At 71.5% G+C, this 113,587-nt stretch carries 103 protein-coding genes (1 of these 103 cut by a window edge); 42 read left to right on the top strand and 61 right to left on the bottom strand.

Features of this window, described 5'->3' with window-relative positions; all coding sequences use genetic code 11:
• Nucleotides 1–109: 109 nt before the first annotated feature.
• Nucleotides 110–2,341, top strand: a complete 2,232-nt coding sequence (glgX, locus tag ACFVFH_RS09740; protein WP_383765502.1) for a glycogen debranching protein GlgX — start codon at nt 110–112, stop codon at nt 2,339–2,341.
• Nucleotides 2,342–2,371: 30 nt separating this feature from the next.
• Here the strand turns inward: glgX and ACFVFH_RS09735 are convergent, their stop codons facing one another.
• The 4 genes from ACFVFH_RS09735 to ACFVFH_RS09720 are packed head-to-tail and all read right to left on the bottom strand — an operon-like array spanning nt 2,372 to nt 6,058.
• Nucleotides 2,372–3,022 carry a response regulator gene (locus ACFVFH_RS09735; protein WP_383765500.1) on the bottom strand — a complete coding sequence of 217 codons (651 nt, stop codon included), beginning with the start codon at nt 3,020–3,022 and terminating at the stop codon, nt 2,372–2,374.
• A 19-nt stretch (nt 3,023–3,041) separates the two neighbouring features.
• Nucleotides 3,042–4,331, bottom strand: coding sequence for a sensor histidine kinase (locus ACFVFH_RS09730; protein ID WP_383765498.1), 1,290 nt, complete (start codon nt 4,329–4,331; stop codon nt 3,042–3,044).
• Between the two features lie 31 nt (nt 4,332–4,362).
• On the bottom strand, nt 4,363–5,154 hold the full coding sequence (locus tag ACFVFH_RS09725) for an ABC transporter permease (protein WP_383765497.1): 792 nt from the start codon (nt 5,152–5,154) through the stop codon (nt 4,363–4,365).
• 1 nt (nt 5,155) lies between these two features.
• Complete coding sequence (locus tag ACFVFH_RS09720) at nt 5,156–6,058, bottom strand: ABC transporter ATP-binding protein (protein ID WP_383765495.1); 903 nt, start codon at nt 6,056–6,058, stop codon at nt 5,156–5,158.
• A gap of 172 nt (nt 6,059–6,230) precedes the next feature.
• Between ACFVFH_RS09720 and ACFVFH_RS09715 the strand changes: the two genes are divergently transcribed.
• Together ACFVFH_RS09715 and ACFVFH_RS09710 are read left to right on the top strand one after the other, a co-directional pair.
• Nucleotides 6,231–8,081: an ABC transporter ATP-binding protein gene (locus tag ACFVFH_RS09715; protein WP_383765494.1), complete on the top strand. Its 1,851-nt coding sequence runs from the start codon at nt 6,231–6,233 to the stop codon at nt 8,079–8,081.
• Complete coding sequence (locus ACFVFH_RS09710; protein WP_383765492.1) at nt 8,078–9,982, top strand: ABC transporter ATP-binding protein; 1,905 nt, start codon at nt 8,078–8,080, stop codon at nt 9,980–9,982. The genes ACFVFH_RS09715 and ACFVFH_RS09710 overlap by 4 nt, the downstream gene beginning before the upstream one ends.
• Before the next feature lie 213 nt (nt 9,983–10,195).
• On the opposite strand, the gene ACFVFH_RS09705 is transcribed toward ACFVFH_RS09710, so the two are convergent.
• Nucleotides 10,196–10,744 (bottom strand): hypothetical protein, encoded by a 549-nt coding sequence (locus ACFVFH_RS09705; RefSeq protein WP_383765491.1) that lies wholly within the window; start codon nt 10,742–10,744, stop codon nt 10,196–10,198.
• A 234-nt stretch (nt 10,745–10,978) separates the two neighbouring features.
• Between ACFVFH_RS09705 and ACFVFH_RS09700 the strand changes: the two genes are divergently transcribed.
• Nucleotides 10,979–11,659 carry a DUF4232 domain-containing protein gene (locus ACFVFH_RS09700; RefSeq protein WP_383765489.1) on the top strand — a complete coding sequence of 227 codons (681 nt, stop codon included), beginning with the start codon at nt 10,979–10,981 and terminating at the stop codon, nt 11,657–11,659.
• A 332-nt stretch (nt 11,660–11,991) separates the two neighbouring features.
• Here the strand turns inward: ACFVFH_RS09700 and ACFVFH_RS09695 are convergent, their stop codons facing one another.
• The gene (locus ACFVFH_RS09695; protein ID WP_383765488.1) at nt 11,992–13,245 is read right to left on the bottom strand and encodes an FAD-dependent monooxygenase; all 1,254 of its coding nucleotides are present in this window, start codon (nt 13,243–13,245) and stop codon (nt 11,992–11,994) included.
• Nucleotides 13,246–13,322: 77 nt separating this feature from the next.
• On the opposite strand from ACFVFH_RS09695, the gene ACFVFH_RS09690 reads away from it, so the two are divergent.
• Nucleotides 13,323–13,910, top strand: a complete 588-nt coding sequence (locus ACFVFH_RS09690; protein WP_383765609.1) for a TetR/AcrR family transcriptional regulator C-terminal domain-containing protein — start codon at nt 13,323–13,325, stop codon at nt 13,908–13,910.
• 76 nt (nt 13,911–13,986) lie between these two features.
• On the opposite strand, the gene ACFVFH_RS09685 is transcribed toward ACFVFH_RS09690, so the two are convergent.
• The 6 genes from ACFVFH_RS09685 to ACFVFH_RS09660 form a co-directional block, all read right to left on the bottom strand.
• Entirely contained in the window at nt 13,987–14,643 is a 657-nt protein-coding gene (locus tag ACFVFH_RS09685) for a class I SAM-dependent methyltransferase (protein ID WP_383765486.1), read from the bottom strand.
• A gap of 20 nt (nt 14,644–14,663) precedes the next feature.
• Nucleotides 14,664–14,876, bottom strand: coding sequence for a DUF397 domain-containing protein (locus ACFVFH_RS09680; protein WP_383765485.1), 213 nt, complete (start codon nt 14,874–14,876; stop codon nt 14,664–14,666).
• 189 nt (nt 14,877–15,065) lie between these two features.
• Nucleotides 15,066–15,275, bottom strand: coding sequence for a DUF397 domain-containing protein (locus ACFVFH_RS09675; protein ID WP_383765483.1), 210 nt, complete (start codon nt 15,273–15,275; stop codon nt 15,066–15,068).
• Between the two features lie 189 nt (nt 15,276–15,464).
• Nucleotides 15,465–15,674 carry a DUF397 domain-containing protein gene (locus ACFVFH_RS09670; protein WP_383765481.1) on the bottom strand — a complete coding sequence of 70 codons (210 nt, stop codon included), beginning with the start codon at nt 15,672–15,674 and terminating at the stop codon, nt 15,465–15,467.
• Between the two features lie 189 nt (nt 15,675–15,863).
• A complete protein-coding gene (locus ACFVFH_RS09665; protein WP_383765479.1) occupies nt 15,864–16,073 on the bottom strand; it encodes a DUF397 domain-containing protein in 210 nt (69 codons plus the stop codon).
• Entirely contained in the window at nt 16,070–16,900 is an 831-nt protein-coding gene (locus ACFVFH_RS09660; protein ID WP_383765476.1) for a Scr1 family TA system antitoxin-like transcriptional regulator, read from the bottom strand. Before ACFVFH_RS09660 ends, ACFVFH_RS09665 begins: the two co-directional genes overlap by 4 nt.
• 106 nt (nt 16,901–17,006) lie before the next feature.
• On the opposite strand from ACFVFH_RS09660, the gene ACFVFH_RS09655 reads away from it, so the two are divergent.
• The 4 genes from ACFVFH_RS09655 (at nt 17,007) to ACFVFH_RS09640 (ending at nt 21,253) form a co-directional block, all read left to right on the top strand.
• Nucleotides 17,007–17,267, top strand: a complete 261-nt coding sequence (locus ACFVFH_RS09655; RefSeq protein ID WP_383765474.1) for a hypothetical protein — start codon at nt 17,007–17,009, stop codon at nt 17,265–17,267.
• Nucleotides 17,264–17,623 carry a hypothetical protein gene (locus ACFVFH_RS09650; RefSeq protein ID WP_383765472.1) on the top strand — a complete coding sequence of 120 codons (360 nt, stop codon included), beginning with the start codon at nt 17,264–17,266 and terminating at the stop codon, nt 17,621–17,623. Before ACFVFH_RS09655 ends, ACFVFH_RS09650 begins: the two co-directional genes overlap by 4 nt.
• A gap of 108 nt (nt 17,624–17,731) precedes the next feature.
• The gene (locus ACFVFH_RS09645; RefSeq protein ID WP_383765470.1) at nt 17,732–18,763 is read left to right on the top strand and encodes an alcohol dehydrogenase; all 1,032 of its coding nucleotides are present in this window, start codon (nt 17,732–17,734) and stop codon (nt 18,761–18,763) included.
• Between the two features lie 456 nt (nt 18,764–19,219).
• Nucleotides 19,220–21,253 (top strand): M4 family metallopeptidase, encoded by a 2,034-nt coding sequence (locus ACFVFH_RS09640; protein ID WP_383765468.1) that lies wholly within the window; start codon nt 19,220–19,222, stop codon nt 21,251–21,253.
• An 83-nt stretch (nt 21,254–21,336) separates the two neighbouring features.
• On the opposite strand, the gene glgP is transcribed toward ACFVFH_RS09640, so the two are convergent.
• Complete coding sequence (gene glgP, locus ACFVFH_RS09635; protein WP_383765466.1) at nt 21,337–23,940, bottom strand: alpha-glucan family phosphorylase; 2,604 nt, start codon at nt 23,938–23,940, stop codon at nt 21,337–21,339.
• A 653-nt stretch (nt 23,941–24,593) separates the two neighbouring features.
• Here glgP and ACFVFH_RS09630 point away from each other — a divergent pair.
• The 4 genes from ACFVFH_RS09630 to glgB all read left to right on the top strand — a co-directional run bounded on the left by ACFVFH_RS09630 (nt 24,594) and on the right by glgB (nt 32,392).
• Entirely contained in the window at nt 24,594–26,615 is a 2,022-nt protein-coding gene (locus ACFVFH_RS09630; protein WP_383765464.1) for an alpha-1,4-glucan--maltose-1-phosphate maltosyltransferase, read from the top strand.
• Entirely contained in the window at nt 26,612–28,318 is a 1,707-nt protein-coding gene (gene treS / locus ACFVFH_RS09625; RefSeq protein ID WP_383765462.1) for a maltose alpha-D-glucosyltransferase, read from the top strand. The genes ACFVFH_RS09630 and treS overlap by 4 nt, the downstream gene beginning before the upstream one ends.
• Before the next feature lie 228 nt (nt 28,319–28,546).
• Complete coding sequence (locus ACFVFH_RS09620) at nt 28,547–29,947, top strand: maltokinase (RefSeq protein WP_383765460.1); 1,401 nt, start codon at nt 28,547–28,549, stop codon at nt 29,945–29,947.
• 54 nt (nt 29,948–30,001) lie between these two features.
• A complete protein-coding gene (glgB, locus tag ACFVFH_RS09615; RefSeq protein ID WP_383765458.1) occupies nt 30,002–32,392 on the top strand; it encodes a 1,4-alpha-glucan branching enzyme in 2,391 nt (796 codons plus the stop codon).
• Nucleotides 32,393–32,419: 27 nt separating this feature from the next.
• Here glgB and ACFVFH_RS09610 read toward each other — a convergent pair whose 3' ends face one another.
• The 6 genes from ACFVFH_RS09610 to ACFVFH_RS09585 all read right to left on the bottom strand — a co-directional run bounded on the left by ACFVFH_RS09610 (nt 32,420) and on the right by ACFVFH_RS09585 (nt 38,625).
• Nucleotides 32,420–33,073, bottom strand: a complete 654-nt coding sequence (locus ACFVFH_RS09610) for a response regulator (RefSeq protein WP_383765456.1) — start codon at nt 33,071–33,073, stop codon at nt 32,420–32,422.
• A gap of 274 nt (nt 33,074–33,347) precedes the next feature.
• Nucleotides 33,348–34,718 (bottom strand): sensor histidine kinase, encoded by a 1,371-nt coding sequence (locus ACFVFH_RS09605; protein ID WP_383765454.1) that lies wholly within the window; start codon nt 34,716–34,718, stop codon nt 33,348–33,350.
• A gap of 217 nt (nt 34,719–34,935) precedes the next feature.
• A complete protein-coding gene (locus tag ACFVFH_RS09600) occupies nt 34,936–36,192 on the bottom strand; it encodes a hypothetical protein (RefSeq protein ID WP_383765452.1) in 1,257 nt (418 codons plus the stop codon).
• A gap of 233 nt (nt 36,193–36,425) precedes the next feature.
• The gene (gene trxA, locus ACFVFH_RS09595) at nt 36,426–36,767 is read right to left on the bottom strand and encodes a thioredoxin (RefSeq protein WP_383765451.1); all 342 of its coding nucleotides are present in this window, start codon (nt 36,765–36,767) and stop codon (nt 36,426–36,428) included.
• Between the two features lie 3 nt (nt 36,768–36,770).
• Nucleotides 36,771–37,175, bottom strand: a complete 405-nt coding sequence (locus ACFVFH_RS09590) for a MerR family transcriptional regulator (RefSeq protein WP_383765449.1) — start codon at nt 37,173–37,175, stop codon at nt 36,771–36,773.
• 91 nt (nt 37,176–37,266) lie between these two features.
• Nucleotides 37,267–38,625, bottom strand: a complete 1,359-nt coding sequence (locus tag ACFVFH_RS09585) for a cation:dicarboxylate symporter family transporter (RefSeq protein ID WP_383765447.1) — start codon at nt 38,623–38,625, stop codon at nt 37,267–37,269.
• 172 nt (nt 38,626–38,797) lie between these two features.
• On the opposite strand from ACFVFH_RS09585, the gene ACFVFH_RS09580 reads away from it, so the two are divergent.
• The 3 genes from ACFVFH_RS09580 (at nt 38,798) to ACFVFH_RS09570 (ending at nt 42,059) form a co-directional block, all read left to right on the top strand.
• A complete protein-coding gene (locus ACFVFH_RS09580; RefSeq protein ID WP_383765445.1) occupies nt 38,798–40,468 on the top strand; it encodes an ATP-binding protein in 1,671 nt (556 codons plus the stop codon).
• Nucleotides 40,465–41,139, top strand: coding sequence for a response regulator (locus tag ACFVFH_RS09575; RefSeq protein ID WP_383765443.1), 675 nt, complete (start codon nt 40,465–40,467; stop codon nt 41,137–41,139). Before ACFVFH_RS09580 ends, ACFVFH_RS09575 begins: the two co-directional genes overlap by 4 nt.
• A 281-nt stretch (nt 41,140–41,420) precedes the next feature.
• Nucleotides 41,421–42,059, top strand: a complete 639-nt coding sequence (locus ACFVFH_RS09570) for an XRE family transcriptional regulator (RefSeq protein WP_383765608.1) — start codon at nt 41,421–41,423, stop codon at nt 42,057–42,059.
• Nucleotides 42,060–42,092: 33 nt separating this feature from the next.
• Here the strand turns inward: ACFVFH_RS09570 and ACFVFH_RS09565 are convergent, their stop codons facing one another.
• Nucleotides 42,093–43,118: an ATP-dependent 6-phosphofructokinase gene (locus ACFVFH_RS09565; protein WP_383765441.1), complete on the bottom strand. Its 1,026-nt coding sequence runs from the start codon at nt 43,116–43,118 to the stop codon at nt 42,093–42,095.
• A 286-nt stretch (nt 43,119–43,404) separates the two neighbouring features.
• Between ACFVFH_RS09565 and pta the strand changes: the two genes are divergently transcribed.
• The 3 genes from pta to pyk all read left to right on the top strand — a co-directional run bounded on the left by pta (nt 43,405) and on the right by pyk (nt 48,237).
• Entirely contained in the window at nt 43,405–45,477 is a 2,073-nt protein-coding gene (gene pta / locus ACFVFH_RS09560; RefSeq protein ID WP_383765439.1) for a phosphate acetyltransferase, read from the top strand.
• A 4-nt stretch (nt 45,478–45,481) separates the two neighbouring features.
• Nucleotides 45,482–46,732 (top strand): acetate kinase, encoded by a 1,251-nt coding sequence (locus tag ACFVFH_RS09555; protein ID WP_383765437.1) that lies wholly within the window; start codon nt 45,482–45,484, stop codon nt 46,730–46,732.
• Nucleotides 46,733–46,806: 74 nt separating this feature from the next.
• The gene (gene pyk / locus ACFVFH_RS09550; protein ID WP_383765435.1) at nt 46,807–48,237 is read left to right on the top strand and encodes a pyruvate kinase; all 1,431 of its coding nucleotides are present in this window, start codon (nt 46,807–46,809) and stop codon (nt 48,235–48,237) included.
• 132 nt (nt 48,238–48,369) lie between these two features.
• Here the strand turns inward: pyk and ACFVFH_RS09545 are convergent, their stop codons facing one another.
• The 4 genes from ACFVFH_RS09545 to ACFVFH_RS09530 form a co-directional block, all read right to left on the bottom strand.
• Entirely contained in the window at nt 48,370–49,668 is a 1,299-nt protein-coding gene (locus ACFVFH_RS09545) for a hypothetical protein (RefSeq protein ID WP_383765433.1), read from the bottom strand.
• Nucleotides 49,658–50,224 (bottom strand): DUF6114 domain-containing protein, encoded by a 567-nt coding sequence (locus ACFVFH_RS09540; protein ID WP_383765431.1) that lies wholly within the window; start codon nt 50,222–50,224, stop codon nt 49,658–49,660. The genes ACFVFH_RS09545 and ACFVFH_RS09540 overlap by 11 nt, the downstream gene beginning before the upstream one ends.
• A 92-nt stretch (nt 50,225–50,316) precedes the next feature.
• The gene (locus ACFVFH_RS09535; RefSeq protein WP_383765429.1) at nt 50,317–50,970 is read right to left on the bottom strand and encodes a DUF6230 family protein; all 654 of its coding nucleotides are present in this window, start codon (nt 50,968–50,970) and stop codon (nt 50,317–50,319) included.
• 598 nt (nt 50,971–51,568) lie between these two features.
• Nucleotides 51,569–52,537 carry a tetratricopeptide repeat protein gene (locus ACFVFH_RS09530; protein ID WP_383765427.1) on the bottom strand — a complete coding sequence of 323 codons (969 nt, stop codon included), beginning with the start codon at nt 52,535–52,537 and terminating at the stop codon, nt 51,569–51,571.
• Nucleotides 52,538–52,854: 317 nt separating this feature from the next.
• On the opposite strand from ACFVFH_RS09530, the gene ACFVFH_RS09525 reads away from it, so the two are divergent.
• A complete protein-coding gene (locus ACFVFH_RS09525; protein WP_383765425.1) occupies nt 52,855–53,514 on the top strand; it encodes a TetR/AcrR family transcriptional regulator in 660 nt (219 codons plus the stop codon).
• Here the strand turns inward: ACFVFH_RS09525 and ACFVFH_RS09520 are convergent.
• The 4 genes from ACFVFH_RS09520 to ACFVFH_RS09505 all read right to left on the bottom strand — a co-directional run bounded on the left by ACFVFH_RS09520 (nt 53,490) and on the right by ACFVFH_RS09505 (nt 57,688).
• The gene (locus ACFVFH_RS09520; RefSeq protein ID WP_383765423.1) at nt 53,490–55,190 is read right to left on the bottom strand and encodes a methylmalonyl-CoA mutase; all 1,701 of its coding nucleotides are present in this window, start codon (nt 55,188–55,190) and stop codon (nt 53,490–53,492) included. The genes ACFVFH_RS09525 and ACFVFH_RS09520 overlap by 25 nt on opposite strands.
• A 102-nt stretch (nt 55,191–55,292) precedes the next feature.
• Nucleotides 55,293–55,625 carry a DUF3817 domain-containing protein gene (locus ACFVFH_RS09515; protein ID WP_383765421.1) on the bottom strand — a complete coding sequence of 111 codons (333 nt, stop codon included), beginning with the start codon at nt 55,623–55,625 and terminating at the stop codon, nt 55,293–55,295.
• 85 nt (nt 55,626–55,710) lie between these two features.
• Nucleotides 55,711–56,220: a MarR family winged helix-turn-helix transcriptional regulator gene (locus tag ACFVFH_RS09510; RefSeq protein WP_383765419.1), complete on the bottom strand. Its 510-nt coding sequence runs from the start codon at nt 56,218–56,220 to the stop codon at nt 55,711–55,713.
• A 10-nt stretch (nt 56,221–56,230) separates the two neighbouring features.
• A complete protein-coding gene (locus ACFVFH_RS09505) occupies nt 56,231–57,688 on the bottom strand; it encodes an MFS transporter (RefSeq protein WP_383765417.1) in 1,458 nt (485 codons plus the stop codon).
• Between the two features lie 72 nt (nt 57,689–57,760).
• Here ACFVFH_RS09505 and ACFVFH_RS09500 point away from each other — a divergent pair, with 72 nt between their 5' ends.
• Complete coding sequence (locus ACFVFH_RS09500; protein ID WP_383765414.1) at nt 57,761–58,747, top strand: DUF5937 family protein; 987 nt, start codon at nt 57,761–57,763, stop codon at nt 58,745–58,747.
• Nucleotides 58,748–58,917: 170 nt separating this feature from the next.
• On the opposite strand, the gene ACFVFH_RS09495 is transcribed toward ACFVFH_RS09500, so the two are convergent.
• A complete protein-coding gene (locus tag ACFVFH_RS09495) occupies nt 58,918–59,211 on the bottom strand; it encodes an MTH1187 family thiamine-binding protein (RefSeq protein WP_030971479.1) in 294 nt (97 codons plus the stop codon).
• Complete coding sequence (locus ACFVFH_RS09490; RefSeq protein ID WP_093544066.1) at nt 59,208–59,558, bottom strand: DUF3817 domain-containing protein; 351 nt, start codon at nt 59,556–59,558, stop codon at nt 59,208–59,210. The genes ACFVFH_RS09495 and ACFVFH_RS09490 overlap by 4 nt, the downstream gene beginning before the upstream one ends.
• 245 nt (nt 59,559–59,803) lie before the next feature.
• Here ACFVFH_RS09490 and ACFVFH_RS09485 point away from each other — a divergent pair, with 245 nt between their 5' ends.
• The 4 genes from ACFVFH_RS09485 to ACFVFH_RS09470 all read left to right on the top strand — a co-directional run bounded on the left by ACFVFH_RS09485 (nt 59,804) and on the right by ACFVFH_RS09470 (nt 62,445).
• A complete protein-coding gene (locus ACFVFH_RS09485; RefSeq protein WP_383765606.1) occupies nt 59,804–60,436 on the top strand; it encodes an AIM24 family protein in 633 nt (210 codons plus the stop codon).
• Nucleotides 60,436–61,086, top strand: a complete 651-nt coding sequence (locus tag ACFVFH_RS09480) for an AIM24 family protein (protein WP_383765412.1) — start codon at nt 60,436–60,438, stop codon at nt 61,084–61,086. Before ACFVFH_RS09485 ends, ACFVFH_RS09480 begins: the two co-directional genes overlap by 1 nt.
• Nucleotides 61,083–61,844 (top strand): AIM24 family protein, encoded by a 762-nt coding sequence (locus ACFVFH_RS09475; RefSeq protein ID WP_383765410.1) that lies wholly within the window; start codon nt 61,083–61,085, stop codon nt 61,842–61,844. Before ACFVFH_RS09480 ends, ACFVFH_RS09475 begins: the two co-directional genes overlap by 4 nt.
• A 124-nt stretch (nt 61,845–61,968) precedes the next feature.
• Nucleotides 61,969–62,445, top strand: a complete 477-nt coding sequence (locus tag ACFVFH_RS09470; protein ID WP_383765408.1) for a MarR family winged helix-turn-helix transcriptional regulator — start codon at nt 61,969–61,971, stop codon at nt 62,443–62,445.
• Nucleotides 62,446–62,665: 220 nt separating this feature from the next.
• On the opposite strand, the gene ACFVFH_RS09465 is transcribed toward ACFVFH_RS09470, so the two are convergent.
• Together ACFVFH_RS09465 and ACFVFH_RS09460 are read right to left on the bottom strand one after the other, a co-directional pair.
• The gene (locus tag ACFVFH_RS09465) at nt 62,666–64,123 is read right to left on the bottom strand and encodes an ATP-binding protein (RefSeq protein ID WP_383765406.1); all 1,458 of its coding nucleotides are present in this window, start codon (nt 64,121–64,123) and stop codon (nt 62,666–62,668) included.
• The gene (locus tag ACFVFH_RS09460; protein ID WP_383765404.1) at nt 64,120–64,782 is read right to left on the bottom strand and encodes a response regulator transcription factor; all 663 of its coding nucleotides are present in this window, start codon (nt 64,780–64,782) and stop codon (nt 64,120–64,122) included. The genes ACFVFH_RS09465 and ACFVFH_RS09460 overlap by 4 nt, the downstream gene beginning before the upstream one ends.
• Before the next feature lie 119 nt (nt 64,783–64,901).
• Here ACFVFH_RS09460 and ACFVFH_RS09455 point away from each other — a divergent pair, with 119 nt between their 5' ends.
• Nucleotides 64,902–65,504, top strand: a complete 603-nt coding sequence (locus ACFVFH_RS09455) for a PepSY domain-containing protein (protein WP_383765402.1) — start codon at nt 64,902–64,904, stop codon at nt 65,502–65,504.
• 190 nt (nt 65,505–65,694) lie between these two features.
• Here the strand turns inward: ACFVFH_RS09455 and ACFVFH_RS09450 are convergent, their stop codons facing one another.
• Nucleotides 65,695–67,170, bottom strand: coding sequence for an MFS transporter (locus ACFVFH_RS09450; protein ID WP_383765400.1), 1,476 nt, complete (start codon nt 67,168–67,170; stop codon nt 65,695–65,697).
• Nucleotides 67,171–67,328: 158 nt separating this feature from the next.
• Here ACFVFH_RS09450 and ACFVFH_RS09445 point away from each other — a divergent pair, with 158 nt between their 5' ends.
• A complete protein-coding gene (locus tag ACFVFH_RS09445) occupies nt 67,329–68,129 on the top strand; it encodes a helix-turn-helix domain-containing protein (protein ID WP_383765398.1) in 801 nt (266 codons plus the stop codon).
• Nucleotides 68,130–68,337: 208 nt separating this feature from the next.
• Here the strand turns inward: ACFVFH_RS09445 and meaB are convergent, their stop codons facing one another.
• Together meaB and ACFVFH_RS09435 are read right to left on the bottom strand one after the other, a co-directional pair.
• Complete coding sequence (gene meaB / locus ACFVFH_RS09440) at nt 68,338–69,297, bottom strand: methylmalonyl Co-A mutase-associated GTPase MeaB (protein WP_383765396.1); 960 nt, start codon at nt 69,295–69,297, stop codon at nt 68,338–68,340.
• Nucleotides 69,298–69,351: 54 nt separating this feature from the next.
• The gene (locus ACFVFH_RS09435; protein WP_383765394.1) at nt 69,352–70,554 is read right to left on the bottom strand and encodes an acetyl-CoA C-acetyltransferase; all 1,203 of its coding nucleotides are present in this window, start codon (nt 70,552–70,554) and stop codon (nt 69,352–69,354) included.
• Nucleotides 70,555–70,688: 134 nt separating this feature from the next.
• On the opposite strand from ACFVFH_RS09435, the gene mce reads away from it, so the two are divergent.
• The 7 genes from mce (at nt 70,689) to ACFVFH_RS09400 (ending at nt 80,347) form a co-directional block, all read left to right on the top strand.
• Nucleotides 70,689–71,117 (top strand): methylmalonyl-CoA epimerase, encoded by a 429-nt coding sequence (gene mce, locus ACFVFH_RS09430; protein WP_383765392.1) that lies wholly within the window; start codon nt 70,689–70,691, stop codon nt 71,115–71,117.
• Between the two features lie 201 nt (nt 71,118–71,318).
• Complete coding sequence (gene scy / locus ACFVFH_RS09425) at nt 71,319–75,173, top strand: polarized growth protein Scy (RefSeq protein ID WP_383765391.1); 3,855 nt, start codon at nt 71,319–71,321, stop codon at nt 75,171–75,173.
• A 184-nt stretch (nt 75,174–75,357) separates the two neighbouring features.
• Nucleotides 75,358–76,296 (top strand): cellulose-binding protein, encoded by a 939-nt coding sequence (locus ACFVFH_RS09420; RefSeq protein ID WP_266426585.1) that lies wholly within the window; start codon nt 75,358–75,360, stop codon nt 76,294–76,296.
• An 85-nt stretch (nt 76,297–76,381) separates the two neighbouring features.
• Nucleotides 76,382–77,383, top strand: a complete 1,002-nt coding sequence (locus ACFVFH_RS09415; RefSeq protein WP_383765389.1) for an ABC transporter ATP-binding protein — start codon at nt 76,382–76,384, stop codon at nt 77,381–77,383.
• Between the two features lie 5 nt (nt 77,384–77,388).
• A complete protein-coding gene (locus ACFVFH_RS09410) occupies nt 77,389–78,168 on the top strand; it encodes an ABC transporter permease (RefSeq protein WP_383765387.1) in 780 nt (259 codons plus the stop codon).
• Nucleotides 78,169–78,371: 203 nt separating this feature from the next.
• On the top strand, nt 78,372–79,499 hold the full coding sequence (locus ACFVFH_RS09405) for an ABC transporter ATP-binding protein (RefSeq protein WP_383765385.1): 1,128 nt from the start codon (nt 78,372–78,374) through the stop codon (nt 79,497–79,499).
• Nucleotides 79,496–80,347, top strand: a complete 852-nt coding sequence (locus ACFVFH_RS09400; RefSeq protein WP_383765383.1) for an ABC transporter permease subunit — start codon at nt 79,496–79,498, stop codon at nt 80,345–80,347. Before ACFVFH_RS09405 ends, ACFVFH_RS09400 begins: the two co-directional genes overlap by 4 nt.
• Nucleotides 80,348–80,365: 18 nt before the next feature.
• Here the strand turns inward: ACFVFH_RS09400 and ACFVFH_RS09395 are convergent, their stop codons facing one another.
• Complete coding sequence (locus ACFVFH_RS09395; RefSeq protein ID WP_259931852.1) at nt 80,366–80,695, bottom strand: ATP/GTP-binding protein; 330 nt, start codon at nt 80,693–80,695, stop codon at nt 80,366–80,368.
• A 210-nt stretch (nt 80,696–80,905) separates the two neighbouring features.
• Between ACFVFH_RS09395 and ACFVFH_RS09390 the strand changes: the two genes are divergently transcribed.
• Complete coding sequence (locus ACFVFH_RS09390) at nt 80,906–81,946, top strand: LLM class flavin-dependent oxidoreductase (RefSeq protein WP_383765381.1); 1,041 nt, start codon at nt 80,906–80,908, stop codon at nt 81,944–81,946.
• A 290-nt stretch (nt 81,947–82,236) separates the two neighbouring features.
• Here ACFVFH_RS09390 and ACFVFH_RS09385 read toward each other — a convergent pair whose 3' ends face one another.
• On the bottom strand, nt 82,237–82,629 hold the full coding sequence (locus tag ACFVFH_RS09385) for an SCO5389 family protein (protein WP_072486734.1): 393 nt from the start codon (nt 82,627–82,629) through the stop codon (nt 82,237–82,239).
• A gap of 270 nt (nt 82,630–82,899) precedes the next feature.
• Between ACFVFH_RS09385 and nucS the strand changes: the two genes are divergently transcribed.
• Nucleotides 82,900–83,571, top strand: coding sequence for an endonuclease NucS (gene nucS / locus ACFVFH_RS09380; protein WP_383765380.1), 672 nt, complete (start codon nt 82,900–82,902; stop codon nt 83,569–83,571).
• Between the two features lie 107 nt (nt 83,572–83,678).
• On the opposite strand, the gene ACFVFH_RS09375 is transcribed toward nucS, so the two are convergent.
• The 4 genes from ACFVFH_RS09375 to ACFVFH_RS09360 form a co-directional block, all read right to left on the bottom strand.
• Nucleotides 83,679–86,162: an ATP-binding protein gene (locus tag ACFVFH_RS09375; protein ID WP_383765379.1), complete on the bottom strand. Its 2,484-nt coding sequence runs from the start codon at nt 86,160–86,162 to the stop codon at nt 83,679–83,681.
• Nucleotides 86,163–86,416: 254 nt separating this feature from the next.
• Nucleotides 86,417–86,740, bottom strand: coding sequence for an STAS domain-containing protein (locus tag ACFVFH_RS09370; protein ID WP_362621836.1), 324 nt, complete (start codon nt 86,738–86,740; stop codon nt 86,417–86,419).
• Between the two features lie 234 nt (nt 86,741–86,974).
• Nucleotides 86,975–87,823: a 3-hydroxyacyl-CoA dehydrogenase family protein gene (locus tag ACFVFH_RS09365; RefSeq protein ID WP_383765377.1), complete on the bottom strand. Its 849-nt coding sequence runs from the start codon at nt 87,821–87,823 to the stop codon at nt 86,975–86,977.
• Between the two features lie 166 nt (nt 87,824–87,989).
• On the bottom strand, nt 87,990–88,631 hold the full coding sequence (locus ACFVFH_RS09360) for a TetR/AcrR family transcriptional regulator (RefSeq protein ID WP_383765376.1): 642 nt from the start codon (nt 88,629–88,631) through the stop codon (nt 87,990–87,992).
• Between the two features lie 82 nt (nt 88,632–88,713).
• On the opposite strand from ACFVFH_RS09360, the gene ACFVFH_RS09355 reads away from it, so the two are divergent.
• From ACFVFH_RS09355 to ACFVFH_RS09345, 3 genes are read left to right on the top strand one after another with little or no spacing between them, the layout of a single operon-like run.
• Nucleotides 88,714–89,505 carry an ABC transporter ATP-binding protein gene (locus tag ACFVFH_RS09355; protein WP_383765374.1) on the top strand — a complete coding sequence of 264 codons (792 nt, stop codon included), beginning with the start codon at nt 88,714–88,716 and terminating at the stop codon, nt 89,503–89,505.
• The gene (locus ACFVFH_RS09350) at nt 89,505–90,254 is read left to right on the top strand and encodes an ABC transporter permease (RefSeq protein ID WP_383765372.1); all 750 of its coding nucleotides are present in this window, start codon (nt 89,505–89,507) and stop codon (nt 90,252–90,254) included. The genes ACFVFH_RS09355 and ACFVFH_RS09350 overlap by 1 nt, the downstream gene beginning before the upstream one ends.
• 49 nt (nt 90,255–90,303) lie before the next feature.
• Entirely contained in the window at nt 90,304–90,876 is a 573-nt protein-coding gene (locus ACFVFH_RS09345; protein ID WP_383765371.1) for a cob(I)yrinic acid a,c-diamide adenosyltransferase, read from the top strand.
• A 45-nt stretch (nt 90,877–90,921) separates the two neighbouring features.
• Here the strand turns inward: ACFVFH_RS09345 and ACFVFH_RS09340 are convergent, their stop codons facing one another.
• Entirely contained in the window at nt 90,922–91,464 is a 543-nt protein-coding gene (locus ACFVFH_RS09340) for a hypothetical protein (RefSeq protein ID WP_383765369.1), read from the bottom strand.
• A 199-nt stretch (nt 91,465–91,663) separates the two neighbouring features.
• Between ACFVFH_RS09340 and ACFVFH_RS09335 the strand changes: the two genes are divergently transcribed.
• The 3 genes from ACFVFH_RS09335 (at nt 91,664) to ACFVFH_RS09325 (ending at nt 95,518) form a co-directional block, all read left to right on the top strand.
• The gene (locus ACFVFH_RS09335; RefSeq protein ID WP_383765604.1) at nt 91,664–92,821 is read left to right on the top strand and encodes a sensor histidine kinase; all 1,158 of its coding nucleotides are present in this window, start codon (nt 91,664–91,666) and stop codon (nt 92,819–92,821) included.
• Complete coding sequence (locus tag ACFVFH_RS09330) at nt 92,818–93,468, top strand: response regulator (protein ID WP_383765367.1); 651 nt, start codon at nt 92,818–92,820, stop codon at nt 93,466–93,468. Before ACFVFH_RS09335 ends, ACFVFH_RS09330 begins: the two co-directional genes overlap by 4 nt.
• A gap of 169 nt (nt 93,469–93,637) precedes the next feature.
• The gene (locus tag ACFVFH_RS09325; protein WP_383765366.1) at nt 93,638–95,518 is read left to right on the top strand and encodes a glycosyl hydrolase family 18 protein; all 1,881 of its coding nucleotides are present in this window, start codon (nt 93,638–93,640) and stop codon (nt 95,516–95,518) included.
• Nucleotides 95,519–95,635: 117 nt separating this feature from the next.
• Here ACFVFH_RS09325 and ACFVFH_RS09320 read toward each other — a convergent pair whose 3' ends face one another.
• The 19 genes from ACFVFH_RS09320 to rho form a co-directional block, all read right to left on the bottom strand.
• Nucleotides 95,636–96,082: a DUF2550 domain-containing protein gene (locus ACFVFH_RS09320; protein ID WP_344507922.1), complete on the bottom strand. Its 447-nt coding sequence runs from the start codon at nt 96,080–96,082 to the stop codon at nt 95,636–95,638.
• A gap of 140 nt (nt 96,083–96,222) precedes the next feature.
• Complete coding sequence (locus ACFVFH_RS09315; RefSeq protein ID WP_383765364.1) at nt 96,223–96,597, bottom strand: F0F1 ATP synthase subunit epsilon; 375 nt, start codon at nt 96,595–96,597, stop codon at nt 96,223–96,225.
• Nucleotides 96,598–96,708: 111 nt separating this feature from the next.
• Nucleotides 96,709–98,151 (bottom strand): F0F1 ATP synthase subunit beta, encoded by a 1,443-nt coding sequence (atpD, locus tag ACFVFH_RS09310; RefSeq protein ID WP_383765362.1) that lies wholly within the window; start codon nt 98,149–98,151, stop codon nt 96,709–96,711.
• Nucleotides 98,151–99,065, bottom strand: coding sequence for a F0F1 ATP synthase subunit gamma (locus ACFVFH_RS09305; RefSeq protein ID WP_383765361.1), 915 nt, complete (start codon nt 99,063–99,065; stop codon nt 98,151–98,153). Before ACFVFH_RS09305 ends, atpD begins: the two co-directional genes overlap by 1 nt.
• A gap of 3 nt (nt 99,066–99,068) precedes the next feature.
• Nucleotides 99,069–100,640, bottom strand: a complete 1,572-nt coding sequence (gene atpA / locus ACFVFH_RS09300) for a F0F1 ATP synthase subunit alpha (protein ID WP_329814007.1) — start codon at nt 100,638–100,640, stop codon at nt 99,069–99,071.
• Nucleotides 100,641–100,778: 138 nt separating this feature from the next.
• Nucleotides 100,779–101,594: a F0F1 ATP synthase subunit delta gene (locus tag ACFVFH_RS09295; protein ID WP_383765359.1), complete on the bottom strand. Its 816-nt coding sequence runs from the start codon at nt 101,592–101,594 to the stop codon at nt 100,779–100,781.
• Nucleotides 101,591–102,133 (bottom strand): F0F1 ATP synthase subunit B, encoded by a 543-nt coding sequence (locus tag ACFVFH_RS09290; protein ID WP_360927007.1) that lies wholly within the window; start codon nt 102,131–102,133, stop codon nt 101,591–101,593. Before ACFVFH_RS09290 ends, ACFVFH_RS09295 begins: the two co-directional genes overlap by 4 nt.
• 42 nt (nt 102,134–102,175) lie before the next feature.
• Nucleotides 102,176–102,406, bottom strand: coding sequence for an ATP synthase F0 subunit C (gene atpE / locus ACFVFH_RS09285; protein WP_250967599.1), 231 nt, complete (start codon nt 102,404–102,406; stop codon nt 102,176–102,178).
• A gap of 73 nt (nt 102,407–102,479) precedes the next feature.
• Nucleotides 102,480–103,316: a F0F1 ATP synthase subunit A gene (gene atpB / locus ACFVFH_RS09280; RefSeq protein ID WP_362438785.1), complete on the bottom strand. Its 837-nt coding sequence runs from the start codon at nt 103,314–103,316 to the stop codon at nt 102,480–102,482.
• Nucleotides 103,317–103,526: 210 nt separating this feature from the next.
• Complete coding sequence (locus ACFVFH_RS09275) at nt 103,527–103,964, bottom strand: hypothetical protein (RefSeq protein WP_383765357.1); 438 nt, start codon at nt 103,962–103,964, stop codon at nt 103,527–103,529.
• A 262-nt stretch (nt 103,965–104,226) separates the two neighbouring features.
• The gene (locus tag ACFVFH_RS09270; protein WP_383765355.1) at nt 104,227–105,612 is read right to left on the bottom strand and encodes an MraY family glycosyltransferase; all 1,386 of its coding nucleotides are present in this window, start codon (nt 105,610–105,612) and stop codon (nt 104,227–104,229) included.
• A 140-nt stretch (nt 105,613–105,752) separates the two neighbouring features.
• Entirely contained in the window at nt 105,753–107,033 is a 1,281-nt protein-coding gene (glyA, locus tag ACFVFH_RS09265; protein WP_383765353.1) for a serine hydroxymethyltransferase, read from the bottom strand.
• Between the two features lie 157 nt (nt 107,034–107,190).
• Nucleotides 107,191–107,832, bottom strand: coding sequence for a protein-tyrosine-phosphatase (locus ACFVFH_RS09260; protein ID WP_383765352.1), 642 nt, complete (start codon nt 107,830–107,832; stop codon nt 107,191–107,193).
• Nucleotides 107,829–108,476, bottom strand: coding sequence for an L-threonylcarbamoyladenylate synthase (locus ACFVFH_RS09255; RefSeq protein ID WP_383765350.1), 648 nt, complete (start codon nt 108,474–108,476; stop codon nt 107,829–107,831). Before ACFVFH_RS09255 ends, ACFVFH_RS09260 begins: the two co-directional genes overlap by 4 nt.
• Nucleotides 108,477–108,540: 64 nt before the next feature.
• Entirely contained in the window at nt 108,541–109,386 is an 846-nt protein-coding gene (gene prmC, locus ACFVFH_RS09250) for a peptide chain release factor N(5)-glutamine methyltransferase (protein ID WP_383765348.1), read from the bottom strand.
• Nucleotides 109,387–109,427: 41 nt separating this feature from the next.
• Nucleotides 109,428–110,504 carry a peptide chain release factor 1 gene (gene prfA / locus ACFVFH_RS09245; RefSeq protein ID WP_383765346.1) on the bottom strand — a complete coding sequence of 359 codons (1,077 nt, stop codon included), beginning with the start codon at nt 110,502–110,504 and terminating at the stop codon, nt 109,428–109,430.
• Between the two features lie 156 nt (nt 110,505–110,660).
• The gene (rpmE, locus tag ACFVFH_RS09240; RefSeq protein WP_189542185.1) at nt 110,661–110,885 is read right to left on the bottom strand and encodes a 50S ribosomal protein L31; all 225 of its coding nucleotides are present in this window, start codon (nt 110,883–110,885) and stop codon (nt 110,661–110,663) included.
• Nucleotides 110,886–111,027: 142 nt separating this feature from the next.
• On the bottom strand, nt 111,028–112,131 hold the full coding sequence (locus tag ACFVFH_RS09235; RefSeq protein WP_383765344.1) for an LCP family protein: 1,104 nt from the start codon (nt 112,129–112,131) through the stop codon (nt 111,028–111,030).
• A gap of 370 nt (nt 112,132–112,501) precedes the next feature.
• Nucleotides 112,502–113,587 carry the 3' portion of a transcription termination factor Rho gene (gene rho / locus ACFVFH_RS09230; RefSeq protein ID WP_383765342.1) on the bottom strand. 927 nt of this gene lie beyond the right edge of the window, so 1,086 of the gene's 2,013 nt are visible here — the last part of the coding sequence; its start codon lies off the right edge, out of view; its stop codon occupies nt 112,502–112,504.

Genomic DNA, 113,587 nt, shown 5'->3' with positions numbered 1-113,587 from the left:
CCACCGGGGTGGGCAGAACCAGGGGGAGGACGGCGCTCGGGGAGCCGCGGCCGGGACGCCGTGCGCTCCTCCCCGGCGCCGCTCCCCACGAGCCGCGGGAGGCGAACAGGTGTCGAGCGCAGCCGAGCAGGAGGCGGACCGGCGGAGCGGGAGGACGGCCGGACGGCCGCGGCGGGAGGCCGCACCGGGGCCCGGCCCCGCCGTGTGGCCCGGCACCCCGGCACCGCTCGGGGCCCGCTTCCGGATGGGCCCCGGCAGGGTCGCTGGCACCAACTTCGCGCTCTGGGCGGGCGGTGCGGAGGCCGTCGAGCTCTGTCTCTTCGACGAGGACGGCACCGAGCGGCGGCTTCCGCTGACCGAGCTGACCCATGAGATCCGGCACGGCTTCGTACCGGGCGTCCGGCCGGGGCAGCGCTACGGCTACCGGGTGCACGGCCGCTGGGACCCCTGGACGGGGGCCCGCTGGAACCCGGCGAAGCTGCTCCTCGACCCGTACGCACGGGCGGTGGACGGCTCGTTCACGCTGCCGCCCGAGGTGTACGGCCATGTGCGGGACTGGCCGCAGCAGCACGTCGCCGACACGGTCCGCGACGAACGGGACTCCGCCCCCCACGTCCCCAAGGGCGTCGTGGTCCATGACGAGGAGGACTGGGCCGAGGACCGCCGCCCCGAGACCCCCTGGGCCGACTCGGTCCTCTACGAGACGCATGTGCGCGGCTTCACCAGACTGCACCCCGAGATCCCCGAGGAGCTGCGCGGTACGTACGCCGGTCTCGCCCATCCGGCGGCCGTCGGGCATCTGCTGCGGCTCGGGGTGACGGCGGTGGAGCTGCTGCCGGTGCACCAGTTCGCCCACGAGGACCATCTGCTGCGGCGCGGACTGCACAACTACTGGGGCTACAACTCCATCGGCTACTTCGCCCCGCACGCCGGCTACTCGGCGAGCGGCACCGCGGGCCAGCAGGTCGGCGAGTTCAAACGGATGGTGCGGGCGCTGCATGACGCGGGGATCGAGGTGATCCTCGACGTGGTCTACAACCACACGGCGGAGGCTGGAGAGCTGGGACCGATGCTGTCGCTGCGCGGCATCGACAACCGCGGCTACTACCGCCTCCAGTCCGACGCCCGCAGATACGCCGACTACACCGGCTGCGGCAACACCCTGCACGTGGTCCGGCCGCAGGTGCTGCGGCTGATCACGGACTCGCTGCGCTACTGGGTGACGGAGATGGGCGTCGACGGCTTCCGCTTCGACCTGGCGGCCGCGCTGGCCCGTTCCACGCACGACGTCGACATGTTCTCGCCGTTCCTGACGGTGATCGCCCAGGACCCGGTGCTGCGCCGGGTGAAGCTGATCGCGGAGCCGTGGGACGTCGGCAACGGTGGCTACCAGGTGGGGGCCTTCCCTCCGCCGTGGACCGAGTGGAACGACCGCTACCGGGACTCCGTACGGGACTTCTGGCGCGGCGCCCTGCCCGATGTGCGGGACCTCGGCTACCGGCTGACCGGATCCAGCGACCTCTACGCGTGGGGCGGCCGGCGCCCGTACGCCTCGGTCAACTTCGTCACCGCGCACGACGGCTTCACCCTGCGCGATCTCGTCAGCTACGAACAGAAGCACAACGAGGCCAACGGCGAGGGCAACCGGGACGGCACCTGCGACAACCGGTCCTGGAACTGCGGCGCCGAGGGCGAGAGCGAGGACACCGGGATCAACGCGCTGCGCCGCCGCCAGCTGCGCAATCTGCTGGCCACGCTGCTGCTGTCGACGGGGGTGCCGATGCTGGTCGCGGGCGACGAGATGGGCCGCACCCAGGGCGGCAACAACAACGCCTACTGCCAGGACAACGAGACCGGCTGGCTGGACTGGTCCCTGCTCGAACAGCCGCAGTGGCGCGAGCTGACCGAGCTGACGGCCCGGCTGCTGCGGCTGCGCCGCACCCATCCGGTGCTGCGCAGCCGGGCCTTCTTCTCCGGGCTGCCGCGGGCGGCCGACGGGCTGCGGGACCTGGCCTGGTTCACCCCGCAGGGTACGGAGATGACAGAGGCGGACTGGTACGCGCCGGCCGCCACGGTCGGGCTCTACCTCTCCGGGCGGGACATCCCCGGCCCGGACGCCCGCGGCGAACCGGTCACGGACGACAGCTTCCTGGCGATCCTGCACGCCTGCCACCGCCCGGCGGGCTTCCGGCTCCCCGGCCCCCCGTGGGCGCGCGGCTACGAACTGGTCCTGGACACCTCGCGGGAGGACCAGGCGGCGGCCCCCGGCACCGCCCACCCGGGCGGCGGGACGCTGACCGTACCGGCCAGGTCGGTGCAGCTGCTGCGCGTCACGGGATGAGCGGGCGGGTGTGCGGGGGCGCGGCCGGGGTCAGCCGAGGATGCCCCGCTCGTAGCCGATGGCGACGGCGGCGGCCCGGTCCTTGGCGCCCAGCTTGGCGAAGACATGGGTGAGATGGGTCTTCACGGTCGCCTCGCTGATGAACAGCTCGGCGGCGATCTCACGGTTCGAGGTGCCCTTCGCGACCAGCTCCAGCACCTCGCGTTCACGGGCCGAGAGCGATTCGCCGCCCGGCGCCGCCGGGGCGCGCACCCGGGAGACGAGCCGGGAGGCGACGGCGGGCGAGAGCACGGTGCGGCCGTCCGCGGCGGCGCGGACGGCGGTGAACAGCTCGTCGCGGGGCGCGTCCTTGAGCAGATAGCCGGTCGCCCCGGCCTCGATCGCGGGCAGGGTGTCGGAGTCGGTGTCGTACGTGGTGAGGACCAGCACCTGGGAACGGGCGCCGCGCCCGGTCAGTTCGGTGATGGCGGCGACCCCGCCGCCGCCGGGCATCCGCAGGTCCATCAGGACGACGTCGGGGTCGAGGCGGAGCGTCAGCTCGACGCCCTCCACCCCGTCCGCCGCCTCCCCGAGCACCACGAATCCGGGGTCCGAGTCGAACATGCCGCGCAGACCGTCCCGTACGACGGGGTGGTCGTCGACGACGACGAGCGTGATGACGCGTGCGGTCTCCTGGGCCATGGCAGGCCAACCGTACTGGTCATCGGCTGTTGCGGACCAGGGGGACCCGGGCGCAGACCGCCGTGCCCCGGCCCGGTTCCGTCTCCACCTCGACGGTTCCCGCGATGCGTTCGGCGCGGGCCCGCATGCCGCCGAGCCCGAAGCCGCCCGTGCCGCTGCGCGGGGGCAGCGCGCCCGGGTCGAAGCCCCGGCCGTCGTCCCGTACGTCCAGGGTGAGTTCGACGCCCATGAACGACAGCGTGACCCCGGCCCGGGAGGCCCCGGCGTGGCGGCCGACGTTGGCGAGGGCCTCCTCCGCGATCCGCAGGAGGGTGGCCGCTATCTCGTCGTGGACCGGTTCGACGGTGCCGGTGACGGTGAACTCGGCCCGGACGCCGTGGCGTTCCGCCCAGTCGGTGACCGTGCGCTCCAGGGCGCCCGGCAGGTCGTCGTGTTCCAGGGCGGCCGGGACCAGGTCGTGGACCGAGCGGCGGGCCTCGCCGAGGCTGTGCCGGGCGAGGGCGGCGGCCCGGTCCAGGTGGAGACGGGCCAGTGCCGGTTCGGTGTCGCCGATCGACGTCACCACCTGGAGCTGGGCGATGATGCCGGTCAGGCCCTGGGCCAGGGTGTCGTGGATCTCCGCGGCGAGCCGCCGCCGTTCGTCGGCGACGCCCGCCTCGCGGGCCTGGACGAGAAGTTGGGCGTGCAGTCCGGCGTTCTCCGCCAGGGCCTGTTCGAGGCGGGCGTTGGCCGACTCCAGGGCGGCGATGGTGTCGACCTGGGTGCGGGCGTGGTGGGCCTCGCGGTCGCCGATCCTGGCGAAGACCATGGTGAGGGTCGCGTGCAGACCGAGCAGGGCGGCGAAGGCGACCCAGTTCATCAGGGAGACCGGCGGCAGTCCGCCGCCGCTCTGCGCGCCCGCCATGATGACGGCGGTGACCAGCAGTCCGGGACGGACGGCCCGGGGCGGGAGCAGCCGCCCGGTGTCGAAGTACCCGAGGATCGCGAACACCGAGAAGAACGGGTTGCACCAGGTCAGTGCGAAGGCGAGCAGGGTACGGACGGCGAAGTAGCCCTGCGCCGCCCGCCCCTTGGGCTCGACGGTGCGTCCGGCCCGCCCCCACCAGAGCTGGAGGGCGAGGGCCAGGGGTACCAGCACCGCGGCGCCGTACACGTGCGCGCGGTCCATGATGAGCGGGGCGCTCACGGCCGAGACGAAGGTGCTCAGGCCGAGGAAGCCGTAGGGCCCGTACCGGAAGAAGCGTTCCCACCCGTGCTCGGCGTTCATGGTGCCGTTCCGGTGCGCCGTCGCCGTGTCCCCCGCGTTCATGGACGCAGTGTCCCCGTATCCCGCGCGCCGGTCACTCCCACCGGAACAGCCGGGTCGCGAGATACGTCAGCAGCGCCGTCCACAGCGCCATCACGCCGAGCTGGGCGAGGCCGGGCCAGCCTCCGGAGGCCGCCCGGTCCAGCGCTTCGGAGGCCGCGCCGAACGGGGTGAACCGGACGATGTCGCGCAGGGTGCCGGGCATGCTCTGCACCGGGATCCAGACCCCGGCGGTGAACATCATCAGGAGGTGGACGACCGAGCTGATGGCGGCGGAGCCCTTGGCCGTACGGGCCAGGGCGCAGAGCAGCGAGCCGAGCGCCAGCACGCTCGCCACGGCCAGCAGCAGCGCCACCAGGTAGCCGGCCGCCTGCCGGGGCAGCGCGACGCCGAAGGCGGTCCGGCCGACGGCCACCGCCAGGGCTGCGGAGACGAGGGCGGCGGCGCCGTGCAGGGCGATCTGCGCGACGAGCAGCGCGGAGGAGCGCACCGGAGTGGTGGACATCCGGCGCAGGATGCCGCGTTCGCGGTAGCCGGTGAGGACGGGTGGCATGGCCTGGAGACCGGACATGATCATCGCAAGCAGGACCGCGACCGGGACGTACAGGTCGATGACGCGGCGGCCGCCGAGCTCGTCCGTGTGCTCCCCGAAGGAGGGGATGAGGCCGAGGACCGTCAGGAGCGCGGTCGGGAAGACGACGATCCAGAACAGGGCGCCGGGTTCGCGGAGGAAGAGCCGGGCCTCCGCCCTGAGCACCGCCCGGTGCGCGGAGGCCGGTGCGGAGGTCGTGGGGGCCGTGGCGGTGGCCGGGTGCGCCGTGGTCATCTCAGGAAGCCTGTTCTGTGAGGTCGAGGAAGGCGTCGTCGAGCGTCGCCTCGGAGACGCGGAGCCGGTGTGCGGTGATGCCGTGCCGGGCCAGCAGGGAGATCACCGCGTTGACCGTGTCGTCGGTGCCGCTGATCTCGATCCGGTCGTCCTTGCGCGCCACGGAGGCGGCGCCGGGCAGCTGCCCCAGTTCGGTGTCGGTGAGCGGACGCGACGGGGTGAAGGAGATGACGGTGGAGCCGTCCGACCGGCCGATCAGCCCGGAGGGGGTGTCGAGGGCGACGACCCTTCCCTTGTCGATCACGGCGATCCGGTCGCAGAGCTGTCTGGCCTCCTCCATGAAGTGGGTGACCAGCAGGACGGTGACGCCGCCGGCGCGCACGTCCTCGATCAGGTTCCAGGTGTCCCGCCGGGCCCGTGGGTCCAGTCCGGTGGTCAGCTCGTCGAGCACCACCACGCGCGGGTTGCCGACCAGGGCGAGGGCGATGGAGAGCCGCTGCTTCTGACCGCCGGACAGCTTCGCGAAGCGGGTGCCGTACACGGTGTGCAGGCCCAGCCGTCCGGCGAGCTCCCGCCAGTCGGCGGGGTCCGGGTAGAAGGCGCTGTAGAGCTCCAGCGCCTCGGCCACGGTGATCTTGGGCTGGAGTTCGCTCTCCTGGAGCTGGGCGCCGAGCAGTCGGGTGACCCGGGCGTGGTCGGCGGCGGGGTCGAGTCCGGCGACACGGACCGTACCGGCGTCGGGGACCCGCAGCCCCCCGATGCATTCGACGGTGGTGGTCTTGCCCGCGCCGTTGGGGCCGAGGATCCCGAAGATCTCCCCCTCGTCGACGGTGAAGCTCACTCCGTCGACCACGGTGCGCCCGGCGTACGCCTTGTGCACCCCGTTCGCTTCGATGATTGCCATGCCCCGGAGCATCCCGTCGTGAGGGGCGGCGCACCATCGTCCATCGCGCTCGAAGCGGCATCGGCCGATCGGCTGATACGGGCTACGACCTGCGCTTCCCGGGGCCCCGGACCGCTGGTCCGCCGGAAAACCACATGAGCGATGTCAGGGGTGAACCGTAGGCTCGACCGTGATGCCCGAAAAACCTGTAGAGCCCAAGGACCGGTCCACCGTTCAGTCCCTGATGCGGCTGTGGCCTTATGTGAAGCCGGTGCGCAAGCGCCTGTTCGGCGCCGCCGTGGTCGCCATCGCCGCGTCCTGCGTCGGCCTGGTGATCCCCCTCGTGCTGAAGTGGATGGTCGACGGCCCGGTCGCGGACCGCGATCCCGGCGGGGTCTGGCTCGGCGCGCTGTATCTGCTGCTGCTGGGCATCGGCGAGGCGGCGCTGTTCGGGGTGCGGCGGTGGATGGTGGCGCGGCCGCTGGCCGGGGTCGAGGCGTCGATGCGGGCCGATCTGTACCGGCATCTGCAACGGCTGCCGGTGGCGTTCCACGACCGCTGGCCCTCGGGCCAGTTGCTCTCGCGGGCGACCACGGATCTGATGCTGCTGCGTCAGTTCCTGGCCTTCCCGCTGACGTTCCTGCTGGTCAACGGGGCGACGGTGCTGATCGGCTTTGTCATTTTGCTGATGCAGCAGTGGACGCTGGGGCTGGTGCTGCTCGCTCCGGCGGCACCGCTGATGGTCCTCTGCCTGGTCTTCGAGACGAAGTTCTCGGCCGTGGCGCGCCGGGCCCAGGACCAGGTCGGGGATCTGACGACGGTCGTCGAGGAGAGTGTGCTCGGCATCCGCATCATCAAGGGATTCGGCCGGCACCGGAGCCAGACCCTCGCCTTCCGTTCCCTCACGGAGCGGCTGCGCACCACGGAGCTGGCCAAGGCCCGCCTCCTCGCGGGCATCTGGGCGTCCATCACCCTCCTTCCCGAGCTGGCCATCGGTGCGGCGCTGGTGCTCGGTACGGTCCAGGTGGCGGACGGCGACCTCTCCGCGGGCACTCTGGTCGCCTTCCTCTCCACCGCGCTCGCGCTGCGCTGGCCGATCGAGTCGATCGGCTTCCTGCTGGCGATGAGCCAGGAGTCGGCGACGGCGACCCAGCGGTTCTTCGAGGTGATGGACGTGGCCGAGGAGGTGGACGCCCCCGGTCCCGACGAGCCGGTGCCCGCCGACGGACCGGTCCGGGGCGAAATGGTCTTCGAGGGCGTGGAGTTCCGCTATCCCGACGCCGAGCCGGACTCGGAGCCCGTGCTGGCCCGGATCGATCTGCGGATCCGGCCCGGCGAGACGATGGCCCTGGTCGGGGCCACGGGGTCCGGGAAGACGACGCTCACCGCCCTGGTGCCCCGGCTGCACGAGGCGACCGCGGGGCGGATCACGCTGGACGGCACGGACATCGCCGCGATGCCCCGGGAGCGGCTGCGCGAGCTGGTGGCGGTGGCCTTCGAGGAGCCGACGCTCTTCTCGGCGGCCGTCGGGGAGAACGTCCTGATGGGCGCGGAGGGCGCCGGGGAGGACGAGCTGCGGCGGGCGCTCGCCATCGCCCAGGCCGACTTCGCGCACGGGCTGCCCCAGGGCGTCGGCACCCAGGTCGGCGAGCAGGGGCTCAGCCTCTCCGGCGGGCAGCGGCAGCGTCTCGCGCTGGCCCGCGCCGTGGTCGGCCGGCCGCGCTTCCTGGTCCTGGACGATCCGCTCTCCGCGCTGGACGTGCACACGGAGGCGCTGGTGGAGGCCGCCCTGCGGCAGGTCCTGGCCGAGACCACGGCGATCGTGGTCGCGCACCGGCCGTCCACCGTGATGCTCGCGGACCGGGTGGCGCTGCTCTCGCGGGGCCGCATCGCCGCCGTGGGCACCCATCAGGAACTGCTGCGCAGCAGCGCCGAGTACGCCTGGCTGATGTCGGGCGCCGAGGACGCGCCCGGCGCACCCGCCGAGGGTGCCTTCCCCGATCTGTCCGCCGAGGACCTCCTCGCCGAGAAGGGCACCCGATGACCAGCACGACGACGGACACGGTCCCCGCCGACGACCCGCCCGGCACCGGCACGGCAGCGGCCCCGGCCACCGCCGGGGACGCGGCCTCCCCCACGGGCCCCGGATCCGCCGACGACCGGTTCGACCGGGACGACCTGCCCACGCCGCCCGGCGCGACCGGCACCCTGCTGAGGTCGCTGCTGCGGCCGATGAAGGCCCGGGTGGCGCTGATCGCGCTGCTGCTGCTGGTCCAACAGGCCGCGCTCCAGGCGGGACCGCTGCTGGTGGCGTACGCCATCGACAGCGGGGTGCCCGCGTTCCGGGACGCGGACTACGGGCCACTGATCGCGGTGGGGGTCGGGTACGCGCTCTGCTCGGTGGTGGGCGGGGCCATGCAGTACGCGTTCGTCCGGGCCGCCGCCCTGGTCAGCCAGGACGCGCTGCTCGATCTGCGCGGGCGGATCTTCCGTCACGCGCAGGCGCTGAGCGTCGACTTCCACGAGCGCTACACCTCCGGCCGGCTGATCTCCCGGTCCACCACGGACGTGGAGTCGCTGCGGGAACTGCTCGGCGAGGGGCTCCAGGAGCTGATCGGCGTCTTCCTGTCCTTCGTCTCCATCGCGCTGATGCTGCTCTGGCTGGACCTCGGTCTGGGCGCGGCGGCCGTGCTCTCCTTCGTCCCGCTGTATCTGCTGGTACGGCGCTTCCAGCGGCGGGCCGGGGTGCTCTACGGCGCACGGTCCTCGGCCATCGCCGCGGTCATCGTCAAGTTCGCGGAGACGATGAACGGCATCCGCCCCGTCCAGGCGTTCCGCCGCGAACCCGTGAACGACGCGCACTTCGAGGATCTCAACAACACGCACCGGTGGTCCAACGGCAGCGCGATGCTGGAGATGGCCCGCTATGTCGTCGGTTCCCGGCTGGTCGCCAACGCCGCGGTCGCCGGAATCGTGCTGTGGGGCGCGTACCGGGTGGCCTCGGGCACCCTGGCGCTCGGGGTGCTGGCCGCGGCCGTGCTCTATCTGCGCCGGCTGTACGACCCGATCGACCGCCTCGGCATGTTCCTCAACGCCTACCAGTCGGCCGCGGCCTCGCTGGGGAAGATCGCGGGCCTGCTGGCCCAGACCCCGTCCGTCCCGGAGACCCCCGACCCGCGCGAACTCCCGGCCCGCACGGGCGGGGCCCCGGGCCGCGAGGTGGTCTTCGACGCGGTGCGCTTCGCCTACCGCACGGGCGGCGAAGTGCTGCCCCGTTTCGACCTGACGATCCCGGCCGGTCAGACCGTCGCCGTGGTCGGGTCGACGGGCGCGGGCAAGTCGACGCTGGCCAAGCTGCTGGCCCGGTTCTACGACCCGACCGACGGCCGGGTGCTGCTCGACGGCACGGACCTGCGGGACCTGGCCGTGCCCGAGCTGCGGCGGGGCGTGGTGATGGTGACCCAGGAGGCGTTCCTGTTCTCCGGGACGGTCGCCGAGAACATCGCGATCGGCAACCCGGACGCGACGCGCGCCGAGATCGAGCGGGCCGCCAGGGCGATCGGCGCCCACGACTTCATCGCCGGTCTGCCGGACGGCTACGACACGGACGTACGCAAGCGGGGCGGCCGGATCTCGGCCGGTCAGCGCCAGCTGGTCGGCTTCGCCCGCGCCCTGCTCGCCGACCCGGCGGTACTGATCCTCGACGAGGCGACGAGTTCGCTGGACGTCCCCGGCGAACGGGCGGTGCAACGGGCCATGGACACGGTGCTGCACGGCCGCACCGCGGTGGTGATCGCCCACCGCCTCTCCACGGTGGAGATCGCGGACCGGGTCCTGGTGATGGAGCACGGCCGCATCGTGGAGGACGGCGCCCCGTCCGAACTCATCGCGGGCACGGGCCGCTTCGCGGGCCTGCACCGGGCGTGGCGGGAGAGCCTGACGTGAGACCGGGCGGGGGTGCCGGCGCGGTCCTCGGCCGCTTGCTCCCGCCCGGCTGATTCGGTACGTACGGTCACATCACGACCGGGCGGGCGCGGACGCATCGCGGTCCGGCGCCGTCCGGCGCGGCGCGGTGAGCGGGGTGTCGGGGTCGTTCCTCACGGAACGGCCTCCGGCACCCCGTCCGCGTTCCCGGCCTGGCCTTCCGCCGGGGCCCGTTCAGAGGCGGGTGGCGGGAAGCGGTTCCACATCGAACGGGCGAGGCCCGGAGATGGAGGTGCATCGATCGCGCACCAGCACGAGCGCTGTGCGGAGGTCCGCGCCGAGGTAGTGCAGGGAGCCGAGACCGCGTGACTCCCAGACGGGGAACTCCCCGTCCGTGTCGCGGGCCGCGCTGTTCCACAGCAGGGCATCGCCGTTCTCGCTCCATGCGAAGACTTCCAGGGTGGCGGTCAGGGACCAGTCGCCGTCCGGTTTCACCATCCAGTCGTACGCTTCGCTCTCTCCGTCTCGAAAGCTCGCGCGGAAGCGCCTCGTGAGCTGGGCGCCGCGACCGTGCAGGCCGTCGGCGTATCCCGGGCGGACCGGCGGGTAGAACAGCCACAGCCCGAAGGTGCGCCCCCATCCCGCGTGGCGGACGAACGCGCGGTAGGAAGCGGGGAACCCCTCACCGTCGGCGAAGCGGTATCCGTCGAGGGAGTCGAAGTCGATGTGTTCGGTCGTCGGTGAGTCCCGCAGACGCAACTCGGCCATCGCATCACTGGTCATGCCGTGCATGCTAGTGGCGCTTGGCCGTGTGTGGTCTCCACCGACGTGTGACCAGGCGCTACCGGGCGGTGAGGGTCCGGTGGAGCGGGCTTCGCGGGGCCTTGGAAATGATCTTGGGCGGAGTTCGTGCGGACTTGGTGAGGCCGTGCCTCCGGATGCAACCGGTGCGTCTTGAAAGATCATCCTGCTTCTCAGTTGTCTCTCAAGGTTTTTTGATGGGGAAGAAGGAAGTCCATGCGCACACGTGCCCGTACCCGCATAGCCGCTGCCGGCGCGCTCGCCGTACTGTCCGCGCTCGCGCTCACCGGCTGCAACGGCGACGACGAGGCTGACGCCGCCGCCGGTTCGTCGGCCTCGACCGCGGCTTCGCCCGGGGCGTCGTCCGGGGCGTCGTCCGGGGGCGGTTCGAACAGTGGCGGCAGCTCGAACGGGGGCGGCAGCTCGTCCGGTGGCAGCTCGTCCGGTGGCGACGCCACCGCGGCTTGCACCACCCGGAACACCTCGGCGCAGTTCCGCCAGAGCGCGAACCACGCCACCGAATCGCAGGCGGCCGCCGGTTCGCTCAGGATCACCAACTCCTCCGGCTCCGCCTGCACCATCGTCGGTCCCACGGTCGTGACCGTCACCGATGAGGCGAAGGGCAGCGGGCCGGTCTCCGCGGACAACTCCGAGGGAGGTTCGGACGCGGTCGACATCCCGGCGGGCGGCACGGCGACGGCCGACGTGATGTACAACGACGTGAACACCGAGGGCACCGCGCGCCTCTCCTGCCGGACGGAATCGCCCACGGTCGAGGTCGCGCTGCCGAAGGACGCGGGCACCACGGTGAACGTGCTGAAGGCGGACGGCTCGCCGGGCGGTGTCTTCAGCCTCTGCGCCGACTCCTTCAAGCTCGGCGCCTTCTCGGTCGGCTAGGCCCTGTCTTCCCTGTGACGGTGGGCGGTGGCGGCGAGCACGGTCGTGGGAGCGCCGGCGGGTCGGCCGGTGGACCTGGCGTCCGGGTTCGGCCGGGCCGGGAGGGGCGAGGCCGGAGGATCGGTGTCCGCTTGCCCGTCTTCCCAGCATCCTGCTCCTGGCCCCGCGGGACGGTGAGGCCGGCACGCGACCACACGGCCCCAAGCACGACCCGGGCTTCTCGTACGGATCGTGCCGGGCACGCGTGCCTCGGCCCCGGCCCGAACCGCCCCCGCCCCCGCCCCGACCCGGCCCGACCCGGGCGAAAGGCCCCCGCCGACCCCGCAGGGCAACTACGCCTGGGCGGCGAGCGGAACGGGGTGGGCCGGGAGCCGCCAGTCGCCGCCGCGGTCCTCCTTCGAGAACCGCGCCACCAGGCCGGGGACGCGGAAGAAGCAGGCCAGCGCGGTGGCCCTCTGGAAGGCGCTGATCGCGTACTGGTTCATGGGCATGCCCACACGCAGCAGACGGGGGTTCACCCCGGCCTGGATCTCGTCGACGAAGGGCCGCAGGACCCGGTCGTAGTGTGCCAGTGCGGTGGGCAGGTCGTCGGCGTGCCGGTTGATCTCACCGGCCAGCACGTACGCGCCGACCAAGCCGCCGGAGATGCCCATGCCGCTGTACGGAGAGGCGCAGTGCGCGGCGTCTCCGGCCAGGACCACGCGGCCCTGGTACCAGGTGTCGGTACGCACCTGGACGACCTCCTGGGAGTAGAAGAACGGGCTCGTCCTCATGCCTTCGACGAAGCGCCCGGTCTGCCAGCCGGCGTCCCGGAAACGGTCGGCCCAGAACTCCTGCTGCCGCTCGACGGGAGCGCGATGGATCGCGGAGGCTTCCGCCGACTCCTCGCGCAGCACGAAGTACACCTGGGTCTCGGTCGCGTTGTGGCTGCGGCGCATGATCTGGCGACCGCCCGGGACCATGCAGGTGTCGCGGATGTTGCTGTCGGAGGCGATGCGCGGGACGAACCAGTAGGCCATGTGGATACCGAGACGGCGATACGGGTCGGCCCCCGGCGGCAGCAGCGCCCGCCGCAGGCGTGAGCCCTGCCCGTCCGCGCCGACCAGCAGGTCGTACCGGCCGGAGCTCCCGTCCGAGAAATGGGCGGTGACCTGGTGCTCGTCCTGGTCGAAGCCGTCGACGCCGTTTCCGAAGACGTACGCGGTGTCGTCCTTGGTCGCGTCGTGGAGGATGCGGACCAGGTCGCCGCGCATGATCTCGTACTCCGAGGTGAGGGTCTGGCGGCCCCTGCCGGAGGTGTTCGCCATGATCGTCGCCTTCGGGTTCCCCCGGGCGTCGACGAACGCGACGCCCGCCTCGTCCACCAGCCGACCGCGCACGGCGTCCAGCAGTCCCATGCGGTCGACCGCCTCGATGCCCTGTCCGCGCAGGTCGACCTGTGCGCCCGAGGCGCGCAGCGCCGGGAAGCGCTCCGCGACCGTCACCCGGTGACCACCACGGGCGAGCCAGAAGGCCACCGCCTGCCCGGCGACACCGGCACCGGCGACGAGGACCCGCAGAGAACGCTTCGTGCTCCCGTCCGTCATGACGGCCTCCAAAATCTATCGGTGATTGATTCCTTTGCAGAGTCTTCTATCACCGATAGATTGTCAATGTGACCAAGATGAACCGTGAGACCGTCGTCACCGAGGCGCTGGCTCTGCTCGACGAAGTGGGGCTGGACACCGTCAGCACCAGACGGCTGGCCAAGCGCCTGGGCGTCGAACAGCCCTCGCTCTACTACCACTTCCGGACCAAGAAGGACCTCTTGGCGGCCATGGCGGAGGCCGCCATGGCCCCTCACGCCGCCGCGCCGCTCCCGTCGCCCGCGGACGACTGGCGCGAATGGTTCCTGGAGAACTCGCGCAGCTTCCGGCGGACCCTGCTGCAACGCCGTGACGGCGCGCGCCTCCACGCCGGCAGCACCCCGACCGGCGACCTCGACCGGATCCGGCGCAAGATGGCCTTCCTCGTCGGTTCCGGCGTTCCGGAGAAGGAGGCGCAGATGGCGATGCTGGCCGCCGGCCGGTACACGGTCGGCTGCGTGCTGGAGGAGCAGGCGGAGACAGGTCCGGGGAAGGACCTTCCGGCCGACGTCCCGGCCCTCGACCACGAAGCGGCGTTCGAGGCGGGCCTCGCCCTCATCCTGGGCGGCCTCATCCGGCACACCGCCGCAACCGGCTGCACGGACCACCCGGAACGCGAACGCTGACCCCGCCGGAGCCCCAGGACGCCGCCGCGCCCACGCGGTGGCCCCGGCTGTCGGGCCGAGCCGCGAGGCGAACCGTCTATCTCCGGTGCCAGACCAGCGTGTAGCGCCAGAACAGCCGCCGACGCAGCCGCGCGCCGGGGAGCGCCTGGCGGGCATCGCGAACGATGTCCGCGAAGGTCATGGCCGCCGGCCGGGTCTGCGCGGTCATCGAGACCGGTCGTGGTGCCTTGCGGCCCTTGTTCTTGATCCAGCCCATGGCGACGTTCGAGGGAATGGCGACCGCATCGATCAGCAAGTCGCTCCGGGACCGCGGCCGGTAGAGCCCGACGACGACCAGGGTTCCGCCGGGTGCCAGGTGCTGCCGGAGGCGGGTGAGGGCGTCACCGAAGTGCATGTGGTGGAGGGTGGCGACACAGGTGATGACGTCGTAGGGGCCGGGCGGCACCTGCTCCCGCACATCTCCGACGAAGAAGGTCACCGGGGCCGCCGGGGCCGTGAGTTCCCGCGCGCGAGCGACGATGGCGGGGTCCACGTCGATACCGTGCACCGCCCCGGCCCGTGAGGCCAGGAGCCTGGCGAGGTCACCGCTGCCCGACCCGACGTCCAGCGCACTCTCGACGCGCCTGGGGAGCTGCCGCAGAATCCACCGGTGGTAGCGGGCGTTGTGGTCCCAGGGGTGGGTGGCGTGGAACTGCTCAAGTGCGCGCGCGACGCGGGAGAGCGGTGTCGTCATGACGTGAGCCGACCAGAGCCTCAGTCGCCCGCACCGAACTCGCCGGCCTTGACGCCCGCCACGAAGGAGGCGAACGAGGCGGCGGAGGCGCGCAGCACCGGGCCGCCCGGGTTCTTGGAGTCACGGACGGGGACCACGCCGAACGAGCCGACGAGGTTGGCGGCGACCTCGATGCACTGGCCGCCGTTGCCGCTGTAGGAGGACGTGAACCAACGGAGGGACTCGGTAGTCACGGGGTGCCCTTTCGTTGCCGCCGACAGGGAAACAGGAAGTACGTTTCGCGTGCCAGATGCCCCGTACCAACGCGGCAAAACAGCGACGTCCTACGAACGCCCGAAGCCCCGCCACGCCCTCGGCGGTTCACCAGGGGCATGGCGGGGCTCTCGTTGCGTCCGGGACCAGTGCTCGATGGGCCCTGACGGTCAGACGGCGCCGAACTCTCCAGCCTTGACGCCCGCCACGAACGAAGCGAACGACGCGGCGGAGGCACGCAGCACCGGGCCGCCCGGGTTCTTCGAGTCACGGACGGGGACCACGCCGAACGAGCCGACGAGGTTGGCGGCGACCTCGATGCACTGGCCGCCGTTCTCGCTGAATGAGGACTTGAACCAACGGGGGGACTCGGTCGTCACGGGGTGCCCTCTCGTTGCCGCCGATGGGAAAGCAGAAAGTGCGTATCGCGTGCCAGATGCCCCGTACCAACGCGGCAAAACAGCGACGGCCCACGAATGCCCGAAGCCCCGCCACGCCCTCGGCGGTTCACCAGGGGCGTGGCGGGGCTCTCGTTGCGTCCGGGACCAGTGCTCGATGGGCCCTGACGGTCAGACGGCGCCGAACTCGCCGGCCTTGACGCCCGCCACGAACGAAGCGAACGAGGTGGCGGAGGCGCGCAGCACCGGGCCGCCCGGGTTCTTGGAGTCACGGACGGGGACCACGCCGAACGAGCCGACGAGGTTGGCGGCGACCTCGATGCACTGGCCGCCGTTGCCGCTGTAGGAGGACGTGAACCAACGGAGGGACTCGGTAGTCACGGGGTGCCCTTTCGTTGCCGCCGACAGGGAAACAGGAAGTACGTTTCGCGTGCCAGATGCCCCGTACCAACGCGGCAAAACAGCGACGTCCTACGAACGCCCGAAGCCCCGCCACGCCCTCGGCGGTTCACCAGGGGCATGGCGGGGCTCTCGTTGCGTCCGGGACCAGTGCTCGATGGGCCCTGACGGTCAGACGGCGCCGAACTCTCCAGCCTTGACGCCCGCCACGAACGAAGCGAACGACGCGGCGGAGGCACGCAGCACCGGGCCGCCCGGGTTCTTCGAGTCGCGGACGGGAACCACGCCGAGCGATCCGACGAGGTTGGCAGCGACCTCGATGCACTGGCCGCCGTTGCTGCTGTAGGAGGACTTGAACCAACGGGGGGATTCGGTGGTCACGGGGTGCCCTTTCGTACCTGCTCGATCACGGCTACGGATGCCGCTTGGGACAGCGCTTCGGCCTGCATCTGATGGTAGGCCGTTACCAGCGGCTGCACGAACCTCATATCGCGCTCCAGGCAGCCCTGTTGCGCCGACTCGGTGTACGCGATCTGAGACCGGTCGGTAAGGGTCAGTAGCGTCACGGGCAGGTCGAATGCCCTGCGCTCCCCAAGGTCGAACGGAGCCACCTGGACGACGGTTGATGGCAGCTCGGCGAGCGCGATGAGCCTGTCGAGCTGTTCCGCCATGACTCCGGGGCCGCCCACAGGACGCCTGATGCAGCTCTCGTCGAGGACGACGTACATCAGCGGCGGTGGAGTTCTCTGCAAGGATTCCTGCCTTCGAGCGAGGAGCGACAGGCGTTCCTCCGCCTGCTGCTCCGTGATCGCTCCACGCCGTACGGCACCCGTGGTGATGGCTGCGGCGTACTCCGGTGTCTGAAGCAGGCCCGGAATGATGCCCAGCTCGAAAAGCCTGATCTCCGCCGCGCGTACCTCGTGCGCCACGAACTCCGGGAACCCTTCGAGTATCGCGGTGTTCCAGACGGCCCGCCCCTGCCGTTCGAGTCGATCACCCGTACCGAACGCCTTGTCAGCACTTGCAGCAAAGCGGGGAGTTGGGGGCCGTCGACCAGTTTCGACGGCAGAAATATGGGTGCCGGAGCACCCCATACGGGATGCCAGCTCATCCTGCGTCCAGCCTCGCTCGTCACGTAACTGGCGCAGACGCTGCCCGAAGCGGGCAACGGGCGATTTTTCGGGGTCCAGCTCCTTGCGGTTCACCATCCGGGAGTCCCCTCTCTCCGCTCAAACGGCGCATGTTGAAGACCCCCCGACTCTAAGCCACGCTGATCCCCCTTGGTAGCGGAACCGTTACGGAGAGGAGTGGCCCATGTCCGTGGAAGACAGCCCCCCGAACGAGCAGAGCACCCCGCAAGTACCCGATCGTGGAACGCTGTTGGTGGATACCAGCCGTCGTGACCAGGTCGGGGAGTTCCGGGGGACGACGGGCCCGTACTGGTCGTTGCGGCCGGTCTGCGGGGGTGCGGAGTGGGAGGTCGAGCCCGGGGACGTGCGGGAGCCGAGTCCCATAGAGCGGTTGCGGGCCGAGAACGCGCGGTGCAACGCCCGCAGCGCGGGGCGGATCCTGTGACCGGCGAGGCGAACGGGGCGCCCGAGCAGGCGGGTTACCTGTGCGAGGCGGTCGCGGAAGGGCTCGTGTGCGGCGCCGACGAGACGGCCCGGCACGTCCTGGGCACCTTCCGGACCGTCTCCCCCGTCCTCGCCCTGCGATGGATCGGTGGTCAGGCCCTGTGGATCGTGGACCGGCTCGGCCTCGACCCGCGCCTCGGCCGCGCGGCGGAACTCCTCGCCTGGTACGAGGACCGCGAGAGCCAGCGCGCCACCCACGCCCACCTCAAGGGCGGCGCCGAGCTGCTCGTCGTGCTCCCGTACGCGGACTGCACGTACACGCTCTCCGTGCGGCCCGCATCGGCACCCGTCGCCTGATCGGTGCCGTCCGCCCCCCCCCGTCCGCCCCACCCGGCGCGCGCGACCGGGGCGGAGCTGGTCTGCTGGTCCGGGGGGCCGTCCGACCCGTACCCCGGAGAGATCCAGATGAGCGTCCCCAGCTCCTACCGCGCCGCGCAGACCGCCGCAGCGGGCGGCCCCTTCGAGATCGTCGAGCGCGCGGTGGCGCGGCCGGCACCGGGGCAGGTCAGGGTGGCCGTGGACGCCTGCGGGATCTGCCACAGCGACGCGCTCTTCGTGGACGCCATGGTGCCGGGCGTACGGTTCCCGGTGGTCCCGGGGCATGAGATCGCGGGCCGGATCGCGGAGCTGGGTGACGGCACACAGGGCGTCTGGCAGGTGGGCGACCGGGTGGCGGTGGGGTGGTTCGGCGGCAGCTGCGGCCACTGCACACCGTGCCGGCGGGGCGACTTCGTGGTCTGCGTGAATCTGAAGGTGCCCGGGTGGGCGTACGACGGTGGCTACGCCGAGAGCGTGACCGTCCCGGCGGACGCCCTGGCCCGGATTCCCGACGCGCTGGACGCGGTCGACGCGGCACCGATCGGTTGCGCGGGCGTGACCACGTACAACGGGCTGAGGCGCAGCGCCGCACGGCCCGGGGATCTGGTCGCGGTGCTCGGCATCGGCGGCCTCGGCCACCTGGGCGTGCAGTACGCCGCCGCGATGGGTTTCGAGACGGTGGCGATCGCCCGGGGCGCGGCCAAGGCCGACTTCGCGAGGGAGCTGGGCGCGCACCACTACATCGACAGCACGGCGGACACCACCGTGGCCGACGCGCTCCAGGCGCTGGGCGGCGCCCGGGTCGTCCTGGCCACCGCCGCCAACTCCGCGGCCATCACGGCGACCGTGGACGGGCTGGCGCCGCGCGGTGAGCTGGTGGTCATCGGCGCGGACCCGGAGCCGCTGGGGATCAGCCCGAACCAGCTGCTGATGTCGGGCAAGGTCGTCCGGGGGCACCCGTCCGGCACGGCGCAGGACGTCGAGGACACCCTGGCGTTCAGCGCCCTGCACAAAATCCGTCCGATGACCGAGCCCGTGCCGCTGGACGACGCCGAGGCCGCCTACCAGAAGATGATGTCCGGCGCGGCCCGCTTCCGGATGGTGCTCACCACCGGCTGACCCCGCCCCCTGCTCCCGCCCGATCCCGACGCAGGACCCTGACTCGCGCCCGCCCGGACCGCCGTGAACGGTGGTCCGGGCGGGCGTCTGCTCTTGGCATGGGCACCTTGGCCCGCCAACGGTAGGAAATCAGCCACATCCCAACACCATCTCGGCCAGCGTCGAACAGCCGCTCACGCGACCGCTGTTCGAACACGAAGGCTCGGGGCCCGGCCTCGGTACTCTCTTCGGATTCCGGGCGCGGACGACCCCTTACAACATCACGGTAATGATCCGTGAAACGTCCGCTTAACGAACATGACCTTTCCGGCAACGGACGAGTTCCGGCCAAGTTGTTGACGCGGTCCTGACAGGAACAGCTCCCGGCTGACACTCTTCACCCCGTTCTGCGCACTTCCTTGCACACCCCGGACGGCTCACCGGGCCGCCGGTACCCCCCTCGCAGAAGGAGTTCGCGTGAGATCCACGCCCAGCCGTCGTGCCACCGCGACCGGCGCTCTGATAGCCGCAGCAGCCCTCCTCGCCGTCGGCGTCCAGACCGGAACGGCCACTGCCACCCCCAGCAGCGCCACCGCGGCGAACGCGGCGACGGCCGGCGCCGACCACGGTGCCCTGGCCAAGCAGCTCTCTCCGTCCCAGCGCGCCGAACTGATCCGACAGGCCGACGCCGGCAAGGCGGCGACGGCCAAGGACCTCGGTCTCGGCTCGCAGGAGAAGCTTGTCGTCAAGGACGTCATCCAGGACAACGACGGCACCACGCACACGCGTTACGAGCGCACCTTCGCCGGACTCCCGGTGCTCGGTGGCGACCTGGTCGTCCAGGAGACCAAGGCCGGCACCACGCAGAGCGTCACCAAGGCCTCCAAGGTCTCCAGCGCCCAGCTGAAGACCGTGGACCTGAAGGCGGACGTCGCGCCCGCCAAGGCCGAGAAGCAGGCACTCGGCCTCGCCAAGGCCGACGGGTCCAAGAGGACCGAGGCCGACCGGGCGCCCCGCAAGGTCGTCTGGATGGCGCAGGGCAAGCCGCAGCTCGCCTACGAGACCGTCGTCGGCGGCCTCCAGGAGGACGGCACCCCGAACCAGCTGCACGTCATCACCGACGCCACCACCGGCGCGAAGCTGTACGAGTGGCAGGGCATCGAGAACGGCGTCGGCAACACCGAGTACAGCGGCCAGGTGACCCTCGGCACCGCCCCGTCGTACACGCTGACGGACACGGGCCGCGGCAACCACAAGACGTACAACCTGAACCACGGCAGCTCCGGCACCGGCACGCTGTTCACCAACTCCACCGACGTGTGGGGCAACGGCAGCCCGTCGAACGCCGAGACGGCGGCCGCGGACGCCCACTACGGCGCGGCCGAGACCTGGGACTACTACAAGAACGTGCACGGCCGCACCGGTATCCGGGGCGACGGCGTCGGCGCGTACTCCCGCGTCCACTACGGCAACAGCTACGTCAACGCCTTCTGGGACGACAGCTGCTTCTGCATGACGTACGGCGACGGCAGCGGCAACGCGAACCCGCTGACCGCCCTCGACGTGGCCGCGCACGAGATGACGCACGGTGTCACCTCGGCCACCGCCGACCTGGTCTACAGCGGTGAGTCCGGTGGCCTCAACGAGGCGACCAGCGACATCTTCGCCACCGCGGTCGAGTTCTACGCCAACAACGCCAGCGACCCGGGCGACTACCTCATCGGCGAGAAGATCGACATCAACGGTGACGGCACCCCGCTGCGTTACCAGGACAAGCCGAGCAAGGACGGCGCGTCCAAGGACTCCTGGTACTCCGGCATCGGCAACGTCGACGTCCACTACTCCTCGGGCCCGGCGAACCACTTCTTCTACCTGCTCTCCGAGGGCAGCGGCGCCAAGGTCATCAACGGCGTCTCCTACAACTCGCCGACCTCCGACGGTCTGCCGGTGACCGGCATCGGCCGGGACAAGGCCGCGCTGATCTGGTTCAAGGCGCTCACCACCAAGTTCACCTCCACCACCAACTACGCGTCGGCCCGTACCGGCACCCTCGCCGCCGCCGGTGAGCTGTACGGCACGACCAGCGCCGAGTACAAGTCCGTCGCGGACGCCTGGGCCGGCATCAACGTCGGCACCCGCCCCGGCGGCGGCACCGACCCCGGTGGCAAGGTCTTCGAGAACACCACCGGTGTGGCCATCCCGGACCGCGGTGCGGCCGTCACCAGCTCGGTCAACGTCACCGGTGTCACCGGCAACGCGCCCAGCGCCCTCAAGGTCGACGTGGACATCACCCACACCTACCGCGGTGACCTGGTCGTCGACCTGGTCGCCCCGAGCGGCACCACGTACCGGCTGAAGAACTCCTCGGCGGGCGACCCGGCGGACGACGTGCGCGGCACGTACACCGTCAACGCCTCCTCCGAGACGGCCAACGGCACCTGGAAGCTCAAGGTCCAGGACGTGTACTCGGGTGACACGGGGCGGATCAACAGCTTCAAGCTCACCTTCTGAACCCCCACCGGTCATGCACCGGTGACCACCGCCCGGCAGGAGCTCACGCCCCTGCCGGGCGGTTCCGCGTGGGGGGCGGGGCCTCAGCGCATCAGCAGGCCCGCGCCGTCCCCCACCGCATCCGCGGGCAGCGCCACCAGCCCGAGTTCCGCCCCGGACACCAGCAGCGGATGGGCCGGGAGCACCCGCACCGTGTAGCCGTACGGCCCGGTGCGGTCCAGGACGAGCGAGCCCTCGTAGAGCCAGCGGCCCTCCAGATCCTGGCCGCCCGCCGGTTTGAGCGGGAAGAGCTGGGCGTCCGAGATCCCGTCGGCCGCGTCCACCCGGCCCGCCACCGCCTGTACCGTCACCTCGCCCGGCTCCAGCGCCCCGAGGGCGACCCTGACCCGGAGCGTCGGCGCCGCCCCCAGCTCGGCCGAGCCGTCCGGCGCGGTCGGCGCCACCGCCTCCACGTGGTCGACGGCCACCCGCGGCCAGGCGGCCCGGATCCTGGCCTTCCAGTCGGCGAGCGCGCGCGCCGTCCCGGGATCCAGCGCACGCCGGGCGAGCGCGGCGGGCGCGTAGAGCCGTTCCACGTACTCGCACACCATCCGCCCGGCCAGCACCTTGGGACCGAGCGCGCCCAGGGTGCGGCGGACCATCTCGGTCCAGCGCTCCGGCAGCCCGTCGCCGTCCCGGTCGTAGAAGCGCGGCGCGACCCGGTCCTCGATCAGCTCGTAGAGGGCGGCCGCCTCCAGATCGTCCCGGCGGTCCTCGTCCAGGGCCAGTCCGTCGGCGGTCGGGATCGCCCAGCCGAAGTCCGGCTCGAACCACTCGTCCCACCAGCCGTCGAGCACCGAGAGGTTGAGGCAGCCGTTGAGCGCGGCCTTCATCCCGCTCGTACCGCAGGCCTCCAGCGGGCGCAGCGGGTTGTTCAGCCATACGTCGCAGCCCGGGTAGAGCTTCTGCGCCATGGCCATCCCGTAGTCCGGCAGGAACACGATGCGGTGGCGCACCCGGGGGTCGTCGGAGAACCGCACCAGCTCCTGCACCAGCCGCTTCCCGCCGTCGTCGGCGGGGTGGGCCTTGCCCGCGACGACGATCTGGACCGGGCGGGTCGGGTGGAGCAGCAGTTCCCGCAGCCGGTCGCGGTCGCGCAGCATCAGCGTCAGCCGTTTGTACGAGGGGACGCGCCGGGCGAAGCCGATCGTCAGCACGTCCGGGTCGAGCACGCCGTCGATCCAGCCGAGTTCGGCCGGCTCGGCGCCCCGGGCGCGCCAGGAGGCGTGCAGCCGCTCGCGCACCTCGGTGACCAGCTGTCCGCGCAGGGTGCGGCGCAGCTCCCACAGCTCGCGGGCCGGGACCCGGTCGGCGGAGTCCCAGCGTCCGGGCGTGCCGCCGTAGCGGCCGCGCAGCGCGAAGACCTCGGGCGCGACCCAGGTGGGGGCGTGGACCCCGTTGGTCACCGAGGTGATCGGCACCTCGGCCGCGTCGAAGCCCGGCCACAGCCCGGCGAACATCTCGCGGCTGACCGAGCCGTGGAGGGTGGAGACCCCGTTGGCCCGCTGGGCGAGGCGCAGTCCCATCACCGCCATGTTGAAGAGTCCGGGCTCTCCGCCGGGGTAGGTCTCCGTGCCCAGGTGCAGGACGCGTTCGGCGGACACGCCGGGGAGTTCGCCGTCGTCGCCGAAGTGCCGGGCGACGAGTTCCCGGTCGAAGCGGTCGATCCCGGCGGGCACGGGGGTGTGGGTGGTGAAGACCGTCCCCGCCCGGACGGACTCCAGCGCGGAGTCGAAGTCCAGGCCGGTGCCGGAGAGCTCCCGGATGCGTTCGAGTCCGAGGAAGCCCGCGTGCCCCTCGTTGGTGTGGAACACCTCGGGGTCCGGGTGCCCGGTGAGGCGGCAGTACGTCCGTACCGCCCGTACGCCGCCGATGCCGAGGAGCATCTCCTGGAGGAGGCGGTGCTCGCTGCCGCCGCCGTACAGCCGGTCGGTCACCTCGCGTTCGCCCGGCGCGTTCTCCTCCACGTCGGAGTCGAGCATCAGCAGCGGTACGCGTCCGACCCGGGCCCGCCAGATGTGGGCGTGCAGCGAACGGCCGCCGGGCAGGGCCAGCACCACCCGGCTCGGGGCGCCGTCGGCCTCGCGGAGCAGGTCGAGGGGGAGCTCGTTCGGGTCGAGCACCGGGTAGTGCTCCTGCTGCCAGCCGTCGCGCGAGAGGCTCTGGCGGAAGTAGCCGTGCCGGTAGAGCAGGCCGACCCCGATGAGCGGGACGCCGAGGTCGCTGGCGGCCTTGAGGTGGTCACCGGCGAGGATGCCGAGCCCGCCGGAGTACTGGGGCAGCGCCGCGGTCACGCCGAACTCGGGGGAGAAGTAGGCGATGGCGGAGGGGAGTTCGGTCCCCGCCGCCTGCTGTTCCTGGTACCACCTGGGTCCGTCCAGGTAGTCCCGGAGGTCCTGGGAGACCTCGGCCAGCCGGTGCAGGAACCGCTGGTCCCGGGCCAGCTCGGCGAGGCGTCCGGCGGACACGGCACCGAGCAGCCGCACGGGGTCGCACTCCGCCGTCCGCCGGACCTCCGGATCGACGGCCTGGAACAGCTCACGGGTCTCGGTGTGCCAGGACCAGCGCAGATTGTGGGCGAGGTCGCTGAGCGCTCGGAGGGGTTCGGGGAGGACGGGGCGCACGGTGAACCGACGAATGGCCTTCACGTGTTCCACCTTTACAGGGGGAGTACGGATCCGAGGGGACGCGGCGCGGTGCGCGGCGCTCCGTCACCTTTCCCGGCGGCGGCGCCCCGTCGCCGCCGGGCCCCGCCCCATGCGTAACGGGATTCCCGCGCGGCCCCCGCGGCCCCGTCGACCACTCGGGTAATGGCCGATTCCCTTCCCCCGTCCGGTCTTGTGGTGCTCCGCACCAAGGGGAAAGCTGCCCAGTGGCGCCCGAAAGGCCGCCGACGAGCCCGCGCACTCGGGACGGAACCCGGTGCGAACCGGTCGTCATGAATACGGCCGAGCAGTTGACAGAATCACCGGATCGGCCCACCGGGAATCGCGGTGGGGCCCTCCGGTACACAGCCCGAGTACACCCCGGGCATCAGATGAATGCCGCCCGAATGCAGCACGAATTCGAGTCATCGGCGGGCGCGGAGTTCATCCGGTTCACCTCCGCGCAACATACCCGTGCTCAGCTCTTTCGACTGCCATTCGAGTGAATGCGGACAGGAGCGGCCATGCCCAGACCCCATCAGTCGTCGACGGAGCGGTTAGAAAGGACGGACCCCATCGGTAGCGGTGTGCGCTTTTCGCCCTCCGCCACTGTGCCGCGCCCGGTTCGGCCCGAACCCCAGTCCCCAGGTGATTCCATGATCGGTCGCATTCCCGTCCTCGACGTCCGCCCCCTCGTCGACTGCGGCAGAAGGCCCGCCAAGGCCGTCGCCGGTGAGACCTTCCAGGTCACCGCGACCGTCTTCCGCGAGGGTCATGAGGCCGTCGCGGCCCAGGTGGTCCTGGCGGACCCGGGCGGGCGGCCGGGCCCGTGGACGCCGATGCGCGAGCTCGCCCCCGGCACCGACCGCTGGGGCGCCGACATCACCCCGGACTCCGAGGGCCGCTGGACGTACACGGTCGAGGCCTGGAGCGATCCGGTCACCACCTGGCGGCAGCAGGCGCGGATCAAGATTCCGGCCGGGATCGACACCGCGCTGGTGCTGGCGGAGGGCGCCGAGCTGTACGAGCGGGCCGCCGGGGGCGTACCCAAGCGGGACGGGCGGGAGGCGGTGCTGGCCGCCGTCGACGCGCTGCGCGACACCTCCCGCCCGGCCGCCGCCCGGCTCGCCGCGGCGCTCACCCCCGCGGCGGAGGCCGCGCTCGCCCGTCATCCGCTGCGCGAACTGGTCAGCGCGTCCCCGCCGCTGCCGCTGCTGGTCGAGCGGCGGCGGGCCCTGTTCGGCTCCTGGTACGAGCTGTTCCCGCGCTCGGAGGGGGCCAGGGTCGAGCCCGCCCGGCGGGCCGCGAAGGGCAGGGCCCGAAAGCCGGCCGAGATCGTCGGCGGGACCTTCCGCACGGCGGCCGAGCGGCTGCCCGCGGTCGCCGCGATGGGCTTCGACGTGGTCTACCTCCCGCCCGTCCACCCCATCGGGACCAGCCACCGCAAGGGCCCCAACAACTCGCTCTCCCCCGCCCCGCACGACGTGGGGGTGCCCTGGGCGATCGGCTCGCCCGAGGGCGGCCACGACGCCGTCCACCCCGATCTCGGCACCCTCGACGACTTCGATCATTTCGTCGCGAGGGCCCGGGAACTGCGGATGGAGATCGCGCTCGATTTCGCGCTCCAGTGCTCGCCCGATCATCCGTGGGTGGAGAAGCACCCGGAGTGGTTCCACCATCGCGCGGACGGCACGATCGCCTATGCCGAGAATCCCCCGAAGAAATACCAGGACATCTATCCGATCGCCTTCGACAAGGATATGGACGGGATCGTCGCCGAGTCCGTGCGCATTCTGCGGTTCTGGATGGATCATGGGATCCGGATCTTCCGTGTCGACAATCCGCACACCAAACCGGTGATCTTCTGGGAGCGGGTGATCGCGGACATCAACCGGACCGATCCCGATGTGATCTTCCTGGCCGAGGCATTCACCCGTCCGGCGATGATGAAGACGCTCGCGGTCATCGGATTCCAGCAGTCCTACACGTATTTCACCTGGCGCAACACGCGGCAGGAAATCACCGATTACGTCACGGAGTTGTCGGGCGACAGCGCTTCCTGCATGCGGCCCAATTTCTTTGTGAACACGCCGGACATCCTGTCCGGCTATCTCCAGGACGGAGGCCGCCCGGCCTTCGAGACGCGGGCCGTCCTCGCCGCGACGCTCTCCCCCTCCTGGGGTGTGTACGCGGGCTACGAGCTGTGCGAGAACACCCCGGTCCGGCCCGGCAGTGAGGAGTACCTCGACTCGGAGAAGTACGAGATCCGCCCCAGGGACTGGGAGTCGGCGGAGCGCGAGGGCCGTTCGCTGGCCCCGCTCATCACCACGCTCAACCGCGTCAGGCGCCGCAACCCCGCTCTGCAGCAGCTGCGTGACGTGCACTTCCACTCCACCGACAACGACGCGTTGATCGCGTACAGCAAGCGTTCGGGTTCGAACATCGTTCTGGTGGTCGTCAACCTCGACCCGCACCACACCCACGAGGCCACGGTCTCGTTGGACATGCCGCGACTCGGCCTCGACCGGCATGAGCGCATGCCGGTGCGCGACGAGCTCACCGGCGATACCTATCACTGGGGCAGGACCTTCTATGTGCGCCTTGAGCCGGGCGTCACGCCCGCGCACATCGTCGTCCTGCGACCGTCCCCGCCGACCGGAGGGTCACCCACACCATGATCGTCAATGAGCCCGTCCACGACACGTTCGAGGACACCCCGGCCAAGGACCGCGATCCCGACTGGTTCAAGCGCGCCGTCTTCTACGAGGTCCTCGTCAGGTCCTTCCAGGACTCCAACGGCGACGGAATCGGCGACCTCAAGGGCATCACCAGCAAGCTGGACTACCTCCAGTGGCTGGGCGTCGACTGCCTCTGGCTGCCGCCGTTCTTCAAGTCGCCGCTGCGCGACGGCGGTTACGACGTCTCCGACTACACCGCCGTGCTGCCGGAATTCGGCGACCTGGCCGACTTCGTGGAGTTCGTCGACGCCGCGCACCAGCGCGGGATGCGCGTGATCATCGACTTCGTCATGAACCACACGAGCGATCAGCACGACTGGTTCCAGCAGTCCCGTACGGACCCCGAGGGACCGTACGGGGACTACTACGTCTGGGCCGACGACGACAAGCAGTTCCCCGACGCCCGGATCATCTTCGTGGACACCGAGACGTCCAACTGGACCTTCGACCCGGTGCGCAAGCAGTACTACTGGCACCGGTTCTTCTCCCACCAGCCCGATCTCAACTACGAGAACCCGGCGGTGCAGGAGGAGATCATCTCCGCACTCCGCTTCTGGCTGGACCTCGGCATCGACGGCTTCCGGGTGGACGCCGTGCCGTACCTGTACCAGCGCGAGGGCACCAACTGCGAGAACCTCCCGGAGACGCACGACTTCCTCAAGCGGGTCCGCAAGGAGATCGACGCGCACTACCCGGACACCGTGCTGCTCGCCGAGGCCAACCAGTGGCCGGAGGACGTCGTCGACTACTTCGGCGACTACCAGGCGGGCGGCGACGAGTGCCACATGGCGTTCCACTTCCCCGTGATGCCGCGGATCTTCATGGCCGTGCGGCGCGAGAGCCGCTACCCGGTCTCCGAGATCCTCGCGAAGACACCGGCGATCCCGCAGAACTGCCAGTGGGGCATCTTCCTGCGCAACCACGACGAGCTCACCCTCGAAATGGTCACGGACGAAGAGCGCGACTACATGTACGCGGAGTACGCCAAGGACCCGCGGATGCGGGCCAACATCGGCATCCGGCGGCGGCTCGCCCCCCTGCTGGACAACGACCGCAACCAGATCGAGCTGTTCACCGCGCTGCTGCTCTCCCTGCCCGGCTCCCCGATCCTCTACTACGGGGACGAGATCGGGATGGGCGACAACATCTGGCTCGGCGACCGGGACGCCGTACGCACCCCTATGCAGTGGACCCCCGACCGGAACGCCGGGTTCTCCTCCAGCGACCCGGGGCGGCTCTACCTCCCCACGATCATGGACCCGGTCTACGGCTACCAGGTCACCAACGTCGAGGCGTCGATGGCGTCCCCGTCCTCGCTGCTGCACTGGACGCGGCGGATGATCGAGATCCGCAAGCAGAACCCCGCCTTCGGCCTCGGCTCGTACAACGAACTGCCGTCGTCCAACCCGGCCGTGCTCGCCTTCACCCGTGAGCACGGCGACGATCTCGTGCTGTGCGTGCACAACTTCTCGCGGTTCGCGCAGCCGACCGAACTCGATCTGCGGTCCTTCACCGGCCGCCGTCCGGTGGAGCTGATCGGCGGGGTGCGCTTCCCCGCCATCGGCCAGTGGCCCTATCTGCTGACCCTCGCGGGGCACGGTTTCTACTGGTTCCGGCTGCGCGAGGACGCGCCGCCGAGCTGACCGGGCACCACCCACCGCGGGGCGGTCACCGCCGCCCCGCACGGGAGCCCCTCCTCCACGCCTCACACGTACGGCCCCTTCCGGGCCCTCTCCCGCGTTTCTGTCCCACCGAGTCGAGTCCGTACGGACCATCCTGACCCGACACGTCCCGCACAGCCGGCCAGCTATCTCCGCAATCCGGGACACTCTTCGCATCCTGTGGTGTGCCCGGGGAAAGGACGCGATGCCATGTCGGAGGCTGCATCCACTCGGGTCGCCCTGACCGACAGCACAGCTCTGCTCCCGTCACTCGCCCCCCTGCTGCACGAATGGCTGCCCCGGCAGCGATGGTTCGCGGGCAAGGGGCGGCCGGTCACCGCGTTCTCGCTGGTGTCGGCGACCGAGATACTGCCGGTGGACACCGGCTCCGTCGCCGCCGGGACCGGAACCGGGCTGCTCCATCTGCTGGTCCGGGCGCACCAGCCGGCCACCCCCGCGCAGTCGCCGGACGACTGCTACCAACTGCTGCTCGGCGTACGGGCCCTGCTGCCGCCCCGGCTGGCGCCCGCGCTCATCGGCCGGGTGACCGGAGGGCCGCTCGCCGGCCTCACCGTCTACGAGGGGCTGCACGACCCGCACCTGGCCGGACTTCTGCTGGAACGGTTCCGTACCCCCGGCACCCTGGGAGCCCTGCGCTTCGGCCGGGGCGCCCGGACCATCGCGGCCCAGCTCGCGCCGCGGCTGCTCGACACCGAGCAGTCCAACACCTCGCTCGTCTACGGCGACGCCTACATCCTCAAGATCTTCCGCCGGATCTTCCCGGGCACCAACCCCGATCTGGAGCTGCCGCTGGCGCTCGCGCGGGAGGGCTGCGGCCGGGTGCCCGCCCCGGTCGCCTGGTTCGAGGCCACCACCCCCCGGCCGCTCACCCTCGGTGTGCTCCAGCCGTTCCTGGGCGGCGCGGAGGACGGCTGGCGGCTCGCCCTGCGCGCCCTGGCCCAGGGCCTGGACTTCACCGCCGAGGCCCACGCCCTGGGCCGGGCCACCGCCGAGGTCCACACCGCGCTGGCCGCCGCGCTGCCGACGCCCGCCCTGCGCAGCGCCCAGACCGAGCGCCTCGCCGCTTCGATGCTGCGCCGTCTGGAGGCCGCCGCCCAGGCGGTGCCGGAGCTGGTGCCGTACGTCCCCGGGCTGCGTACCGCCTTCGACGCGGTGGCCGCGCTGGGGCACCGGGGACGCGACTGGGCGGCCCAGCGGGTGCACGGCGATCTCCACCTCGGCCAGACGCTGCGCGCGGCCGACGGCTTCTGGTCACTGATCGACTTCGAGGGCGAACCGTCCAGACCGCTGCCCGAGCGCCGCCGTCCGCAGCTCCCGGTGCGCGACATCGCCGGGATGCTCCGCTCCTTCGACTACGCGGCCCGCTCGCACCGCCCGTGGAACGCCGACTGGGCGGCCCGCTGCCGGACCGCCTACTGCGCGGGGTACGCCGAGACCGCGGGCGTCGACCCGCGCAGCGAACCGGAGCTGCTGCGCGCCCACGAGACCGACAAGGCGGTGTACGAGGTGCTGTACGAGGCACGGCACCGGCCCGACTGGCTCCCGGTCCCGATGGCCGCGATCCACCGCTTGGCCGCCGCCGACGACTGACGGCCCGGCGCGCTCCCCCGTTTCCCCTCAACACCCTCCGAGGAGGCTGTCCCCGTGACCGCCCGCAAGCCGTCCCGCCGCACATCCGCCCCCACCGGGGCCCCCGTACCCCCGAAACCGGCCGAGGCGGTGGCGGCGCCGCCACCGCCCGAACCGGCCGCCCCCGCCGGGCGGAGGAAGCCCGCGGCCAAGCGGGCCGGCACCCCGCCCCCGCGCCCCCGCAAGAGCACCGCGGGCCGGGGCGTACGACAGGCTCCCCCGCTCGACGACGCCGACCGGGGGCGGCTGCTCGCCGGTGAGCACCACGCCCCGCACGACCTCCTCGGCGCCCACCCGGTCCGGGGCGGTGTGGCCTTCCGGGTGCTGCGCCCGTACGCCCGGTCGGTGACCGTGCTCGCCGAAGGGGTGCGGGCGCGGCTGCACGACGACGGCGACGGCTTGTTCTCCGGGCTGCTGCCGGTGCCCGCGCCGCCGGAGTACCGGCTGCTGGTCGCCTACCGGGACAGCGAGTCGGAGGTGGAGGACCCGTACCGCTTCCTGCCCGCGCTCGGCGAACTCGATCTGCATCTGATCGGCGAGGGGCGGCACGAGGAGCTGTGGACCGCGCTCGGCGCACAGCCCATGGAGCACCAGGGGGTGGCGGGCACCCGGTTCACCCTCTGGGCCCCGGACGCCCGCGGGGTGCGGGTCGCCGGGGACTTCAACTACTGGGACGGCACCGGCTTCCCGATGCGCTCGCTCGGCTCCTCCGGGGTGTGGGAACTGTTCCTGCCCGCGATCGGGGAGGGCGCGCTGTACAAGTTCGACATCTGCCGCCCGGACGGTTCGCACACGCTGCGCGCCGACCCGATGGCCCGGTACGCCGAGGTGCCGCCCGCCACCGCCTCGATCGTGACGGCCTCGCACCACGAGTGGCGGGACCAGGAGTGGATGGCGCACCGCGGGGACGTCCCGGTGCACGAGGCGCCGCTGTCGGTGTACGAGGTGCATCTGCCGTCCTGGCGCCCGGGACTCACCTACCGCCAGCTGGCCGAACAGCTGCCCGCCTACGTCGGGGACCTCGGGTTCACCCATGTGGAGCTGATGCCGGTCGCGGAGCATCCCTTCGGCGGCTCCTGGGGCTATCAGGTCACCGGTTTCTACGCCCCCACGTCACGCATGGGGACGCCCGACGACTTCCGTTTCCTCGTCGACGCGCTGCACCGGGCCGGGATCGGCGTGATCGTCGACTGGGTGCCCGCGCACTTCCCGCGCGACGACTGGGCACTGGCGGAGTTCGACGGCCGCCCGCTGTACGAGCACCAGGACCCGTCGCGGGCGGCGCATCCGGACTGGGGCACGCTGGAGTTCGACTTCGGGCGCACCGAGGTGCGCAACTTCCTGGTGGCCAACGCCACGTACTGGTGCGAGGAGTTCCACATCGACGGGCTGCGGGTCGACGCCGTCGCCTCGATGCTCTATCTCGACTACTCGCGCGAGGAGGGCGAGTGGTCCCCGAACGAGCACGGCGGACGGGAGAACCTGGACGCCGTCGCCTTCCTCCAGGAGATGAACGCCACCGTCTACCGCCGCAACCCGGGTGTGGTGACCATCGCGGAGGAGTCCACCGCCTGGGACGGTGTCACCCGCGCCACCCACCACGTCGGCCCCGGCGGCTTCGGGGGCCTCGGCTTCGGGCTGAAGTGGAACATGGGCTGGATGCACGACTCCCTGGAGTACGTGTCGAAGGAGCCGGTGCACCGCAAGTACCACCACAACGAGATGACCTTCTCGATGGTGTACGCGTACAGCGAGAACTACGTCCTGCCGATCTCGCACGACGAGGTGGTGCACGGCAAGCACTCGCTGGTCTCCAAGATGCCCGGCGACTGGTGGCAGCAGCGCGCCAACCACCGGGCCTACCTCGGCTTCATGTGGGCCCATCCGGGCAAGCAACTCCTGTTCATGGGACAGGAGTTCGCCCAGGGCGCGGAGTGGTCGGAGGGGCACGGCCCGGACTGGTGGCTGCTCGACCCCTCGTACGCGGCGGAGAGCGACCACCGCGGGGTGCGCACCCTGGTCGCCGAGTTGAACGCGGTGTACGCGGCGACCCCCGCGCTCTGGCAGCGCGACACCGTTCCCGAGGGTTTCGACTGGGTGGACGGCGGCGCGGCCGAGGACAACGTCTTCGCCTTCCTGCGCTACGACGCGCACGGCTCGCCGCTGCTGGCCGTCAGCAACTTCTCCCCGGTGGTGCGGCACGACTACCGGGTGGGGGTGCCGGACCTGCTCGGGGACCGGGTCGCCTGGGCGGAGGTCCTCAACACCGACGCCGAGGCGTACGGGGGCAGCGGTGTGGGCCATCCGGATCCGCTGAAGCCGCAGCCGGTGGCCGCGCACGGCAGGCCCGGCAGTCTGCTGCTGACGCTGCCTCCGCTGGCGACGGTCTGGTTCCGGCCGGTGTGAGCCGGGCGCCGGGCCGCGGGGAACGGTTCAGCGGTCGGTGAGCAGCCCGGCGTCATGGGCGAGGACCGCGGCCTGTACGCGGTTGGCGCAGCCGGTGCGGGTGAGGATGCGGCTGATGTGCGCCTTGACCGTGCCGGCGCTCAGATACAGCCGGTCGGCGATCTCCGCGTTGGACAGGCCCGTGCCGAGCAGCCGCAGGACGTCCCGCTCGGCCGGGGTCAGCTCGTCGGTGCGGCGCAGCGCGGCCTCGGTGTCCCGGCCGGACATCACATGCTGTTCCAGCAGTTGGCGGGTGATCCGGGGGGCCAGTACCGGTTCGCCCCGGGCGGCGAGCCGGACGGCGTGGATCAGGTCGGCGGGGCCGGTGTCCTTGAGGAGGAATCCGCTCGCACCGGCGCGCAGGGCGCGCGTCACGCTCGCTTCCTCGCCGAAGGCCGTCAGCATCACGACGCAGGTTCGGGGCGAGAGGCGCGCGATGTCACCGGCGGCGGCGATGCCGTCCCCGCCCGGCATCCTGATGTCGAGCAGGGCGACGTCGATCTGCTGGGCGCGGCACGCCGCGACGGCCTCGGGGCCGTTGCCCGCCTCGGCGACCACGTCGATGTCGTCGGCGTGGTCCAGGATCAGCCGGATCCCGGCGCGCATCAGCGCCTCGTCGTCGGCGACCAGGGCTCGGATCATCGGTTCATCCTAAGGGCTGCCCCGTAGTCCCTGGTGGGCCGGCGTGCGCCGTCGGACGCGGTGCGCCGCACGGCGGAGGGGCGCCCGGATACGGGATGTACTGGGGCGTTCCGACAACGCGGCCGGGTGCCGTGGCCGCCGCCGTACGGCCGCCAGGAATGACGGGACAGCCCTTGGGGTCCTTCCTCCGGATCGTGCCGGGCTCGCCTGCCCCGGTGCCTGATCCGGCCCGGTCCGGGCGAAAGCCCCCCGGGGGCCGCCCGCCCGCCGGGGTCTACCGGACGGTCTTGACGACCTGGTAGATCAGCAGCACGGCGAGGAAGACGGTCGTGGGCAGGGTCACCAGCAGCGCCAGGCAGCCCGAGCCCAGGACGCGCGGCCAGGTCAGGATCTCCTCCGGCAGCGGGGCCCGCGCTCCTCTCCCTCCGGTGCCCGGGGCCGGGTCCGGCGGGGGTCCGGCGAGGGCGCCCCGCGCCTCGGCGGGTCCCGGCGGCCCGGTCCCGTGGGCGGAGGCGGGGGCGGGGGCGGGGAACCAGGCGGCCATGCGGAAGCCGCCGTCCGCCAGGGCGTCCGCGCGGAACGTGCCGCCGAGCAGCGAGACCCGTTCCTGGCAGCCGGCCAGCCCGCTGCGGCTTCCCCCGTGGGAGCGGCCGGAGGCGGGGGGTGTCCCGTTGGTCACGGAGACCTCGATGCCCCGCCCCGCGCTCCTCACCACCACCCCGGTGGGCGCGCCGGACGCGTGTTTCAGCACGTTCGTCAGTCCTTCGCGCACCACCCGGTGGATCGCCTGACGGGTGCGCGGGTCCAGCTCGGCCGTGTCGGGCACGGACCAGTCCAGCCCGACGCGGCTGCCGGTCCGCCGGGACTGCTCGACGAGGGCGGCGACGTCCGCGCGCGTCCCGGTCTCCTCCCCCGTACCGGGTTCCGCGCGGGAGCCGTCCTCGTGGCGCAGCACACCGAGGATCTCGCGCAGTTCCGTCAGGGCGGTGCCCGCCGTCGTGCGGAGCAGTTCCGCCTGTCCGGCGAGGTCCGGTGCCTGGCGCGCGGCTCCGAGTTCGAGCGCCCCGGCGTGCACCGAGATCAGGCTCAGGCGGTGTCCCAGGAGGTCGTGCATCTCCCCCGCGATCCTGGTGCGTTCCTCCAGCCGGGCCGTCGCGGCGGTCAGCGCGCGGGCCTGTTCCAGATAGGCGTTGCGTTCCCGCAACAGGCTGACCAGGGGCCGCCGCCGCCCCAGCAGGGTGCCGGCCAGGGCCGGGAGGAGGAGCAGCAGCACGGACGAGACCGCGTGCCCGGCCAGGTCCACCGCCAGGGACCCGGGCCGGACCAGGGCACCGTACGCGAGGGTCGCGACGCCCACGGCGGCGCAGGCCCACCCGACGAGCTGCCACACCCTCCGCGTCGGTGCGATGCGGCGGGTGGCGGACAGCACCATCAGCGGCACCACCGCCAGGGTCCATACGTTGTCGCCCACGACCAGCACGGCGGAGCCCAGGACCACGGCGCCCGGCCGAAGGCGCCGGGCGGGCACGAGCGCCGCCGCCCACAGCGCCTCCGCGACGGCCGGGCCGAGCCGGTCCGGGGGCACCAGCGGCAGCGGTATCAGTCCGACCGCCGCCACCAGGGCGCAGAGCAGCGTTTCGGCCACGACCGTACGGCGCTCGGCTGCACGCACCGCGGCCCGGCACGCCACCGCCTCGCGGCGCAACCACCTCGGCGCACCGGACGTTCCGCGCCCCGGCCACCGGGACGGGCCCGGCGGCCGTGTGCGCTCGGGCGCCCCACTCATGATCTTCCCCGCCCCGCCTCCGGGTCTGCCGGGGGGAACGGTAGCCGAGGGGGTCGCCGTCCGGCGGACACGGGTGTCATGCGCCCGGCCGGAGGCTCGGCTCCGCCCGCAGCGCGGCCACGTCCGCCCCGTCCGCGGCGAGCAGCGCGGCGACCGTGCCGTCGGCCCCGCCGTCCGTCGCCGGCCCGTCGAGCAGCGCGGCCAGCAGGTGCACCGTGCCGACCGTGGGCGCCCCCTGTTCGGCGGCGGACAGCCGCGCCGCCGCCAGGGCACGCTCGGCGGCGGCGGACTGCCACACACCGTCTTTGTCGGACACCGGGACGGAGCGGCCCGCCGGAGCCGACTCCGCCGCCGTGACCGACGCGACCAGCGACTCCTGCCGTACGCCGTGCCGGCGCATCAGCGCGGCGGCGGAGTTGGCGTCCGCCAGGTTCCCGGGGAGTGAGCACCCGGCGACGAACAGCGCCCGGTCCAGCGCCAGCGTCCCCAGCAGGAGGTCCACCGGCTCGACCGCGGTGCGCCCGCACCGGACCGCTTGCCGTATCGCTTCGACGGACACCGCGAACAGAACCGGTGAGCCGTCCGCCTTGCTCCCGGAGGTCCATGAAGTCACCGCTCGGGAGAGGAAGTTGCCGCTCCTGCCGAGCGTTCCGGCCCGGCGGAGGAGGACGACGCCGTGGGATTCCGGGCCCTCGGTCTCCGCCGCGGCGCGCGCGTCCAGCCGGTCGAGCGCGGCCGACGCGGCGGCGGGGTCGAGCCGTTGCAGCACCAGGGCCTCCCGCGCCCGGGAACCCGGCAGGTCGAGCAGGGCGCGGGCCACGTGCCGGGCACGCACGGAGACCGATCCCTCGGCGCGGGCCGAGCGGAGCGCGAGCAGCAGGCAGGCGCGTACCGCCCCGCTCGTCCCGGGCAGCGGCGTGCCGCTCTCCACGGCCGATCCGCGCGCCCCCGGACCGACCCGCCACCGGGCCTCGCGCCAGGTGGCGTCGACCTCTCTCGCGTCGGCGGCGTCCGAACCGGCCTCCGCGCCGGTCCCGGTGCCGTCCTGGCCCGGCGCACCGTCCTCGCTCACCCAGCCCCGGCCCGCCCGGCCGGCGATCATCCCGCTGAGCGCGCCGCTCTTCCGTATGCCCGGGGCGAATGTCTCACCGGCGTCCGTGTCCCCCGAGACGAGCTCCCCCAACAGGGTGTCCGTGCCCACGAACGGCAACTCGCGCCGGACCGCGCGGCGCAGCGTACCGGCGAACAGATCCATGACGTCCGGCTCGAACTCGGTGGTCGCGCCGGTCACGGCCGTGCCGTCGACCGCTCCGATCGTCCCTCGCTGCCCCATCGACGTTCCTCTCAAAGCGTGGTGGCCTGGTCCGGACGAGGCTAGGCGGACCCGCCGTGCCGCCGCCTCTGCCGATCGGCCACGATCCCCGTCCGATCGGCCGAGGCGGCGCGGGGCGGCGGGGCGGCGGGAGTGGTGTACGGACGCGGGCCGCGGGGCGGCCGCGGTCCACGCCGTGCGGTCCGTCCACGACCGGGCCCGCCCGGCCGCCGCGCCTCGCCCGGCCGCCCGGCTCACACCGTCTCGAAGACGTCCTCCAGTTCCTGGAGCAGCCGCCGCTTGGGGCGGGCGCCGACCATCGACTTCACGGGCTCGCCGGAGCGGAAGACCATCAGGGTCGGCGCCGACAGCACCGCGTACCGGCTCGTGACGCCCGGGTTGGTGTCGATGTCCAGCTGGACGATGTCCATGCGCCCGGCCAGCTCGGTGGCGAGGGCGCCGAGCACGGGGGCCAGCTGGCGGCACGGGCCGCACCAGTCGGCGGTGAACTCGACCAGGACGGGACGTTCCGCCGCGAGCACCTCGGTGTCGAAGGTGGCATCGGTGACCTCGGCCACACCCTCCGCATGAATCATCTGTCATCCTCCCAGTTCACAACGTGGTTCCGGACCGCCGGGCAGTACCGCCCCGGCCTCCAGCTCGGCCCTGGCGAGCTCCGCGCCCACCTGTGCGCGGACCGCCCTGAGCTGCTCGACGAGCGAGTCGAGCTCGTCGAGCTTGCGCCGGTAGACGGCGAGCGAGGCGGGGCAGGCGTCACCGGCCGGGTGGCCGGCGCGCAGGCACTCGACGAACGGCCGGGTCTCCTCCAGCTCGAACCCGAAGTCCTGAAGGGTCCGGATCTGCTGGACCAGCCGCAGATCGTCCTCGTCGTACGCGCGGTAGCCGTTGTCGGCCCGCCGCGCGGGCAGCAGCCCGCGCGACTCGTAGTACCGCAGGGTCCGCGTGCTCGTCCCGGCCCGTTCGGCCAGCTCCCCGATTCGCATGTCCTCGACCGTAGACCTTGACGCGGACGTCAAGGCAAGCGTGAGGGGCCGCCGCTTCTGCGACGGCCCCTCACCGGTGTTCCCGGTACGTCTACGCCTTCGTCAGGACGGGCTGCCCGTCGCCGTCGCGCGGCTCCGGGACGTCCGCGCCCTCGCCGTCCTGGTTGAGCATCTGCTCGTTCCACGGGAGCGCGCCCGAGAGGACCCGGTCGACCCGCTCCTTGTCGATCTCCTTGGTCCAGGTGCCGACCAGGACGGTGGCCACCGCGTTGCCCGCGAAGTTCGTCATGGCGCGGGCCTCGCTCATGAAGCGGTCGATGCCGACGATCAGGCCGACGCCGTCGACCAGTCCGGGCCGGTGCGACTGGAGGCCGCCCGCGAGGGTGGCCAGTCCCGCGCCGGTGACCCCGGCGGCGCCCTTCGAGGCGACGATCATGAAGAGCAGCAGCGAGACCTGCTCACCGGCGCTCAGCGGGTCGCCCATCGCGTTGGCGATGAAGAGCGAGGACATCGTGAGGTAGATCGCGGTGCCGTCGAGGTTGAAGGAGTAGCCGGTCGGCACGGTGATGCCGACGACCGGGCGGCTCACCCCGAGGTGCTCCATCTTCGCGATGAGCCGGGGCAGGGCGGACTCGGAGGAGGAGGTGGAGAGGATCAGCAGGAACTCACGGCCCAGGTACTTCAGCAGGGCGATCAGGCTGACCCCGGCGACCAGCCGCAGGATCGTGCCGAGCACCACGAAGACGAAGATCGCGCAGGTGAGGTAGAAGCCGATCATGATGATCGCGAGGGACTTCAGGGCGTCGACACCGGTCTCGCCGACCACCGCCGCCATCGCGCCGAACGCGCCGACCGGGGCCGCCCACATGATCATGGCCAGGATTCGGAAGACGAGGCGCTGGATGTGGCCGATGCCGCGCAGCACCGGTTCGCCCGCCGCGCCCATGGCCTGGAGCGCGAAGCCCGCGAGCAGGGCGACGAGCAGGGTCTGGAGCACCTCGCCCTGGGTGAAGGCGGAGACGATCGTCGTCGGGATGATGCCGAGCAGGAAGTCCGCGGTGGACTCGCTCGCCCCGGCCGCCTGCTTCTCGCCCGCGGCACGCACGGCCTCGGTGAGGTGGAGGCCCTGGCCGGGCTCCAGGAGGTTGCCGACGAGCAGGCCGATGGCGAGCGCCACGGTCGACATCACCAGGAAGTAGCCGAGGGCGAGGCCGCCGACCGCGCCCACCTTGGCGGCCTTGCGCACCGATCCGACGCCGAGCACGATCGTGCAGAAGATGATGGGCGAGATCATCATCTTGATCAGGTTCACGAAGCCGGTGCCGATCGGCTTGAGCTCGACGGCGAAACCGGGGGCGGCGAAGCCCACGAGAATGCCGAGCGCCACCGCCGCGATCACGGCCAGATACAGGTAATGCGTGCGGTCCCGCTTGGCGGCTGCCACTCCCACGGGGTACTCCTCGGCTCGTCCGGGTCGCTCCCCGTCCCTGGGGGCGCAAGGGCTGTCCGGCGGATCGGAGCCGTCGGACGGAAAAACCCTTGGCGAATATCTCGCTCCCTGTGACGCCGGTCACCGTTACGTGCATTTCGTTCATGTGTTTTCGGCCAGGCAGACTGGGGCCATGCGTCTCCCCCGCCCCCGTACCCGCCCGCGCAGCCTGGCCGGTCAGCTCTTCGCCATGCAGGTGGTGCTGGTGGCGGCGGTGGTCGCGGGGTGCGCGTTCTTCGCCTACGCCTCCGGCAGCGAGCAGGCGAAGGAGACCGCGGCCAGGCAGGTCAGGGCGGCCGCGCTGGCGATCGCCGACTCGCCGTCCGTGCGGGAGGCGATCCGCACCCCCGACCCGTCCGCCGTGCTCCAGCCGTACGCGGAGCAGGTCCGCAGGGACACCGGGATCGCCTTCGTGACGATCATGTCCCCGCAGCGGGTCCGCTGGACGCACCCGGACGCCCAGCGGATCGGCGAGGAGTTCCTCGGGCACACCGCGCGGGCGCTGCGCGGCGAGACGTTCTCGGAGACGTACACCGGAACGCTCGGCCCCTCGATCCGTGTGGTCACCCCGATCCGGGACGGCGGCCGGATCACCGGCCTGGTCAGCGCGGGCATCACGGTCGAACGGGTCTCCTCCCAGGTACGGGCACAGCTCGGGGCGCTGGGGCTGGCGGCGGGCGGGGCGCTCGCGCTCGGCGGCATCGGCACGTACGTGATCAACGCCCGGCTGCGGCGGCACACCCACGGCATGAACGCCGCCGAGCTGAGCCGGCTGCACGACTACCACCAGGCCACGCTGCACGCGGTGCGCGAGGGGCTGCTGATGCTCGACGGACGGCGGCGGATCGCACTCATCAACGACGCGGGCCGGGAACTGCTCGGCCTCGGGCCGGGCGCGGTCGGGCGCAGGGTCGCCGAGCTGGATCTTCCGGCGCCGCTGACCGGAGCGCTGCTGGCCTCCGAGGAGCGGGTCGACGAGCTGCATCTGACCGCGGACCGGGTGATCGTGGTCAACACCCGCCCGGTGGTGGGCGGGGAGCAGCGCGGCACGGTCGTGACCCTGCGGGATCACACGGAACTCCAGGCGCTGTCAGGCGAGTTGGACTCCGAGCGGGGGTTCACCCAGGCGCTGCGCTCGCAGGCGCACGAGGCGGCGAACCGGCTGCACACCGTCGTCTCGCTGATCGAGCTGGGCCGGGCCGAGGAGGCGGTGGGCTTCGCCACCGCCGAGCTGGAGCTGGCCCAGGCCCTCACCGACCGGGTGGTGGACGCGGTCGCCGAACCGGTACTGGCCGCGCTGCTGCTGGGCAAGGCGGCGCAGGCGAACGAACGGGGGGTGGAGCTGGTCCTCGCGGACGACAGTCTGATCGACGACGGCGCGCTGCCCACGACGCTGCCGCACCGGGATCTGGTGACGATCCTCGGCAATCTGATCGACAACGCGGTGGACGCGGCCTCGGAGGCGGCCACCGGGGACGTACCCGCCCAGCGGGGAGCGGACGGCGGCCGGGCCGCCCGCGCCCGGGTCACCGTCACCGCCCTCGCCGAGGAGGGCGAACTGCTGCTGAGGGTCGCCGACACGGGGGCCGGGATCGACCCGCGGGACGCCGCCGAGGTGTTCGACCGCGGCTGGTCCACGCACGGCACCGGCCGGGGCATCGGCCTGGCGCTCGTCCGGCAGGCGGTGCACCGCAACGGCGGGACGGTCGCGCTGGACGGCGGCCCGGACGGCGGCGCGCGGTTCACGGTGCGGCTGCCGCTCGCCGGGGACCCGGCACACACCACGAAGGAGGCCACGACGTGATCCAGGTGCTGGTCGTCGAGGACGATCCCGTCGCGGCGGACGCCCATCGGCTGTACGTGAGCCGGGTCCCCGGATTCACGGTGGCGGCCGTCGCGCATTCGCGCGCGGAGGCGGTGCGGGCCCTGGACCGCACGCCGGTCGATCTGCTGCTCCTGGATCTGTACCTGCCGGACGGACACGGTCTGCATCTGCTGCGCGCGCTGCGCGCGGCCGGGCACTCGGCGGACGTCATCGCGGTGACCTCGGCGCGTGATCTGGCGGTGGTCCGGGAGGGGGTGTCGCTCGGTGTCGTGCAGTACGTGCTGAAGCCGTTCACCTTCGCCACCCTGCGCGACCGGCTCGTGCGCTACGCGGAGTTCCGCGCGGCGGCCGGTGAGGCGAGCGGCCAGGACGAGGTGGACCGGGCGCTCGGCGCCCTGCGCGCCCCGCAGCCCGCCCGGCTGCCGAAGGGGCTGAGCGGTCCGACGCTGGAGGCCGTGACCCGCGCCCTGCGGGCCGCCCCGGACGGGGTGACGGCCTCGGTGGCCGGGGAGGAACTGGGCATCTCACGGATCACGGCCCGCCGCTATCTGGAGCACCTGGTGACGGTGGGACGCGCGGTGCGCAGTCCGCAGTACGGGCAGATCGGCCGTCCGGAGCTGTACTACCGGTGGGTGTCCCAGAACCTCTGACCCCACCGGCCTCGCCCGCCTGCACCGGACCCACCGGCCTCGCCCGCCGATACCAGCCGACACCGGCCCCACCCGCCGGCTCCGGTCGCTCCGGCCCCGGCCGTGGACCCGGGCCCCGTGCGTGTACTCCGAACCCACCCGTTCTAGGACGTTCCTACGAGCTGTGGATATCGGCGGAACACACCGTGGTCATTCCCCTCCCCGAATCCTACGGTGGGGCCGTGCACCCCTCCCCGCCGTTCAACGCCCCCGCCGCGCGCCGACTCCGCGAGGCCCTGGGGATGCTCCCCGGCCATGTCGCCTACGGTCTCGGCGCCCAGTACGGGCTCCGGATCAGCACCGAGACGGTGGTCTCCTGGGAGCGCGGGCTCGCCGCCCCGAGCGAGTACGAACTCACGGCGCTGGCCGGTGTGTTGTGGTGCTCGCCGGGCGAACTCCTCACCGCGGCACGCACCCTGAGGGAACACCGGGTGGCCAGACAGCTGGCGGCTTCGGAGCTGGCCCAGCTGCTGGGGCTGCCCCTCTCGGCGTATCTGCGGATGGAGGAGTCGGGGCGCTGGCGCGGCAACGAACGCCAGTCCGCGGCGCTCACCGAGGTGCTGGGGCTGACGGCCGCCGGGTTCGTGTCGGTGTCCGGCCGGGACGAGGAGCTGACGGAGCTGCTGCGCGGCGCGGTGACCACCCGCTGGCAGGCCCAACTGCGGGCGGTGGCCAAGCTGGTGCCGCTGGAGCGCGGGTTCCTCCAGGACGTGCTGGAACAGCTGCACGCGGACTACCAGTCGCTGATGGTGTCGACGCTGAGCTGGAGCAGTACGGGTGCGGAGCGGGCCGGGGCGACCGGCGACGCGGGCCGGGAGTTCCTGGCACAGATCCTGGAGCGGTTCTGGCGGACGGCGGGGGTGCCGGGGCCGGACGGGTGAGCCGCCCGACCCGGCACCGCCGCCGCGCCAGGGTCAGAAGACCGACTCGGCCTCGTCCATCCGGTCCTTGGGGACCGTCTTGAGCCGCGTGATCGCGTCGGCGAGCGGGACCATCTCGATGTCCGTGCCGCGCAGCGCCGTCATCCGGCCGAAGTCGCCCCGGTGCGCCGCCTCGACCGCGTGCCAGCCGAAGCGGGTGGCGAGCACCCGGTCGTACGCGGTCGGCGTGCCGCCCCGCTGCACATGCCCGAGAATGACCGGCCGGGCCTCCTTGCCGAGCCGGGTCTCCAGCTCGATGGCCAGCCGGTTGCCGATGCCCTGGAAGCGCTCGTGGCCGAACTGGTCGATCTCGCCCTTGGCGTAGGGCATGGAGCCCTCGGCCGGGTGCGCTCCCTCGGCGACACAGATGACCGCGAACTTCTTGCCGCGCGCGAAGCGTGCCTCGACCATCCTGACCAGGTCGTCGACCTGGAAGCGGCGCTCGGGGAGGCAGATGCCGTGCGCGCCGCCGGCCATCCCTGACTCCAGCGCGATCCAGCCCGCGTGCCGACCCATCACCTCGACGACCATGACCCGCTGGTGCGACTCGGCGGTGGTCTTGAGACGGTCTATGGCGTCGGTGGCGACGCCCACCGCGGTGTCGAAGCCGAAGGTCCGGTCGGTGGCGGAGATGTCGTTGTCGATGGTCTTGGGGACGCCGACCACGGGCATCCCGGCGTCCGACAGCATCCGGGCGGCAGTGAGGGTGCCCTCGCCGCCGATCGGGATGAGGGCGTCCATGCCGTAACGGCGGCTCAGCTCCGCGCAGTTCTCGGCGGCCTCGCGCAGCCGGTCGCGCTCCAGCCGGGCCGAGCCGAGAATGGTGCCGCCGCGGGCGAGGATGCCGCTGACCGCGTTGAGGTCGAGGGGGCGGAAGTGACCGTCGAGGAGCCCCTTGAACCCGTCCTCGAAGCCGATGACTTCATCGCCGTGCCCCACCACGGCGCGGTGCACGACCGACCGGATCACTGCGTTCAGACCTGGGCAGTCGCCGCCTGCGGTGAGAATTCCGATGCGCATCGTGCTGTGTCTCCTGCTCGCTAGTGCCGTGCATTGTGGGGGACGTCCACAGAAGTCCCCCGTACCGTGAGCCACGAAGATTGTCCCACGCCGGATCCGGGCCCCGCGCTCCCCGTCACCGCGGGAAGGGCGCGCGGGCCCCTGCCCGGGGCGCGGCGGACGGGGGCAGGGACGGCCCCGCGGGCCCCGGACCGGCTGCTTCGCCCGGCGGGCGGCGTCTCGGGCCCCGCGGGTATCGTCAACATGGCAATACCATCCCAAACCGCAAGTGGACGGGAGAACACGCGTGACGCGCAGCGTGTACGTGACCGGGATCGACCGGGGAGACGGCCGGCAGGTCGTCGATCTGGGAGTCATGGAGCTCCTGACGCGTCAGGTGGACCGGGTCGGGGTGTTCCGCCCGCTCGTCCACGACGGACCCGACCGGCTCTTCGAGCTGCTGCGGTCCCGCTACCGGCTCTCCCAGGACCCCGAGTCGGCCTACGGGCTGGACTACCCCGAGGCGGCCGCGCTCCAGGCGGAACGCGGCACCGACGAGCTGGTCTCCCTGCTCGTGGACCGGTTCCACCAGGTGGCACAGAAGTACGAGGTGGTACTCGTGCTCGGCACCGACTTCGCCGCCACCCAGCTCCCCGACGAGCTGGCGCTCAACGCACGCCTGGCCAACGAGTTCGGCGCCTCGGTGATCGCGGTGGTCGGCGGGAAGGGCCAGACCGCGGAGTCGGTGCGGGCCGAGACCCGCAACGCCTACCGCGCCTACGCCGGACTGGGCTGCGACGTGGCCGCCGTGATCGTGAACCGGGTGGCGGCCGAGGACCGGGACGTCATCGCGGAGCGGCTGACGGCCACGCTGCCCGTCCCCTGCTCGGTCCTGCCCGACGACGCGGCGCTCTCCGCGCCAACCGTCGCCCAGATCACCGCGGCGCTCGGCGGCACGGTGCTGCTCGGCGACGACTCCGGGCTGGCGAGGGACGCCCTGGACTTCGTCTTCGGCGGTGCGATGCTGCCGAACATGCTGAACGCGCTGACGCCGGGGTGCCTGGTGGTCACCCCGGGCGACCGGGCGGACCTGGTGGTCGGCTCGCTGGCCGCGCACAGCGCCGGGACCCCGCCCATCGCGGGGGTGCTGCTGACCCTGGACGAGCGCCCCGGCGAGGAGATACTCAGGCTGGCCGCACGGCTCGCACCGGGTACCCCGGTCGTGTCGGTGGCCGGCGGATCCTTCCCCACCGCGGCCCGGCTCTTCGCCCTGGAGGGCAAGCTGAACGCGGCGGCCCCCCGCAAGGCGGAGACCGCGCTGGGCCTCTTCGAGCGCCATGTGGACACCGGCGCCCTGCTGGAGCGGATCTCGGTGGCCCGCAGCGGCCGGATCACCCCGATGATGTTCGAACACGAGCTGCTGGAGCAGGCCCGCGCGGACCGGCGCCGGGTCGTCCTGCCGGAGGGCACCGAGGAACGGGTGCTGCGCGCCGCCGACGTACTGATGCGCCGCGACGTCTGCGACCTCACCCTGCTCGGCGACCCCGACGTCATCCGCAAGAAGGCCGCCGACCTCGGCATCGACCTCGCGGAGACCCGGCTCATCGACCCGCAGACCTCCGAGCTGCGCCAGACCTTCGCCGAGCGCTACGCGCAGCTGCGGGCCCATCGCGGGGTCACGGTGGAGCTGGCGTACGACGTCGTCGCGGACGTCAACTACTTCGGCACCCTGATGGTCCAGGAGGGGCTCGCGGACGGCATGGTCTCCGGGGCCGTGCACTCCACCGCGGCGACGGTCCGCCCCGCCTTCGAGATCATCAAGACCCGGCCGGGCGCCTCGATCGTCTCCTCCGTCTTCTTCATGTGCCTCGCCGACAAGGTGCTGGTGTACGGCGACTGCGCGGTCAACCCGGACCCGGACGCGGAGCAGCTCGCCGACATCGCGGTGCAGTCGGCCGCCACCGCCGCCCGGTTCGGCGTGGAGCCGAGGATCGCGATGCTGTCGTACTCGACGGGCACCTCCGGCACGGGCGCCGACGTCGACAAGGTGCGCGAGGCGACGGACCTGGTCCGGGCGGGCAGGCCGGACCTCAGGATCGAGGGCCCGATCCAGTACGACGCCGCGGTGGAGCCGAGCGTCGCCGCGACGAAGCTGCCCGGGTCAGAGGTGGCGGGCCGGGCGACGGTGCTGATCTTCCCGGACCTGAACACCGGCAACAACACCTACAAGGCCGTGCAGCGCTCGGCGGGTGCGGTGGCCGTCGGACCGGTCCTCCAGGGGCTGCGGAAGCCCGTCAACGACCTGTCCCGCGGCGCGCTCGTCCAGGACATCGTCAATACCGTGGCCATCACGGCGATCCAGGCGCAGGGCAAGGAGTGAACGGATGACCGTCCCGACCACCGAGGACTCCACCACGACGGGCGCGTACCGGGTGCTGGTCCTCAACTCCGGCTCCTCGTCGGTGAAGTACCAGCTGCTGGACATGAGCGACCGCTCCCGGCTCGCGGTGGGCCTGGTCGAGCGGATCGGCGAGGAGACCTCCCGGCTGGTGCACACCCCGCTGCTCGGCAGGGGCGCCGAGCGGCGCGAGCGGACCGGCCCGATCGCCGACCACGCGGCGGCGCTGAAGGCCGCGGCGGAGGAACTGGCGGCCGACGGCCTCGGCCTGGACTCCCCGCAGCTCGCCGCGATCGGTCACCGGGTGGTGCACGGCGGGCTGCGGTTCACCGAGCCCGTGGTGATCGACGACGAGGTGCTGAAGGAGATCGAGCGTCTGGTCCCGGTGGCCCCGCTGCACAATCCGGCGAACATCACCGGCATCCGCACCGCCCGCGCGCTGCGGCCGGACCTGCCGCAGGTGGCGGTCTTCGACACCGCCTTCCACACGACGATGCCGGAGTACGCGGCGCGGTACGCGATCGACACGGAGACCGCCGACGCGCACCGCATCCGGCGCTACGGGTTCCACGGCACCTCGCACGCGTACGTCTCCCGCAAGACCGCCGAGCTGCTGGGGCGCACCCCCGAGGAGGTCAACGTCATCGTGCTGCACCTGGGCAACGGCGCCTCGGCGTCGGCGGTGGCCGGCGGCCGGTGCGTGGAGACCTCGATGGGGCTGACCCCGCTGGAGGGGCTGGTGATGGGCACCCGCTCCGGGGACGTCGATCCGGCCGTCACCTTCCACCTCATGCGCGTCGCGGGGATGTCGGCGGACGAGATCGACGCGCTGCTCAACAAGAAGAGCGGTCTGGTCGGCCTCTGCGGCGACAACGACATGCGGGAGATCCGGCGCCGGATCGACGCGGGCGACGAGCGCGCGGCACTGGCGTTCGACATCTATGTGCACCGGCTGAAGAAGTACATCGGCGCCTATTCGGCGGTCCTCGGCCGGGTGGACGCCGTGGTGTTCACGGCGGGGGTGGGGGAGAACTCCGCGCCGGTGCGGGAGGCTGCCGTCGCCGGTCTCGAAGAGCTCGGCCTGGCGGTGGACGCGGACCTGAACGCCGTACGGTCCGACGAGCCCCGGCTGATCTCACCGGACTACGCGCGGGTGGCGGTCGCCGTGGTACCGACGGACGAGGAGCTGGAGATCGCCGACCAGACCTTCGCACTCGTCGGACAGGCCCACAACTGAGCACCCCCGCGCCCCTTTGTACCTTCCACCAGACGGAATATTCCGTAGCGAAACAAACCGATAGGATCCGCCTCATGCGCCGTTCCAAAATCGTCTGCACACTCGGTCCCGCCGTCGACTCCCACGAGCAGCTCGTCGCTCTGATCGAGGCCGGCATGAGCGTGGCCCGCTTCAACTTCAGTCACGGCAGCCACGAGGAGCACCAGGGTCGTTACGACCGGGTCCGCAAGGCCGCCGCCGAGACCGGCCGTGCGATCGGCGTGCTCGCCGACCTCCAGGGCCCCAAGATCCGCCTGGCGAAGTTCGCCGAGGGCCCCGTCGAGCTGGTCCGCGGGGACGAGTTCACCATCACCGCGGAGGACGTCCCCGGCGACAAGTCGATCTGCGGCACGACCTACAAGGGCCTGCCCGGCGACGTCGCCAAGGGCGACCCGATCCTGATCAACGACGGCAACGTCGAGCTGAAGGTCGTCGCGGTCGAGGGCCCCCGGGTGAAGACCATCGTCATCGAGGGCGGTGTCATCTCCGACCACAAGGGCATCAACCTGCCCGGCGCGGCGGTCAACGTCCCCGCCCTGTCCGAGAAGGACGTCGAGGATCTGCGGTTCGCCCTGCGGATGGGCTGCGACCTGGTGGCGCTCTCCTTCGTGCGGGACGCCGAGGACGTCAAGGACGTCCACAAGGTGATGGACGAGGAGGGCCGCCGGGTCCCCGTCATCGCCAAGGTCGAGAAGCCGCAGGCCGTCGAGCACATGGAGGGCGTCGTCATGGCGTTCGACGGTGTGATGGTCGCCCGTGGCGACCTGGCCGTCGAATACCCGCTGGAGAAGGTCCCGATGGTGCAGAAGCGCCTGGTGGAGCTCTGCCGGCGGAACGCCAAGCCGGTGATCGTCGCGACCCAGATGATGGAGTCGATGATCACCAACTCGCGGCCGACCCGCGCCGAGGCGTCCGACGTCGCCAACGCGATCCTGGACGGCGCGGACGCGGTCATGCTGTCGGCCGAGTCCAGCGTGGGCGCGTATCCGATCGAGACGGTCAAGACGATGTCGAAGATCGTCGTCGCCGCCGAGGAGGAGCTGCTCTCCAAGGGCCTCCAGCCGCTGGTGCCGGGCAAGAAGCCGCGCACCCAGGGCGGTTCGGTGGCCCGTGCCGCGTGCGAGATCGCGGACTTCCTGGACGGCAGGGCGCTGGTCGCCTTCACCAAGTCCGGTGACACGGCCCGCCGGCTCTCCCGCTACCGCGCGGCGCAGCCGATCCTGGCCTTCACCACGGACGAGTCCACCCGCAACCAGCTCGCGCTCAGCTGGGGCGTCGAGGCCCATGTCGTGCCGCACGTGGACAACACCGACGCGATGGTCGACCTGGTCGACGGCGAGCTGCTGAAGCTGGGCCGCTACAACGAGGGCGACACCATGGTCATCACGGCCGGCTCGCCCCCCGGCATCCCGGGCACGACCAACATGGTCCGGGTGCACCACGTCGGCGGCGGCGCGCGCGACTGACGCCTCCGGCGCCCGTGGACACGACCGTGGGCCGCACTCCTGCGAGAGGAGTGCGGCCCACGGTCCTGTGCGGCTCCCGAAGAGGCTCCGGGGTGTGTGCCGGGAGGTCCCGTCCGCCCGACGGCACACGCCCTATCCGTTGCCGCCGGTGAAGTAGTTGTGCAGCCCGGGGACCGTGAGCGTGCCGCCGAACTGGCCGGCCTGCGTGACCTTGACCTTGGTGAAGAAGGCGAAGGGCACGTTCAGCGGAGGCGGAGTCTGCGGGCTGAACGTGACCGGGATGAGGCCGAAGAGATTCCCCTTCAGCTCTTCCGTGTACATGGTCACCTTGCCGTCGCGGATGGTGGACTTGGAGCCCTTCCGCGCCTCGACATGGGCCGTCGTACCGGCCGGGCCGACCGTCTTCTGGTGCAGGTTGTCGATGTCGATGGAGCTCGCGGTGAACTTCAGCGCCTTCTTGACGGTGCCGTTGTACGTCTTCACCTCGACGATGCCCTCGTAGTCGAGCCCGTTGAGCGTGAGCATCGAGCTCTCCAGGATCCACGGGTCGGTCGGGAGCAGCGGGACGCCGGTCTCCAGATCGGCCGCGGCCAGTGCCTCGGGGTCGGGGCTCGGACACGGGAAGCGCTCCTTGGCGCCGTCCGGGATGTCCTCGTCCTTCTTGGCGTCGAGCCCCTTGGCGCTGTCGTCGAGCTCCTCGACGGTCCGGCCCGCCCGGCCCGCGGCCTCGCGGATCGCGGAGGCGGTCTTGTCGGCCGTCTCCTTCGCGGCGCCGCCGGACTTCCCGTCGGGCTTCTCGGCGGGCTTCCCGTCGGGCTTCTTCTCGCTGTCGGTCCGCGACGGCTTCGGGGACGCGGTGCTCGCGTCCGGGGACGGGCTCGCCGTCTCCTTGTCCGGTCCGTCGAAGAGGTCCTTGAGCGCGTCGCCGAGGCCCAGCGGGTCGAGCGGGTTCCTCGTCTTCGTGGGTGCGGGCGAGGCGCTCTTCTCCGCGGCGGGGGCGTCGGCCGCCTCCGCCTTCGTCTTCGGCTTCGGCTTCGTCTTCGGCTCGGCCTCGTCGCCCGCCGACGGGGTCGTCGAGGGCTTCGGGGCCGTCGTACCGCCCTGGTCGCCGGAGCCGGTGGAGGTGGCGGACGGTGTCGGGGACGACGACTTCGACGCGGACGGCGAGGGTTCCTCGCTCGGTTCGTCGGAGCGCGTCACACAGGGGCCGGGCGCGAAGGGGATGTCCGAACCGTCGTCGGCCAGCGCGAGCTTGGGGGTGAGCCCCATGCCCACGAGGACGGCCGTCGGCATCGCGGCGAGCGCGAACGCCTTGCCCGCCGGAATGTGCAGCTTCGTCAGCAACGACTTCCTGGGGGCCGCGTGGCGCGGTCCGTTCCTCGTCCCGGGGTCCTCCCGGGCCGGATCCAGTTGCCTCTCGTCACCCCGCACGATGCCTCCCGCCGTCGACCTCGACTGTCGTGTCGTACTGCTCCGGCTGCTGTGGCACCGCCGCCGCGCCGTGGAGCCCGGGTCCGGGCTCCTGCGTCCCGGCAACGGTCCCCTCGGACTGCTCCCCCGCCGCGCCCACGGGCACGGGGTCGGGCTTCGGCTCGCCGGGGGCCCAGGAGATGGAGAGCGCGCCGCCGAGCAGGGCGAAGAGGAAGCCGACCAGGAAGCCGCCGATGTTGGCGACCGGTATGGAGATCAGCGCCAGCAGAATCGCGGCGACTCCGGCGAACACTCTGACGATGTGGTGGAACCACATCGTCAGGCCCAGCGTGATCAGCAGGATCCCGATGATCAGCGACCCCGCGCCGGCGGTCGTGGACATCGCCAGCGTGACGTTGCCGAGGTGCATGTTGGCGTACGGGAAATACGCGATGGGTAGACCACCCACCATGGTGAACAGGCCCGCCCAGAACGGCCGGTTACCCCGCCAGGTGCGGAATCCCCGCCAGAAGACGCGGAGGTAGTGCTCGTTCTGCCCTGTGGACTCGGGGCTCATGGAAAACAGCTCCCTGGAACCGGTACTGCTGTGAGAAGGGACAAGGTGGGCGGCCGGAGGTCCCGAGGGCGCTCCGACCGCCCTGACGAGTGCTAGTAGCACTCCTTGGTGCCCGACTTCAGCCGCAGGCTCAGGTTGCTGAGCTTGAAGGTTCCGGCGGTGGTGGCCCACGCCGTCTGCTTCACGCCGGTCAGCCTGGCTTCCTCGGCGCGCTGCGAGAAGCCGTCCGGGTTCGCCTGGGTGCGGGGCTGGATGCCGATCGAATCAGGGTTGTTCGGGTCCTTGAGGGAACCCGCGGCAACACCGATGTCGATGTTCTTGAACTGGGCATCCGCGTCGAGCTCGGAGACGTCCAGGTACAGATTGGTCGCCTTGACCGGCTTCTTCGGGTCGGTACCCGCGTTCAGCACCAGCGTGACGGTGCCGAGGCCGAACGGAAGGTTCGGCGTGACCACCGACTGGCACATGTTGGTGATCGTGGCGTCGCTGAAGCCGGACACGGCTACCGCGTGCGCCCCGTTCTTGCCCTCGGGGTTCGTACCGGTGGCCACACTGCCGTACTGCACGAAGTTGTGGCCGACGAGCTTGTCCGCACGCACCTTGAAGCTCTGGCCGGACACGCTGAACGACGCCGCGAGGGCGCCCTGCGCGAGACCGACACCCACCGCCGCGGTCGCGACGACACTCGGCACCATGACCAGAGCGAAACGCTTCCATCTGGTGCCGCCACGAACCTGGGAACTCATATTTTTCCTCCTTCTCGGACGTACATCTCCGGTCCGGGCCTGGGCCCGTCCTGGGATGGGAGAAGTGCTACGTCCTCGGCAAGGAGAGCGCCCGCGACGGAGGCATGAACCGCGTCCGAATCACCGGCGATCACCCCCGAGCGACAACCACTGGCCACGCATGCGCGCGGCCTGTTCGGACAGGCCCTGCCGGACGACAGGAACCCCCCTGTCCGGAGCCGGCGCCACTGCCACCGGCCCACTCGGTGGGGACCCAACAGGGCCGCCGCGCCGACTGGCCGCCGGGCTGACGTTATTGGACCGAGCGTGGCCGATCGTGGTGCATTCCCGCCCGTGGCACAAGGGGGTTCGTTACTCACTAGTAACGGCCCGATAACCGATGCGCGACCGGCTGGTACCGCCCGGCCACACACGGTGGCACCGAGTCGAAGGACGAAAGGGTGGATCAGTGCGTCAATCCGGACAGATTCCGGTGCGCGATTTACTGCGAGTAACAGGCCCCCGCTTTATCAAGATTTGGTAAAGCGGGGGCTTCTCTTATCGTTCTGTCGCCAAAACGACCGCGGTCCCGGGAAGGCCACCGCGGCCGTTTGTCAGATCAGAACAAGACCCGCGCCAGCGCCGTACGCGCGGCCCCCACCCGGGGGTCGTCGGGACCGATCACTTCGAACAGCTCCAGCAGCCGCACCCGCGCGGCGTCCCGGTCGTCCCCGAAGGTGCGCCGCACCGTCTCGACGAGCCGCCCGAAGGCGTCCTCCACATGACCGCCGACCAGATCCAGATCGGCGGCGGCGAGTTGCGCCGCGACGTCCGCCGGGTTCGCCGCGGCCTCCGCGCGGACCCGCTGCGCGTCCAGGTCCTTGACCCGGGAGAGCAGTTCGGCCTGGGCGAGGCCGAGCTTGGCCTCCGTGTTGCCGGGGTCGTCGGACAGGACGTTCTTGTACGCCTGGACGGCACCGGCGAAGTCGTCGGCGTCCAGGGCCTGTACGGCCGACGCGAGCAGGGCGTCGTACGGCCCCGCGGGCGTCTCGGCCGGAGCGGCGCTCTCGGCGGCGTCCTGGTCGACCACGATGCCGGTGAGCCCGAAGCGCTCCTCGCCGACCTGGATCAGCTGGTCCAGCGTCTGGCGGATCTGGGCCTCGGGGGCGGCGCCCTGGAAGAGCGGGAGGGCCTGTCCGGCGACGACGGCGAAGACCGCCGGAATGCCCTGGATCCCGAACTGCTGCATCAGCATCTGGTTGGCGTCGACATCGACCTTGGCCAGCACGAAGCGGCCGTTGTACTCATGGGCCAGGCGCTCCAGGAGCGGACCCAGCTGCTTGCACGGCTCGCACCACTCGGCCCAGAAGTCGATGACGACCGGGACCTCGGCGGAACGTTGCAGGACATCGTTCTCGAAGCCCGCCTCATCGACATCGATCACCAGGGCGGACGGCGACACGGCGCCGGCACCACCCTGCCGGGCGGCCTCGGCACGGGCCTGCTCCGCCTTCACCTTGGCCTCGCCGGCCGCCTTCACCGCGGCGAGGTCGACGACGCCGCTCATGGACATGTTCCTAGGCTGCATGCGTACATCCTCCCCCCTTGGCGCACCGATCCGGAAAGCGATGGGAGAACCGCGCCCGTCCGCTGCCCCCGCCGGTGTGCGGGGTGCACGGACAGACACGGCCCGAGGGCCCCTGAATGACCCGTTTCGGCGCCGGGTCCCCACCCGGTGCCTGTGGCTGTCAATCGGTTGCGGCGTCACGACGGCAGGGCCGTCGTCCTTACGCTACGACCCGTAGCGTAACTGGCGGGCACCCCTCGCGCACAGGTGCGACCGGTGATCTGTCTCACGGTGATCGGGGCCGGTCCGTTCTACTTACTGACCGGTATGGTCACGGCATGCTGAGCCGCAGCCACCCCCGGCCCCCTCGAACGGGACGCCCGCGCAGCGCCGCCGCCGACGAGGCGATCCTGGAGGCGACCCGGGCATCGCTGGTCGATCTGGGCTGGTCGAAGCTGACGATGGGCGACGTGGCGACGCGGGCCGGGGTCGCCAAGACGACCCTGTACCGGCGCTGGGCGGGCAAGAACGAACTGGTCGTGGACGCCGTCGCGGTCCTCTTCGACGAACTGGAGCTGCCCGATCTGGGCAGCCTGTCGGCCGATGTGCAGGCGGTGGTGCTTCAGTTCGCCGCGCTGCTGGAGCGGCCGGAGACCCGGACGGCGCTGATGGCGGTGGTCGCGGAGTCGACGCGCGACGAGGCGCTGCGGACCCGGATCCGCGACTCGATCGTGGACCGGCAGAAGCGGCTGGTCCTCCAGGGCCGCCAACGGGCCCAGGAGCGCGGGGAGTTGCCCGTCGAGCAGGACGAGGACATGGCGTCCACCACCGCCGACCTGATCTTCGACGTGATCGCCGGCGCGGTCGTGCACCGGGTGCTGGTGAGCGCCGAGCCCGTCGACGTGGACTGGGCCCGGCGCTTCACCGTGCTGCTGCTCGCGGGGCTGGGGGCGGCCTCCGCACAGGGCGTCGCTCAGAAGCCGGGCGGCTCCGTGTAGGTGCCCCATTCGTCACGCAGGACCCCGCAGATCTCCCCGAGCGTCGCCTCGGCCCGGACCGCGTCGAGCATCGGCGCGATCATGTTGGAGCCGTCACGGGCGGCGGCCAGCATCGCGTCCAGCGCCGACTTCACCCGGGCGTCGTCCCGGGCGTCCTTGCGGCCGCCGAGCGCCCGCACCTGCTCGCGCTCGACCTCGTGGCTCACCCGCAGGATCTCCAGGTCGCCGGTGACCGAGCCGTGGTGGACGTTGACGCCGACGACCCGCTTGTCGCCCTTCTCCAGCGACTGCTGGTAGCGGAAGGCGGACTCGGCGATCTCGCCGGTGAACCAGCCGTCCTCGATGCCGCGCAGGATGCCGGAGGTCATCGGCCCGATGGGGTGCTGCCCGTCCGGGTGGGCCCGGGTGCCGCGCTCCTTGATCTGCTCGAAGATCTTCTCGGCGTCGGCCTCGATCCGGTCGGTGAGCTGCTCGACGTACCAGGAACCGCCCAGCGGGTCGGCCACATTGGCGACGCCGGTCTCCTCCATCAGCACCTGCTGGGTGCGCAGCGCGATCTCGGCGGCCTGCTCGGAGGGGAGCGCGAGGGTCTCGTCGAGGGCGTTGGTGTGCAGCGAGTTGGTGCCGCCGAGCACCGCGGAGAGCGCCTCCACGGCCGTCCGCACGACGTTGTTGTACGGCTGCTGGGCGGTGAGCGAGACCCCGGCGGTCTGGGTGTGGAAGCGGAGCCACTGCGCCTTGTCGGTCTTCGCGCCGTAGGTCTCCTTCATCCAGCGGGCCCAGATCCGGCGGGCCGCGCGGAACTTGGCGATCTCCTCGAAGAAGTCGAGGTGCGCGTCGAAGAAGAAGGAGAGGCCGGGAGCGAAGGTGTCGACGTCCAGGCCGCGGGAGAGGCCGAGCTCCACGTAGCCGAAGCCGTCGGCGAGGGTGTACGCCAGCTCCTGCGCGGCCGTCGCCCCGGCCTCGCGGATGTGGTAGCCGGAGACGGAGAGCGGCTTGTAGGCGGGGATGTCGCGGGCGCAGTGCTCCATCAGGTCGCCGATGAGGCGCAGATGGGGTTCGGGCTGGAAGAGCCACTCCTTCTGCGCGATGTACTCCTTGAAGATGTCGGTCTGGAGCGTGCCGTTGAGCACGCCCGGGTCGATGCCCTGGCGCTCGGCGGCGACCAGGTACATGCAGAAGACCGGGACGGCGGGACCGCTGATCGTCATGGACGTGGTGACGTCACCGAGCGGGATGTCCTTGAAGAGGACCTCCATGTCGGCGGCGGAGTCGATGGCCACGCCGCAGTGACCGACCTCGCCGAGCGAACGGGGGTCGTCGGAGTCGCGGCCCATCAGCGTCGGCATGTCGAAGGCGACGCTGAGCCCGCCGCCGCCCGCGGCGAGGATCATCTTGTAGCGCTCGTTGGTCTGCTCGGCGTTGCCGAAGCCGGCGAACTGGCGGATGGTCCAGGTCCGGCCGCGGTAGCCGGTGGGGTGGAGCCCCCGGGTGAAGGGGTACTCGCCGGGCCAGCCGATCCGCTCGAATCCCTCGTACGTGTCACCCGGGCGGGGGCCGTACGCGGGCTCCACCGGGTCACCGGAGAGTGTGGTGAAGTCCGCGTCACGCTTGCGGGCCTTGTCGTAACGGGCCTGCCAGCGGAGGCGGCCTTCCTCGATCGCGTCAGCGTCCATACCTTCGAATTTACTAGGACGTCCTAGTAAATGTCGATGGGAAACCGCCCGGCGCTTCGGCGCGGGGCGGTTTCGGGGGGTGCGGACCGGGGTCCGGCCGGTTCAGGCCCCGGCGGTGGCGGGGGAACCGTCGGCGATCAGCGGCTCGACCTCGCGGACGACCTTGCGCTCGACGAAGAACGCGGCCGTCGGGATGGTGCCGGAGACCAGCACCCACAGCAGCTTGCCCATCGGCCACTTCGCCTTGGAGCCGAGGTCGAAGGCGAAGATCAGATAGATGATGTAGAGCACACCGTGGACCTGGGAGACGACGAGCGTCAGGTCCTCGCCCTTGTCGAAGCCGTACTTGAAGACCATGCAGGTGCAGAGCACCAGCAACATGACGGCGGTGACGTAGGCCATCACCCGGTACCGGGTCAGCACACTGCGTTTCATGGCATCGAGCGTAACCGGACAGCCGGGGCGATCTTGCAGCGGGCCGGGCTCTCGAAACGCCGTTCTACGCCCCGCTCCCCCTCCGTCACGCCTCGTCGAAATCCTGCGCGGCGATCCGCAGCGGGCGCAGCATGGCGAAGATCTCCGCGCACTCCTCCGCGTCGTACGCGCCGAGCCCGAACTCCATGGCCATCAGGTCCTCGGTCGCCGCGTCGACGACCTCGCGGCCCTTGTCGGTGATGGAGGCGAGGGTGCCGCGGCCGTCGTTGGGGTTGGGGCGCTTGGCGACCAGGCCGGAGCGCACCAGCCGGTCCACGGTGTTGGTGACGGAGGTGGGGTGCACCATCAGCCGCTCACCGATCTTGGACATCGGCAGCTCACCGGCCTTGGAGAAGGTGAGCAGCACCAGTGCCTCGTAGCGCGCGAAGGTCAGTCCGTACGGTTTGACGACCGCGTCGACCTCGCCCAGCAGGATCTGCTGGGCGCGCATGATCGAGGTGATCGCCCCCATCGAGGGCACGGGGCCCCAGCGCTGCTGCCAGAGTTCGTCGGCGCGGGCGATGGGGTCGAAGGGGAGACTGAGCGGCTTCGGCACGGCACCGACCTTACCCACTGGTCATATGCTGGTCAGCCCTGTCTCGAACTTCGGTCCGAATACCTGGGGCGGGCGCGGTCCTCCTGACCTCCAGGACGAGCGGGAGCAGACAGAGCGTCCCGACCGCACCGGCACCGGCCACCACCTGATGGACGGGAAAGAACTCGGCGGCGACCCCCGCCAGGGCCATGCCGATGCCCTGGACCGTCATCAGCCCCGCGGTGAGCAGGGTCATCGCCCGGCCCCGCAGCTCCTCCGGGACGGCGTCGACGAACCACTGGTCGAGGCCGATGATGTACGCCGCCCCCACCCCGGCCAGCGCGAGCGCCACCAGGGCCGGGACCAGGCCGGGACGGAACCCGTACAGCAGGAGCGGCAGCAGCCCGGCGGCGGCGACGGGCAGCACGATCCGGGAGCGGACGCGCGGCGTCAGGACGGCGCCCGCGTACAGCTCGGCGGCGATGTGCCCGACCGGCATCGCGCACATCAGCAGCCCCAGCGCGGCGCTGCCCACACCGATCTCGTCCGCGTACGGGGCGGCGAGCGCCTCCGGGGCGACGACGAACAGCGCGGGCACCCAGAAGAGCAGCATCAGCGCGCGGATCCTGCGGTCGGCGAAGACGACACGGGCCCCGGCCAGCGATTCCCTGAGCAGCGCCCCGCCGCCACCGCCGCCGGTCCTGGCGGGCCGGGGGCGGGTGCCGAAGCGGAGCAGCGCCGCCGAGCAGAGGAACGTCCCGACGGTGATCGTGATCGCCCCGCGCGCGGACAACGCGGCGAGCAGCACCCCGCCCACCCCGAAGCCGGCCAGCAGCGCGCTCTGCGAGACGATCCGCAGCAGCGAGCGGCCCAGTACGTAGAGGTCGCCCTCGCCCAGGATGTCGGTGAGCGCGGCCATCCTCGTTCCGGTGAAGACCGGTGACACGGAGGCGACGAGGCAGCGCAGCGCGAGGAGCGCGCCGACCGGGGTGCCCGGCAGCACCATGACGGCCACGCAGCCCGCGCAGATCAGATCGCAGGTGACCAGCACCCGGCGGGCCGGGTACCGGTCGGCGACCCCGGCGAAGAGCGTGCCGCCGACGAGGTACGGCAGGAAGCCGAGCGCGAAGGTGAGGGCGCTGAGCAGGGGCGAACCGGTGAGGTCGTAGACGAGCACGGTGAGCGCGAGCTCGCTGACCACGACGCCGAGCAGCGAGAGCAGATGCGCGGCGAAGACCGCCCGGAACTCCCGTACGGCGAAGACGGCGCGGTAGCCGCGGGCGGTGGACTCCGCGGCCGCCGCACCGGCCCCGTCCCGGAGCGCGGGCGCCGGTTCCGGGTCCAGGGGCTCGGCGTGCTCCGGGGCGGGAGCCGGGCGCGGCGGCTCGGGGCGGGCGCTCGCGGCGCGGGGCGCGGGGGCCGTGGGGCCCTGCGGGGTGTCCGCGGCGTCACGGGGGCCGCCCGCCGGGGTGGGGCTGTTGCTCGGCATGGCCGCAGCCTGGAGGAGCGGGGCGCCGCTCCGTAGACTTTCGGCCTCAGCCGAATCTTCGCGGGGCCGCCCATGTCGTTCCACCTGCATTTCGACGAGAGCGACCTGCTCCGCTGCCGGTTCGCGCTCTCCCCGCTCTGGGAGACCCAGGCCGCGGTGCGCACCCTTCTGCGCCCCGGGCGGCACAGCTACCACCAGCCGTGGCTGCGGCGCGTCCGGGAGGCCGCCGAGGGCCTCGATCTGAGGCCGCTGTGGTCGCTGATGCCGGAGGGCGGACACAACCCGGACTTCCTCTGTCCGCCGCCGCTGGGGCCCTACGCCTCGTTCGAGGAGGAGATCGCCGGGGTGCGCGCCATCGACTCCCGGCTGGTGCGCGAGGACCTGGCCCTGGCCCTCGCCGGCCAGCCGGGGGCGCTGGACTCCCCCGCCGGCCGGGCCCTGCTGGCCGACCCCGAGCGGACGCTCCACGAGTCGGCCGCACTGCTGGAGCGGGCCTGGCACACGCTGGTGGAGCCGGACTGGCCGAGGCTGCGCGCCTTGCTGGAGGCGGACATCGCGTACCACTCGCGCAGGCTCGCCGAAGTCGGCTTCGCGCGGCTGCTCGGCGAGCTGAGCCACCAGCTGAGCTGGACGGACTCGACCCTCACGCTGGCCGGGATGCGGGGCCGGCACTCCCGGGTGCTCGGCGGGCAGGGCCTTGTCCTGATGCCGAGCGTGTTCGCCTGGCCGGACGTGATCAGCGGGTACGAACCGCCCTGGCTGCCCGCGGTGATCTACCCCGCGCGGGGGATCGGCGGCCTGTGGGCGGAGCCCGCCGACCGCACCCCGCAGGCGCTCGCCCGGCTGCTGGGGCGCAACCGGGCCGACGTCCTGTGCGCCCTGGACGAACCGGCCGGCCCGAGCGCCCTCGCGCACCGGCTGGGCCTCGCGGCGTCTTCCGTGTCGGACCATCTGTCGGTGCTGCGCGCGGCGGGGCTGCTGACCTCGCGCCGCTACGGCCACCAGGTGCTGTACGAGCGGACGCCGCTCGGGACCGCGCTGGCCGTGCCGGAGCACTGAGCCGCGCCGGAGGTCACAGGCCGAGCGAGGTCCTCGGGCGCCGACGCGGCCCGGCCCGCCCGCGAGGCCCCTTGAACGACGGGGACGCCCGCCCCGCGGCCCCGTTCCGGCATGCGCGAAGCCCCCGCTCCTCCGGCGGAGGGGCGGGGGCTTCGGCAGCGGGGTGGGCGTCAGTCCGCCAGGTAGCGCTCCACCGTCTCGACCTTGGAGGTCAGACCGTCGGTGACCCCCGGGCGGATATCGGCCTTCAGTACGAGGGAGACCCGGCCGGCCCGCGCCTCGACGGCCGCCACCGCGCGCTTGACGACGTCCATGACCTCGTCCCACTCGCCCTCGATGGAGGTGAACATGGCGTCGGTGCGGTTGGGCAGGCCGGACTCGCGGACGACCCGGACGGCGTCGGCGACGTACTCGCCGACGTCCTCGCCGACACCCAGCGGGCTGACCGAGAACGCGACGATCATGCGCTGACCACTCCCTCGCGGCGGGCACGGGCGGCGATGACGCCGTCGGCCTCGTAGCGCTTGAGCAGCTTGTCGCCGTACAGCCCGCCGAACGGCAGCAGGGCCAGCAGGAAGAAGAGCGCGACGCGCTTCAGCGGCCACTTGGTCTTCGCCCACACGTCGAGCAGCAGGACGGCGTAGATCACGAACAGCACGCCGTGCAGGATGCCCAGCGGCATCATCAGGAAGTCGATGTCGGAGACCCGGCTGAGGACCGAGCCGAAGATGATCAGCGCCGGGAAGGAGAGCGCCTCGGGAATCGAGATGAGGCGCAGCCGGTGCAGGGCGGTGGCGGTCTTGATGTCCACGAGGGCACCTTCGGTGGGAGGACGGTGACGGCTTGTGAATACGGGCACAAGCTCGCCCCATTGTGGCATCGCCGCGGGCGGCGCCCGGCGCCGGGGGTGGCGGAGGCGGCCCCCGGCCACACGGCATACGTCCCGGTTGCGTACGGATCCCGTACCGGATGCGTATCAGGGGCGGTTCAGGGGCCGGATCCGTCCCCGGGTCCTGTCCCCGCCGGGGGGCCTGCGGCTAACGTCGCCCCGTGGCAATGTTCCGACTCCAAGGCAGCAGAACGCTCGCCGTCGACCTGGCCGGCGACGCCGTGAAGGCGAAGAACGGCTCGATGGTCGCGTACGACGGCCGGATGACGTTCAAGAAGATGACGGGCGGCGGTGACGGGCTGCGCGGCATCGTGACCCGGCGGCTGACCGGCGAGCAGATGTCCGTGATGGAGGTGACCGGCCAGGGCACCTGTTACTTCGCGGACCGGGCGAGCGAGATCAGCCTCGTCTCGCTGCACGGCGACAAGCTCCACGTCGAGGCGAGCAATCTGCTCTGCACCGACGCCGGGCTGCGCACCGGCACCACCTTCACCGGTCTGCGCGGCGGGGCGAGCGGCAACGGCCTGTTCACCACCACCGTCGAGGGCACCGGCCAGGTGGCGATCATGTCGGACGGCTCGGCGGTGGCGCTGCGGGTCTCGGCCCAGTACCCGCTGTTCGTCGACCCCGGCGCCTACATCGCCCACCAGGGCAGCCTCCAGCAGCACCTCCAGTCCGGGGTCAACTTCCGGACACTGATCGGCGAGGGTTCCGGGGAGTCCTTCCAGATCCGGTTCGAGGGCGAGGGCGTCGTCTACGTCCAGCCGAGCGAGCGGAACACCATCGGGGGCGACGTCTGATGCCGTTCCGCGAGATCAACTCGAAGATGGTCGAGGCGACGGTGGTCCCCGGCCAGAAGATGTTCAGCCAGCGGGGCGCGATGCTCGCCTACCGCGGCGAGGTGTCGTTCACGCCGAACATCCAGGGCGGCCAGGGCGGCGTGATGTCGATGATCGGGCGGCGGGTGGCCAACGAGGCGACCCCGCTGATGACGGTCGAGGGCAGCGGAACGGTGATGTTCGGCCACGGCGGCCACCACATCCAGGTGATCGACCTGGCCGGTGACACCCTGTACGTGGAGGCCGACCGGCTGCTCGCCTTCGACGGGTCGCTCCAGCAGGGCACGATGTTCATGGGCTCGCAGGGCGGGGTGATGGGCATGGTGCGCGGCCAGGTGACCGGGCAGGGCCTGTTCACCACCACGCTCAAGGGCCACGGCGCGGTCGCGGTGATGGCCCACGGCGGGGTGATCGAGCTGCCGATCGCTCCCGGCCGCCCCGTGCACGTGGACCCGCAGGCGTACGTCGCGCACCACGGCGACGTACGGAACAAGCTCTCGACCGCGCTCGGCTGGCGCGACATGGTGGGGCGCGGCTCCGGCGAGGCGTTCCAGCTGGAGCTGAGCGGCAGTGGCGCGGTGTACGTCCAGGCCTCGGAGGAGAAGCTGTGAGCACGCCGGTCTTCGACCCGATGACGTTGCCGTCGGACGACAACGTCAACTCGTACACCTTCTGCGTGGAGCTCAAGGGGAGCCAGTGGTTCCTGCAGAAGGGCAAGATGATCGCCTATTACGGGCGGATCGACTTCAACGGCATCGGGCACGGCCGCTTCGAGCGGCTGATCCGTACGAGCTTCCATTCGCCGCTGCACGCGAGCGACTGGGTGGTGGCCGAGGGCAGCGGCAAGATGCTGCTCGCGGACCGGGCCTTCGACGTGAACTCGTACGACCTGGACGAGGGGAACCTGACGATCCGCTCGGGCAACCTCCTCGCCTACCAGCCCTCGCTGGCACTCAAGCAGTCGATCGTGCCGGGTTTCCTGACGCTGATCGGCACGGGGAAGTTCGTGGCCGCCTCCAACGGCCCGGTGGTCTTCATGGAGCCGCCGCTCCGGGTCGACCCGCAGGCCCTGGTGGGCTGGGCGGACTGCCCCTCGCCGTGCCACCACTACGACCACGGCTACATGACGGGCGTACTGGGCGGGCTGCGGTCGCTGACCGGCATCGGGGGCACCTCCGGCGAGGAGCACCAGTTCGAGTTCGTGGGGGCGGGCACGGTGCTGCTCCAGTCGACCGAGATCCTGATGGCCGAACAGCCGACGGGCGCGGTGCCGGGGCAGGCCGGGGTGCCGGGCGGCGCGGGTCAACCTGGCGCCTCACCCCGCAGGCCCGGCCAGCTCGGGGACCTCCAGCGCCGCTTCGGGTTGTGAACGGTAGTCTGCGGAGTGTGACGTCGACCGTCCGCACCCCGCCCCCGGATCCGCCTCCGGACGGGTGCCGGCCGTCGGACTCCCCACTTCGTCCAGCTTTCAACTTCTTAGGTAGAATCCATATATGGAGACCGAGACGGCCACCCGCTGGCTGAACGACGCGGAGCAGTGCGCCTGGCGCACCCACCTGGACGTCAGCAGGCTGCTGATGCACCAGCTGGAGAAGGATCTCCAGCCGTTCGGCCTGACCAACAACGACTACGAGATCCTGGTCAACCTCTCGGAATCGGACGACCAGCGCATGCGGATGAGCGACCTCGCCGCCGCCACGCTCCAGTCCAAGAGCAGGCTCTCGCACCAGATCACCCGGATGGAGAGCGCCGGCCTGGTCCGCAGGGAGAACTGCGAGTCCGACCGGCGCGGTCTGTACGCCGTCCTCACCGACGAGGGCGCGGCGACGATGCGCAAGGTGGCGCCGCACCACGTGGCGTCGGTCCGCAAGCACTTCATGGACCTGCTGACCCCGGAGGCGCTGGCGAACCTCCAGGCGGCGCTGAACCCGGTCGCCGATCACCTCCGCGGACGACGCGGCAAGGTCTGACCCAGGGCCGGGCGGCGCACGGCGGGTCGACGCACGACCGGGCCGGCCGGGCGGGCACGAACGGGCGGCCGGGCGGGCACGAACGGGCGGCCGGTCAGTGGACCCCTGGCGGCCGGAGTACGAACCGGCGGATGGTCAGTGAACCTCCGGCAGCCGGAGCACGAACCGGCAGGCCGGTCAGTCGACCCCCCTCGCGGCCGGAGCACGAACCGGCGGCCGGTCAGTCGGCCCCCGGCAGCCGGAGCACGAACCGGGCGCCGCCCTCCGGCGCACCGTCGACCGTGAGCCGGCCGCCGTGCCGGACGGCGACGTCCCGGGCGATGGCCAGGCCCAGCCCCGCACCGCCGTCGTCCCGGGCGCGGGCGTCGTCGAGCCGTACGAAGCGCTCGAAGATCCGCTCGCGCTCGTCCGGCGGCACTCCGGCCCCGTCGTCGGTGACGGCGACCACCACGCCGCCCCGCTCCGCCGCGGACACCGAGACGGTCACCGCGCTGCGCGCATGGCGCTCCGCGTTGTCCAGCAGATTGCCGATCACCCGCGCCAACTGCCCGCGTGATCCGGCCACTTCGAACGCCCCGGACTCCGGCACGGAGACCGTCACCGGAATCCGGTCGCCACCGCGCTGCGAGACCTCCTCGCGGACCAGCGCGCCGAGGTCCAGCACCGTGCGCCCCGGCCGCTCCCCCGCGTCCAGCCGGGCCAGCAGCAGGAGATCGGCGGCCAGCGCCTGGAGCCGTACGGTGTCGGCGACGGCTCCCGGCACGTCCAGCAGCTCCGGATGGGCCGCCCCGACCTCCAGCTGGGTGCGCAACGAGGCGATCGGGCTGCGCAGTTCGTGCGAGGCGTCGGCCACGAAGCGCCGCTGCCGCTCGACGGAGGCTTCCAGCGCGGTGAGCGTCTCATTGGTCGTACGGGCCAGCCGGGCGACCTCGTCGCGCGAGCCGGGCTCCGGCACCCGTCGGCTCAGGTCCTCGGACGCGGTGATCGCGGCCATCTCGCGCCGGATGCCCTCGACCGGCCGCAGCGCCCGCCGGGTCACCAGCCAGGTCACCCCGGCGACGACGAGCAGCAGCACCGGCAGCCCGGTCAGCATCGCGCCCCGCACGGTGCCCACGGCCTCCTGCTCGGCGGCGAGCGGGGCGCCCGCGTGGACGGTCAGGGTCACCCCGGCGGAGGTCGTCGCCCGGACGGACGCGAAGCGGTAGTCGGCCGTGTCGCCGTCGACGGTGGCGGTTCCGTTGGCGAAGTGCGGTTCGTCGGAGTCGACTTCACCGCGGCCAGGGGCGCCCCGGCCCCCGTCGTCATCGTCATCGCCGTCATCGTCATCGTCATCGCCGTCGCCGTCGGAGCCGCCCGCGGACGGTGACGGGACCGGCGTGACCCGGTCCGTACCGGTCCCGGAGATCGCCCGGAGGTCCTTGGAGACGGCGACCACCCGCCCGTCCTCGTCGGTCACCTGGACCGGGTGGTCCTCCTCGTCACGGGTCTCCAGCCGGTCGTACGGCACGTCCAGGGCCAGCTGCCCGGCCACCTCCCGGGCCACCACCTCGGCCTGGAGCCCCGCCTGGTCGGTGAGGTTGGCGCGCAGGACGAGGAGCACGGCGAACCCGGCGCCCGCCAGCGCGAGGGCGACCACCACGGTGGCGCCGAGCGCGGCCCTGGCGCGGACCGACCTCACAGCGCCTCCAGCCGGTACCCGGCGCCGCGCACCGTACGGATGGCTGCCGCGCCGAGCTTGCGGCGCAGCGCGCTCACGTACACCTCGACGATGTTCGGGTCGCCGTCGTAGGCGAAGTCCCAGACGTGTTCCAGGACGTCCGCCTTGCTCACCACCTGCCCGGCCCGCAGCGCGAGCTGCTCCAGCACCGCGAACTCCTTGGCGGTGAGCGTGATCTCCGCCTCGCCGAGATGGACGCGGCGGGCCGCGGTGTCCATCCGCAGGGCGCCCACGGTGACCACCGGGGAGCCGGAGCCGCCCCCTCGGCGCCGCAGCAGCGCCCTGATCCTGGCCACCAGCACGACGTACGAGAACGGCTTGGTCAGATAGTCGTCGGCCCCGGTGTCGAGGCCCTCCGCCTCGTCGTACTCGCCGTCCTTCGCCGTGAGCATCAGGATGGGCGTCTCGTGCCCGGCGGCGCGCAGTGCGGCGCAGACCCGGTAACCGTTCATCCCCGGCAGCATGATGTCGAGGACGAGGAGGTCGTAGACCCCCTCGGCGGCCCGGTGCAGCCCTTCGAGACCGTCGTGCACCACGTCCACGGCGAAGCCCTCGGCGGTGAGCCCCGCGGCCAGGGCCGTCGCGAGCCGCTTCTCGTCCTCCACGATCAACAGGCGCATACGCACAGGGTCGCAAACCGAACCTGAAGACGGCTTCAGGTGGCTTCAGGCTGCGTTCAGCATCTCCCGGGCACTGTGGTCCTCGTCGAAAGCGACCACCCGAACGGGGAGGAACCCTCATGAAGCGCAAGATCGTCATCGCCGCCGTCGCCGCTGCCGTGCTCGTCGGCGGCGGAGCCGCCACGGCGGTCGCCTTCGCGGACGACGACGGCCGCGACCACGCCGGCCGGAGCAGCGTGGCGGGCGGCGAGACCGCCCGGGTCGACGTGAAGGAGGCGGTCGCCGCCGCCGTCCGGGCCGTCCCCGGCACGGTCACCGAGGCCGAGCTGGACGACGAGGACGGCCGCCTCGTCTGGGAGCTCGACGTCTACGGCTCCGACCGGACCCGGCACGACGTGACGGTGGACCCGGGCAACGGCAAGGTGCTCGGCCGGCATGTCTCCGACGACGATGACGACGACCGCCGCGCCCCCCGCACGGCCCGGGTGTCGCCGGACGCGGCGGTGGACGCCGCGCTGAAGGCGTACCCCGGGACCGTGACGTCGATCGAGCTGGACGACCACGACGGCCGGAGCGGCCGGACGGCGCACTGGGAGGTCGACGTCCGGGGCAGGAACGGCGAGCGGCACGAGCTGCATGTCGACGCGCGGTCGGGCAAGGTGACGGCGGACCGGGCGGACGACGACCACGGGGACGACGACCGCGACGGCGACGACGACTGAGGCCGCAGCCCCTGCGGGTCGCCGGGGCGCGCGTCCGCCGAGCGCCCTTCCGTCCAGGGAGCCCGGGAGGAGCACGTCCCCCCTTCCCTTCACGAGAGGGGGGACGCTTCCCGGGGCCTCGCCCATGAACCGTTCCGGCCGGGAGCCCTCCGTGACGGGAGCCTCGCGACAGCGCCGACCGGCGTGGCGGCTACGTACGGTGCCCGTGGTCGGCCGGGACCTCCCCGGCGTCGAGCACATCCTTTGGACGGTGGCCCTTCCCGAGCAGAACGGCCAGGAGGACGGCGCCGAGCACGAGGACGGCGGCAGCGACGGTGAGCGCGAACGAGAAGCCTTCCGTCGCGGCGTGCAGCGGGTCGGCCCGTGCGGTCGGCGCGTCGCCGCGGCGGGTGGCCAGCGCGACCAGCACCGCCACCCCCACGGCGCCTCCGACCTGTTGACCGGAGCTCAGCACGGCCGAGCCGAGCCCGGCGTCCTCCTCGGTGGTGCCCGTGAGCGCCGCGACGGTCAGGGCGGGCAGGCACAGTCCGCACCCGAGGCTGGTGACGAGCATGCCGGGCAGTACTCCGGAGGCGTAGCCGTCACTCGGCGACACCCCGGACAGCAGCAACAGCCCGCCCGTGGTGATCAGGAACGACATGACGAGGGCCGGTCGCACGCCGAGCCTCGTCACCGCCCGGGAGGAGAGCCACATGCCCGTCAGGATGCCCGCGCCGTAGGGCAGATAGGCGAGGCCGGCCGTGAGCGGGCGGTAGTCCAGCACGGTCTGCAGATGCACCATCAGCAGAAAGGCCATCGCGTACATGGCGGCGGAGAACAGCAGGGTCGCCCCGTTGGCGACGGCGCGGAACCGGACGGCCAGGAACGACAACGGCACCAGCGGCGCGGTGGTCCGTGCCTCGACCGCGACGAAGGCGACGGCCAGGAGCACGGCGACGGCCACGGGCCCGGAAGCGGTCATGTCCCCCCAGCCCGACTCACCGGCCCGGAGCAGTCCGTAGACCAGTGCCACCAGAGCACCGGTGCCCAGCACCGCACCGGGTACGTCGAGGCGTGCCGCGCGCCCGGCCCGGCTCTCGGGGACCAGGCGCGGGAGCAGCACCACGGCAGCCAGAGCCACTGGCAGGTTGATCAGGAAGATCCAGCGCCAGGACGCGAGGCCGGTCAGCGCGCCGGAGACGACCAGACCCGCCGTGCCGCCCAGGGCCGCGATCCCGCCCCATATGGCGAACGCCCTGGCACGTTCCCCGGGCGCCGGGAAGAGAAGCGTGATCAGTGCCAGCGAGGCCGGGCCGGCCATGGCCGCGCCCGCGCCCTGGACGAACCGCCCGGTCACGAGCTGCCAGGGCTCCTGCGCGAGCCCGCAGACCAGACTCGCCGCGCCGAACAGCGCCACACCGGTCAGGAAGACACGGCGTCGGCCCAGCAGGTCCGCCATGCGGCCGAACAGCAGCAACAGCCCGCCGAAGGCGAGGAAGTAGGCGTTGACGACCCAGGCCAGGCCCGCGCTGCCGAAGCCCAGATCGTCACGCATGCTGGGGAGCGCGACGCTCACCACGTTGTCGTCCAGGACGAGCATGAACTGTACGAAGCACAGCACCACCAGGGCCGGTCCACGGCGACGACCGACGGCCTCGGTACCGGCCGTGGTCGATAACGAGGTCATGCCGGGTGTCCTGTGCTCATGAGCGGTCCGTGCACACTGCGGCTGCGCCTGTGGCGCGAGAGATCGATCGGCATGGGACGACGCTATGCAGCCGCACCGATGGCCGCGATGCGCTACCGGGCCACGTCGTAGCGCGTTGGGGACATACGCTGGGGGACATGACCGATGCCGTCTTCGGGGCCGTCCCGACCGGCGTGGGCGCCATCGTCGTCGGGACCTTTCCGCTGGTGTCCGGACAGTGGTTCGTCCCGCACAGCCACCCGCAGCACCAGTTGGCCTGGGCGAGAAGCGGGGTGCTCGGCGTCGCCGTCGACGACGCCTATTGGGTCCTGCCCCGTACCCGGGCGTTGTGGCTGCCCGCCGGGACCGTCCACCGGACCGGTGCGACCCGCGACGCGGTACTGTGCAGCCTCTACTTCGAACCGGACAGATGCGATCAGGACTGGACGGAACCCACACCGGTCGGCGTCGACGGGCTGCTGGCGCAACTGATCTCCTACCTCGGCCGCGAGAACCTCCCGGATGACGCGCGGCTGCGGGCCGAGGCGGTCGTCCTGGATCTGCTGCGCCCCTTGCCGGCCGCGCCCATCGACGTACCGGGTCCCGCCGACGACCGCGTACGCGCCGTGGCCGACGCGCTGCTCGCCGACCCCGCGGACGCCCGGAGCATCGAGGCGCACGCACGGGCCGTCGGGGTGAGCCGGCGCACTCTCACCCGGCTGTTCGTCCACGACACCGGGATGAACTTCGACCGCTGGCGCACCCATGTCCGGCTGCGCGCCGCGCTTCCCCTCCTCGCCGAGGGCCAGCCCGTTTCCCGGGTCGCGCACACCGTGGGGTACGCGACGTCGAGCGCCTTCCTCGCGGCGTTCCGGCGAACCGTCGGCACTTCCCCGGGCCGCTACCTCAGGGGCGACGACTCGCTCGAGGCGTCCGCCGCGAGTACCGCCGACGAGTGACCCCCGCGAGGGTCCGGCCCGCGGGAGCGGCGGCCGCCGTGATCGCCCGTGGACGGCCGGGCCCGGCGCCGCCCGCGCCCGCGGCGCCCGGCCCGGTCGAGCGAGCCCGGGGCCCCGGAAGACCCGTCAGGCGCGCCGCGGACGGAGCGCGGTCCGGAAGGCGGCCCGCACGCCGCCCCCGGCCCGGCCGCCCGGCCCGCGCGCCCGGTCAGTCCTCGCCGGTGAGCCCCGCCACCAGTTCGTCCGCCGCCGTGTACGGGTCGAGGCCGCCCGCGACGATGCGTTCGGCGAGGGCCCCGAGGTGGCGGTCGCCGTGCAGGTCACCGATGCGCTCGCGCAGGCGGGTGACGGCGATGGTCTCGACCTCGCGGGCCGCGCGGGCCGCGCGCCGCTCGGCGAGTACGCCGTGCTCCTCCATCCACGCCCGGTGCTTCTCCAGCGCCTCGACGACCTCGTCGATGCCCTCGCCCCGGGCGGCGACCGTCTTCACGATCGGCGGGCGCCAGTCGCCGGGGCCGCGCGCCTCGCCGAGGCCCAGCATGTGGTTGAGCTCGCGCGCGGTGGCGTCCGCGCCGTCCCGGTCGGCCTTGTTGACGACGTACACATCGCCGATCTCCAGGATTCCGGCCTTCGCCGCCTGGATGCCGTCGCCCATCCCGGGTGCCAGCAGGACGACGGAGGTGTCGGCCTGGGAGGCGATCTCCACCTCCGACTGGCCGACACCGACCGTCTCCACCAGGATCACGTCGCAGCCCGCCGCGTCGAGCACCCGGATCGCCTGCGGCGCCGACCAGGCCAGTCCGCCCAGATGGCCGCGGGTGGCCATGGACCGGATGTAGACCCCCGGGTCGGAGGCGTGCTCGGACATCCGGACCCGGTCGCCGAGGAGCGCCCCGCCGGAGAACGGCGAGGACGGGTCGACGGCCAGCACGCCGACCCGCTTCCCGGCCCGCCGGTACGCCGTGACCAGCGCCGACGTCGATGTCGACTTGCCGACACCGGGAGAGCCGGTCAGGCCGACGACATACGCGTTGCCGGTCAGCGGCGCCAGCGCCGCCATCACCTCGCGCAGCTGCGGCGACGCCCCCTCCACCAGGGAGATGAGCCGGGCCACCGCCCGCGGCCGGCCCGCGCGTGCCTGCTCGACCAGGGTGGGGACGTCCACCATCACCGCTCCGTTCACTCGCCGCGTGCTCTACGTGTACCGCTTGCCGGCCGCGTACTACTTGCCGGGGACGCGGATGATCAGCGCGTCGCCCTGACCGCCGCCGCCGCACAGCGCCGCCGCGCCGGTGCCGCCGCCGCGCCGCTTCAGCTCCAGCGCCAGGTGGAGCACCACCCGGGCGCCGGACATGCCGATCGGGTGGCCGAGCGCGATGGCGCCGCCGTTGACGTTCACCTTGTCCGGGGTGACGCCGAGGTCCTTCATCGACTGGACGGCGACCGCGGCGAAGGCCTCGTTGATCTCGATGAGGTCGAGGTCCGCCACCTCCAGCCCCTCCTTCTTGAGGGCGTGCCTGATGGCGTTGGACGGCTGCGACTGGAGCGAGTTGTCCGGGCCCGCCACATTGCCGTGGGCGCCGATCTCGGCGATCCAGTCCAGGCCCAGCTCCTCGGCCTTGGCCTTGCTCATGACGACGACCGCGGCGGCGCCGTCGGAGATCTGCGAGGAGGTACCGGCGGTGATCGTGCCGTCCTTGGCGAACGCGGGGCGCAGCCGGCCGAGGGACTCCGTGGTCGTCTCCGGGCGGATGCCCTCGTCCTTGGCGAAGAGGACCGGGTCGCCCTTGCGCTGCGGGATCTCGACCGGCGTGATCTCTGCCTCGAAGATGCCGTTCTTCTGGGCGGCGGCGGCGCGCTGGTGCGAGAGGGCGCCGATCTCGTCCTGGTCGGCGCGGCTCAGTCCGAGGCGGGCGTTGTGCTTCTCGGTGGACTCACCCATCGGGATGTTCTCGTAGGCGTCGGTCAGACCGTCGTACGCCATGGAGTCGAGCATCTCGATCGCACCGTACTTGTGGCCCTCGCGGGACTTGGGGAGCAGGTGCGGGGCGTTGGTCATGGACTCCTGGCCGCCGGCGACGACGACGTCGAACTCCCCGGCGCGGATCAGCTGGTCGGCCAGGGCGATCGCGTCGAGCCCGGACAGGCACACCTTGTTCACGGTGAGGGCCGGCACGTTCATCGGGATGCCCGCCTTGACCGCGGCCTGGCGGGCCGGGATCTGGCCCGCACCGGCCTGGAGCACCTGACCCATGATCACGTACTCGACCTGGTCGCCGCCGATACCCGCCCGGTCCAGCGCGGCCTTGATGGCGACGCCGCCGAGGTCGGCCCCGGAGAAGCTCTTCAGCGAGCCGAGGAGGCGGCCCATGGGCGTCCGCGCGCCCGCGACGATCACTGAGGTGGTACCGGTCGTTCCAGACATGAGGGGCGCCCCTTGGGATGAGGAGTGAACGAGGGTTTACTCGAATGTACTGAGCGGTACCCCGCCCGTCATCCGGCAGCGGGTGTGATGGCGCGCACGTTGCGTAACCATCCGTGTGGCGCTGCACTGGTTCCATGCTGACGCGAATCGATCACATCGGGATCGCCTGTTTCGACCTCGACGAAACCGTCGAGTTCTACCGCTCGACCTACGGGTTCGAGGTCTTCCATTCCGAGATCAACGAGGAGCAGGGCGTACGGGAGGCCATGCTCAAGATCAACGATACGTCCGACGGCGGCGCTTCCTACCTCCAGCTCCTGGAGCCGACCCGGGAGGACTCGGCCGTGGGCAAGTGGCTGGCGAAGAACGGCGAGGGCGTCCACCACATCGCCTTCGGCACCGCGGACGTCGACGCGGACTCCGCGGAGATCCGGGAGAAGGGGGTCAGGGTCTTGTACGAGGAGCCCAGGACCGGTTCGATGGGGTCCCGGATCACCTTTCTGCACCCCAAGGACTGTCACGGAGTCCTCACCGAACTGGTCACGTCCGCAGCGGAGCACTGACCTCCGGATACCTGGCCCGGTAGAGTGGGCTGTTCCGGGCCGGGGCCGGGTCGGGGCCGCGCCGCGTCCTCAGCCGTTGATCTGTCACCATTCCCCGGGGGGCCGTTCACCCGTGAACGGTACTCGTTGGAGAGTTGCGACCAGGGTTGGGGTCTCCCCTGCTCGAACGAAGTTGAGCTCGGGGAAGGATGGGACCGCGCAGTGCGGGGCTACGAACGCCAGGAGAGCCACCGAGCTGACGACGACCATCTCTCGCGGTTCGAAGCCGAGATGGACCGGCTGAAGACCGACCGGGAGAAGGCCGTCCAGCACGCCGAGGACCTCGGTTACCAGGTCGAGGTCTTGCGCGCCAAGCTGCACGAGGCTCGGCGCAATCTCGCGACCCGTCCCGCGTACGACAGCGCGGACATCGGCTACCAGGCCGAGCAGTTGCTCCGTAACGCCCAGATCCAGGCGGAGCAGCTGCGCACCGACGCCGAGCGTGAGCTCCGCGACGCGCGTGCGCAGACGCAGCGGATCCTCCAGGAGCACGCCGAGCACCAGGCCCGGCTCCAGGCCGAGCTGCACAACGAGGCGGTGCAGCGGCGCCAGCGGCTCGACCAGGAGCTGGCGGAGCGCCGCCAGACCGTCGAGTCCCATGTCAACGAGAACGTCGCCTGGGCCGAGCAGCTCAGGGCCCGGACGGAGGCCCAGGCCCGCCGGCTCATGGAGGAGTCGCGGGCCGAGGCCGAGCAGGCCCTGACCGCCGCGCGCGCCGAGGCGAACCGGCTGGCGGAGGAGACCCGGCAGCGGCTCGGTTCCGAGGCGGAGTCGGCCCGGAGCGAGGCCGAGGCGATCCTGCTGCGGGCCCGCAAGGACGCCGAGCGGCTGCTGGACGCCGCCTCCAGCCAGGCGCAGGAGGCCACCAGCCACGCCGAGCAGCTCCGTACGTCCACGACGGCCGAGACCGAGCAGACCCGGCAGCGGACCACCGAGCTGAACCGGGCCGCCGAGCAGCGGATCCAGGAGGCCGAGACCCAGCTGCGCGAGGCCCGGCTGGAGGCCGAGAAGGTCACCTCCGAGGCGAAGGAGGCCGCGGTCAAGCGGCTGGCCGCCGCCGAGTCGCAGAACGAGCAGCGCACCCGTACGGCCAAGTCGGAGATCGCCCGGCTGGTCGGCGAGGCGACCAAGGACGCCGAGAGCCTCAAGGCGGAGGCCGAGCAGGCGCTCGCCGACGCCCGCGCCGAGGCGGACCGGCTGAAGTCCGAGGCGTCCGAGAAGGCCCGCACGGCCGCCGCCGAGGACGCCGCCGCCCAGCTCGCCAAGGCCGCCAGGAGCGCCGAGGAGGTGCTGACCAAGGCGTCCGAGGACGCGCGGTCCACCACCAGGGCGGCGAGCGAGGAGGCCGACCGGATCCGCCGCGAGGCGGAGGCCGAGGCGGACCGGCTGCGCGGCGAGGCCGCCGAGCAGGCCGATCAGCTCAAGGGCGCGGCCAAGGACGACACCAAGGAGTACCGGGCCAAGACGGTCGAGCTCCAGGAGGAGGCGCGCAGGCTGCGCGGCGAGGCCGAGCAGCTGCGCTCCGAGGCGGTCGCCGAGGGCGAGCGGATCCGCGGCGAGGCCCGCCGCGAGGCGGTCCAGCAGATCGAGGAGGGCGCGAAGACCGCCGAGGAGCTGCTGGCCAAGGCGAAGGCGGACGCCGAGGAGCTGCGCTCCACCGCGAGCACCGAGAGCGAGCGGGTCCGCACCGAGGCGGCCGAGCGCTCCGCCTCGCTGCGCAAGCAGGCCGAAGAGGCCCTGGAGCGCGCCCGCGCCGAGGCCGAGCAGCTGCGGGCCGACGCCGAGGAGCAGGCCGGGTCGACCACCACGGCCGCCGAGCAGGCGGCGGCGGAGCTGCGCGAGGAGACCGAGCGCGCGGTCGCGGCCCGGCAGGCGGAGGCGGCCGAGGAGCTGGCCCGGCTGCACACCGAGGCCGAGACCCGGCTCACCGGCGCCGAGCAGGCGCTCACGGAGGCGCGCGCCGAGGCGGAGCGCATCCGGCGCGAGACGAACGAGGAGTCCGAGCGACTGCGGACGGAGGCCGCCGAGCGGATCCGGACGCTGCGCGAGCAGGCGGAGACCGAGGCCGAGCGGCTGCGCGACGAGGCCGCCGCCGACGCGTCGCAGGCGCGCGCGGAGGGCGAGTCCGTCGCCGTGCGGCTGCGGTCCGAGGCCGCCGCCGAGGCCGAGCGGCTGAAGTCCGAGGCGCAGGAGAGCGCCGACCGGGTGCGGTCCGAGGCCGCCGCGGCCGCGGAGCGGGTGGGTACGGAGGCCGCCGAGGCGCTGGCCGCCGCCCAGGAGGAGGCGAACCGCCGCCGCCGGGAGTCCGAGGAGACCCTCGCCTCGGCGCGCGCCGAGGCGAACCAGGAGCGCGAGCGGGCCCGCGAGCAGAGCGAGGAGCTGCTGGCCTCCGCCCGCAAGCGGGTCGAGGAGGCCCAGGCCGAGGCCCAGCGCCTGGTCGAGGAGGCGGACGGCCGGGCGACCGAGCTGGTCTCCGCGGCCGAGCAGACCGCCCAGCAGGTACGGGACGCGGTCAGCGGGCTTCAGGAGCAGGCCGAGGAGGAGATCGCCGGGCTGCGTTCGGCCGCCGAGCACGTCGCGGAGCGGACGAAGTCCGAGGCGCAGGCGGAGGCGGACCGGGTCCGCGCCGACGCGCACGCCGAGCGGGAGCGGGCGGGCGAGGACGCCTCCCGGACCCGCCGGGAGGCGCAGGAGGAGTCCGAGGCCGCCAAGGCGATGGCGGAGCGGACCGTCGCCGACGCGATCGCCGAGTCGGAGCGGCTGCGGTCGGACACCGCCGAGTACAGCCAGCGGATGCGTACCGAGGCCTCCGACGCGCTGGCCTCGGCCGAGCAGGACGCGGCGCGCAGCCGCGCGGAGGCCCGCGAGGACGCCAACCGGATGCGTTCCGACGCCGCGACCCAGGCCGACCGGCTGGTGGGCGAGGCGACGAGCGAGGCCGAGCGGATCGGTACGGAGTCGGCGCAGCGGGCCACCGCGCTCGTCGAGGAGGCGACGCAGCAGGCCGCGGCGCTGGTCGACGAGGCGAAGCAGCAGGCGGCCCGGGTGTCGGGCGAGGCCGCGGACGAGGCCGAGCGGCTGCGGGCGGAGGCGGCGGCCACCGTCGGCTCGGCGCAGGAGCACGCGGCCCGCACCCGCGAGGAGGCGGAGCGGGTGCGCGCCGACGCGGAGTCGGCGGCCGAGCAGATGCGCGCCGAGGCCCGCCAGGAGGCGGACCGGCTGCTCGACGAGGCGCGGGAGGCCGCGGCGAAGCGGCGGGCCGACGCCGCCGAGCAGGCCGACCAGCTCGTCAGCAAGGCCCAGGAGGAGGCGCTGCGCGCCGCCACCGAGGCCGAGGAGCAGGCCGACACGATGGTGGGCGTGGCCCGCAAGGAGGCCGTGCGGATCACCTCCGAGGCGACCGTCGAGGGCAACTCCCTGGTGGAGCGGGCCCGTACGGACGCGGACGAGCTGCTGGTCGGCGCGCGCCGGGACGCCACGGCGATCCGGGAGCGTGCCGAGGAGCTGCGGGTCCGGATCGAGGGCGAGATCGAGGAACTGCACGACCGGGCCCGGCGGGAGACCTCCGAGCAGATGAAGACCGCGGGCGAGCGCGTCGACAATCTGATGAAGGCGGCGACGGAGCAGCGCGAGGAGGCGGCGGCCAAGGCCAAGGAGCTGCTGGCGGACGCCAATTCGGAGGCGAGCAAGGTCCGGATCGCCGCGGTGAAGCGGGCCGAGTCGCTGCTCAAGGAGGCCGAGCAGAAGAAGGCCACGCTGGTCCGCGAGGCCGAGAAGTTGCGGTCGGACGCCGAGGCCGAGGCGAAGCGCACGGTCGAGGAGGGCAAGCGCGAACTCGATCTGCTGGTGCGTCGGCGCGCGGACATCAACACCGAGATCTCCCGCGTCCAGGACGTGTTGGAGGCCCTGGAGTCCTTCGAGACGCCGGGCGGCAAGGGCTCGGGCGGCTCCTCCGGCGGCGTCAAGGCCGGGGCCTCGGCAAGCACTCGATCGAGTGGCAAGTCGTCCGAGGGGTAGTCGCGTTGTCAGGTCCCGTGCTTCGACAGGAACGTTCAACCCTCCGAGTGGCAAGAGTTGCGGGGGCTAGCCACTCAAAAGAGGTGTCATTCTCCAGATCAAAAGGGCATCCGCTCGATGACACGCCGTCCGGGCCCCTAGGATTCCCTCTATCACCTCACCGGTCTCATTCGACAGGAACCTCATGAGCGACCCTTCCTCCCCCTTCGGCTTCGAGCTCGTGCGACGTGGATACGACCGCGGTCAGGTGGATGACCGCATTACCAAGCTCGTCGCCGACCGTGATAGTGCCCTGACCCGCATCACGTCCCTGGAAAAGCGCATCGAGGAGCTCCACCTCGAAACGCAGAACGCCCAGGCCCAGGTGAGCGACGCGGAGCCGTCGTACGCCGGGCTCGGCGCGCGCGTCGAGAAGATCCTCCGCCTGGCCGAGGAGGAGGCGAAGGACCTGCGCGAGGAGGCCCGTCGCGCCGCCGAGCAGCACCGTGAGCTCGCCGAGTCCGCCGCCCAGCAGGTGCGCAACGACGCCGAGACGTTCGCCGCCGAGCGCAAGGCCAAGGCCGAGGACGAGGGCGTCCGGATCGTCGAGAAGGCCAAGGGTGAGGCCGGCTCGCTGCGGACCGAGGCGCAGAAGGACGCCGCGCAGAAGCGCGAGGAGGCCGACGCGCTCTTCGAGGAGACCCGCGCCAAGGCCGCCCAGGCCGCCGCGGACTTCGAGACCAACCTGGCCAAGCGCCGCGACCAGTCGGAGCGCGACCTCGCGTCCCGTCAGGCCAAGGCCGAGAAGCGCCTCGCCGAGATCGAGCACCGCGCCGAGCAGCTCCGCCTGGAGGCCGAGAAGCTCCGCACGGACGCCGAGCGCCGGGCCCGCCAGACGGTGGAGACCGCGCAGCGCCAGTCCGAGGACATCGTGGCCGACGCGAACGCCAAGGCCGACCGGATCCGCAGCGAATCGGAGCGCGAGCTGGCGGCGCTCACCAACCGCCGCGACTCGATCAACGCCCAGCTGACCAACGTCCGCGAGATGCTGGCCACGCTGACCGGTGCCGCGGTCGCCGCCGCCGGCACCCCGGCCGACGACGAGCCGGTCACCCGTGGCGTCCCGGCCCAGCAGGGCCGCTGATCCCGAGTACCGCAGCCGTACCCCTCGCGCGCCCGGTTCCGCCCGTGTGGTGGCGCCGGGCGCGCGGCCGTTCTAGCGTGAACGCATGATCGAGCTCGATGGTCTCACCAAGCGCTTCGGCAACAAGGTTGCCGTCGACCGGCTCTCCTGCCGGGTCAGGCCCGGGATGGTGACGGGTTTTCTGGGGCCCAACGGGGCGGGCAAGTCCACGACGATGCGGATGATGCTCGATCTCGACAACCCGACCAGCGGTTCGGTGCGCATCGACGGCAGGCACTACCGCGATCTGGACGAGCCCCTCAAGCACATCGGGGCGCTGCTGGACGCCAAGTCGATGCACGGCGGGCGCAGCGCGTACAACAATCTGCTCTGTCTCGCGCAGAGCAACCGCATCCCGGAGAGCCGGGTCGCCCAGGTGCTGGACACCGTCGGTCTGACCGCGGTGGCGAAGAAGAAGTCGAAGGGCTTCTCGCTCGGCATGGGCCAGCGGCTGGGGATCGCGGCGGCGCTGCTCGGCGACCCCCAGGTGCTGCTCTTCGACGAACCGGTCAACGGTCTGGACCCCGAGGGCATCCACTGGATCCGCAATCTGATGAAGGCGCTCGCCGCGGAAGGCCGGACGATCTTCGTCTCCAGCCATCTGATGAGCGAAATGGCGCTCACCGCCGATCATTTGATCGTGATCGGTCAGGGGAAGCTGCTCGCCGACACGTCGATGGCCGATTTCATCCACCAGAACTCCCGCAGCTATGTACGGCTGCGCTCGCCGCAGCAGGAGCGGCTGCGTGACGTGCTGCATCAGGAGGGCCTGATCGTGGTCGAGACGGGCGGCGGTGTCCTGGAGATCGACGGCGCCACGACCGAGGCGCTGGGAGAGCTGGCCGCGCAGCACCAGATCGTGCTGCACGAGCTGAGTGCCCAGCGGGCCTCCCTGGAGGATGCGTTCATGCAGATGACGGCGGACTCCGTGGAGTACCACGCGCACTCGGACCATGCCGCGGCGCCGCCGCCCGCGGGCCCGCAGTGGGGCGACCAGTGGAACGAGCGGACCGGGACCGACCCGGCCGGCACCGGCCGGGAGGTGTGACGACGATGGCATCCGTACCCGCGGTCCTGACCTCCGAGTGGACCAAGATCCGTACGGTCTCCTCGACCGTCTGGACGCTGATCTCCGCGTTCGTCGTCACCGTCGCGATGGGCGCGGCGCTCTGCGCGCTGATGAACTCCCAGTTCGACGACCTCCCGCCGGCCCAGCACGCCACCTTCGACCCGACCTTCATCAGCTTCTCCGGCATGGTCCTCGGCCAGCTGGCCATGGTCGTCTTCGGGGTGCTGGTGGTCGGCACGGAGTACAGCTCCGGCATGATCCGCACCTCGCTGGCGGCGGTGCCCCGGCGCGGTGTGTTCCTGTTCAGCAAGGTCGCGGTGGCCGGGGTACTGGCCCTGGTGGTCGGCATCGTGACCAGCTTCGTCGCGTTCTTCCTCGGCCAGGCGCTGCTGGGCGACCACAGCACGGACATCGGCGCGGAACACGTCCTGCGCGCGGTCGTCGGCGGCGGCATCTACATGGGTCTGATCGGGATCTTCTCCATGGGCGCGGCGACGATGCTGCGCAGCTCCATGCTGTCGCTCGGGATCCTGATGCCGTTCTTCTTCCTGGTCTCCCAGATCCTGTCGGCGGTCCCGGGGGCGAAGAAGGTGGCCCGCTACTTCCCCGACCAGGCCGGGTCCAAGATCATGCAGGTGGTTCCCGACGCCATGAACAGCGGCACGGCTCCGTACGGCCCGTGGGGAGGGCTCGGCATCCTGGTCGCCTGGGTGGCGGCCGCGCTGCTCGGCGGCTACCTCGTCCTCAAGAAGCGGGACGCGTGACGGCGCACGGGACGGGGCGCGCGGCCCCCGCGCGGCGCGCCCGGCCCGTGCGGAGGCTTCGCTTCCGCTCCGCCCGGGGGCGGCGCGCCCCCGCAACGGCTTGGCCGGAACCGTAAAGGTCTGGATATCCTCCTAACTCTTACGGGGGTGTGCGGCCGCTCGGCCCGGCCCCGACGACAGCTGTGAGTCGATGGGGCTGAAGCATGATCGAGGCAGTCGGCCTGACCAAGCGCTACGGCGCGAAGACGGCCGTGTACAACCTTTCGTTCCAGGTGCGGCCGGGCACCGTCACCGGGTTCCTGGGTCCCAACGGGTCGGGCAAGTCCACCACCATGCGCATGATCCTCGGCCTGGACCAGCCGACCTCCGGTCATGTGACCATCGGCGGCCACCCCTTCCGCAGTCTGCCGAACGCGCCGCGCCAGGTGGGCGCGCTGCTGGACGCGAAGGCGGTGCACGGCGGCCGCAGCGCGCGTAACCACCTCCTCTCGCTCGCCCAGCTCGCCGGCATCCCGGCCGCCCGGGTCGACGAGGTGCTCGGCGTCGTCGGTCTCCAGGACGTCGCCCGCAGGCGGTCCAAGGGGTTCTCGCTCGGCATGGGCCAGCGGCTCGGGATCGCGGCGGCGCTGCTCGGCGACCCCCAGGTGCTGCTCTTCGACGAACCGGTCAACGGTCTGGACCCCGAGGGCATCCTCTGGGTCCGCAATCTGATGAAGATGCTCGCCTCCGAGGGCCGTACGGTCTTCGTCTCCAGCCATCTGATGAGCGAGATGGCGCTCACCGCCGACCATCTGATCGTGATCGGCCGGGGGCAGCTGCTCGCCGACATGAACGTCAAGGACTTCATCTCGGCCAACTCCGCCGACTTCGCCCGGGTCCGGGTCGCCGACGGCCTCGCGGAGCGGCGGGAGAAGCTGACCGCCTCGCTCACCGAGGCGGGCGGGCAGGTCATGTCCGAGCCGGACGGGGCCCTGCGGATCACCGGGCTGCCGCTGCCGAGGATCAGCGACGTGGCGCACGAGGCGGGCGTCCGGCTGTGGGAGCTCTCGCCGCACCAGGCCTCGCTGGAGGAGGCGTACATGCGGATGACCCAGAGTGCCGTGGACTACCGCTCGACGACGGACCAGAAGGCGGGCCTCCAGCAGCCGGTGGACCACGGGTACGGGCAGCAGGCCCTCGGGGCGCCGCAGCCCCCGGTCCCGGAGGCGCCGCAGCAGAACTGGTACGCCCCGCCGCCCCCCGGGCAGAACCCGTACGCGACGGCGCCCGCCGAGCCCGCCGCGGCCACCGCAGACCCGACCGAGCGCGACACCAGCGAGGACGCCCGATGACCACGCCGCCGACCCCGCAGGCCCCTTCCCAGCGGCAGGCCCCGGCCTCGCAGCTCAGCCCGTACACCTCGCCGATCCCGGTGCGCCGGGCCACCCTCGGCGATGCGATCGCCTCCGAATGGACCAAGATCCGCTCGGTGCGCTCCACGATGTGGACGCTCGGCGTGATGATCGTGCTGCTGATCGGGATCGGGCTGCTGACCACGCTCGCGGTCAACGCCGTCGATTCCGACCTCGGCTCGACTCCGGTGCTCAGCCTCGGCTTCTTCGGGGTGCTGCTGGGCTCGATCTGTGTGATCACGCTCGGCGTGATGACCATCGCGTCGGAGTACGGCACGGGCATGATCCGTACGACGCTGACCGCCTGCCCCAGCCGCGCCCGGGTGCTGGGCGCGAAGGCGATCGTCTTCTTCCTGCTCACCTTCGTGATCACGGCCGTGACGACCGCGCTGGTCGCGGCGTTCCAGAGCGCCCTCGTCGACGGCGTGGCGCCCAGCGGCGCCGACTGGCTGCGGGCGACGGTCGGGGTCGGGCTCTACATCGCGACGCTGGGCCTGCTCTCCCTCGCGGTCGGCGCTCTCATCCGGCACTCCGCCGGCGCGATCACGATCATGATCGGCCTGGTGCTGCTGCCGCTGGTGCTGGCCATGTTCATGTTCGCGGACTCGCTCTCCGACCTGCGGCTGGCGCTCTTCCAGTACTCGATCCCCAGTCAGCTCAGCGCCTTCTACTCCACCTCGGTCGCCGAGTCGGGACCGTCCGGCTGGGACCCGCTGTGGATCATGATCGGCACCACGGCCGTGGCCATGATCTGCGCGTTCGTCACGCTGGACCGCCGGGACGTCTGAGCCGGCCCCCGCCGGTTCTCAGTAGCGGGGCGCGTTCCTGGACCGCTGCACCTGTGTGGTGCGGCGGTCCTTCGCGTTCCAGCACGCCTTGTGCCAGTGCCTGCGGTCGTCGATCCCGCCGTACTCGGACCAGGCCACCAGGTGCGGGACGCCGGACGGGATCTCCTGGTCGCAGCCGGGGCAGCGGTACCGCTTGCCCGCCGCGCTCGCGCCGCTGACCGGCCGTACGGACCACTGCTCGCCCTGCCACTCCTCGGCGCGTCCGCCGCCGCCGTACCGTCCCCCCGGCTCCGCGGTGCTGTCGTGGGGACTCTCGCCGCCTCGGGGGCGGTTGCGGCGCGGGGACACGGGACACCTCACGGGGCAGGCTGGGCAGTTCCCGTCCAGCGTAGGGCCATCTGGCCGACACCGGTGTGCGGCGCCTCGCGGACGGACGCCACGGGCGGGGTGAGTTACCGGAAAATCGCAACAACCTGTCGCCGGACCGTGCCTTTGGCACGTGTCAGGCGTTGTTGCTCCATGGGGAGAGCCGCGTCGGCCGCAAGGAGGCAATTGGCGATGCGTGTGGGAACGTTCGTACTGGCAGCCCAGTTTCCGGGGCAGGGGGCGGCGGAGGCACTGCACCGGGCGGTCCGGACCGCCGAGATCGCGGAGGAGTCGGGGCTCGACTCGGTCTGGCTGGCGGAGCACCATTTCGTGCCGTACGGGGTCTGCCCGTCCGCCGTCACCCTGGCCGCGCTGCTGCTGGGCCGCACCCGCAGAATCCGGGTGGGCACGGCGGTGAGCGTGCTGCCGACCCAGCATCCGGTGGCCCTCGGCGAGCAGGCGGCGCTGCTCCACCTCACCAGTGGCGGCCGGTTCACCCTCGGCGTCGGCCGGGGCGGCCCCTGGGTGGACCTGGAGGTCTTCGGAGGGGGCCTGGAGGCGTACGAGAAGGGCTTCCCGGAATCCCTGGAGCTGCTGCTCGACTGGCTCGGCGAGCCACGGGTGGCCGGACGCGGGCGGTACGGCTTCCGCGAGGTCGCCGTGGTCCCGCGGGCCGACGAACCGCTCGGCGGGGAGGGCGGGGACGGCTCCGGCGGCCCCGAGGTGGTCGTCGCGTGCACCTCCCCGAGGACGGTGAGGCTCGCCGCCGAGAACGGCCTGCCGATGCTGCTCGGGATGCACTGCGGGGACCAGGAGAAGGCCGACATGGTCGCCCTGTGGCGGTCCACCGCGCTCGCCGCGGGCCGCTCGCCCGAGAGCGTCCACGGCGCCGGGCACGTCTCCGCGGGCGTGGCCCAGATCGCCGACCGCGCCGAGGACGCGCTGGAGACGCTCGTGAAGGCGATGCCGGGCTGGCTGCGACAGGGGCTGGACGCCCATGTGACGGTCGACGGCCGGCACCGGGTGATGCGGGACCCGGTCGCGTACACGGAGCTGCTGTGCGCCCTGCATCCGGTGGGCCCGCCCCGGCTCGCCGCCGACCGGCTCGCCGCCACCGCCGAGCGGACGGGCATCACGCGCTTCGCGCTCCTGGTGGAGGGGTCCGGCGATCTGGCGACCACGGAGGAGAACGTGGCACGGCTGGGCACCGAGGTGCTCCCGCTGGTGATCTGACGCGTCGTGAGGGGGGCGGGGCCGCCGCCCCGGAGCCGGCCCGCACCGATCGCGGCCCGGGACGGCGGCAGAGGCGCCCGGGGCAGGCCGGGCCCCCAACCGCCCGGCCTGCCCCGGGGCATGCGTCGAAAGTGGCGTCGTCCGCCCGGAGGGCGGGCCCGGCGGTGTCCGGTGCGTGCGATCGCGAGGCGGGGGGCCGCCCCGGTGCTGGATGCACCGGGGTGCTCCCGGCAACGCGGCGAGCGTACGCGCCGGGCGCCGCCGGGCGGACGGCACTTCGATAACAGGGCCTAGCAGTCCCGTAGTTCGGGCGACTGGTTCAGCAACTGGCCCCTCACCGAGGTGAAACGGGCCAGACGCTCGTCGACCGAGGCGTCCAGCGGGAACACCGCGACGCGGTGGCAGTTCTGGAATGCCAGACGCACCCCGAAATGCCGCTGCAACGCGCCGCGGATCGCATCACTCGCGAGCGCGCGCAGCAGCTGGCCGCGCGCTTGTTCGTTCGGCGGCGGCGTCTGGTTGTCGGCGAACTCCCCGCCGTCGACCTTCAGCTGGGCCACCAACGAACTGATCATCTCCCATGCGTAGGGCAGGGAGGTCCGGACGCAGTCGACGAAGTCGGCTTCGTCGACCTCGCCTCGCTCGGCCTGTTCCAACAGCGCCGGTGAGACGTCGAGCGACATGGGTTCTCCTCTCGCGACCCCGACGCCGGGCCGGGGCCTTACGGGCAGGGAAGAAGGACGGCGACGCAGCGTACACAGACGGCGACCTCCTGCTTCCACGGTAAGGGTGCAGTCCTGGCCGCACCAGGAGATTGGGAACACAACCGGCCAATAACGAAGAGGCGCAAAGAGGGGCAAGCCCGAAAGGCACCGCCTCGCAGCGACGTGGGTGACGGGTGTGACGGGAGGAGAATCGCGTGGAACACCTCTCGTCGAGTAGCGTTGCCGACCATGCGTCTCGTCATCGCCCGCTGCTCCGTGGACTACGCCGGCCGGCTCACGGCCCACCTGCCCTCCGCTCCCCGTCTGATCCTGGTGAAGGCGGACGGGAGCGTGTCGATCCACGCCGACGACAGGGCGTACAAACCCCTCAACTGGATGTCACCGCCCTGCACGCTCAAGGAGGGCACCGACGACACCGCGGGTGTCTGGACCGTGGTGAACAAAGCGGGCGAGAAACTGATCATCACGATGGAGGAAATCCTCCATGACTCGTCCCATGAGCTCGGGGTCGACCCGGGCCTCATCAAGGACGGCGTCGAAGCGCATCTCCAGGAACTGCTGGCCGACCGGATCGAGACACTCGGCGAGGGCTACACCCTGATCCGCCGCGAGTACTTCACCGCCATCGGCCCGGTCGACATCCTGTGCCGGGACGCCGACGGCCGGACCGTGGCCGTGGAGTTGAAGCGGCGCGGCGACATCGACGGGGTGGAGCAGCTGACCCGCTATCTGGAGCTGCTCAACCGCGATCCCCATCTCGCCCCGGTGAAGGGCATCTTCGCGGCCCAGGAGATCAAGCCGCAGGCGCGGGTGCTGGCGACGGACCGCGGGATCGGCTGTGTCGTGCTCGACTACGACGCGATGCGCGGCATCGAGGACGACAAGCTGCGCCTGTTCTGACCCTCCGCACCCCCTGCCCACGAACGCCGGACGTGTGTCACGTCCGGCGTTCGTCGTTCCTGGGGGCTCGGGCCACCCGTCGGGCTGCTGTCCGCGTTCCTGGAGGCTCAGGCCACCGTCGGGCTGCTGTCCGCGCTCGCCGCCGCCGAGGACGGGGAGGACGAGGAGGGCCCGCTCGCCGAGTCGGAGGTGTCGGGCGAGGACGGCTCGGGCTCGGTGGCCGTGTCCGTCGGAGACGGCGAGCCGGTGTCCGTCGGAGTCGCGGACGGGCTGGTCGGCCTGGTCGGGGTGGTCGACCTGGTCGGGCTCGACGACTTGGTCGGCCGGTCCGACGGCGGCTTGCTCCCGGAGGGGGTGTCCGACGTCGGGCTGCCGCTCGGGCCCGTGGGGTCCGTGGACGGCGTACCGCTGCTGCTCGGCGTGGTCCCGCTGCCGGACGGGCCGGGCGTCGTGGCGCTGTCACCGGAGTCCGCGCCGCCGGGCGTCGACGCGTCCGCCGGGCTGTCCGCCGGGGCCTCGTCCTCGCCGTCGTCCTGGCTCCGCGACTGCTCGGTCGTGACGTCCTGGTTGCCCTGCACATCGTCGTCGCCGGAGGTCAGCCCCAGGGCCACCACCGTGCCGAGCACCCCGGTCAGGAGTACGCCCGCGGCCGTCGCGACCAGATTGCGCCGGGCCCCGGCGAGCAGCGCGAAGCGGCCGCCCCCGGAGGGCTTGGCGGTGCTCTGCCGGGAGATCACCGTGGCGGCGGGCTCGTAGGGCCTGGACAGGGTCTGCGTCACGGAGGGCGTCGCCCGGGTGGACGCGACGGGCGGCTCCTCGGTCCGCGGGACCGGCAGCTCGTCGCCCGGCGGGGTGAGGACGAGCGGCAGCGGGCCGCCGGAACGGTCCGCGACCAGGGCGAGGGCCCGCCGTCCGGCCACCGCGCCGGACTTGTCGGCGAGCGCCCCGCGCATGCTGATGGAGGTCTCCAGCTCGGCCCTGGCCCGGTCGGGGTTGCCGGTGAGAAGGGCCAGGACGCCCAGCTCGTGGTGGAAGTACGCCTCTTCGGCGACCTCCCCGGCGAGCCTGGCCGCCTCCTGGCCGATCCGCAGCGCCCGTTCCCAGGCGCCCCAGTGCAGCCCCGCGGCGAAGGCCGGAGCGGCGCTGCGGGCCAGCAGCACGGCCACGCTGGTCTGCCCGGCCCCGTCGCCGGGCACCAGCTGCGCCATCGCCGCGATGACGGCGTCGCCCTCGGCCGTCACCCGTTCGGGGGTGACCGAGGGGTGGCCGGCCCACCAGGCGTAGTGCTGGGCCGCGGTGCGCGCCCGGTCGGTGATGTCCTCGCCGTACCCGGCGGCCTCCAGCTGGGTCACGACACCGGCGGCCAGCCGGTAGCGCGGACCGGCCGGGGAGAGCAGCCCGCAGCCGGCCAGCTCGCCGAGCGCGGCGTCCGCGTGGGTGTCCCCGGTGAGCGCCGGCAGATGCGCCTGGTGGGGCACCTCGCCGCCGAGGGCCACCGCGAAGCGCAGGGTGTCGCGGGCGGACGCGCTGAGCCGTGAGGCGAGCAGCGGGGCGGGCGCGGCGCCCTCCCCGAGGCTGGGCAGCGGGATGTGGACGCCGTCGGCCTCCTGGTCGTGCCCGAAGGGGACGTCCGCGGACCTGCCGTCGCCGCCGAACACCCCGTACGCCTCGGGGTCGGCGCGCAGCAGGTCGCGCTGGCGCAGCAGGGCGCCGGCCTGGACGAAGCGCAGCGGCAGTCCCTCGGACTCGAACCAGAGGTCCCCCGCCCAGTTCGACTCCTCCTCGGTGAGCGGGCGCTCGACGGCCCGTTCCAGCAGGTCGACGGCGGCACCGCGGCCGAGGCCCGCGAGGAAGACCTCTTCGAGGTGCGAGTCGCTGGTGGGCGCGGCGACGTCCGGCACCGTCGCGAACAGGAAGGCGCACTCCGGGGTCGCGTCGAGCAGCTCCTCCAGCGCGGCCCCGCCGAACTCCAGGTCGTCGAGGACGACGACGGCGCCGATGCTCCGGACCTTTTCGAGCAGCCCGGCGCGGTCGGGGCGGTGCTGCGGCGAGTCGTGGACGGCCTCGAAGAGCCCGTGGAGGAGGTCGGTGGCGGTGCGCTTGTAGCCGTTGAGCCGTACGACTCCGTCCGGTGCGAGGTCCGCGCAGTCGGCCGCGACGGCGTCCAGCAGCGCCGTGCGGCCGGATCCGGACGGTCCGGTGAGCCGCACCGAGCGGCCCTGGGCCAGCAGCCGCGCCAGCCGCTCGCGTTCCTGCGCGCGTTCCAGGAGCGGCAGTTGGGGGGCGGGCGGGCCCGGGGGCACGGGCGGCGCGGTGGCGCGTTCGCGGTCGGTGCGTCCGGTCGCGGTGCGCCGGGCGGGCGGGCCGGGCTGCTCGCCCGGCGGGCAGAGCTCGACCTCGCTGCCGTCGACCGGGTTGACGGTGAGGAGGTAGTCGCCCGCTATGAGCCGGGCGACGCGTGCCTGGGGCGGCGTCGGCTGGCCGGGGTCCGGGGTCAGCTGGTCGCGGGCCGGCCGTCTGCGGCCGGGCCCTTCACCGATGCCGTCGTTGTCCCGGCCGTACTGTTCCGGTCCCCGGTGTGTCGGGTCCATCGCCAAAGCCCCCAGACGCGTAACGCACGATTGCCCCTCCCGGCCTCGCACGCCCCGCTGTCGCTTCTGGTCCGGTGTCCGCTGGTGGGTTCGTCAATCGGCGGACGGCCCGAACCCTAGACCGTCGCACGGTGTCCCCGCACAGGCGGGGGGTGGCGCCGCCCGAAGCGCACGTTCTCGTACGGATTGTGCCCTTTCGGCCGTGGCGCCGAGCGGTGGCCCTTCCGTCGGCCGGGGGCTCCGGCCGGCCGGGCTCACACCCGCGGCAGCGAGTCCGCGGCGATGCCGCCCTCGATGGCCAGAATGCGATGCAGCCGGGTCGCCACCAGCAGGCGTTGCATCTGCGGCGGCACGCCGCGGAGCACCAGCCTCCGCCCGGCCCGTCCGGCCCGGCGGTGTGCGCCCATGATGACGCCGAGTCCGGTGGCGTCCCAGGAGTCCAGCTCGGTCAGGTCGAGCACCAGATCACCGGCGCCGTCGTCGAGGGCCGAGTGCAGAGCCGTACGGGCGTCCGCCGCGCTTCGGACGTCGAGGCGGCCCCCGACGACCAGCTCGGCGTGGTCGCCCCTGATGTGCATATGCGCTCCCCTGGAATGCCCGTAGCAAGGTTCGTCTGTCTGTTCTGTCTCTGCCACAACTGACTCCGGCGGAGACAGGGAAGTTTCCGTCTGTAAGCGAACCGATACCGAATTCACCCCGTGGAGTGACCGGGGTGCGGTGAGGGCCCGCTCGGATCCACTGCTTCCGGGAGACTCCCCCGGACCTCCGGGCCCGACCGACGGCGGATCGGGCAACCGGAGGACCGAAAACGATCAGTACGTGTAGAAGCCCTGCCCGCTCTTGCGGCCGATGTCACCTGCGTCCACCATCCGGCGCATCAGCTCCGGTGCGGCGAACTTCTCGTCCTGCGACTCGGTGTAGATGTTGCCCGTGGCGTGCAGCAGGATGTCGACGCCGGTCAGGTCCGCCGTGGCCAGCGGGCCCATGGCGTGGCCGAAGCCCAGCTTGCAGGCGGTGTCGATGTCCTCGGCGGAGGCGACGCCCGACTCGTACAGCTTGGCGGCCTCGACGACGAGCGCCGAGATCAGCCGGGTGGTGACGAAGCCGGCGACGTCGCGGTTGACGACGATGCAGGTCTTGCCGACGGACTCGGCGAACTCCCGTGCGGTGGCGAGGGTTTCGTCGCTGGTCTTGTAGCCGCGGACGAGTTCGCAGAGCTGCATCATCGGGACCGGCGAGAAGAAGTGCACGCCGACGACGCGCTCGGGACGCTCCGTCACGGCCGCGATCTTGGTGATCGGGATGGCGGAGGTGTTGGAGGCGAGGACGGTGTCGTCCCGGACGATCTTGTCGAGGGTCCGGAAGATCTCGTGCTTGACCTCCAGCTTCTCGAAGACGGCCTCGACGACGACGTCCGCGTCGGCGACCGCGTCGAGGTCGGTGGTGGTCGTGATGCGGCCGAGCGCGGCCTCGGCGTCGGCCGCGTCCAGCTTGCCCTTGGAGACGAACTTGCCGTACGAGGCCTCGATGCCGCCGCGTCCACGGGCCAGGGCCTCGTCGGTGACGTCGCGCAGCACCACGTCCCAGCCCGCCTGGGCGGAGACCTGCGCAATGCCGGACCCCATGAGTCCGGCTCCGATGACGGCGAGCTTCCTGGCCACGTGTGCACCCCTTTGGTCTGTGTACGCCTCTGCAGCTGGTCCCTGCACGGCCGGTCCTCACAGTTGTTCACATGCTCTCCGGCGGAGATTAGTACCCGTGAGGGGCGCTGGGGCCGTGAAGAGATGCGCGTCACGTCTCACATGACGGACATCACACCGGCACCCGTCATTCGGCGGCGCGCCGGGCGTAGTTGAGGACCTTCTCGCCGAGGAGTTCCTCGATCTCGTCGAGCAGGACCAGCGCGTCGCGCGAGACCTCGACGGCCTTGCCCCCGGCGAGCATCTCCTGGCTGATGCGGCCGACGAGGGCCCCCTCGATCCAGGCGAGCTGACCACCGACCAGATCCGGCAGCGGGTCGTTCGCCGGTGCGCCCGTCTCCTCGCGGAGGGTCGCGACGACGGCGTCCAGGACCTCCCGCTGGAGACGGCCGAGCCGGGCCTGGAGGGTGGGCGCCTCCTCGATGACCCGCATGAAGTCGGCGAAGCCGTCCATCAGTCCGAGCTCCGGCGACACGGCGACGGTCAGGGACCGCAGCTCCCGCAGGACCGCCTCGGCGGCCGACTCGCCCTTGTCGCGGCCGCGGACGAAGCGGGCCACCCGCTGGGTGACGCCCGTCATCCGGTCGAGGAAGAGGTCCTCCTTGGCCGGGAAGTAGTTGTACACGGTGTTCACGGAGACGTCCGCCAGCTCGGCGATCTCGGCGACGGTCACCGTGACGAAACCGCGCTCCAGGAACAGCCCCGTCGCGAGGTCCGAGATGTGCTGCCTGGCTTGGCGCTTCTTGCGTTCCCTGAGTCCCTCGGCCATCCGTCCATCGTAGGCCCGTACGGAAGCCGATGAAAAATTAGTGTCATTGCATTTTTTCAGTGACTCTGTTTTTGTGGTCGTCATGCCAATCATCAGTACGGCCGGGCTCGCCCGGACCTTCGACAGCGGGAGCGGGCCGGTGCACGCCGTGCGGTCCGTCGACCTGACGATCGCGGCGGGCGAGATCGTCGGCCTCCTCGGCCCCAACGGGGCCGGCAAGACCACCACCCTGCGGATGCTGACCACACTGCTCGCCCCCACCGCCGGCGCCGCCACCGTCGCCGGGCACGATCTGACCGGCGACCCGGCCGGGGTGCGCGCGGCCTGCGGATACGTCGCCCAGTCCGGCGGGGTCGACCCCCACCTCACCGTGCGCGAGGAACTGGTCACCCAGGGGCGGCTGTACCGGCTGAGCAGGGCGGACGCGAGCGCGCGGGCCACGGAGCTGGCCCATGACCTCGGCATCGACGGCCTGCTCGACCGGAAGGCGGTCACCCTCTCGGGAGGGCAGCGCCGACGCCTGGACCTCGCGATGGGCCTCGTCCACCGCCCGCCCGTCCTCTTCCTCGACGAGCCCACCACCGGGCTCGACCCGGGCAGCCGCACCGAGCTGTGGGACCTGGTGCGCGGGCTCCGCGACGACCACGGCACGACGGTCGTCCTCACCACCCACTACCTCGACGAGGCGGACGCGCTCGCCGACCGGCTGATCGTGATCGACCACGGCGTGGTCGTGGCCGAGGGCACCCCGGCCGCGCTGCGCACCACGTACACGGGCTCCCCCGCCGCCTCGCTCCAGGACACCTTCCTCGCGATCACCGGCCGCGCCGCCGCGCCCGCCGATGCCGCACCCCTCTCCGTACAGGGGCTCTGATGCTGCTTCACGACATCGCACTCGTCTTCGGGCGCTACGCCCGCCAGACCCTGCGCTCCCGCTTCCAGATGCTCTTCGGCACACTGATGCCGCTGCTCTACCTGTTCTTCTTCGGCCCGCTCCTCGACGATCTGCCGCTCGGCCCGGCCGGGGACTCCTGGCAGGTCCTGATCCCCGGTCTGCTGCTCCAGCTCGCCCTGTTCGGAGCCTCGTTCGCCGGATTCTCGGTCATCGTCGAGAAGTCCACCGGGGTGCTGGAACGGATGCGGGTGACGCCGGTCAGCAGGGCGGCGCTGCTGCTGGGCCGGGTCCTGCGGGACGCCCTGCTCTTCATGTTCCAGGCGGTGCTGCTGGTGCTGGCCGCCCTGGTCATGGGCCTGCGCGCGCCGCTGCCCGGGATACTGATCGGCTTCGCGTTCGTCGGTCTGCTCACGGTCGCGCTGGCCTCGCTGTCCTACGCGCTGGCCGTGAAGGTCGCGACACCGCAGGAGTTCGGCCCCGTCATCAACGCGGTGACCATGCCGACCATGCTGCTCTCCGGGCTGATGCTGCCGATGACGCTCGGACCCGGATGGCTGGACGTCCTCTCGCGCCTCACACCGCTGCGCCACCTGGTGGACGCGGTGCGGGACGCCTACGTGGGCAGATACGCCACCGCGCACATGCTGTACGGGATCCTGGTGGCGGTCGCCTTCGCCCTCGTGGCCGTCGCCGCGGGCTCCCGGGCCTTCCGCCGGGCCGGGGCGTGACGGAGCCTCACCCGGCGGGCGCCGCCGGGTGAGGCGTTAGCCTGACGGCATGGTCAATCTGACACGCATCTACACGCGCACCGGCGATCAGGGCACCACCGCACTCGGCGACATGAGCCGCACCGCCAAGACCGATCTGCGGATCTCCGCGTACGCCGACACCAACGAGGCCAACGCCGTCATCGGGACCGCGATCGCGCTCGGACAGCTCTCCGAGGACGTCGTGAAGGTCCTCGTCCGTGTGCAGAACGACCTGTTCGACGTGGGCGCCGATCTGTCGACACCGGTCGTCGAGGACCCGAAGTATCCGCCGCTGCGGGTCGAACAGAGCTACGTCGACAAGCTGGAGGCGGACTGCGACCACTTCCTGGAGCGGCTGGAGAAGCTGCGCAGCTTCATCCTGCCGGGCGGTACGCCCGGGGCCGCGCTGCTGCACCAGGCGTGCACGGTGGTCCGGCGCGCGGAGCGGTCCACCTGGGCGGCGCTGGAGGTGCACGGCGACGTGATGAACGCGCTGACCGCGACCTATCTCAACCGCCTCTCCGACCTGCTGTTCATCCTCGCGAGGACGGCGAACAAGGAGGTCGGCGACGTGCTGTGGGTACCGGGCGGCGAGCGGTAACCACGCGCACCGGGAGCGCCGGACGGGCCGGGTCCGGCGCACCGCTCAGCGCCCGGCAGGCTCCCGCTTCGGGAAGAGCGTGTAGCTCACCGCGATGACCAGGTTGATCCCGAGGACGAACAGCATCGTCTGCTGCCACGACCGGAGCGACGACACATCGCCGTCCCCGCCCACGTACCAGACGGCCGCCTGGAGCAGCGCCAGCGCGGTCACCGCCGCGACCGACCAGCGCCCCGCCACCTTCCACTCGTGCACCGCACGCGCCCGGCCGTACTTCGGCGGCTTCACCGGCGGCGGTCCGCCCGCGAAGCGGTGGGCGACCCGGGCGTCGACCCAGCGGATCGTGGAGTGGCCGAGCCCCGCCGTGAAGCCGATGTAGACGGCGGCCAGCCCGTGCTTCCAGTCCGGCTGCGCCCCGTTCTTCAGGTCGACGGCCGTCACCACCAGCAGGACGACCTCCAGCAGCGGCTCGCACAGCAGCACGGCCGCGCCCATTCCCGGCTTCCTCGCCAGATACCGCAGCGCGACCCCCGCCGCCAGCAGCACCCAGAAGGCGACCTCGCAGAGCACGATCAGCGTGACGATCACGGCACTTCCCCTTCCCGTTGCCCCCAGCCTTCCGGCCGGGCCGCCCGGAAACGTCGTCGGCGGTGACGAACCGCGACTGCATCCTTCGATGTACTCGCCCCTCACCCCCGGTACGGAGGACCGGGCCCGGAGCGCCGTGTTGGATGGAAGGGTGTTCTCCCTCCCCCGGCTCTCCCCGCCCCACCGCCACGACGTGCTCATGGCCGCCATCGGGCTCCTCGGCGGCCTCGTCCTGTGGGCGCTCGGCCTGCCGATCCAGGGCGACCGGACCCTCTTCGCCCCTTGGGTCTCCCTGCTGCCGCTCGCCGTCGTCTCGCTGCTCGAACTGGTCCGCAGGACCGCCCCGCAGCCCGCCCTGGTCATCGGCACCCTCGCGCTGATCGCGGACCAGTTCACGGTCGGGAACCTCGCGACGGTCCTGATGTTCACGGACCTGATGTACGCGGCCGTGCTGTACGGGACACCGGCCGCCGCCCGCCGCATCCCGGTGACCACGTTCCTGATCACGGTCGGGGTCACCCTCGGGTTCCTGGCCTGGTTCCGCAACCCCCAGGCCCTGCTCATCGGCGTCGTCACCGGCGTGGTCTCGTTCCTGCCCGCCATCACCGGGGTCAGCGTCCGCAACCACCGGGACGCCGCCGAGGCCGCCCGGCTGCGCGCCGACCAGACCGCGCTGCTCGCCGAGATGGACCGGGTCCAGGCGGTGACCGCGGAGCGCACCCGGATGGCCCGCGAGCTGCACGACATGGTGGCCAACCACCTCTCGGCGATCGCCATCCACTCCACCGCCGCGCTCTCCATCGACGAGCCGGACACCTCGCGGGAGGCGCTGGGCGTGATCCGGGAGAACAGCGTCGACGGTCTCGCCGAGATGCGCCGGCTGATCGGGCTGCTGCGCACCGGCGGCAAGGACCGGGAACCGACCGCCTCCCCCACCCTCGCCTCGCTGGACGCCCTGGTCGAGCAGACCCGTACCAGCGCCGCGTCGAGCGGGCTGACCTGCGCCTTCGAGGACACCCGGGAGGACCGGGGACCGCTGGCCGCGCCGGTCGAGCTGGCCGCGTACCGGATCGTCCAGGAGTCCCTGACCAATGCGCTCAAGCATGCCGCTCCCGGCCCGGTCGGGGTGCGGCTCGGGCGGTCGGGGCCCGTGCTCACGGTGGAGGTCAGCAGTGTGTTCGGGGACCGCCCCGGGCCCCGCGCGCCCGGCTCGGGGGCCGGTCTGGTGGGGATGCGGGAACGGGTGGAGCTGCTGGGCGGCACGATCGAGGCGGGGCCCTCGGTCACCGGAGCGGGTACGAAGATCTGGCGCGTACGGGCCGAACTGCCCGTGGAGGAAGGGGTATCGACGACATGACGATCCGGGTGGTGGTCGCCGAGGACCAGGCGGCCGTCCGGGCGGGGCTGGTGCTCATCCTGCGCAGCGCTCCGGACATCGAGGTGGTGGGCGAGGCCGGCGACGGCGAGGAGGCGGTGCGGCTGGCCCGCGCACTGCGCCCGGACCTGGTGCTGATGGACATTCAGATGCCGCGGCTGGACGGGGTGTCGGCGACCGGGCAGGTGGTGGCCGAGCGGCTCGCGGACGTCCTGGTGCTGACCACGTTCGATCTCGACGAGTACGTCTTCGGGGCGCTGCGGGCGGGGGCCGCGGGATTCCTGCTGAAGAACACCGAGGCGCGGGATCTGCTCGAAGCCGTACGCACGGTGGCCCGCGGAGAGGGGCTGATCGCCCCGGCCGTGACGCGCCGTCTGATCGCCGAGTTCGCCGGGACCGCTCCCGTACGACCGGCCGACGCACCCGACCCCGCGGTGCTCGACGCCCTCACCCGGCGGGAGCGGGAGGTTCTGGGCTGCCTCGGCGAGGGGCTGTCGAACGCCGAGATCGCGGTCCGGCTCTCCATGGCCGAGGCGACGGTGAAGACCCATGTGAGCAGGCTGCTGGGCAAGCTGGGGCTGCGCTCCCGGGTCCAGGCGGCGGTGCTGGCACAGGAGTTGGGCGTCTGAGGTTTAGCCACGAACTTTGGTCCAGACCTCTTGACGATTGGTCCAGACCTTCCTAATCTCACCGAGCACACTGCGGTGAGCACGCCATGACAAGGCGCGCTCAGGGCGGCGCAGGGTTTGCAGTCCACGGACCACCCCCGTTTGTCCGGACCTCACCCGAGGAGCACCGTTGAGCACTGAAACCCCCCTACGCCGGACCCGATTCAGACTCGGGTCCGGCAGAGCCACCAGATCCAGAGCGGTCGCCGGCCTCACGGCGCTGCTGCTTCCCCTCGCGGCGATGGTCGGCATGGCCTCGCCCGCCGAGGCCGCCACCTCGGCGACCGCCGCCTTCGTCAAGAAGTCCGACTGGGGCAGCGGCTTCGAGGGCCAGTGGACGGTCAAGAACACCGGCACCACCGCCCTGTCCTCCTGGACCATCGAGTGGGACTTCCCCTCCGGCACCGCGGTCGGCTCCGCCTGGGACGCCACCGTCACCAGCTCCGGCACCCACTGGACCGCCAAGAACCTCGGCTGGAACGGCTCGGTCGCCCCCGGCGCCTCCGTCAGCTTCGGCTTCAACGGCACCGGCCCCGGCGCCCCCACCGGCTGCAAGCTGAACGGCGCCTCCTGCGACGGCGGCAGCGTCCCCGGCGACAACGCCCCCTCGGCACCGGGCACCCCCACCGCGAGCGCCGTCACCGACACCTCCGCGAAGCTGAGCTGGACCGCCGCGACCGACGACCACGGCATCAAGAACTACGACGTGCTGCGCGACGGCGCGGTCGTCTCGACCGTCACCGGTACGACGTACACCGACTCCGGCCTCACGGCCGGGACCGACTACTCGTACACCGTGCAGGCCCGTGACACCGCCGACCAGACCGGTCCGGTCAGCGGCGCGGTCAAGGTCCACACCACCGGGGGCGGCGGCAACCCGCCCGACCCGGGCACCGGCGGCAAGGTCAACCTCGGTTACTTCACCGACTGGGGCGTCTACGGCCGGAACTACCACGTCAAGAACCTGGACACCTCGGGTTCCGCCGCGAAGATCACGCACATCAACTACGCCTTCGGCAACGTCCAGGGCGGCAAGTGCACGATCGGTGACTCCTACGCCGACTACGACATGGCGTACACCGCCGACAAGTCCGTCGACGGCGTCGCCGACACCTGGGACCAGCCGCTGCGCGGCAGCTTCAACCAGCTGCGCAAGCTCAAGGCGAAGTACCCGCACATCAAGGTCCTGTGGTCGTTCGGCGGCTGGACCTGGTCCGGCGGCTTCGGGGAGGCCGCGAAGAACCCGGCCGCGTTCGCCGACTCCTGCTACAAGCTGGTGGAGGACCCGCGCTGGGCCGATGTCTTCGACGGCATCGACATCGACTGGGAGTACCCCAACGCCTGCGGTCTGACCTGTGACACCAGCGGCCCGGCCGCGCTCAAGGGCCTCACCTCGGCGCTGCGTTCTAAGTTCGGCAGCAACAACCTGGTGACCGCCGCCATCACCGCCGACGGCTCCGACGGCGGCAAGATCGACGCCGCCGACTACGCCGGCGCCGCCCAGTCCCTGGACTGGTACAACGTGATGACGTACGACTTCTTCGGCGCCTGGGACGCCAAGGGCCCGACCGCCCCGCACTCCCCGCTGAACTCGTACAACGGCATCCCGAAGGCCGGCTTCAACTCCGCCGACGCCATCGCCAAGCTCAAGGCCCAGGGCGTCCCCGCCTCGAAGCTGCTGCTCGGCATCGGCTTCTACGGCCGCGGCTGGACCGGCGTCACCCAGGACGCACCCGGCGGCACCGCCACCGGCGCCGCACCCGGCACCTACGAAGCCGGCATCGAGGACTACAAGGTCCTCAAGAACAGCTGCCCCGCCACCGGCACCGTCGCGGGCACCGCCTACGCCCACTGCGGCACCAACTGGTGGAGCTACGACACCCCCGCCACCATCGGGTCCAAGATGACCTGGGCCAAGAGCCAGGGCCTGGGAGGCGCGTTCTTCTGGGAGTTCAGCGGCGACACCGCCAACGGCGAACTCGTCGGTGCCATCAACAACGGTCTGAAGTAACCCCAGCGGTCCGAAACGGCACCGCGGTCTGAAGCAAACCCCCCACCAGCACCGTGCTCCACCCCGGAAAGCAACCGGGGAGACGGGTCCGCCCCCCGTCTCCCCGGTTTTTCCTTGCTATGCCACGTTGACCCGCTGGCCGGGCGGTGCCGCCTCCAGCCAGGCGAGGAACCCGGTCAGCGCGTCCTCGCTCATGGCCAGCTCCAGACGGGTCTCCCGGTGGAGACAGCCGAGCACCACGGCGTCGGACAGGAGCGCCAGCTCCTCCTCGCCCTCGGGCAGCCGCCGGGCGACCACCTCGATCGCGGAACGCTCCAGGACCCGGCGGGGCCGAAGAGCGTAGGAGAAGACCCGGAACCAGTCGATCTGGTCCTCGCTGTACCGGGCGACCCCGTACACCCAGCCCTTGCCCGAGAGATCCGGCTCCTCCGGAACGTTCCAGCGCAGGCTGCAGTCGAAGGTCCCGCCGGAGCGCTGAATCAGCCGCCGGCGCAGACCGAAGACGAAGAGTCCCACCAGAATCAGCGCGACGACCAGCCCGCCCACCCACAGCGCGAGGAACATCTCCACCGACCTCCTCGCGTCGTCGAGTAACGGATACCGCAGAAATACAACCGCACCTGCATCGCCTCAGCCGCGGCACGGTCTGGAGAGGTCTCCAGCTCGGGCCGCGGCTGAGGGTAAAGCTACGTGGTCGCGGGGCGCTAGCGCACCGCCACCGCGCGCAGACGCACATCGGCGCGCCGCTCGGAAGCGGCGTCCGTGTCCGACTTCGCACGCTCCAGCGCACGCTCGGCGCGCTGGACATCGATCTCGTCCGCAAGCTCCGCGATCTCCGCGAGCAGCGAGAGCTTGTCGTCCGCGAACGAGATGAAACCGCCGTGCACAGCGGCGACAACGGTGCCGCCGTCGCTCGTGCGGATCGTCACCGGGCCCGATTCCAGCACACCCAGAAGCGGCTGGTGACCGGGCATGACGCCGATGTCGCCGGACGTGGTGCGCGCGACGACCAGGGTGGCCTCGCCGGACCAGACACTGCGGTCCGCGGCGACCAGCTCGACGTGCAGCTCAGCAGCCAAGGGTGGCTCCTCGGGTCACCACCCGGCCGTTCGAGCCGGGTGTTGGGTCAATTCTACGGGGCGTGGTGAGGGGGACGGGACACACCCCGTCCCCCTCGGTGAGCCATGGGCTCAGGAGACGCCGAGCTCCTTGGCGTTGGCCTTGAGGTCCTCGATGCCACCGCACATGAAGAACGCCTGCTCCGGGAAGTGGTCGTACTCACCGTCGGCGATCGCGTTGAACGCGGCGATCGACTCGTCGAGCGGAACGTCCGAACCGTCCACGCCGGTGAACTGCTTGGCGACGTGGGTGTTCTGGGACAGGAAGCGCTCGATGCGACGGGCGCGGAAGACCGTGAGCTTGTCCTCCTCGCCGAGCTCGTCCATACCGAGAATGGCGATGATGTCCTGGAGGTCCTTGTACTTCTGCAGGATTCCCTTGACACGCATGGCGGTGTCGTAGTGGTCCTGCGCGATGTAACGCGGGTCCAGGATGCGGGACGTGGAGTCCAGCGGGTCCACGGCCGGGTAGATGCCCTTCTCGGAGATCGGACGGGAGAGAACCGTCGTCGCGTCGAGGTGGGCGAAGGTGGTGGCCGGGGCCGGGTCGGTCAGGTCGTCCGCGGGGACGTAGATCGCCTGCATCGAGGTGATCGAGTGACCACGGGTCGACGTGATGCGCTCCTGCAGCAGACCCATCTCGTCGGCCAGGTTCGGCTGGTAACCCACCGCGGACGGCATACGGCCGAGCAGGGTGGACACCTCGGAGCCGGCCTGGGTGTACCGGAAGATGTTGTCGATGAAGAAGAGGACGTCCTGCTTCTGCACATCGCGGAAGTACTCCGCCATGGTCAGACCGGCCAGCGCGACACGGAGACGCGTGCCCGGCGGCTCGTCCATCTGACCGAAGACGAGCGCCGTCTTGTCGATGACGCCCGAGTCGGCCATTTCCTCGATGAGGTCGTTGCCCTCACGGGTGCGCTCACCGACACCGGCGAACACCGACACACCGTCGTGGTTGTTGGCCACGCGGTAGATCATTTCCTGGATCAGAACGGTCTTGCCGACACCGGCACCACCGAACAGACCGATCTTTCCACCCTTGACGTACGGGGTGAGGAGGTCGATGACCTTGACGCCGGTCTCGAACATCTCGGTCTTGGACTCGAGCTGGTCGAAGTTGGGCGCCTTGCGGTGGATCGGCCAGCGCTCGGTGACCTCGGCCTCGGCCTCGGGCTTGTTCAGGATCTCACCGAGGGTGTTGAACACCTTGCCCTTGGTGATGTCACCGACGGGGACCGTGATGCCGGTGCCCGTGTCGGTCACCGGGGCCTGGCGGACCAGACCGTCGGTGGGTTGCATCGAGATCGCGCGGATCACGCCGTCGCCGAGGTGCTGGGCGACTTCGAGGGTCAGCGTCTTGAGCTTGCCGTCCTCGGCCGGGTCGGCCACCTCGACGGTCAGCGCGTTGTAGATGTCCGGCATCGCGTCGACGGGGAACTCCACGTCGACGACCGGGCCGATGACCCGGGCGACGCGGCCCGTGGCAACGGCCGTCTCAACTGTCGTCGTCATTACTTGTCACTCCCCGCGGTCGCGTCGGCCAGCGCACTGGCACCACCGACGATCTCGCTGATTTCCTGGGTGATTTCGGCCTGGCGGGCCGCGTTGGCAAGCCGGGAGAGGCTCTTGATGAGCTCACCGGCGTTGTCGGTGGCCGACTTCATCGCGCGGCGACGGGCGGCGTGCTCGGAAGCAGCGGCCTGCAGCAGCGCGTTGTAGATCCGGCTCTCGACGTACCGCGGAAGCAGGGCGTCGAGGACGTCCTCCGCCGACGGCTCGAAGTCGAAGAGCGGCAGGATCTCGCCCTTGCCGTCCTCGTCCTTCGTGGCATCGAGACTGAGCGGCAGCATCCGGTCGTCGACGGGGTTCTGCGTCATCATCGACACGAACTCCGTGAAGACGATGTGCAGCTCGTCCACGCCGCCCTCGGCGGTCTCCTGGGTGACCGCTTCGATCAGCGGGGCCGCGGCCCGCTTCGCATCCGCGTACGTCGGGCTGTCCGTGAAGCCCGTCCACGAATCCTCGATCTTGCGCTCGCGGAATCCGTAGTAGGCGACACCCTTGCGGCCGATCACATAGGTGACGACCTCCTTGCCCTCGCCCCGGAGCCGCTCGGTCAGTCGCTCCGCGGCCTTGATGGCGTTGGAGGAGTAACCGCCGGCCAGACCGCGGTCGCTCGTGATGAGCAGGACCGCGGCCCGCGCCGGAGCGTCGGCCTCGGTGGTCAGCGGGTGCTTGGTGGTGGAGCCGGTCGCGACCGCGGTCACCGCGCGGGTGAGCTCGGTCGCGTACGGCGTCGATGCCGCCACCTGGCGCTGCGCCTTGACGATGCGCGAGGCGGCGATCATCTCCATCGCCTTGGTGATCTTCTTCGTGGCGGTGACGGAGCGAATGCGGCGCTTGTAAACGCGAAGCTGAGCGCCCATCGATCAGCCCTCGCCCAGGAGCTTGCCGTCCGAGGTCTCGAACTGCTGCTTGAAGGAGGCGACGGCGTCGGCGATCGCCTGCAGCGTGTCGTCGGACATCTTGGCGCCCTCGCGGATGCTGGTCAGGAGGTCCTTGCGCTCGCGGCGCAGGTACTCCAGCAGCTCCGTCTCGAAGCGGCGGATGTCCTCGACCGGGACGTCGTCCATCTTGCCGTTGGTGCCGGCCCAGATGGAGACGACCTGCTCCTCGACCGGGAACGGGGCGTACTGCGGCTGCTTCAGCAGCTCGACCATGCGCTTACCGCGCTCCAGCGACGCCTTCGAGGCCGCGTCCAGGTCGGAACCGAAGGCGGCGAACGCCTCCAGCTCGCGGTACTGGGCGAGGTCGACACGGAGACGGCCGGAGACCTGGCGCATCGCCTTGTGCTGGGCGGAGCCACCGACGCGGGAGACCGAGATACCGACGTTCAGGGCCGGACGCTGGCCGGCGTTGAACAGGTCGGACTCCAGGAAGCACTGGCCGTCGGTGATGGAGATGACGTTGGTCGGGATGAACGCCGACACGTCGTTCGCCTTGGTCTCGACGATCGGGAGACCGGTCATCGAACCGGCACCCATGTCGTCGGAGAGCTTGGCGCAGCGCTCCAGCAGACGCGAGTGGAGGTAGAAGACGTCGCCCGGGTAGGCCTCGCGGCCCGGCGGACGGCGCAGCAGAAGCGACACGGCGCGGTAGGCGTCGGCCTGCTTCGAGAGGTCGTCGAAGATGATCAGGACGTGCTTGCCCTGGTACATCCAGTGCTGACCGATGGCCGAACCGGTGTACGGCGCCAGGTACTTGAAGCCGGCCGGGTCGGACGCCGGGGCGGCGACGATGGTCGTGTACTCCAGCGCGCCGGCCTCTTCGAGGGCACCGCGCACGGAGGCGATGGTGGAGCCCTTCTGACCGATGGCGACGTAGATGCAGCGCACCTGCTTGTTCACGTCGCCCGAGCGCCAGTTGTCGCGCTGGTTGATGATCGTGTCGACGGCCAGAGCGGTCTTACCCGTCTGACGGTCACCAATGATCAGCTGACGCTGGCCGCGGCCGATCGGCACCATGGCGTCGACGGCCTTGTAGCCGGTCTGCATCGGCTCGTGCACCGACTTACGGACCATGACGCCAGGGGCCTGCAGCTCGAGGGCGCGGCGGCTGTCGGTCGCGATCTCGCCGAGACCGTCGATCGGGTTGCCGAGCGGGTCGACGACGCGGCCGAGGTAACCCTCGCCGACGCCGACGGAGAGCACCTCACCGGTGCGCTGCACCGGCTGGCCCTCTTCGATGCCGCTGAACTCGCCGAGGACGATCGCACCGATCTCGCGCTCCTCAAGGTTGAGGGCGAGACCGAGGGTGCCGTCCTCGAACTTCAGCAGCTCGTTCGCCATGGCCGAGGGAAGACCCTCGACCTTCGCGATGCCGTCGCCGGCAACGCTGACCGTACCGACCTCCTCGCGCGAGGCCGCGTCCGGCTTGTACGACTGGACAAAGTTCTCCAGCGCGTCCCGGATCTCCTCCGGCCGGATCGTGAGCTCCGCCATCTGGGTTCCCTGCTCTCCTTGTTGGGCCCGAAGTTTCTTAAGGGGGTCTGGGGGCCGACCCCCAGGAATCTTCTGCAATTTCTGCACGGCCCAACCGGGCCGCTGGTCTTGCTCTGTTCTGTTGCTGCGTTGCGCCGGTCAGCCGGCCATGCGCCGGGTCGCCTCTTCGAGGCGCTCCGAGATGGTGCCGTCGATGACCTCGTCGCCGACCCGTACCGCGATCCCGCCGAGGACCGTGGGGTCCACGTCGAGGTTCAGGTGCATCGGGCGGCCGTAGATCTTCGCCAGCGCGGCGCCGAGGCGCTGCTTCTGCCGGTCGCTCAGCGGAACCGCCGAGACGACCACGGCGACCATGCGCTCCCGGCGGTCCGCGGCCAGCTTGGAGAGGGACTCCAGTCCCTCCTCCAGGCTACGTCCACGCGGCTGGGTGACAAGCCGCGTGATGACGCGCTCGGTGGCGGGCCGTGCCTTGCCGCCGAGCAGGCTGCGCAGCAGCTGCGCCTTGGCGGAAGCGGACGCGGACCGGTTGGTGAGCGCGGCCCGCAGCTCCTGGTCGGAGGCGACGATCCGGCCGAACCGGAACAGCTCGTCCTCGACGTCGTCGAGGTCTCCGCTGCTCTGGGCCGCGGTGAGGTCCGCGGTGTTCGCCAGTTCCTCGACCGAGTCGACCAGGTCGCGCGACTGCGACCAGCGGGACCGGACCATGCCGGAGATCAGGTCGACGGTTTCGCCGCCCACCTGACCGCGCAGCAACCGTCCGGCCAGTTCCGCCCTGGCCTCGCCGGGCTGCGACGGGTCGGTCAGGACCCGTCGCAGTGAGACCTCGCGCTGGAGCAGCGCCGTGACGGCGGCCAGCTCCTCGGCGAGCTTCGCCGCGTCGACCGAGGTGTTGTCGGTCAGCGCGTCGAGGGACTCACGTGCGGCAGCCAGTGCCTCGCGGCTCGCGCCGTTCATCGGACGGCCTCGGCCTTCGCCTCGAGCTCGTCGAGGAAACGGTCGACGGTGCCGCTCTGCCGGGCGTGGTCCTCAAGGGACTCGCCGACGAGCTTGCCGGCCAGGTCGGTGGCGAGCTTGCCCACGTCCTGACGCAGCGCGGAGGCCGCGGCCTTGCGGTCGGCCTCGATCTGGGCGTGACCGGCAGCGATGATCTCCTCGCGCTGCCGCTGGCCTTCCGCCCGCATCTCCTGCAGGATCACAGCGCCCTGCTCCTGCGCCTCCTGGCGCAGGCGCGCGGCCTCGTGACGGGCCTCGGCGAGCTGAGCCTTGTACTGCTCAAGAACGCTCTGGGCCTCGGTCTGGGCCGCATCGGCCTTTTCGATACCGCCTTCGATGGCCTCGCGGCGCTCTTCCAGAACCTTGTTGATGTTCGGGAGGAGCTTCTTGGCGAGGAAGCCGAAGACGATGAGGAAGGCGATGAGGCCGATGACGAGCTCGGGGATCGGCGGGATGAGCGGATTCTCCGTCTCAGCCGCGATCGTAAGCATCTGGCTCACGTCATTGCCTTTCGTCTAGTGGGCTGGTCGTGGATCCGAAGATCACTGGCCGTAGACGAACGGCATGACCAGACCGATGAGGGCGAGCGCCTCACAGAAGGCGAAGCCGAGAATCTGGTTGGCGCGGATGAGACCGGCAGCCTCGGGCTGACGGGCGAGAGCCTGGGTGCCGTTACCGAAGATGATGCCGACGCCGACGCCGGGACCGATGGCGGCGAGGCCGTAACCGATGGAGCCGAGGGAGCCGGTGACGGCAGCAAGGGTCTGGGACATGCCAGTTCTTCCTTCTCTTTCACGGACCGGTGGGGGTTGGCCACCGGACGACTGGGGGTCGGGTGCGGGATGCTCAGTGGTGCTTGGCGAGCGCGCCCTGGATGAAGGTGCAGGTCAGGAGCACGAAGACGTACGCCTGCAGCGCCTGGATGAAGAGCTCGAAGGCGGTCATCACGATGACCATCACGAAGGAGACGCCCGCGTAGGCGATCCCGATGCCGTTGAGCAGGTACCAGCTGGCGATGGTGAACAGCAGCAGCAGCGTGTGGCCTGCGAACATGTTCGCGAAGAGTCGGACCGCGTGGGTGAACGGCCGGACGAGCAGGTTCGAGAAGAACTCGATCGTCATGGCCAGCGGCAGCACCGGGCCGAGCGACTTGTCGTAGCCGGTGAAGTTCTTGAAGGCGCCGACGAATCCGTGCCGCTTGAAGGTCAGGCTGACCCAGAGCACGTAGACGATCAGGGCCAGCACGATCGGGTAGGCGATGATCGACGTCACCGGGAACTGCGCGACCGGGATGATCGACCAGAGGTTCATCATCCAGACGAAGAAGAACAGCGAGACAACGAGCGGGACGTACTTCTCGCCCTCGCGCTTGCCGATCGTCTCGTAGACGACGCCGCGGCGGATGAAGTCGTAGCCGGTCTCGGCGACCATCTGCAGCTTGCCCGGGACGACCTTCGGCTTACGGAAGGCCGCCCAGAAGAAGCCGACGACGATGATCGAGCCGAGCAGGGCCAGCAGCATCGGCTTGTTGAAGTACAGGTTGCTGTCCGCGTCGCCCCACAGGGGCTCGAACAGGAACGAGTGCAAGCCGGGTGCCGGGAAACCACAACCGTCGAAGATGTGGCAATCGGTCTCGAAGGCGAGCACCTGTGTCGGGTCAGCACTCACCGCGGGCTCCTTCAGCGTGGCGCATAGGTACGGCAACCTCGTTGTGTCGGCGCGGCGCGCAGCCGCGGTTCGGCACTGGACTGGTGTAACGGATGTGTGAGCGGCAGTCAGGCATTGAGCCTCGCGATCGAGCAGGCGTCAGCTCACATGCCCGCGCCCGCAGTGCCGCAGTTGGAACCGGACGATAGCAGGGTCTTGAACCTGCACTTATCCCGCCCCTACCCTTCACGACTTCGGGCCCGTGCTCTTGGGCTTTTCCGCCTTGTCGGACTCGGGTTCGACGTAAAGGATCTTGGCCTTCATGTGCGCACGCGTCTGTGCGCCGATCCACACGAGGGTCGTCGCGACCAGTGTGATCGCGAAGGCCTTCGGGTTGAACATCGTCGTGTCCTTGAACGCGGCGACAAAGATGAACAGAAGGAGAAGCTGAGCCGTATAAAGCATCAGCCCCATCGCCTGGAACAGGTGGGGCAGGGACCGCGCGGTCCGTTGCAGGACCAACAGGCCGATCCCCATGAAGAGGATCACCACGATCGCCGCAACGCCCGCGCCGAGGGCTCCCTTGCCGCCCGCGACTCCAGCGCTGACGGCGGCGGCTACGGCGCCGGCGACAGCGGTGGGCACAGCGGCTTGAAGGAGAGTCCGGGCGTCGTTGGACGGCATGGCGGCAGCTCCGCTTGCAGGGGGTGGGCAGTGTGTCGTCATGGACGAGCGTAGGCCCGGTCCGGGTCGATACCTCGGGCCGATGGACCGTGCTACTCACGTCCTTCGACTCCGTCACCGGGCTTCGTGAACGGTATCACAAACTATTTGATGAGGTCTTTACCAAGAAAGTGTGCTTACTCTCACACGTGAGAGTGAAAGTGCGCATGTGAGCAAGACAACTTAATACGTTGTCTGGTATTGCCCCTCGGTGCCCGAATTCTCAGCGCGTGGATTCAGCCGGATTTCTGTCCGAAAGACGCGAACGAGGGCCGATGGCAGTCGCCCCGTTGACGCCGGAGACACCCACGACGACCGGGGCGCACTCCTGCGACTCGGACCCCGTCCGCCCCACCGTGCTTGCGGGCGGGCCCTGTTGGGCCCCGGGCTCCGGCGCGTCCGCCGCCTCGGAAGCCCCGTCCCCGCCCCGCCTGCGGCGGTAGCGCGGCGGTACGAAGCGTTCCGCCCAGTACGGCGCCCGCGGGGTGAAACGGGGCATCAGCAGCAGTACGAGACCCACCGTGCTCATCCCCATGATCACCAGCACGATCCACAGGGACGTCGAGTGCACGGAGTAGCCGACCGCGCCGAAGGCGATCAGGGCCGACCAGAAATACATGATCAGCACGGACCTGCTGTGCGAGTGGCCGATCTCCAGCAGCCGGTGGTGCAGATGCCCGCGGTCCGCCGCGAACGGCGACTGCCCGTTCCACGTCCGCCGCACGATCGCCAGCACCAGGTCCGCGGTCGGGACCGCGATGATCGTCAGCGGCAGCAGCAGCGGGATGAAGACCGGCAGCATCGCGTGGGTGACCTCGCGCTCGCTGCCGGCGAAGAGCTTCATGGTGTCCGGGTCGACCCGGCCCGTCACCGAGATCGCCCCGGCCGCCAGCACCAGACCGATCAGCATCGAGCCCGAGTCGCCCATGAAGATCCGCGCGGGATGCATGTTGTGCGGCAGGAAACCCAGGCACATGCCCATCAGGATCGCCATGAAGAGCGTCGCCGGGGCGGCCGCCTCGATCATGTGCCCGTACCAGAGCCGGTAGGTGTACAGGAAGAACGCGGCGGCGGCGATGCACACCATGCCCGCCGCCAGACCGTCCAGACCGTCGACGAAGTTGACCGCGTTGATGGTGATGACGACCAGGGCGACCGTGAGCAGCGTCCCCTGCCACTGGGTGAGCGCGACGGTGCCGACGCCCGGGATGGGCAGCCACAGGATCGTCAGACCCTGGATGACCATGACGGCGGCGGCGATCATCTGGCCGCCGAGCTTGACCAGGGCGTCGATCTCGAACTTGTCGTCCAGGACACCGATCAGCCAGATCAGCGCGGCGCCGGAGAGCAGCGCCCGCGGCTCGGTGGAGAGCTGGAAGACCCAGTCGAGGTTGTGGAGATGGGCCGCGACGATCAGCCCCGCGCAGAGCCCGCCGAACATGGCGATGCCGCCGAGCCTCGGAGTCGGTTCTCGGTGGACGTCACGCGCACGGATCGCGGGCATCGCCCCGATCGCGATGGCGAACTTACGCACCGGACCGGTCAGCAGATAGGTCACCGCGGCCGTGACACAGAGCGTCAGCAGGTAATCACGCACGGGCTGCCCCATAGATTTTCGCCGGCCATCTCAGCCCACACCCTAAACCGTCCGGACCTCCCCGACGGCCGCGCTGCACGGGCCTCATGAGCGAGGACACAGCGAACGGACCGAACGGTTCCACACCGCACGTCCAGGGTCGTCGGTCCGGATCAGGCCGGGCCCGCCTGCGCCGGATACGGCGGATGCCGCTCTGCCAGTTCCCGCACCTCCGCGCGGATGTCGTCCTCCGCGCGCACGGCCGTCCCCAGGAGCACCGCCAGCCGTGCCATGTCCCCGTCGTCCATGCCCTGGGTGGTGACGGCCGCGGTACCGAGCCTGATGCCCCGGGCCTCCCCGTACGGCAGCGCGCAGGTGTCCAGCACCAGGCCCGCCGCCGCCAGCCGGGCGCGGGCGGTGGGCCCGTCGACGCCCAGCGGAGCCGGGTCCGCGACGATCAGATGGGTGTCCGTACCGCCCGTGGTGACCTCGAAGCCCTCCGCCTCCAGACCGGCCGCCAGCACCCGGGCATGGGCGACCACCTGGTGCGCGTACGCCGTGAACGCCGGGGTGGCCGCCTCCGCGAACGCGACCGCCTTCGCGGCGACGGTGTGCATCTGCGCACCGCCCTGGGTGAACGGGAAGACCGCCCGGTCGATCCGTTCCGCCAGCTCCGCGCCGCACAGGATCATCCCGCCGCGCGGACCGCGCAGCACCTTGTGCGTGGTGGCGCAGACCACATCGGCGTACGGCACCGGGTTCGGCGCCGCTCCCCCGGCGATCAGCCCCATCGGGTGCGCGGAGTCGGCGATGAGATACGCGCCCACCTCGTCGGCGATCTCCCGGAACAGCTCGTGGTCCGGATGGCGGGGGTACGAGATGGAGCCGCTCACGATCGCCTTGGGGCGGTGGGCGCGGGCCAGGGCGCGCACCTGCTCGTAGTCGATCAGGCCGCTTTCGGAGTCCACCCCGTAGCCGATGAACTCGAACCAGCGGCCCGAGAAGTTGGCGGGCGAACCGTGCGTGAGGTGTCCCCCGTACGGGAGTCCCATCGCCAGCACGGTGTCGCCGGGGCGGAGCAGGGCGGCGTACGCGGCGAGGACCGCGGAGGAGCCGGAGTGCGCCTGGACGTTGGCGTGCTCGGCGCCGAAGAGCGCGGTCGCGCGGCGGCAGGCGATGCGCTCGGCGGCGTCGGCCTGCTCGCAGCCGCCGTGGTGGCGGGCTCCGGGATAGCCCTCGGCGTACTTGTTGGCGAGGGGCGAGCCGAGGGCGGCGAGGACCGCGGGCGAGGTGAAGTTCTCGGCGGCGGTCAGCTGGAGGGTGCTGGACTGGCGGTGCAGCTCTCCCAGCAGCACGGCGGCGATCTCCGGGTCCTCCCGGAGCAGGGCGTCGAAGTCCTGCGGCAGGGCGGTCCCGGGGGCGGAGAACGGCGCGGCTGGGGTGGTGACCGGCATCGATGGGCTCCGGGCCTGGGAGGGGGCGCTGGCGTCAGCTCCAATGTAGGCCCGGAAGGGGCCTCCTGCCCGCTGTGCGGCGCCGTCATGCACCCGTTGGGCCCCCAGTGCCCAGGCGGTGCGTACGCCCGTCGGAGTGGCGCGGGCGGCGTGCGCGTCAGTGGTGCGCGGGCACGCCCGTCAGGGCCGTGACGACCGGGTCCAGGGCCTGGTTGATCTCGTCGCCGATGGAGCGGAAGAACGTGATCGGGGCGCCGTACGGGTCGAACACCTCGTCCGCCTCGGCGGTGGGGGCCAGCAGCCAGCCGCGCAGCGCGGCCGCGGCCCGGACCAGGGCGCGGGCGCGCTCGACGACGCCCTCGTCCCGGGGGTCGGGCAGCGTGGCGGGGTCTATCGCCCGGACCAGCCGGGTGAATTCCTTGAGGGTGAACGTCCGCAGCCCGGCCGAGTGACCCATCGAGATCACCTGGGCGCGGTGGTCGCGGGTGGCGGTGAGCACCAGGTCGGCGCGGATCACGTGCTCGTCGAGCAGTTCCCGGCCGACGAAGCCGGTGGTGTCGGCGCCGAAGTCGGCGAGGACGGTCTCGGCGTTGGCCTCCATGGGGGCGCCCTCGTGTCCCCAGGTGCCCGCGCTCTCCACGATCAGCCCGCCGCTGAGCGGATCGCCGAGGCGGTCCACCAGGGCATGGCGGGTCAGCCGCTCGGTGATCGGTGAGCGGCAGACGTTGCCGGTGCTGACGTGGAGGATGCGGAAAGAGTCGGACCGCCCCGTTATGCCACGCCCCTCAGGGGCGGTCAATTGGCCACCTCGAGGTCGGGTACCACCTTGCGGAGCTCCTCGGCGGAGAGCGCGCCGGCGCGCAGCAGCACGGGGACCTTGCCGGTCACGTCGACGATCGACGAGGGGACGATGCCGGGCGTCGGGCCGCCGTCCAGGTAGACGGAGACGGAGTCGCCGAGCATCTCCTGGGCCGCGTCGCAGTCCTCGGGGGCCGGGTGGCCGGTGAGGTTGGCGCTGGAGACGGCCATCGGGCCGAACTCCGTCAGCAGCTCGATGGCGACCGGGTGCAGCGGCATCCGGACGGCGACGGTGCCGCGGGTGTCGCCGAGGTCCCACTGGAGCGAGGGCTGGTGCTTGGTGATCAGCGTGAGGGCGCCGGGCCAGAAGGCGTCGACGAGCTCCCAGGCCTGCTCGGAGAAGTCGGTGACCAGGCCGTGCAGGGTGTTTGGGGAACCGATCAGGACGGGCGTCGGCATGTTGCGGCCGCGGCCCTTGGCGGCCAGCAGGTCGGCGACGCCCTCAGAGCTGAAGGCGTCCGCGCCGATGCCGTACACGGTGTCGGTGGGCAGCACGACCAGTTCGCCCCGGCGGACGGCCGACGCGGCTTCACGCAGACCCGTCGTACGGTCGGTCGCGTCGTTGCAGTCGTATCGCCGTGCCATCAGCCGGCCTCCTCAAGCATGTACGGGTATGACGGGTACGGGTCGTGCGGGTGGTGGCCGCCGGTCACGGCATGGCCTTGCGGGCCGTGGCGAACCGCGGCCGGTTGTTCAGGTCGGGGTGGTCGGCCGCGTCCGCCCAGCCGCGCTCCTCGGTGAAGATCCACGGCACCTGGCCGCCCTGGGTGTCGGCGTGCTCGATGACGACGAGGCCGCCGGGGCGCAGCAGGCGGTGTGCGGTGCGTTCGATGCCGCGGATGGTGTCGAGGCCGTCCTCGCCGGAGAAGAGGGCCATCTCCGGGTCGTGGTCGCGGGCCTCGGGCGCCACGTACTCCCACTCGGTGAGCGGGATGTACGGGGGGTTGGAGATGACCAGGTCGACCTGCCCGTCCAGCTCGGGGAGGGCGGTCAGCGCGTCTCCCTGGTGGACGGTGACCCGGGATCCGTCGGCGTTCTTCCGGGTCCACTCGATGGCGTCGTCGGAGAGCTCGACGGCGTGCACCCGGGAGCGGGGCACCTCCTGGGCCATGGCCAGGGCGATGGCGCCCGATCCGCTGCACAGGTCGACGACGACCGGCTCGACCACGTCCATCGCGCGTACCGCGTCTATGGCCCAGCCGACGACCGACTCGGTCTCCGGGCGGGGGACGAAGACGCCGGGTCCGACCTGGAGCTCCAGGTAGCGGAAGAAGGCGCGGCCGGTGATGTGCTGGAGCGGTTCGCGGGCCTCGCGGCGGGCGACGGCCTCCCAGTAGCGGGCGTCGAACTCCGCGTCCGGCACCCGGTGCAGCTCGCCCCGCTTGACGCCGTGCACGAACGCGGCGAGTTCCTCCGCGTCGAATCGCGGCGAGGGCACACCGGCGTCGGCCAGCCGCTGGGTGGCCTGGGCCACCTCGGCGAGCAGCAGGTTCATCGCGGTTCTCCGTACGGTTTACGGGCGGGGGCGGGCGTGGCTCACGCGTTGGCGAGCTTGGCGGCGGAGTCGGCGTCGACGCACGCCTGGATCACGGAATCCAGGTCGCCGTCGAGCACCTGGTCCAAGTTGTACGCCTTGAAGCCGACGCGGTGGTCCGAGATGCGGTTTTCCGGGAAGTTGTAGGTACGGATCTTCTCGGAACGGTCGACGGTGCGCACCTGGCTGCGCCGTACGTCCGACGCTTCCTGCTCGGCGGCCTCCTGGGCGGCGGCGAGCAGCCGCGAACGCAGGATACGCATGGCCTGTTCCTTGTTCTGGAGCTGGCTCTTCTCGTTCTGGCAGGAGGCGACGACACCGGTCGGCAGGTGGGTGATGCGGACCGCCGAGTCCGTGGTGTTGACGGACTGGCCGCCGGGGCCGGAGGAGCGGTAGACGTCGATGCGCAGGTCGTTGGCGTGGATCTCGACGTCGACCTCCTCCGCCTCGGGCGTGACGAGCACGCCGGCGGCGGAGGTGTGGATGCGGCCCTGCGACTCGGTGGACGGCACCCGCTGCACGCGGTGCACGCCGCCCTCGTACTTCAGCCGGGCCCACACGCCCTGGCCGGGCTCGGTGGCGCCGTTGCCGCCCTTGGTCTTCACGGCGACCTGGACGTCCTTGTAGCCGCCGAGCTCGGACTCGGTGGAGTCGATGATCTCGGTCTTCCAGCCGACGCGCTCGGCGTAGCGCAGGTACATCCGCAGCAGATCGCCGGCGAACAGGGCGGACTCGTCGCCGCCCGCGCCCGCCTTGATCTCCAGGAGCACGTCCTTGTCGTCGCTGGGGTCGCGCGGGACGAGCAGCAGGCGGAGCTTCTCGGTGAGCTCCTCGCGGTGCTTCTCCAGCTCCTTGACCTCGGCGGCGAAGTCGGGGTCGTCGGCGGCGAACTCGCGGGCCGTCTCGATGTCGTCCCCGGTCTGCTTCCAGGAGCGGTACGTGGAGACGATCGGGGTCAGCTCGGCGTAGCGCTTGTTGAGCTTGCGCGCATTGGCCTGGTCGGCGTGGACCGCCGGGTCCGCGAGCTTCTTCTCCAGATCGGTCTGTTCGCCGATCAGTTCCTCGACCGCCTCGAACATCTTCGGGCTCCTGATTTCTTCACTCGGGCGTGCCTGCTGGACGGCGTGATGCCGGCCCGGCGGGGGTACGGAAGCGGGGCCGCGTACCCCCGGCCGGAAAAAACGCCGGTCCCGACGCCCCCGGAAGAGGGCGCCAGGAACCGGCGCAGTGGCTCGCTACTTGCTGGCGGAGCCGGCAGCCTTGCCGAAGCGGGCCTCGAAGCGGGCCACACGGCCACCGGTGTCGAGGATCTTCTGCTTGCCCGTGTAGAACGGGTGGCACTCGGAGCAGACGTCGGCGCGGATGGTGCCGCCGTCGATGGTGCTCCGGGTCGTGAACGACGCGCCACAGGTGCAGCTGACCTGCGTCTCGGCGTACTCGGGGTGGATGTCGCGCTTCAAGGGTTTCTCCTAGGTTCGGGAGGGCGCCGGGTCGCACGCGCGGATTGCGCGTCCGTGAACCGGGGCCGACGTACCAGTCTGCCAGGACCGGCCGTATCTCCCAAAACCGGGGGCGGGCCGCACCTATTCCCGGCCCGCCCGGTCACCGTACGACGCCGCCCGCGGCGCCCTTGTCGCCCGCCGAATTCTCGGTGGCGGAGGCGGGGATGGCCTTGTCCTGTTCGAGCGCGGTCCACACCTGCCGGGCGGCGGGTTCCAGCGGGACGACGCGGTTGGGGTCGGCGGGGTCGTACTCCACGGGCAGGGTGACCATGTGGACGTTCTTCGAGCCGAGGCCCCGCAGTCCGTTGGCGAAGGACGTGAGCTCCTTGACCGAACCCAGGTCGGAGTCGGTGGTGACGGCCTTGGTGGCCGTGTCCGCGAGGTCCAGCAGGGTCTTCGGGTTCGAGAACACCCCGACGCTCCTGACCTGTTCCATCAGTGCCTTGATGAACGCCTGCTGGAGCTGGATGCGGCCGAGGTCGCTGCCGTCGCCGACGCTCTTGCGGGTGCGGACGAGGCCCAGCGACTGCTCTCCGTCGAGGGTGTGGGTGCCGGGGGCCAGCTTCAGATGGCTCTTGGGGTCGTCGATCGCCCGGGTGGTGGTGATCTTCACGCCGCCCAGCTCGTCGATGAGCTTCTTGAAGCCGGTGAAGTCGACTTCGAGGTAGTGGTCCATGCGGATGCCCGACATGGCCTCGACGGTCTTGACCGCGCAGGCCGGTCCGCCGACCTCGTACGCCGTGTTGAACATCGCGCGCTGCTCGGCCGCGACCGGCTTGCCCGTCGTGTCGCTGGTGCACTCGGGGCGGGTGACCAGGGTGTCGCGCGGGATGGAGACGACGGAGGCCGTCCGGTGGCCCTTGTTGATGTGCAGGACCATCGCGGTGTCGGAGCGGGCCGCGCCCTCGTCGGTGCCGTATTCGGAGTTCGCGCCGGAGCGGGAGTCCGAGCCGAGCACGAGGATGTCCTGGGAGCCGTTGTCGATGTTGTCGGGGCGGTTCTTGCCGAGCGCGGCGTTGATGTCGACGGCCTTGAGGTTGCCGTTGAGCTTGACGTAGGCGTATCCCAGACCGGCACCGCCGACGACCACGGCCCCGGCCAGGGTCCAGGCCGCGATCACCGTCGCCCTGCGACGACGGGAGGGCTTCTTCCGGCGCTTGCCGGTGGGGCGTATTCGGCCGCCGCTCCCGTTCTGCTCGGTCATGGGTCTCCTTCGGTCATCGGCTTTCCCCGGCTGCCCCCAGCGGTGTTCGGGCACTGGAACGTCGACATGTCGGTACTTCGTACGACGCCGTGGTACCAAGAAGGGTTGCACAGCCACCTGTTGTTTCCGTGTGAGGACGAAAGGGGCATCGCACCCGGATGAACAGCCGGTGATCCGGCGCTCACCTGCGGTTTCTTGACCGGTGCAGGCATCCGCGCACCATCGGCGGCACGTCCGGCATGTGGCAAAGGTCTCGGTTCGGCCACGGCGCCGGGCCGTCCGCGTCGCATCGCCCGGCGCACGGAACAGGGCCGCCCCCGTCACCGAAGTGACGGGGGCGGCCCTGTGATCCGGCCGGTCGGGCGCGACGTCAGTCGTTGCCGTTGCCCGGGGCCGGCGTCGTCTTCTGGATCTGGAGCAGGAACTCCGCGTTGGACTGGGTCTTCTTCATCCGGTCCAGGAGGAGCTCGATCGCCTGCTGCTGGTCGAGCGCGTGCAGCACCCGGCGCAGCTTCCAGACGATCGCCAACTCCTCGCTGCCCAGGAGGATTTCCTCCTTGCGGGTGCTGGACGCGTCGACGTCCACCGCCGGGAAGATGCGCTTGTCCGAGAGCTTCCGGTCGAGCTTGAGCTCCATGTTGCCGGTGCCCTTGAACTCCTCGAAGATCACCTCGTCCATGCGCGAGCCGGTCTCGACGAGCGCGGTGGCCAGGATGGTCAGCGAGCCGCCGTCCTCGATGTTGCGCGCGGCACCGAAGAAGCGCTTCGGCGGGTACAGCGCGGTCGAGTCGACACCACCGGACAGGATGCGGCCGGAGGCCGGGGCCGCGAGGTTGTACGCACGGCCGAGGCGGGTGATGGAGTCCAGCAGGACGACCACGTCGTGACCCAGCTCGACGAGACGCTTGGCGCGCTCGATGGCCAGTTCGGCGACGGTGGTGTGGTCCTCGGCGGGACGGTCGAAGGTCGAGGAGATGACCTCGCCCTTCACCGACCGCTGCATGTCGGTGACCTCTTCCGGACGCTCGTCGACCAGGACGACCATCAGGTGGCACTCGGGGCTGTTGACCGTGATCGCGTTGGCGATCGCCTGGAGGATCATGGTCTTGCCGGTCTTCGGCGGGGCCACGATCAGGCCACGCTGGCCCTTGCCGATGGGGGCGACCAGGTCGATGATCCGCGTCGTCAGGACGTTGGAGTCGGTCTCCAGACGGAGCCGGTCCTGGGGGTAGAGCGGGGTCAGCTTCTGGAACTCCGGGCGGCCGCGGCCGGTTTCGGGCGCCATGCCGTTCACCGAGTCGAGGCGGACCAGGGCGTTGAACTTCTCCCGGCGCTCGCCGTCCTTGGGCTGGCGCACCGCGCCGGTGACGTGGTCACCCTTGCGCAGGCCGTTCTTGCGGACCTGGGCGAGCGAGACGTACACGTCGTTCGGGCCCGGCAGGTAGCCGGAGGTCCG

It is taken from the genome of Streptomyces sp. NPDC057697, assembly GCF_042799335.1.
Taxonomy (GTDB): Bacteria; Actinomycetota; Actinomycetes; order Streptomycetales; family Streptomycetaceae; genus Streptomyces.
Note: the sequence above shows the minus strand (reverse complement) of the source record. Positions and strands in the feature narration are given on the sequence as shown.

Coding starts and splice junctions, on each gene's coding strand:
- ACFVFH_RS09735 (WP_383765500.1), bottom strand. CDS start 3,022: ATGGCCCAGGAGACCGCACGCGTCATCACGCTCGTCGTCGTCGACGAC.
- ACFVFH_RS09730 (WP_383765498.1), bottom strand. CDS start 4,331: ATGAACGCGGGGGACACGGCGACGGCGCACCGGAACGGCACCATGAAC.
- ACFVFH_RS09725 (WP_383765497.1), bottom strand. CDS start 5,154: ATGACCACGGCGCACCCGGCCACCGCCACGGCCCCCACGACCTCCGCA.
- ACFVFH_RS09720 (WP_383765495.1), bottom strand. CDS start 6,058: ATGGCAATCATCGAAGCGAACGGGGTGCACAAGGCGTACGCCGGGCGC.
- ACFVFH_RS09715 (WP_383765494.1), top strand. CDS start 6,231: ATGCCCGAAAAACCTGTAGAGCCCAAGGACCGGTCCACCGTTCAGTCC.
- ACFVFH_RS09710 (WP_383765492.1), top strand. CDS start 8,078: ATGACCAGCACGACGACGGACACGGTCCCCGCCGACGACCCGCCCGGC.
- ACFVFH_RS09705 (WP_383765491.1), bottom strand. CDS start 10,744: ATGACCAGTGATGCGATGGCCGAGTTGCGTCTGCGGGACTCACCGACG.
- ACFVFH_RS09700 (WP_383765489.1), top strand. CDS start 10,979: ATGCGCACACGTGCCCGTACCCGCATAGCCGCTGCCGGCGCGCTCGCC.
- ACFVFH_RS09695 (WP_383765488.1), bottom strand. CDS start 13,245: ATGACGGACGGGAGCACGAAGCGTTCTCTGCGGGTCCTCGTCGCCGGT.
- ACFVFH_RS09690 (WP_383765609.1), top strand. CDS start 13,323: ATGAACCGTGAGACCGTCGTCACCGAGGCGCTGGCTCTGCTCGACGAA.
- ACFVFH_RS09685 (WP_383765486.1), bottom strand. CDS start 14,643: ATGACGACACCGCTCTCCCGCGTCGCGCGCGCACTTGAGCAGTTCCAC.
- ACFVFH_RS09660 (WP_383765476.1), bottom strand. CDS start 16,900: ATGGTGAACCGCAAGGAGCTGGACCCCGAAAAATCGCCCGTTGCCCGC.
- ACFVFH_RS09655 (WP_383765474.1), top strand. CDS start 17,007: ATGTCCGTGGAAGACAGCCCCCCGAACGAGCAGAGCACCCCGCAAGTA.
- ACFVFH_RS09645 (WP_383765470.1), top strand. CDS start 17,732: ATGAGCGTCCCCAGCTCCTACCGCGCCGCGCAGACCGCCGCAGCGGGC.
- ACFVFH_RS09630 (WP_383765464.1), top strand. CDS start 24,594: ATGATCGGTCGCATTCCCGTCCTCGACGTCCGCCCCCTCGTCGACTGC.
- treS (WP_383765462.1), top strand. CDS start 26,612: ATGATCGTCAATGAGCCCGTCCACGACACGTTCGAGGACACCCCGGCC.
- ACFVFH_RS09620 (WP_383765460.1), top strand. CDS start 28,547: ATGTCGGAGGCTGCATCCACTCGGGTCGCCCTGACCGACAGCACAGCT.
- ACFVFH_RS09610 (WP_383765456.1), bottom strand. CDS start 33,073: ATGATCCGAGCCCTGGTCGCCGACGACGAGGCGCTGATGCGCGCCGGG.
- ACFVFH_RS09600 (WP_383765452.1), bottom strand. CDS start 36,192: ATGGGGCAGCGAGGGACGATCGGAGCGGTCGACGGCACGGCCGTGACC.
- trxA (WP_383765451.1), bottom strand. CDS start 36,767: ATGATTCATGCGGAGGGTGTGGCCGAGGTCACCGATGCCACCTTCGAC.
- ACFVFH_RS09590 (WP_383765449.1), bottom strand. CDS start 37,175: ATGCGAATCGGGGAGCTGGCCGAACGGGCCGGGACGAGCACGCGGACC.
- ACFVFH_RS09580 (WP_383765445.1), top strand. CDS start 38,798: ATGCGTCTCCCCCGCCCCCGTACCCGCCCGCGCAGCCTGGCCGGTCAG.
- ACFVFH_RS09570 (WP_383765608.1), top strand. CDS start 41,421: ATGCTCCCCGGCCATGTCGCCTACGGTCTCGGCGCCCAGTACGGGCTC.
- ACFVFH_RS09565 (WP_383765441.1), bottom strand. CDS start 43,118: ATGCGCATCGGAATTCTCACCGCAGGCGGCGACTGCCCAGGTCTGAAC.
- ACFVFH_RS09555 (WP_383765437.1), top strand. CDS start 45,482: ATGACCGTCCCGACCACCGAGGACTCCACCACGACGGGCGCGTACCGG.
- pyk (WP_383765435.1), top strand. CDS start 46,807: ATGCGCCGTTCCAAAATCGTCTGCACACTCGGTCCCGCCGTCGACTCC.
- ACFVFH_RS09540 (WP_383765431.1), bottom strand. CDS start 50,224: ATGAGCCCCGAGTCCACAGGGCAGAACGAGCACTACCTCCGCGTCTTC.
- ACFVFH_RS09535 (WP_383765429.1), bottom strand. CDS start 50,970: ATGAGTTCCCAGGTTCGTGGCGGCACCAGATGGAAGCGTTTCGCTCTG.
- ACFVFH_RS09530 (WP_383765427.1), bottom strand. CDS start 52,537: ATGCAGCCTAGGAACATGTCCATGAGCGGCGTCGTCGACCTCGCCGCG.
- ACFVFH_RS09525 (WP_383765425.1), top strand. CDS start 52,855: ATGCTGAGCCGCAGCCACCCCCGGCCCCCTCGAACGGGACGCCCGCGC.
- ACFVFH_RS09520 (WP_383765423.1), bottom strand. CDS start 55,190: ATGGACGCTGACGCGATCGAGGAAGGCCGCCTCCGCTGGCAGGCCCGT.
- ACFVFH_RS09515 (WP_383765421.1), bottom strand. CDS start 55,625: ATGAAACGCAGTGTGCTGACCCGGTACCGGGTGATGGCCTACGTCACC.
- ACFVFH_RS09505 (WP_383765417.1), bottom strand. CDS start 57,688: ATGCCGAGCAACAGCCCCACCCCGGCGGGCGGCCCCCGTGACGCCGCG.
- ACFVFH_RS09500 (WP_383765414.1), top strand. CDS start 57,761: ATGTCGTTCCACCTGCATTTCGACGAGAGCGACCTGCTCCGCTGCCGG.
- ACFVFH_RS09495 (WP_030971479.1), bottom strand. CDS start 59,211: ATGATCGTCGCGTTCTCGGTCAGCCCGCTGGGTGTCGGCGAGGACGTC.
- ACFVFH_RS09485 (WP_383765606.1), top strand. CDS start 59,804: ATGTTCCGACTCCAAGGCAGCAGAACGCTCGCCGTCGACCTGGCCGGC.
- ACFVFH_RS09480 (WP_383765412.1), top strand. CDS start 60,436: ATGCCGTTCCGCGAGATCAACTCGAAGATGGTCGAGGCGACGGTGGTC.
- ACFVFH_RS09470 (WP_383765408.1), top strand. CDS start 61,969: ATGGAGACCGAGACGGCCACCCGCTGGCTGAACGACGCGGAGCAGTGC.
- ACFVFH_RS09460 (WP_383765404.1), bottom strand. CDS start 64,782: ATGCGCCTGTTGATCGTGGAGGACGAGAAGCGGCTCGCGACGGCCCTG.
- ACFVFH_RS09455 (WP_383765402.1), top strand. CDS start 64,902: ATGAAGCGCAAGATCGTCATCGCCGCCGTCGCCGCTGCCGTGCTCGTC.
- ACFVFH_RS09450 (WP_383765400.1), bottom strand. CDS start 67,170: ATGACCTCGTTATCGACCACGGCCGGTACCGAGGCCGTCGGTCGTCGC.
- ACFVFH_RS09445 (WP_383765398.1), top strand. CDS start 67,329: ATGACCGATGCCGTCTTCGGGGCCGTCCCGACCGGCGTGGGCGCCATC.
- meaB (WP_383765396.1), bottom strand. CDS start 69,297: ATGGTGGACGTCCCCACCCTGGTCGAGCAGGCACGCGCGGGCCGGCCG.
- ACFVFH_RS09435 (WP_383765394.1), bottom strand. CDS start 70,554: ATGTCTGGAACGACCGGTACCACCTCAGTGATCGTCGCGGGCGCGCGG.
- mce (WP_383765392.1), top strand. CDS start 70,689: ATGCTGACGCGAATCGATCACATCGGGATCGCCTGTTTCGACCTCGAC.
- ACFVFH_RS09420 (WP_266426585.1), top strand. CDS start 75,358: ATGAGCGACCCTTCCTCCCCCTTCGGCTTCGAGCTCGTGCGACGTGGA.
- ACFVFH_RS09415 (WP_383765389.1), top strand. CDS start 76,382: ATGATCGAGCTCGATGGTCTCACCAAGCGCTTCGGCAACAAGGTTGCC.
- ACFVFH_RS09410 (WP_383765387.1), top strand. CDS start 77,389: ATGGCATCCGTACCCGCGGTCCTGACCTCCGAGTGGACCAAGATCCGT.
- ACFVFH_RS09405 (WP_383765385.1), top strand. CDS start 78,372: ATGATCGAGGCAGTCGGCCTGACCAAGCGCTACGGCGCGAAGACGGCC.
- ACFVFH_RS09400 (WP_383765383.1), top strand. CDS start 79,496: ATGACCACGCCGCCGACCCCGCAGGCCCCTTCCCAGCGGCAGGCCCCG.
- ACFVFH_RS09390 (WP_383765381.1), top strand. CDS start 80,906: ATGCGTGTGGGAACGTTCGTACTGGCAGCCCAGTTTCCGGGGCAGGGG.
- ACFVFH_RS09385 (WP_072486734.1), bottom strand. CDS start 82,629: ATGTCGCTCGACGTCTCACCGGCGCTGTTGGAACAGGCCGAGCGAGGC.
- nucS (WP_383765380.1), top strand. CDS start 82,900: ATGCGTCTCGTCATCGCCCGCTGCTCCGTGGACTACGCCGGCCGGCTC.
- ACFVFH_RS09375 (WP_383765379.1), bottom strand. CDS start 86,162: ATGGACCCGACACACCGGGGACCGGAACAGTACGGCCGGGACAACGAC.
- ACFVFH_RS09370 (WP_362621836.1), bottom strand. CDS start 86,740: ATGCACATCAGGGGCGACCACGCCGAGCTGGTCGTCGGGGGCCGCCTC.
- ACFVFH_RS09360 (WP_383765376.1), bottom strand. CDS start 88,631: ATGGCCGAGGGACTCAGGGAACGCAAGAAGCGCCAAGCCAGGCAGCAC.
- ACFVFH_RS09355 (WP_383765374.1), top strand. CDS start 88,714: ATGCCAATCATCAGTACGGCCGGGCTCGCCCGGACCTTCGACAGCGGG.
- ACFVFH_RS09350 (WP_383765372.1), top strand. CDS start 89,505: ATGCTGCTTCACGACATCGCACTCGTCTTCGGGCGCTACGCCCGCCAG.
- ACFVFH_RS09345 (WP_383765371.1), top strand. CDS start 90,304: ATGGTCAATCTGACACGCATCTACACGCGCACCGGCGATCAGGGCACC.
- ACFVFH_RS09335 (WP_383765604.1), top strand. CDS start 91,664: ATGGCCGCCATCGGGCTCCTCGGCGGCCTCGTCCTGTGGGCGCTCGGC.
- ACFVFH_RS09330 (WP_383765367.1), top strand. CDS start 92,818: ATGACGATCCGGGTGGTGGTCGCCGAGGACCAGGCGGCCGTCCGGGCG.
- ACFVFH_RS09320 (WP_344507922.1), bottom strand. CDS start 96,082: ATGTTCCTCGCGCTGTGGGTGGGCGGGCTGGTCGTCGCGCTGATTCTG.
- atpD (WP_383765362.1), bottom strand. CDS start 98,151: ATGACGACGACAGTTGAGACGGCCGTTGCCACGGGCCGCGTCGCCCGG.
- ACFVFH_RS09305 (WP_383765361.1), bottom strand. CDS start 99,065: ATGGGCGCTCAGCTTCGCGTTTACAAGCGCCGCATTCGCTCCGTCACC.
- atpA (WP_329814007.1), bottom strand. CDS start 100,640: ATGGCGGAGCTCACGATCCGGCCGGAGGAGATCCGGGACGCGCTGGAG.
- ACFVFH_RS09295 (WP_383765359.1), bottom strand. CDS start 101,594: ATGAACGGCGCGAGCCGCGAGGCACTGGCTGCCGCACGTGAGTCCCTC.
- atpE (WP_250967599.1), bottom strand. CDS start 102,406: ATGTCCCAGACCCTTGCTGCCGTCACCGGCTCCCTCGGCTCCATCGGT.
- ACFVFH_RS09275 (WP_383765357.1), bottom strand. CDS start 103,964: ATGCCGTCCAACGACGCCCGGACTCTCCTTCAAGCCGCTGTGCCCACC.
- ACFVFH_RS09270 (WP_383765355.1), bottom strand. CDS start 105,612: ATGGGGCAGCCCGTGCGTGATTACCTGCTGACGCTCTGTGTCACGGCC.
- glyA (WP_383765353.1), bottom strand. CDS start 107,033: ATGCCGGTCACCACCCCAGCCGCGCCGTTCTCCGCCCCCGGGACCGCC.
- ACFVFH_RS09255 (WP_383765350.1), bottom strand. CDS start 108,476: ATGGCACGGCGATACGACTGCAACGACGCGACCGACCGTACGACGGGT.
- prmC (WP_383765348.1), bottom strand. CDS start 109,386: ATGAACCTGCTGCTCGCCGAGGTGGCCCAGGCCACCCAGCGGCTGGCC.
- prfA (WP_383765346.1), bottom strand. CDS start 110,504: ATGTTCGAGGCGGTCGAGGAACTGATCGGCGAACAGACCGATCTGGAG.
- ACFVFH_RS09235 (WP_383765344.1), bottom strand. CDS start 112,131: ATGACCGAGCAGAACGGGAGCGGCGGCCGAATACGCCCCACCGGCAAG.